Source organism: Clostridium sp. MB05, assembly GCF_046581255.1.
In the GTDB taxonomy this organism is placed as follows: Bacteria; Bacillota; Clostridia; order Clostridiales; family Clostridiaceae; genus Clostridium.
Genome location: NZ_CP174370.1, coordinates 2,553,331 through 2,668,673, shown reverse-complemented (window position 1 = coordinate 2,668,673; position 115,343 = coordinate 2,553,331). Strand labels below are relative to the sequence as shown.

123 protein-coding genes and 3 pseudogenes (2 of these 126 only partly in view) are annotated in these 115,343 nt (G+C 27.9%); 116 read left to right on the top strand and 10 right to left on the bottom strand.

From position 1 onward, the window contains the following. The 15 genes from ACH36K_RS12525 to ACH36K_RS12455 all read left to right on the top strand — a co-directional run. On the top strand, positions 1–38 hold the 3' portion of the coding sequence (locus ACH36K_RS12525) for a UDP-N-acetylmuramoyl-tripeptide--D-alanyl-D-alanine ligase (RefSeq protein WP_411167954.1). Its footprint begins 1,324 nt before the window's first position; only the last 38 of its 1,362 coding nucleotides appear in the window; its start codon lies off the left edge, out of view; it ends in the stop codon at positions 36–38. A gap of 34 nt (positions 39–72) precedes the next feature. Further along, positions 73–1,047, top strand: a complete 975-nt coding sequence (gene mraY / locus ACH36K_RS12520) for a phospho-N-acetylmuramoyl-pentapeptide-transferase (RefSeq protein ID WP_411167953.1) — start codon at positions 73–75, stop codon at positions 1,045–1,047. Between the two features lie 22 nt (positions 1,048–1,069). Next, positions 1,070–2,188 (top strand): stage V sporulation protein E, encoded by a 1,119-nt coding sequence (spoVE, locus tag ACH36K_RS12515; RefSeq protein ID WP_411167952.1) that lies wholly within the window; start codon positions 1,070–1,072, stop codon positions 2,186–2,188. A gap of 185 nt (positions 2,189–2,373) precedes the next feature. After that, complete coding sequence (locus ACH36K_RS12510; RefSeq protein WP_411167951.1) at positions 2,374–3,123, top strand: cell division protein FtsQ/DivIB; 750 nt, start codon at positions 2,374–2,376, stop codon at positions 3,121–3,123. Between the two features lie 16 nt (positions 3,124–3,139). Next, entirely contained in the window at positions 3,140–3,859 is a 720-nt protein-coding gene (locus tag ACH36K_RS12505) for a DUF881 domain-containing protein (RefSeq protein ID WP_411167950.1), read from the top strand. Between the two features lie 15 nt (positions 3,860–3,874). Beyond that, the gene (locus ACH36K_RS12500; RefSeq protein ID WP_411167949.1) at positions 3,875–4,225 is read left to right on the top strand and encodes a small basic family protein; all 351 of its coding nucleotides are present in this window, start codon (positions 3,875–3,877) and stop codon (positions 4,223–4,225) included. Beyond that, entirely contained in the window at positions 4,226–4,960 is a 735-nt protein-coding gene (locus tag ACH36K_RS12495; protein ID WP_411167948.1) for a DUF881 domain-containing protein, read from the top strand. A gap of 93 nt (positions 4,961–5,053) precedes the next feature. After that, the gene (locus tag ACH36K_RS12490) at positions 5,054–5,731 is read left to right on the top strand and encodes a YggS family pyridoxal phosphate-dependent enzyme (RefSeq protein ID WP_411167947.1); all 678 of its coding nucleotides are present in this window, start codon (positions 5,054–5,056) and stop codon (positions 5,729–5,731) included. Next, complete coding sequence (locus tag ACH36K_RS12485) at positions 5,724–6,173, top strand: cell division protein SepF (protein ID WP_411167946.1); 450 nt, start codon at positions 5,724–5,726, stop codon at positions 6,171–6,173. The genes ACH36K_RS12490 and ACH36K_RS12485 overlap by 8 nt, the downstream gene beginning before the upstream one ends. A 6-nt stretch (positions 6,174–6,179) precedes the next feature. Beyond that, positions 6,180–6,434 (top strand): YggT family protein, encoded by a 255-nt coding sequence (locus tag ACH36K_RS12480; protein WP_411170699.1) that lies wholly within the window; start codon positions 6,180–6,182, stop codon positions 6,432–6,434. Next, positions 6,434–7,204 carry an RNA-binding protein gene (locus tag ACH36K_RS12475; protein WP_411167945.1) on the top strand — a complete coding sequence of 257 codons (771 nt, stop codon included), beginning with the start codon at positions 6,434–6,436 and terminating at the stop codon, positions 7,202–7,204. The genes ACH36K_RS12480 and ACH36K_RS12475 overlap by 1 nt, the downstream gene beginning before the upstream one ends. A gap of 15 nt (positions 7,205–7,219) precedes the next feature. Continuing rightward, the gene (locus tag ACH36K_RS12470) at positions 7,220–7,813 is read left to right on the top strand and encodes a DivIVA domain-containing protein (protein ID WP_411167944.1); all 594 of its coding nucleotides are present in this window, start codon (positions 7,220–7,222) and stop codon (positions 7,811–7,813) included. A gap of 118 nt (positions 7,814–7,931) precedes the next feature. After that, positions 7,932–8,846 (top strand): RluA family pseudouridine synthase, encoded by a 915-nt coding sequence (locus ACH36K_RS12465; protein WP_411167943.1) that lies wholly within the window; start codon positions 7,932–7,934, stop codon positions 8,844–8,846. Between the two features lie 11 nt (positions 8,847–8,857). Then, complete coding sequence (gene pyrR / locus ACH36K_RS12460; protein ID WP_411167942.1) at positions 8,858–9,394, top strand: bifunctional pyr operon transcriptional regulator/uracil phosphoribosyltransferase PyrR; 537 nt, start codon at positions 8,858–8,860, stop codon at positions 9,392–9,394. A gap of 11 nt (positions 9,395–9,405) precedes the next feature. Then, entirely contained in the window at positions 9,406–10,563 is a 1,158-nt protein-coding gene (locus ACH36K_RS12455; protein WP_411167941.1) for a class I SAM-dependent RNA methyltransferase, read from the top strand. A gap of 53 nt (positions 10,564–10,616) precedes the next feature. On the opposite strand, the gene ACH36K_RS12450 is transcribed toward ACH36K_RS12455, so the two are convergent. Continuing rightward, the gene (locus ACH36K_RS12450) at positions 10,617–12,362 is read right to left on the bottom strand and encodes an NFACT family protein (RefSeq protein ID WP_411167940.1); all 1,746 of its coding nucleotides are present in this window, start codon (positions 12,360–12,362) and stop codon (positions 10,617–10,619) included. A gap of 279 nt (positions 12,363–12,641) precedes the next feature. Between ACH36K_RS12450 and ACH36K_RS12445 the strand changes: the two genes are divergently transcribed. The 40 genes from ACH36K_RS12445 (at position 12,642) to scpB (ending at position 44,961) form a co-directional block, all read left to right on the top strand. Beyond that, positions 12,642–13,628: a hypothetical protein gene (locus ACH36K_RS12445; protein ID WP_411167939.1), complete on the top strand. Its 987-nt coding sequence runs from the start codon at positions 12,642–12,644 to the stop codon at positions 13,626–13,628. 189 nt (positions 13,629–13,817) lie between these two features. Further along, on the top strand, positions 13,818–15,206 hold the full coding sequence (locus ACH36K_RS12440; protein WP_411167938.1) for a GspE/PulE family protein: 1,389 nt from the start codon (positions 13,818–13,820) through the stop codon (positions 15,204–15,206). Further along, entirely contained in the window at positions 15,181–16,233 is a 1,053-nt protein-coding gene (locus ACH36K_RS12435; RefSeq protein WP_411167937.1) for a type II secretion system F family protein, read from the top strand. Before ACH36K_RS12440 ends, ACH36K_RS12435 begins: the two co-directional genes overlap by 26 nt. Beyond that, on the top strand, positions 16,234–16,695 hold the full coding sequence (locus tag ACH36K_RS12430) for a type II secretion system protein (RefSeq protein ID WP_411167936.1): 462 nt from the start codon (positions 16,234–16,236) through the stop codon (positions 16,693–16,695). Then, entirely contained in the window at positions 16,692–17,129 is a 438-nt protein-coding gene (locus ACH36K_RS12425; protein ID WP_411167935.1) for a type II secretion system protein, read from the top strand. The genes ACH36K_RS12430 and ACH36K_RS12425 overlap by 4 nt, the downstream gene beginning before the upstream one ends. Next, a complete protein-coding gene (locus ACH36K_RS12420; RefSeq protein ID WP_411167934.1) occupies positions 17,089–17,604 on the top strand; it encodes a prepilin-type cleavage/methylation domain-containing protein in 516 nt (171 codons plus the stop codon). The genes ACH36K_RS12425 and ACH36K_RS12420 overlap by 41 nt, the downstream gene beginning before the upstream one ends. Then, the gene (locus tag ACH36K_RS12415) at positions 17,595–18,038 is read left to right on the top strand and encodes a hypothetical protein (RefSeq protein ID WP_411167933.1); all 444 of its coding nucleotides are present in this window, start codon (positions 17,595–17,597) and stop codon (positions 18,036–18,038) included. The genes ACH36K_RS12420 and ACH36K_RS12415 overlap by 10 nt, the downstream gene beginning before the upstream one ends. An 11-nt stretch (positions 18,039–18,049) precedes the next feature. Next, positions 18,050–18,664, top strand: coding sequence for a hypothetical protein (locus ACH36K_RS12410; RefSeq protein WP_411167932.1), 615 nt, complete (start codon positions 18,050–18,052; stop codon positions 18,662–18,664). Next, positions 18,642–19,040: a hypothetical protein gene (locus ACH36K_RS12405; RefSeq protein ID WP_411167931.1), complete on the top strand. Its 399-nt coding sequence runs from the start codon at positions 18,642–18,644 to the stop codon at positions 19,038–19,040. The genes ACH36K_RS12410 and ACH36K_RS12405 overlap by 23 nt, the downstream gene beginning before the upstream one ends. Then, on the top strand, positions 19,037–19,405 hold the full coding sequence (locus ACH36K_RS12400; RefSeq protein ID WP_411167930.1) for a hypothetical protein: 369 nt from the start codon (positions 19,037–19,039) through the stop codon (positions 19,403–19,405). The genes ACH36K_RS12405 and ACH36K_RS12400 overlap by 4 nt, the downstream gene beginning before the upstream one ends. A 156-nt stretch (positions 19,406–19,561) precedes the next feature. Then, a complete protein-coding gene (efp, locus tag ACH36K_RS12395; protein WP_411167929.1) occupies positions 19,562–20,119 on the top strand; it encodes an elongation factor P in 558 nt (185 codons plus the stop codon). Positions 20,120–20,214: 95 nt separating this feature from the next. Continuing rightward, a complete protein-coding gene (locus ACH36K_RS12390) occupies positions 20,215–20,577 on the top strand; it encodes a CD1247 N-terminal domain-containing protein (RefSeq protein ID WP_411167928.1) in 363 nt (120 codons plus the stop codon). A gap of 154 nt (positions 20,578–20,731) precedes the next feature. Further along, entirely contained in the window at positions 20,732–21,655 is a 924-nt protein-coding gene (gene spoIIIAA / locus ACH36K_RS12385; protein WP_411167927.1) for a stage III sporulation protein AA, read from the top strand. Continuing rightward, positions 21,643–22,161 carry a stage III sporulation protein SpoIIIAB gene (spoIIIAB, locus tag ACH36K_RS12380; protein WP_411167926.1) on the top strand — a complete coding sequence of 173 codons (519 nt, stop codon included), beginning with the start codon at positions 21,643–21,645 and terminating at the stop codon, positions 22,159–22,161. Before spoIIIAA ends, spoIIIAB begins: the two co-directional genes overlap by 13 nt. Before the next feature lie 14 nt (positions 22,162–22,175). After that, entirely contained in the window at positions 22,176–22,373 is a 198-nt protein-coding gene (gene spoIIIAC, locus ACH36K_RS12375; RefSeq protein ID WP_411167925.1) for a stage III sporulation protein AC, read from the top strand. An 8-nt stretch (positions 22,374–22,381) separates the two neighbouring features. Then, entirely contained in the window at positions 22,382–22,765 is a 384-nt protein-coding gene (gene spoIIIAD, locus ACH36K_RS12370; RefSeq protein ID WP_411167924.1) for a stage III sporulation protein AD, read from the top strand. 10 nt (positions 22,766–22,775) lie between these two features. Then, a complete protein-coding gene (gene spoIIIAE / locus ACH36K_RS12365) occupies positions 22,776–24,005 on the top strand; it encodes a stage III sporulation protein AE (RefSeq protein ID WP_411170698.1) in 1,230 nt (409 codons plus the stop codon). An 8-nt stretch (positions 24,006–24,013) separates the two neighbouring features. Continuing rightward, positions 24,014–24,592 carry a stage III sporulation protein AF gene (spoIIIAF, locus tag ACH36K_RS12360; RefSeq protein WP_411167923.1) on the top strand — a complete coding sequence of 193 codons (579 nt, stop codon included), beginning with the start codon at positions 24,014–24,016 and terminating at the stop codon, positions 24,590–24,592. A 13-nt stretch (positions 24,593–24,605) separates the two neighbouring features. Continuing rightward, positions 24,606–25,214, top strand: coding sequence for a stage III sporulation protein AG (gene spoIIIAG / locus ACH36K_RS12355; protein ID WP_411167922.1), 609 nt, complete (start codon positions 24,606–24,608; stop codon positions 25,212–25,214). A 38-nt stretch (positions 25,215–25,252) separates the two neighbouring features. Beyond that, positions 25,253–25,783 carry a SpoIIIAH-like family protein gene (locus tag ACH36K_RS12350; protein ID WP_411167921.1) on the top strand — a complete coding sequence of 177 codons (531 nt, stop codon included), beginning with the start codon at positions 25,253–25,255 and terminating at the stop codon, positions 25,781–25,783. 84 nt (positions 25,784–25,867) lie between these two features. Then, positions 25,868–26,254, top strand: coding sequence for an Asp23/Gls24 family envelope stress response protein (locus tag ACH36K_RS12345; RefSeq protein ID WP_411167920.1), 387 nt, complete (start codon positions 25,868–25,870; stop codon positions 26,252–26,254). Positions 26,255–26,379: 125 nt separating this feature from the next. Further along, entirely contained in the window at positions 26,380–26,784 is a 405-nt protein-coding gene (nusB, locus tag ACH36K_RS12340; protein ID WP_411167919.1) for a transcription antitermination factor NusB, read from the top strand. A gap of 23 nt (positions 26,785–26,807) precedes the next feature. Continuing rightward, complete coding sequence (locus tag ACH36K_RS12335) at positions 26,808–27,656, top strand: tetrahydrofolate dehydrogenase/cyclohydrolase catalytic domain-containing protein (protein ID WP_411167918.1); 849 nt, start codon at positions 26,808–26,810, stop codon at positions 27,654–27,656. After that, the gene (gene xseA, locus ACH36K_RS12330) at positions 27,646–28,845 is read left to right on the top strand and encodes an exodeoxyribonuclease VII large subunit (RefSeq protein WP_411167917.1); all 1,200 of its coding nucleotides are present in this window, start codon (positions 27,646–27,648) and stop codon (positions 28,843–28,845) included. The genes ACH36K_RS12335 and xseA overlap by 11 nt, the downstream gene beginning before the upstream one ends. Positions 28,846–28,860: 15 nt before the next feature. After that, the gene (xseB, locus tag ACH36K_RS12325; protein WP_411167916.1) at positions 28,861–29,073 is read left to right on the top strand and encodes an exodeoxyribonuclease VII small subunit; all 213 of its coding nucleotides are present in this window, start codon (positions 28,861–28,863) and stop codon (positions 29,071–29,073) included. Then, positions 29,066–29,941 carry a polyprenyl synthetase family protein gene (locus ACH36K_RS12320; RefSeq protein ID WP_411167915.1) on the top strand — a complete coding sequence of 292 codons (876 nt, stop codon included), beginning with the start codon at positions 29,066–29,068 and terminating at the stop codon, positions 29,939–29,941. The genes xseB and ACH36K_RS12320 overlap by 8 nt, the downstream gene beginning before the upstream one ends. A gap of 19 nt (positions 29,942–29,960) precedes the next feature. After that, the gene (gene dxs / locus ACH36K_RS12315; RefSeq protein ID WP_411167914.1) at positions 29,961–31,817 is read left to right on the top strand and encodes a 1-deoxy-D-xylulose-5-phosphate synthase; all 1,857 of its coding nucleotides are present in this window, start codon (positions 29,961–29,963) and stop codon (positions 31,815–31,817) included. A 14-nt stretch (positions 31,818–31,831) separates the two neighbouring features. Further along, positions 31,832–32,641, top strand: coding sequence for a TlyA family RNA methyltransferase (locus ACH36K_RS12310; RefSeq protein ID WP_411167913.1), 810 nt, complete (start codon positions 31,832–31,834; stop codon positions 32,639–32,641). 105 nt (positions 32,642–32,746) lie between these two features. Next, the gene (locus ACH36K_RS12305; RefSeq protein ID WP_411167912.1) at positions 32,747–33,598 is read left to right on the top strand and encodes an NAD(+)/NADH kinase; all 852 of its coding nucleotides are present in this window, start codon (positions 32,747–32,749) and stop codon (positions 33,596–33,598) included. Position 33,599: 1 nt separating this feature from the next. After that, complete coding sequence (locus ACH36K_RS12300) at positions 33,600–34,049, top strand: arginine repressor (protein WP_411167911.1); 450 nt, start codon at positions 33,600–33,602, stop codon at positions 34,047–34,049. A 19-nt stretch (positions 34,050–34,068) separates the two neighbouring features. After that, positions 34,069–35,769: a DNA repair protein RecN gene (gene recN / locus ACH36K_RS12295; protein WP_411167910.1), complete on the top strand. Its 1,701-nt coding sequence runs from the start codon at positions 34,069–34,071 to the stop codon at positions 35,767–35,769. Between the two features lie 181 nt (positions 35,770–35,950). Next, positions 35,951–37,141: a SpoIVB peptidase gene (gene spoIVB / locus ACH36K_RS12290; protein WP_411167909.1), complete on the top strand. Its 1,191-nt coding sequence runs from the start codon at positions 35,951–35,953 to the stop codon at positions 37,139–37,141. Positions 37,142–37,498: 357 nt separating this feature from the next. Continuing rightward, positions 37,499–38,305 (top strand): sporulation transcription factor Spo0A, encoded by an 807-nt coding sequence (gene spo0A, locus ACH36K_RS12285; RefSeq protein WP_411167908.1) that lies wholly within the window; start codon positions 37,499–37,501, stop codon positions 38,303–38,305. Between the two features lie 207 nt (positions 38,306–38,512). Then, complete coding sequence (locus ACH36K_RS12280; protein WP_411167907.1) at positions 38,513–39,031, top strand: NUDIX hydrolase; 519 nt, start codon at positions 38,513–38,515, stop codon at positions 39,029–39,031. A 211-nt stretch (positions 39,032–39,242) separates the two neighbouring features. Next, on the top strand, positions 39,243–39,878 hold the full coding sequence (spoIIM, locus tag ACH36K_RS12275; RefSeq protein ID WP_411167906.1) for a stage II sporulation protein M: 636 nt from the start codon (positions 39,243–39,245) through the stop codon (positions 39,876–39,878). A 70-nt stretch (positions 39,879–39,948) separates the two neighbouring features. Next, entirely contained in the window at positions 39,949–40,827 is an 879-nt protein-coding gene (locus ACH36K_RS12270; RefSeq protein ID WP_411167905.1) for a tyrosine-type recombinase/integrase, read from the top strand. 56 nt (positions 40,828–40,883) lie between these two features. Beyond that, positions 40,884–42,188, top strand: coding sequence for a pyrimidine-nucleoside phosphorylase (locus ACH36K_RS12265; protein ID WP_411167904.1), 1,305 nt, complete (start codon positions 40,884–40,886; stop codon positions 42,186–42,188). Positions 42,189–42,274: 86 nt separating this feature from the next. Beyond that, positions 42,275–43,495: a D-alanyl-D-alanine carboxypeptidase family protein gene (locus tag ACH36K_RS12260; RefSeq protein ID WP_411167903.1), complete on the top strand. Its 1,221-nt coding sequence runs from the start codon at positions 42,275–42,277 to the stop codon at positions 43,493–43,495. Between the two features lie 115 nt (positions 43,496–43,610). Then, entirely contained in the window at positions 43,611–44,360 is a 750-nt protein-coding gene (locus ACH36K_RS12255) for a segregation/condensation protein A (RefSeq protein ID WP_411167902.1), read from the top strand. Continuing rightward, positions 44,353–44,961 carry an SMC-Scp complex subunit ScpB gene (gene scpB / locus ACH36K_RS12250; RefSeq protein ID WP_411167901.1) on the top strand — a complete coding sequence of 203 codons (609 nt, stop codon included), beginning with the start codon at positions 44,353–44,355 and terminating at the stop codon, positions 44,959–44,961. Before ACH36K_RS12255 ends, scpB begins: the two co-directional genes overlap by 8 nt. A 42-nt stretch (positions 44,962–45,003) precedes the next feature. On the opposite strand, the gene ytfJ is transcribed toward scpB, so the two are convergent. Beyond that, complete coding sequence (ytfJ, locus tag ACH36K_RS12245; protein ID WP_411167900.1) at positions 45,004–45,486, bottom strand: GerW family sporulation protein; 483 nt, start codon at positions 45,484–45,486, stop codon at positions 45,004–45,006. A 2-nt stretch (positions 45,487–45,488) separates the two neighbouring features. Beyond that, the gene (locus ACH36K_RS12240) at positions 45,489–46,097 is read right to left on the bottom strand and encodes a DUF2953 domain-containing protein (protein ID WP_411167899.1); all 609 of its coding nucleotides are present in this window, start codon (positions 46,095–46,097) and stop codon (positions 45,489–45,491) included. A gap of 256 nt (positions 46,098–46,353) precedes the next feature. Here ACH36K_RS12240 and ACH36K_RS12235 point away from each other — a divergent pair, with 256 nt between their 5' ends. From ACH36K_RS12235 to ACH36K_RS12190, 10 genes are all read left to right on the top strand, one after another. Continuing rightward, positions 46,354–47,400, top strand: coding sequence for a D-alanyl-D-alanine carboxypeptidase family protein (locus ACH36K_RS12235; RefSeq protein ID WP_411170697.1), 1,047 nt, complete (start codon positions 46,354–46,356; stop codon positions 47,398–47,400). A gap of 142 nt (positions 47,401–47,542) precedes the next feature. Then, positions 47,543–48,535 carry a sulfide/dihydroorotate dehydrogenase-like FAD/NAD-binding protein gene (locus ACH36K_RS12230; RefSeq protein WP_411167898.1) on the top strand — a complete coding sequence of 331 codons (993 nt, stop codon included), beginning with the start codon at positions 47,543–47,545 and terminating at the stop codon, positions 48,533–48,535. Continuing rightward, positions 48,535–49,812, top strand: coding sequence for an FAD-dependent oxidoreductase (locus ACH36K_RS12225; protein WP_411170696.1), 1,278 nt, complete (start codon positions 48,535–48,537; stop codon positions 49,810–49,812). The genes ACH36K_RS12230 and ACH36K_RS12225 overlap by 1 nt, the downstream gene beginning before the upstream one ends. Positions 49,813–50,355: 543 nt before the next feature. Further along, positions 50,356–51,165 (top strand): DUF2935 domain-containing protein, encoded by an 810-nt coding sequence (locus ACH36K_RS12220; protein ID WP_411167897.1) that lies wholly within the window; start codon positions 50,356–50,358, stop codon positions 51,163–51,165. 268 nt (positions 51,166–51,433) lie between these two features. Then, positions 51,434–52,447, top strand: coding sequence for an alpha/beta hydrolase (locus tag ACH36K_RS12215; RefSeq protein WP_411167896.1), 1,014 nt, complete (start codon positions 51,434–51,436; stop codon positions 52,445–52,447). 330 nt (positions 52,448–52,777) lie between these two features. Continuing rightward, on the top strand, positions 52,778–53,449 hold the full coding sequence (locus ACH36K_RS12210; RefSeq protein ID WP_411167895.1) for a manganese catalase family protein: 672 nt from the start codon (positions 52,778–52,780) through the stop codon (positions 53,447–53,449). A 20-nt stretch (positions 53,450–53,469) separates the two neighbouring features. After that, positions 53,470–54,021 (top strand): spore coat protein, encoded by a 552-nt coding sequence (locus ACH36K_RS12205; RefSeq protein ID WP_411167894.1) that lies wholly within the window; start codon positions 53,470–53,472, stop codon positions 54,019–54,021. A gap of 239 nt (positions 54,022–54,260) precedes the next feature. Continuing rightward, positions 54,261–54,458 (top strand): hypothetical protein, encoded by a 198-nt coding sequence (locus tag ACH36K_RS12200; protein WP_411167893.1) that lies wholly within the window; start codon positions 54,261–54,263, stop codon positions 54,456–54,458. Positions 54,459–54,479: 21 nt separating this feature from the next. Further along, entirely contained in the window at positions 54,480–54,782 is a 303-nt protein-coding gene (locus tag ACH36K_RS12195) for a spore coat protein (protein WP_411167892.1), read from the top strand. Between the two features lie 197 nt (positions 54,783–54,979). Beyond that, positions 54,980–55,180, top strand: coding sequence for a small, acid-soluble spore protein, alpha/beta type (locus tag ACH36K_RS12190; RefSeq protein ID WP_411167891.1), 201 nt, complete (start codon positions 54,980–54,982; stop codon positions 55,178–55,180). Between the two features lie 603 nt (positions 55,181–55,783). Here the strand turns inward: ACH36K_RS12190 and ACH36K_RS12185 are convergent. Together ACH36K_RS12185 and ACH36K_RS12180 are read right to left on the bottom strand one after the other, a co-directional pair. Beyond that, positions 55,784–55,918, bottom strand: coding sequence for a hypothetical protein (locus ACH36K_RS12185; RefSeq protein WP_411167890.1), 135 nt, complete (start codon positions 55,916–55,918; stop codon positions 55,784–55,786). Between the two features lie 13 nt (positions 55,919–55,931). Next, a complete protein-coding gene (locus ACH36K_RS12180; protein WP_411170695.1) occupies positions 55,932–56,327 on the bottom strand; it encodes a helix-turn-helix domain-containing protein in 396 nt (131 codons plus the stop codon). Between the two features lie 27 nt (positions 56,328–56,354). Between ACH36K_RS12180 and ACH36K_RS12175 the strand changes: the two are divergent. The 5 genes and pseudogenes from ACH36K_RS12175 to ACH36K_RS12155 form a co-directional block, all read left to right on the top strand. Continuing rightward, a pseudogene (locus ACH36K_RS12175) lies at positions 56,355–56,639 on the top strand (FAD-dependent oxidoreductase); the annotation flags it as partial. A gap of 53 nt (positions 56,640–56,692) precedes the next feature. Beyond that, a complete protein-coding gene (locus ACH36K_RS12170; protein WP_411167889.1) occupies positions 56,693–56,872 on the top strand; it encodes a hypothetical protein in 180 nt (59 codons plus the stop codon). A gap of 479 nt (positions 56,873–57,351) precedes the next feature. After that, complete coding sequence (locus ACH36K_RS12165; protein WP_411167888.1) at positions 57,352–58,146, top strand: hypothetical protein; 795 nt, start codon at positions 57,352–57,354, stop codon at positions 58,144–58,146. Between the two features lie 78 nt (positions 58,147–58,224). Next, positions 58,225–58,383 (top strand): hypothetical protein, encoded by a 159-nt coding sequence (locus ACH36K_RS12160; RefSeq protein ID WP_411167887.1) that lies wholly within the window; start codon positions 58,225–58,227, stop codon positions 58,381–58,383. A gap of 12 nt (positions 58,384–58,395) precedes the next feature. Next, positions 58,396–58,536, top strand: a complete 141-nt coding sequence (locus tag ACH36K_RS12155) for a hypothetical protein (protein WP_322459272.1) — start codon at positions 58,396–58,398, stop codon at positions 58,534–58,536. Between the two features lie 81 nt (positions 58,537–58,617). Here the strand turns inward: ACH36K_RS12155 and ACH36K_RS12150 are convergent, their stop codons facing one another. After that, positions 58,618–59,700 (bottom strand): dihydrodipicolinate reductase, encoded by a 1,083-nt coding sequence (locus ACH36K_RS12150; protein ID WP_411167886.1) that lies wholly within the window; start codon positions 59,698–59,700, stop codon positions 58,618–58,620. 215 nt (positions 59,701–59,915) lie between these two features. On the opposite strand from ACH36K_RS12150, the gene ACH36K_RS12145 reads away from it, so the two are divergent. Next, positions 59,916–60,764: a MerR family DNA-binding transcriptional regulator gene (locus ACH36K_RS12145; RefSeq protein WP_411167885.1), complete on the top strand. Its 849-nt coding sequence runs from the start codon at positions 59,916–59,918 to the stop codon at positions 60,762–60,764. Positions 60,765–61,074: 310 nt separating this feature from the next. Here ACH36K_RS12145 and ACH36K_RS12140 read toward each other — a convergent pair. Then, a pseudogene (locus ACH36K_RS12140) lies at positions 61,075–61,359 on the bottom strand (IS110 family transposase); the annotation flags it as partial. On the opposite strand from ACH36K_RS12140, the gene ACH36K_RS12135 reads away from it, so the two are divergent. The 5 genes from ACH36K_RS12135 to ACH36K_RS12115 all read left to right on the top strand — a co-directional run bounded on the left by ACH36K_RS12135 (position 61,360) and on the right by ACH36K_RS12115 (position 63,325). Continuing rightward, positions 61,360–61,488 carry a hypothetical protein gene (locus ACH36K_RS12135; protein ID WP_411167884.1) on the top strand — a complete coding sequence of 43 codons (129 nt, stop codon included), beginning with the start codon at positions 61,360–61,362 and terminating at the stop codon, positions 61,486–61,488. Positions 61,489–61,736: 248 nt separating this feature from the next. Then, complete coding sequence (locus ACH36K_RS12130; RefSeq protein WP_411167883.1) at positions 61,737–62,243, top strand: HIT family protein; 507 nt, start codon at positions 61,737–61,739, stop codon at positions 62,241–62,243. 96 nt (positions 62,244–62,339) lie between these two features. Next, positions 62,340–62,654: a hypothetical protein gene (locus tag ACH36K_RS12125; protein ID WP_411167882.1), complete on the top strand. Its 315-nt coding sequence runs from the start codon at positions 62,340–62,342 to the stop codon at positions 62,652–62,654. Between the two features lie 323 nt (positions 62,655–62,977). Further along, positions 62,978–63,115: a hypothetical protein gene (locus ACH36K_RS12120; RefSeq protein WP_411167881.1), complete on the top strand. Its 138-nt coding sequence runs from the start codon at positions 62,978–62,980 to the stop codon at positions 63,113–63,115. A gap of 36 nt (positions 63,116–63,151) precedes the next feature. Then, entirely contained in the window at positions 63,152–63,325 is a 174-nt protein-coding gene (locus ACH36K_RS12115; RefSeq protein WP_411167880.1) for a hypothetical protein, read from the top strand. Between the two features lie 143 nt (positions 63,326–63,468). On the opposite strand, the gene ACH36K_RS12110 is transcribed toward ACH36K_RS12115, so the two are convergent. Then, positions 63,469–64,227 carry a polysaccharide deacetylase family protein gene (locus ACH36K_RS12110; RefSeq protein ID WP_411167879.1) on the bottom strand — a complete coding sequence of 253 codons (759 nt, stop codon included), beginning with the start codon at positions 64,225–64,227 and terminating at the stop codon, positions 63,469–63,471. A gap of 521 nt (positions 64,228–64,748) precedes the next feature. Here ACH36K_RS12110 and ACH36K_RS12105 point away from each other — a divergent pair. Together ACH36K_RS12105 and ACH36K_RS12100 are read left to right on the top strand one after the other, a co-directional pair. Continuing rightward, on the top strand, positions 64,749–65,297 hold the full coding sequence (locus ACH36K_RS12105) for a sigma-70 family RNA polymerase sigma factor (RefSeq protein ID WP_411167878.1): 549 nt from the start codon (positions 64,749–64,751) through the stop codon (positions 65,295–65,297). Continuing rightward, positions 65,294–66,049, top strand: coding sequence for a hypothetical protein (locus ACH36K_RS12100; RefSeq protein WP_411167877.1), 756 nt, complete (start codon positions 65,294–65,296; stop codon positions 66,047–66,049). Before ACH36K_RS12105 ends, ACH36K_RS12100 begins: the two co-directional genes overlap by 4 nt. Positions 66,050–66,451: 402 nt before the next feature. Here the strand turns inward: ACH36K_RS12100 and ACH36K_RS12095 are convergent, their stop codons facing one another. Further along, complete coding sequence (locus ACH36K_RS12095; RefSeq protein ID WP_411167876.1) at positions 66,452–67,345, bottom strand: LysR family transcriptional regulator; 894 nt, start codon at positions 67,343–67,345, stop codon at positions 66,452–66,454. Between the two features lie 209 nt (positions 67,346–67,554). On the opposite strand from ACH36K_RS12095, the gene ACH36K_RS12090 reads away from it, so the two are divergent. From ACH36K_RS12090 to ACH36K_RS12025, 14 genes and pseudogenes are all read left to right on the top strand, one after another. Next, positions 67,555–69,255, top strand: coding sequence for an FAD-dependent oxidoreductase (locus ACH36K_RS12090; RefSeq protein ID WP_411167875.1), 1,701 nt, complete (start codon positions 67,555–67,557; stop codon positions 69,253–69,255). 84 nt (positions 69,256–69,339) lie between these two features. Then, positions 69,340–70,593 (top strand): YeeE/YedE family protein, encoded by a 1,254-nt coding sequence (locus ACH36K_RS12085; protein ID WP_411167874.1) that lies wholly within the window; start codon positions 69,340–69,342, stop codon positions 70,591–70,593. Between the two features lie 73 nt (positions 70,594–70,666). Beyond that, a complete protein-coding gene (locus ACH36K_RS12080; protein WP_411167873.1) occupies positions 70,667–72,013 on the top strand; it encodes an APC family permease in 1,347 nt (448 codons plus the stop codon). Between the two features lie 22 nt (positions 72,014–72,035). After that, positions 72,036–72,239 (top strand): hypothetical protein, encoded by a 204-nt coding sequence (locus ACH36K_RS12075; RefSeq protein WP_411167872.1) that lies wholly within the window; start codon positions 72,036–72,038, stop codon positions 72,237–72,239. A gap of 461 nt (positions 72,240–72,700) precedes the next feature. Continuing rightward, entirely contained in the window at positions 72,701–72,877 is a 177-nt protein-coding gene (locus ACH36K_RS12070) for a sigma 54-interacting transcriptional regulator (RefSeq protein ID WP_411170694.1), read from the top strand. A 380-nt stretch (positions 72,878–73,257) separates the two neighbouring features. Beyond that, the gene (locus tag ACH36K_RS12065; protein WP_411167871.1) at positions 73,258–73,722 is read left to right on the top strand and encodes a sigma-70 family RNA polymerase sigma factor; all 465 of its coding nucleotides are present in this window, start codon (positions 73,258–73,260) and stop codon (positions 73,720–73,722) included. A 78-nt stretch (positions 73,723–73,800) separates the two neighbouring features. After that, the gene (locus ACH36K_RS12060; RefSeq protein ID WP_411167870.1) at positions 73,801–75,090 is read left to right on the top strand and encodes a DUF4179 domain-containing protein; all 1,290 of its coding nucleotides are present in this window, start codon (positions 73,801–73,803) and stop codon (positions 75,088–75,090) included. 353 nt (positions 75,091–75,443) lie between these two features. After that, on the top strand, positions 75,444–75,578 hold the full coding sequence (locus ACH36K_RS12055; RefSeq protein WP_411167869.1) for a hypothetical protein: 135 nt from the start codon (positions 75,444–75,446) through the stop codon (positions 75,576–75,578). Beyond that, positions 75,560–75,858: pseudogene (locus ACH36K_RS12050) on the top strand (helicase-related protein); the annotation flags it as partial. The gene ACH36K_RS12055 and the pseudogene ACH36K_RS12050, both read left to right, overlap by 19 nt. Positions 75,859–76,145: 287 nt before the next feature. Continuing rightward, on the top strand, positions 76,146–79,217 hold the full coding sequence (locus tag ACH36K_RS12045) for an immunoglobulin-like domain-containing protein (RefSeq protein WP_411167868.1): 3,072 nt from the start codon (positions 76,146–76,148) through the stop codon (positions 79,215–79,217). 150 nt (positions 79,218–79,367) lie between these two features. Further along, a complete protein-coding gene (locus ACH36K_RS12040) occupies positions 79,368–79,490 on the top strand; it encodes a hypothetical protein (protein WP_411167867.1) in 123 nt (40 codons plus the stop codon). A gap of 478 nt (positions 79,491–79,968) precedes the next feature. Further along, positions 79,969–80,808, top strand: coding sequence for a hypothetical protein (locus ACH36K_RS12035; RefSeq protein WP_411167866.1), 840 nt, complete (start codon positions 79,969–79,971; stop codon positions 80,806–80,808). A 168-nt stretch (positions 80,809–80,976) separates the two neighbouring features. Next, entirely contained in the window at positions 80,977–83,661 is a 2,685-nt protein-coding gene (locus tag ACH36K_RS12030) for an FAD-dependent oxidoreductase (protein WP_411167865.1), read from the top strand. Between the two features lie 256 nt (positions 83,662–83,917). Beyond that, positions 83,918–84,070 carry a hypothetical protein gene (locus ACH36K_RS12025; RefSeq protein ID WP_411167864.1) on the top strand — a complete coding sequence of 51 codons (153 nt, stop codon included), beginning with the start codon at positions 83,918–83,920 and terminating at the stop codon, positions 84,068–84,070. Between the two features lie 175 nt (positions 84,071–84,245). Here ACH36K_RS12025 and ACH36K_RS12020 read toward each other — a convergent pair whose 3' ends face one another. After that, the gene (locus ACH36K_RS12020; RefSeq protein ID WP_322545498.1) at positions 84,246–84,608 is read right to left on the bottom strand and encodes a hypothetical protein; all 363 of its coding nucleotides are present in this window, start codon (positions 84,606–84,608) and stop codon (positions 84,246–84,248) included. A gap of 510 nt (positions 84,609–85,118) precedes the next feature. Here ACH36K_RS12020 and ACH36K_RS12015 point away from each other — a divergent pair. The 24 genes from ACH36K_RS12015 to ACH36K_RS11900 all read left to right on the top strand — a co-directional run. Beyond that, positions 85,119–86,738: a vanadium-dependent haloperoxidase gene (locus tag ACH36K_RS12015; RefSeq protein WP_411167863.1), complete on the top strand. Its 1,620-nt coding sequence runs from the start codon at positions 85,119–85,121 to the stop codon at positions 86,736–86,738. A 330-nt stretch (positions 86,739–87,068) separates the two neighbouring features. Next, a complete protein-coding gene (locus tag ACH36K_RS12010; protein ID WP_411167862.1) occupies positions 87,069–87,866 on the top strand; it encodes a MerR family transcriptional regulator in 798 nt (265 codons plus the stop codon). A gap of 122 nt (positions 87,867–87,988) precedes the next feature. After that, positions 87,989–89,986 carry an FAD-dependent oxidoreductase gene (locus ACH36K_RS12005; protein WP_411170693.1) on the top strand — a complete coding sequence of 666 codons (1,998 nt, stop codon included), beginning with the start codon at positions 87,989–87,991 and terminating at the stop codon, positions 89,984–89,986. 157 nt (positions 89,987–90,143) lie between these two features. Beyond that, entirely contained in the window at positions 90,144–91,229 is a 1,086-nt protein-coding gene (locus ACH36K_RS12000) for a UvrB/UvrC motif-containing protein (RefSeq protein WP_411167861.1), read from the top strand. Positions 91,230–91,508: 279 nt separating this feature from the next. Further along, positions 91,509–92,207, top strand: coding sequence for a carbonate dehydratase (locus ACH36K_RS11995; RefSeq protein WP_411167860.1), 699 nt, complete (start codon positions 91,509–91,511; stop codon positions 92,205–92,207). A gap of 309 nt (positions 92,208–92,516) precedes the next feature. After that, positions 92,517–93,677 carry a MerR family transcriptional regulator gene (locus tag ACH36K_RS11990; protein WP_411167859.1) on the top strand — a complete coding sequence of 387 codons (1,161 nt, stop codon included), beginning with the start codon at positions 92,517–92,519 and terminating at the stop codon, positions 93,675–93,677. Between the two features lie 396 nt (positions 93,678–94,073). Then, positions 94,074–94,568, top strand: a complete 495-nt coding sequence (locus ACH36K_RS11985; RefSeq protein WP_411167858.1) for a helix-turn-helix domain-containing protein — start codon at positions 94,074–94,076, stop codon at positions 94,566–94,568. A 91-nt stretch (positions 94,569–94,659) separates the two neighbouring features. Next, entirely contained in the window at positions 94,660–95,052 is a 393-nt protein-coding gene (locus ACH36K_RS11980) for a bleomycin resistance protein (protein WP_411167857.1), read from the top strand. Positions 95,053–95,302: 250 nt separating this feature from the next. Next, on the top strand, positions 95,303–96,412 hold the full coding sequence (locus tag ACH36K_RS11975; RefSeq protein ID WP_411167856.1) for a C45 family autoproteolytic acyltransferase/hydolase: 1,110 nt from the start codon (positions 95,303–95,305) through the stop codon (positions 96,410–96,412). 21 nt (positions 96,413–96,433) lie between these two features. Beyond that, a complete protein-coding gene (locus ACH36K_RS11970; protein ID WP_411167855.1) occupies positions 96,434–97,309 on the top strand; it encodes an effector binding domain-containing protein in 876 nt (291 codons plus the stop codon). 483 nt (positions 97,310–97,792) lie between these two features. Continuing rightward, complete coding sequence (locus ACH36K_RS11965) at positions 97,793–98,809, top strand: alpha-hydroxy-acid oxidizing protein (RefSeq protein ID WP_411167854.1); 1,017 nt, start codon at positions 97,793–97,795, stop codon at positions 98,807–98,809. 465 nt (positions 98,810–99,274) lie between these two features. Continuing rightward, positions 99,275–99,697, top strand: a complete 423-nt coding sequence (locus ACH36K_RS11960; protein ID WP_411167853.1) for a MarR family winged helix-turn-helix transcriptional regulator — start codon at positions 99,275–99,277, stop codon at positions 99,695–99,697. Next, positions 99,694–100,902, top strand: coding sequence for an MFS transporter (locus ACH36K_RS11955; protein WP_411167852.1), 1,209 nt, complete (start codon positions 99,694–99,696; stop codon positions 100,900–100,902). The genes ACH36K_RS11960 and ACH36K_RS11955 overlap by 4 nt, the downstream gene beginning before the upstream one ends. Positions 100,903–101,100: 198 nt before the next feature. After that, complete coding sequence (helD, locus tag ACH36K_RS11950; RefSeq protein WP_411167851.1) at positions 101,101–103,347, top strand: RNA polymerase recycling motor HelD; 2,247 nt, start codon at positions 101,101–101,103, stop codon at positions 103,345–103,347. Positions 103,348–103,617: 270 nt separating this feature from the next. Next, positions 103,618–104,604, top strand: a complete 987-nt coding sequence (locus ACH36K_RS11945) for an aldo/keto reductase (protein ID WP_411167850.1) — start codon at positions 103,618–103,620, stop codon at positions 104,602–104,604. Between the two features lie 31 nt (positions 104,605–104,635). Next, positions 104,636–105,016, top strand: a complete 381-nt coding sequence (locus ACH36K_RS11940) for a MerR family transcriptional regulator (RefSeq protein ID WP_411167849.1) — start codon at positions 104,636–104,638, stop codon at positions 105,014–105,016. A 953-nt stretch (positions 105,017–105,969) separates the two neighbouring features. After that, positions 105,970–106,995 (top strand): zinc-dependent alcohol dehydrogenase, encoded by a 1,026-nt coding sequence (locus ACH36K_RS11935; RefSeq protein ID WP_411167848.1) that lies wholly within the window; start codon positions 105,970–105,972, stop codon positions 106,993–106,995. A gap of 2 nt (positions 106,996–106,997) precedes the next feature. After that, on the top strand, positions 106,998–108,962 hold the full coding sequence (locus ACH36K_RS11930) for an alpha-amylase (protein WP_411167847.1): 1,965 nt from the start codon (positions 106,998–107,000) through the stop codon (positions 108,960–108,962). 50 nt (positions 108,963–109,012) lie between these two features. Then, on the top strand, positions 109,013–110,131 hold the full coding sequence (locus tag ACH36K_RS11925) for an extracellular solute-binding protein (RefSeq protein WP_411167846.1): 1,119 nt from the start codon (positions 109,013–109,015) through the stop codon (positions 110,129–110,131). Positions 110,132–110,220: 89 nt separating this feature from the next. Continuing rightward, positions 110,221–110,874 (top strand): dihydrofolate reductase family protein, encoded by a 654-nt coding sequence (locus tag ACH36K_RS11920; protein ID WP_411167845.1) that lies wholly within the window; start codon positions 110,221–110,223, stop codon positions 110,872–110,874. A 72-nt stretch (positions 110,875–110,946) separates the two neighbouring features. After that, the gene (locus tag ACH36K_RS11915; protein ID WP_411167844.1) at positions 110,947–111,606 is read left to right on the top strand and encodes an HAD family hydrolase; all 660 of its coding nucleotides are present in this window, start codon (positions 110,947–110,949) and stop codon (positions 111,604–111,606) included. 57 nt (positions 111,607–111,663) lie between these two features. After that, positions 111,664–113,082: an amidophosphoribosyltransferase gene (gene purF / locus ACH36K_RS11910; protein ID WP_411167843.1), complete on the top strand. Its 1,419-nt coding sequence runs from the start codon at positions 111,664–111,666 to the stop codon at positions 113,080–113,082. Positions 113,083–113,154: 72 nt separating this feature from the next. Then, positions 113,155–114,552, top strand: a complete 1,398-nt coding sequence (locus tag ACH36K_RS11905) for an MATE family efflux transporter (RefSeq protein WP_411167842.1) — start codon at positions 113,155–113,157, stop codon at positions 114,550–114,552. Positions 114,553–114,689: 137 nt separating this feature from the next. Further along, positions 114,690–115,343, top strand: the 5' portion of a protein-coding gene (locus ACH36K_RS11900) for an MFS transporter (protein WP_411167841.1). Its footprint extends 465 nt past the window's final position; 654 of the gene's 1,119 nt are visible here — the first part of the coding sequence; the start codon lies at positions 114,690–114,692; its stop codon lies off the right edge, out of view.

Sequence of the window (115,343 nt, the reverse complement as noted above, 5' to 3'; positions counted from 1 at the left end):
AAGATATAGTTAGTTCATTAGAAGAAGTCTCAATATAACGAAGGAGGTGAACTGCCTATTTAGGCAGCTACAATGGGGGATAAATTAATAGACATAGTAACATCAAATCTAACTTTAGGATTAGTGTTAGCTTTTATAATATCGATAATACTAGGACCTATAACAATACCAATGCTTAGAAGATTAAAGTTTGGTCAAAATATAAGAAAAGAAGGGCCTCAGAGCCACCTTAAAAAAGCAGGAACTCCAACTATAGGAGGTATTATATTTATAATATCAACATTAATAGTTATGGTGGTTATGAGATTTAATCCAATGGACGAAGCGATGATTGCGCTTTATTCGCTACTTGCTTTCGGGTTTATAGGATTTTTAGATGATATTCTAAAAATCATAAAGAAACAAAATGAAGGATTAAAGGCTTGGCAAAAAATGGTGCTATTAATTATCTTTTCAACTGCAATTGCAGTTTATGGATATGTTAATTTAGGAACTGCTTTAAAAATACCTTTTATTGATACAAAAATACCACTAGGGATATTGTATATTCCTTTTGTAATAGTATATTATGCAGGTGCTACTAATGCTGTTAATTTAACAGATGGATTAGATGGATTAGCATCTACTGTCAGTGTTTTAGTATTAACATTTTTTGCAGTTGTGGCATTTACAATGAAACATGAATCATTAGCAGTATTTTCAGTCGTTTTAGCAGGAGGTTTGCTAGGATTCTTAAAATACAATGCTTACCCTGCAAAAGTATTTATGGGTGATACTGGTTCCCTTGCAATTGGAGGTGCTATAGCTACTATTGCATTAATTCTAGAATTACCATTAATACTATTTATTGTTGGTGGAATATATGTTTTTGAAACAATATCAGTAATTTTACAAGTTTCATCGTATAAATTAAGAGGAAAAAGATTATTTAAAATGGCACCTATTCATCATCATTTTGAGCAAGTAGGATGGAGTGAAACAAAAATTGTTACAGTTTTTTCTATAGTAACTGTAATATTATGCTTTATAGGATTTATAGCCCTTTAATCATTGAATTGGAGGAGCTTTTATGAGAGAAAAAAAGTCCAGTGTAAGAGTGGGCGAAATTGACTATGGTATATTTTATGCTGTTATATTTTTACTAGCAATAGGAGTAATTATGATATACTCAGCAAGTTCATACTATGCTATGTTTAAAGAGGGAGATAGCATGGTATATTTAAAAAAACAATTAATTTGGGCAATAACTGGGTTAGTAGCGATGGGGGTTATGGTTACTTTCGATTATCATAAGTTAAAAAAAATTACTCCACATCTTTTGATAATAACTGTTCCATTATTAGTAGCCGTATTTTTCTTTCCAGCAGTAAATGGAGCAAAGAGGTGGATTCAGTTAGGACCATTATCATTTCAACCTTCGGAACTTACTAAGTATGTAGTAGTTTTATTTTTAGCTATGAGTTTAGATTTAAAGGGAGATGGGGTGAAAAAATTTTGGTCAGGAATAGTACCCTATCTAGGTGTATCAGGGTTCTTCTCAGCTATGATATTAGCAGAAAAGAACCTGAGTATAGCAGCAATTATTATGATTGTTACTTTTATAATGCTTTTCGTTGCAGGCGGACGAATTAAAGATTTGTTTGGTAAGGTTGCACCAGTGTTATTAGTAGCAGTTATGGTATTCATATTTGGGGAAGATTATAGAAGGGCTAGAATGCTGAATTTCCTAAATCCATGGAAAGATCCAGCTGGAGATGGATATCAATTAATTCAATCTTTTTATGCACTAGGAGCTGGAGGAGTAACTGGATTAGGACTTGGTCAATCTAGACAAAAAACTTTATATATGCCTGAGCCACATAATGATTTTATATTTTCCATAATAGGAGAAGAACTTGGGTTAATTGGATGCCTTTTTATTATTGCACTTTTTGTATTCTTTGTATGGAGAGGAATAAAGGTAGCAATGAAAGCAAAAGATACTTATGGAACACTATTAGCAATAGGAATAACTTCAATAATTGCAGTTCAAGCTATTATTAATATTGCAGTTGTAACAGGGTCTATGCCTGTAACAGGAGTTCCAATGCCATTCATAAGCTATGGAGGTACATCATTAGTAATTAATATGATGGCAATGGGAATACTTTTAAACATATCAAGACAAACACAAGGGAAAGAGTTATAAATTTTATTAAAAAGAGTGGGTTTTTCTTTATTATTCACTCTTTTTTCTTTGTAAAATTTTAAGATATATATTTTTAAAATAAATTATTATAAAAAATTTAAATTTAGTAAAAATAATAATGAAAAAATACCCATAAAGTGATATTATTATAGTATATAATTATATTATGTAAAAGTAGGAGAATTATGAATAACAAAACAAATCAATTTATAAGAAAAAAGAAGAGAAAAAAAGTATTAAAGAAATTAATTTTAGGGGTATTTGTTTTTATAATAGGAATAATAATATTTGTATATAAATCTCCAGTATTTAATTTGAAAAAAATAACTATAAGTGGATTAGTTACCTTAACTGATGAAAGCCTACAAGAAAAATTAAAATATAATATAGGTCAAAATATATTTACTATAGATTATAAGGAGATGGAAAAAGAATTAAAAGAAAATCCATATATAAATGAAGTGAAAATAACTAAAAAAGGAATAAATAATTTGAATATAAATGTAAATGAAAATAAGATTGCATTTTATTTTGATGATGGAAATAAAATAAAAGTTATAAACAATAATGGAATTATTGTTGAGGAATTAGTTAGTTTAGAAGATAGAAAATTAGTAAAACTTATAGGAATGGATATATCAGATAAAACTATAGGAAATAAAGTTTCTGAGGAGAGTAATTTTTCAGATACATTAGATAAATTTTATAAAATAGTTGAGGCTATGCCAGATGAATATGTTTTTTCTCAAATAGATGTTGAAGACTTAAATAACATAATATGTTATATCGGAAATATAAAAATAATGATTGGAGACAGCAATGACTTAGTAGATAAAATGAACTTATCACTTAATGCTATAGAACAAGGCGTTATTTCAAAAGGATATATAGATATGAGTTTTGATGGTCTACCAGTTATAAAGCAAGAAAATTAGAGAAGGGGGAAGCTATATGAAGCGAGCTACATCACAAATATTTGTTGCTATTGTATGTGCACTTTTAGGATTTTTGCTAGCACATCAATTTAAGTTACTTAACGAAAAAAACAAAATCAATACAGCTACTCAAAATTTAGATATAATTGCAGAACTAGATGACTTAAAAAAGCAAAAAGAAGAATTATTAAAGTCAAACAATAGTTTGTCAGAGGAGTTAAAGAAGCTAGAAGAAACAGCAGCTAAAGAAGGTGTTGTTGAAGCAGAAATAAAAAAGCAATTGGATAATTCTAGAATGAATCTGGGATTAGTGGATGTAAAGGGACCTGGAATAGTTATAACTATAACACCAAAAACTGATATATTTGGTTCTAGTAATACTGGTAATTCCAGAAGTATAAGTGAAGATGAAATAGTACATATAGTTAATACTTTAAGATATGCTAGAGCTGAAGCTATATCAGTAAATGATCTTAGAGTAACTCCTCAAAGTGGAATAAAGGTTTCTGGTGATGGAATTTGGATAGGTACAGCAGGTAGAATCAATCCAAAAGACAAAATAGTTATAAAGGCTATAGGTGATAATAAAGCATTAAGTGTAGAAGTTAATTTTATAGGAGTATTAGACTATGGATCATTGCCAAACTACAATGTTGAAGTAAAAGAAAGTGATGAAATAATAATAAATAAAACAACACAATCTTTAAAAACTGAATTTATTAAACCTGTAAATTAGTTAGGGGGGATTTTTATGATAGCATTTATAGGACTTTTAATAGGCATACTTTTAGGATTATTATTAGATATAAATATACCAAATACTTTATCTCCCTATATGTCTGTTGCAATATTAGCATGTTTAGATTCTGTGTTTGGAGCTGTAAGGGCATCATTATCAAAAAACTTTAAAGCAGATATTTTTATTTCAGGTTTCTTTGGAAATGCAATATTAGCAGCAGGTTTAGCCTATTTAGGAGATAAACTTGGGATACCAGTATATATAGCAGCTGTTATAGTCTTTGGAGGTAGAATATTTGATAACTTTGCAGTTATAAGAAGATTATTAATTGAAAAGCTAAAGTCTCATAAACGAGGTGATTAAATGAAAAATTTGAAAGGGAAAATTTTTATTTTAATAGCTTCAATTATAACAGGGATTCTTATAATGATTAATATAGACTTAAATAAAACTAGTTATAATATATCTCTGAATGCAGTTGAATATAAAAAAGCCTTGGAAGAAAGAAATAAGCTATACAAGGAAATAGAAAGTATAAAAAGTGAAAACATAGATTATAGATATAAAATAAGTAAATATGAAGGTAATGATCCAGAAAAAAATAAAAAACTTGTAGAGGATATGAAAAGCCAGTTATTTGATTATGGAAAATTAAGTGGAGTTACTGCAGTAAAAGGACCTGGATTAGTTATAAAAGTACAAGATGGAGATATAGATAAAGTATTAGATACAGAACGTGATATAATGAGAAAAATATTTCACCAAGAGGATATGGCATTAATAATAAATGAAGCTAGAAAAGCAGGTGCAGAGGCTATAGCTGTAAATAATCATAGAGTTTTGCCTAATACAGGGGCAAGTTGTAATTCGGCGTTTATAGGGTTTGAAGATTATTCAAGGGAATATGGACCATTTTATATATATATGATAGGTGATCCAGAGAAAATGAAAGCTTCATTATTATCTGAAAATAGTCATATACAAAAATTGATCTTAAGAAAGATTAAAGTTGATATAGAGCAAAAAGATGAAATGATTATTCCAGCAACGAGTCAAAATACTGAAGCAATGTTTATGCAAAGGTATGAAGGAAAATAAAATTTTATTAAAAAAAATTTTAAAATTGAAGGAATTTAAGTTTTTTTGAAGAATATTTACATTGTATAAATAACTTCTTTAGGAGGAAATATCTTGATTATAGAAGAAAATATAACTAAAATCAAAAGTACTTTACCTAAAGATGTCACATTAGTAGCAGTTTCGAAAACTAAACCTATAGAAGATATAGAAATAGCATACAGAACTGGTCAAAGAGACTTTGGAGAAAATAAAGTTCAAGAACTTATTAATAAAGAAGAACTCCTTGGAAAAGATATAAGATGGCATTTTATAGGTAGTTTGCAAACTAATAAAGTTAAGTATTTAGTTGGGAAAGTTCATTTGATACATTCCTTATCAAGCATTAAGTTGTTAAAAAAGATAGAAAGTGAATTTTCTAATAAAAATTGCATAGCTAATCTTTTAATACAGATAAATATTGGAAGAGAAGACAGTAAAAGTGGGATTTTTGAAGAAGAACTAAATGACTTAATAAATGAAATAGAGCTATGTAATAATTGTAAAATAAAAGGATTAATGGCCATAATTCCAAAAGGAAATGATAATAAAAATAAATATTATTTTGAAAAAATGAAAAGTATATATGATGAATTAAGTAAGAATTCATATAAAAACATTTCTATGGAGATTCTATCTATGGGAATGACAAATGATTATAAGATAGCAATTGAAGAAGGAGCCAACTTAATAAGAGTTGGTGAAGGAATATTTGGTAAAAGAAATACGTTAGGAGGAGTAAAGAATGGGTAATATGTTTGGAAAATTTAAAGAAATAATTGGGCTAGGTGAGTATGAGGATGATTTTGAAGAATTAGAAGATGTAGAAGTTGAAGAAGAAATACAAGAAGAAATAGAACCAATTATATCAAAACAAAAAGGCAATAAAGTAGTTAATATTCATACTTCATCAACAGCGAAGGTAATGGTAACTAAACCAACTAATTATGATGATGCTAGAGAAATTGCTGATGCTATAAAAGCAAGAAAAATAGTTTTAGTAAATGCTACTACTTTAGAAACAAAGGTAGCTCAAAGATTAGTAGATTTTATAAGTGGATCTTGCTATGTTTTAGGTGCTACACTACAAGAAATAGAGCAAAGAGTTTACTTACTGTCGCCTTCTAATGTAGAAGTTACTAACGAATTAAAAAATGAATTAAGTTCAAAGGCTTTATTTAATTGGAATAAATAGGGGGAGATTTATATAGGAATAATATTTACAGCAATAAAGTTATTATCTAGAGTTCTAGAAATAACTATTATTATGGAAGCCTTTATGTCTATTTTACCAAATGTTAGGCAAAGTTCTTTTTATGAATTAATTACATCATTCAATAACCCTATATTAAAACCCTTTAGGATTTTACAAGAGAAAGTTATAGGTAACAGTATGCTTGACTTTTCACCTTTATTTGCAATTATATTATTGTCAACTATTAGGATGTATCTTTAATGTTAAAAAAAGAAACTATACTTAAAAGTTTTACTGATGATGATGTGAAAGAGGCTATAAAAATATATGAAAAGTATAAGTTAGCTTATGAAAGAGATATAACTATTTTTAGCAATAGTTTTTATTCACCTAATATTTGGAGCTTTTTTGAGAAAAATTGTAATACTAATACTTTTTTAGTTAAAAGTAATGGTTTTTTTGAAGAATCTGAAAGAAGAATGATATCTTTTAATAATAATTATAATATTGAATATCCAATTAAAATTTTAGAAGTTATTAATAAATCAAATTTTTCAACTTTAGAGCATAGAGATTATTTAGGGGCTGTGTTGTCTCTGGGAATTGATAGAAATAAGTTGGGAGATATATTAGTTAGAGAAGATAAGGCATATTTACCGGTTTTAGAAGAAATATCTGATTATATATTAAATAATCTTATTTCAATAGGAAAATCTCCTGTGGAAATAAAAATAATAGAGAATATAGATGATATTCCATCTGTAAAGTTTGAAGAAATAATTATAAATATTTCTTCATTAAGGGCAGATAGCATTGTTGCAAAAATTGCTAATTTATCTAGGGCAAAAGCTATTGAGCTTATAGATAGTGGTAAAGTTTTAATAAATTATGTTAAAGCAAAAGATAAAAGTCAAGACATTTTGAAAGATACTAGAATTACAATTAGAGGAATTGGAAAGTTTATTGTTGGAGATGTTATTGGCGGAACTAGAAGTGGTAAACAGAGAGTTATAATAAAAAAATATATATAATGTAGAGGTGATTTTATGAAGCTTACTCCAATGGATATAAGTAATAAAGAATTTAAAAAGGGATTTAGAGGATATGATAGTGAAGAGGTTGATGAATTTATAAATGAAATTATAGAGAACTATGAAGAGCTTTATAAAGAAAATTCAAGATTAAAAGAAAATTTATCTAGAGTTAATGAAAAATTAGAGCATTATGTAAAAATAGAAAATACTATTCAAAATACATTATTGTTAGCACAAAATGCAGCTGAACAAGCTAGAGAAACATCTCAAAGAGAATCAGATCTAATAATAAAAAATGCTAATGATGTAGCTCAAAAGGTTTTAGATAAAGCCCATAATGATGTAATTGAAATAAATGATGAATATGAGAAAGTTAAGCAAGAATTTATTAAGTTTAGAGCTAAATTTAGAAACTTTATGAATGCACAAACTCAAACTTTTGATGAATTAGAAAGAGATTTAACTAAAAATTATAGCGTTTCTGAACCTTTAGAAGAAGTAGCTAGTGAAAGAAGTATAGAATTATCAAGTAAGAACATAGAAGAAATAGAAGAAGTTTATACTGAAGATATGGACGAGATAAAAAGCTTTTTCGCTAAAAATTAATACATAAAATCCGTTTAATACGGATTTTTTATTTTTAATAAATACTTAGCTATTGAGTGCAAGGTTTTAATGTATTATAATGTGTTAAGAATTATAAAGAAAGTGGAGATTCATATCAATGGATGAATTATTATTTAAAATAACTGAAGAGAACAATATAGGAGCAAGAATAGATAAGTATTTGTCTAATATGATAGAAGGAAAGTCTAGATCATTTATACAAGGATTGATAGATTCGTGTTCAGTATTAGTAAATGGTAAATATGTAAAAAGTAATTATAAATTAAGAGAAAAAGATGAGATTACCGTAATCATGCCAGAGCCTATAGAACTTGATGTAGTTCCAGAAGATATAGCTCTTAATATAGTCTATGAAGATGAGGATGTAATAGTTTTAAATAAGGCACAGGGGATGGTTGTACATCCTGCACCTGGAAATTATAGTGGTACATTAGTAAATGGATTGCTATTTCATTGTAAAGATTTATCTGGAATAAACGGAGTTATAAGGCCAGGAATAGTACATAGGATAGATAAAGATACATCAGGAATATTAGTCATAGCTAAAAATGATGAGTCTCATAATAAGCTAGCAGAGCAATTTAAAGATCATACAATTAAAAGAGAGTATTATGCTTTAGTAGAAGGAAAGTTTAGTAAATTAGAAGGTACTGTAGATAAGCCTATCGGGAGAAATAAAAAAGATAGATTAAAAATGGCTATTGTTGAGGATGGAAAAAGAGCTGTAACGCACTATAATGTTTTAGAACAGTACAACAATGGAACATCTTTAGTAAAATGTACTTTAGAAACTGGAAGAACACATCAAATAAGAGTTCATATGGCATCTATAGGTCATCCTTTAGTTGGAGATCCTCTTTATGGGAATAAAAAACAAAAGTTTAAGCTAGAAGGTCAAGTATTACATGCAAAAACATTAGGATTTATTCATCCAAGAACTAATGAATATATAGAATTTAATTCAGACTTACCTAAATATTATTTAGAACTATTAGAGAATATAAGAAGATAGAGGTGTATTTAATGAAGTTAAAAGCAAATTTATTAGATGATAAAGGGATTAAAAGAACTTTAATAAGAATATCACATGAAATAATTGAAAAAAATAAAGGTGTTGAAAATATAGTTTTAGTAGGGATTAAAAGAAGAGGTTATCCTTTAGCGAATAGAATTGCAAAAAATATTGAAAATATAGAAGGGGTAAAAGTACCAGTAGGATATGTTGATATAACTTTGTATAGAGATGATATAACAGAAATAAAGGATAGCCCAAGAGTAAATAATATTGATTTAGGTGTAGACGTTATTGGTAAAAAAGTAATATTAGTAGATGACGTTTTATATACATGTAGAACTGTAAGAGCAGCAATTGATGCGATAATTGATTCAGGTAGACCACAACAAATACAACTTGCAGTTTTAATAGATAGAGGTCATAAGGAGCTACCTATAAGAGCTGATTATGTTGGAAAAAACATACCTACATCAAAAAGTGAAATAATAGGGGTTGAAATAGAAGAAATTGATGGAGTAGACTCAGTAAAAATATTCGAAGGATAAAGGAGAGTAATATGGAATATAATTTAATTGCCACCACTACCTTTGGGCTAGAAGGCATTACAGCTAAAGAGTTAAAAGCATTGGGTTATGAAGACTTAAAAACAGAAAATGGTAAAGTTTATTTTACTGGTGATGAAATGGATATAGCTATCGCTAATGTTCATTTAAGAACTGCAGATAGAGTTTTAATAAATATGGCAGAGTTTGAAGCTAAGAGTTTTGAGGAATTGTTTCAAGGTACAAAGAATGTTAAATGGAGTGATATAATTCCTAAAGATGGGATTATGCATGTAAATGGTAAGTCTGTTAAATCTACATTACATAGTGTTCCGGATTGTCAATCTATAGTAAAAAAAGCTATAGTCGATAGCATGGCTAATTCTTATGGAATAAGTCAATTTGAAGAAAATGGTTCCTTATATAAGATTGAAGTATCAATTTTAAAGGATGTTGTCACATTAACTATAGATACTTCAGGGCCAGGGTTACATAAAAGAGGGTATAGAGAAGAAGCAGGAGCAGCACCACTTAAAGAAACTTTAGCAGCTGCAATGGTACTTATATCAAGATGGAAAGAAGATTTTGTTTTAGTGGATCCATTTTGTGGTTCAGGTACTATTCTTATAGAGGCAGCTATGATTATGCAAAATATTGCACCTGGAATGTGTAGAAGCTTTACATGTGAAACTTGGCCTACAATAGATTCTGATATTTTTGAACAAGTTAGAGAAGGTGCAGAGAGAGCGATAAAAAATAAGGATATAAAACTTATTGGATATGATATAGATGGAAGAATACTTAAGGTTGCAAGAAGTAATGCTGAAAAGGCAGGAGTTTCAAAGTACATTGAATTCCAAAGAAGAGACTTTAAGGATTTTTCAAATAGCAGTAGATATGGATTTATAGTTTCTAATCCTCCATATGGAGAAAGATTAGGAGAAAAGAAAGAAGTAGAACAGCTATATAAAACTTTTGGAAGTTTTAAAAAGAAGTTTTTCAATTGGGATTATAATATTCTTACATCCTATGAAGGATTTGAAGGACCCTTTGGAAGAAAGTCAACTAAAAATAGAAAGTTATATAATGGTAAGCTAAAGTGCTATTACTACCAATATTTTGATAATGAACTTATAAAAAATAATGGAGATATGCTTATAAATCATATATAAAAAGTAGAAACCATATTTTGTGATTATACAATAATATGGTTTCTACTTTTTTATTATTTAATAATTTTATTATTTTCAATTTTTGAATTGCTATATAGTGATGGTTCAGTGTATAAAGTATAATTTGTATGATATATAACCATTCCTGGTTTAGAGCCATTAGGCTTTTTTAAGTTTTTTACTTTAGTATAGTCTACTGGAACCTTTGTAGAATTCTTTGCTTTACTATAATAAGCAGCAAGGATTCCAGCTTCCTCTAAAGCTATATCAGACGGATTATCACTACAAAGTATAACATGTGAACCAGGTATGTTTTTAGTATGAAGCCATATGTGATTTTTATTAGCAAACTTCAAGGTTAAATAATCATTTTGAATGTTATTTTTACCAATATAAATATCTATTCCATCAGAGGAAATTAAATGTATAGGCTTAGAGGATTTATCTTTTTTATTGTTTTTACCTGTATTTTTAAATTTTAAGTACCCAGTTTCAACTAATTCTTTTTTTATATCATCTATTTCTATATAGCTTTCACAATTTAAGATATTTGTCATAACTGAGTTTAAGTATAGGAGTTCCTCTTCATTTTTCTCTAGCTGCTCTAAAGCAGCTTCTTCAGATTTTTTTAGTTTATTATATTTTTTATATAAGGATTGTATATTTTCTGATGGTGTCTTATTTTCATCTAATTTTATAGTTACATATTCCTCGTTATCGCTATAAAAGTTTAATAATAATATTTCTTTTAATCCTTTTTTAATCATATATATATAAGAAGTTAATAAATCACCATTAATTTTATATTTTTCTTTTTCTTCACATTCTTTAAGTATATTTTTTAATTTCTTAGCCTTATTATTGCATCTATCTATATTATTTAAAATTAGTCTTTGTAAATCTACAGACCTATTTAATAATCTATCTTGTTTGTCTTTTACAGTAAAAAATTCATCAAGCAAAGAACTTGGATTATTGAAAGATAATGATGAATATATAGATTCTAAATTTTCTAACTCTACACAATGAAAATCTTTAAAAATATCCTTATCCATATAAATCTTAAATTTGAAATTATTTTCTAAATTTTTTATGAAGATTTTAAAGAAGTTAAAAATTAATTCCATATTTATGGTATTATTATCTTGTGAAATATTTTTATATATGCTTTTAGATAGAGATTTACCTATACCAGTAAATACATTTGAGAATATATTTTCATCAATAGTTACATTATTAGTATCTAAATATAGGTTTAAATCATCTATTGAGAAATTAAAGGGATTTAATTTGTTAGAGCTCGGAGGATATACATAATTTATACCAGGATATAAAACTCTATAGGTATTTATATCGGCAGAAATATGCTTAATACATTCCATAATTTTATTATCTCTTTCTCTAACAAGAGTTATATTGCTATGTCTTCCCATAATTTCAACTATTAAAATATATTTACTGTTAAATCCTAATTCATCTGTAGATTCTATGTGTAATTGAAGGATTCTATCTCCATTTAATTGGGAAATATCAGTTATTCTTCCTCCAATTAAATATTTTCTCATAACCATAGTAAACATAGGTGCTTGTAATGGGTTAGGTTTACTTATATTAGTTAAGTGAATTCTAGGGAATTTAGAAGAAGCTGAAATTAATAACTTAATATTTTGTCTATCTTTCCTTAGGGTTAAAATTACTTCATCTTTTTCTGGTTGATTAATTTTATCTATTTTACAATTTAATATTGATTTTTTTAAATCATATACTAAACTATATAAGTAGATACCATCCAAAGCCATAAGTATCATCCTTTCTTTGGTAATAAGATAAGGATAGTATAACATTTAATTAGTGTAATTATCAATGGTGGTTATAAAGCTAGAAATAAGAGTTTTTAAAGAAAATAAATTATAATCAGATATAATTTTGGAAATACTTAGATTATAATTAAATAAAGTTAGTGGATTTAACTTTATGAGGAAATTAATTAGTTAAAATAATAGATAATGAAATATATATAATTGAATCAACAGATTTTATTTGTAAAGTTGAATTATATTAATTAGAAGAGGTAAAAAATGAATAAAAAAAGAAGGAGAATAAATTTCCTTGTAAGTCTAATTTTATTAATAAGTATGTTTTTATATGGATGCAATGATAAGCAAGAAGAAGAGCAAAAAATAGATATAAAGAGCGGAGCTATAGCTTTGGAAAACTTAGGTGAGTACAAAATATATAATTTAACAAATGATAAATATGAAAAAATAGATACTGAATATTTAATTACAGCCTATGATTTGAAAAGTGGAAATTTTATTTATAATGAAAATGGGCAAAATAAAGTTAACTATTTAGGTAAAGAAGAGCTAATAGAAGAAGGAAAAACTGTAATATCACCTAAGTTATCTATAGGTGGAGATTATTTAGCTTACTTTATAAGAGAAGATTATTTAGAATTAAAATTAAAAGATTTATCAAAAAGTAAGGAAATACAAATAAATAGTAATGTATCAATTTCTGGAGAATTAATTGATTGGTTAGATGAAGATACATTAGTTTATTATGGAATAGATAATGATAAGAATAATGGAATATTTATTTATAATATTATAGATAAAGAAGAAAAACTTCTATATAAGCTTGATTTAGGATATGTAGAATTTTTAAAGGTTTTAGATAATGAAATAGTATTAGTTCAAGACAAGGGAGGAAAACAAAAGCTAGTAAAAGTTATAAATAAAAATGGAGAGGTTACAGAAACAATAAAAAATATTTCAGATGTTAGTGATATAGAATCAAATTCAGATGGTATATTTATTTTAGGAAAATTACAAGATAATAATTATTCCTTATATAAATATAAAGAAGGAGCTATAAAAAGATTAGTTTTTGATTTTCCTAAGTTTATAAATTTAGAAAAAGGACTTTCTAAAGATAAGGATGGTAATATAACTTTTAGTGGAGGAGAAGATCATAAACAGGAAAAGATATATAAATGTTCAGATGACGCTATTAGTATGGTTAATGGGGATTCTGGATCATATCATTTTATTAGATTCAGATAGAGATATTTATAAGTAAAATTATAAATATCTCTTTTTTTATCCAAGAAAATATATGAATTAAATATATTATAATTTTCTAAAATATTTAAACTAGCGTCTATTATAGAAGGTGTTTATAAAATATATTAAAATCTAAAAAAGTTGTATAAATTTTCCTTAATGGGACAATAATTTAAATGGTGATGTTATATGAATATTTTAGAGTTTGATATATCAAAAGTTGATATAAGTATATCTAGAAAGTTGAATAAAAATAAAGCTTTAGAAAATAAATCTTTGCCGATTATGGTTAAAGAGGATTCTATAATTACGTTAGCATCAAGGGACGAACTAAATAATAAAGATGAAATAGAATTTTTATTTTCAAAAAAGTTACAAGTACACAAAGTAAGTGAAGAGTTTATACAAGATCTTATTGAAAAAATATTTTTAGGAGAAAAAGAAAATCTATTTGAAGTTATATTAAACAAGGCAATAGAATTAAAATCTTCAGATATTCACTTTGAACCACAAAAAGAAGATATATTAATAAGATTTAGAGTTGATGGAGTTTTAATAGCAATAACTAAAATAAGAACTGAAGAATATCAAAAACTACTATCTAAAATAAAAGTTAGTGGAAATATGGATATAACTGAGAAAAGAAGGCCTCAAGATGGAAAAAGTTTTATAAAAATTAATGAAAAAAATTATGACTTAAGATTATCTACTATACCAATTACATATGGTGAAAAGCTGGTAATTAGAATACTATACGGAGAAATGTTTAATTACAATATAAAGAATCTAAATATGAATGAAAAGCAATCTTCAAAATTGAAAAAAATAATGTCTTTTAAAAATGGCTTGGCAATCATAAATGGACCAACTGGCAGTGGGAAATCTAGTACTCTTTATTGCATTTTACAAGAAATAAATAAAAAGGATATAAATATAACTACACTAGAAGATCCAGTAGAAGTAATAATAAGAGGAATTAACCAAGTAAGCTTAAATAGAAAAGCTAATATAACATTTTCTACTGGTCTTAGAAGTATATTGAGACAAGATCCTGATGTTCTTATGATTGGTGAAATAAGAGATGAAGAAACAGCAGCAATGGCAGTTACAGCATCTTTAACTGGGCATAAGGTATATTCTACTATTCACACTAAGACTCCTCAAGAAGTATACCTTAGACTTGAAGATATGGGGGTAAAGCCATATCTTATTAAGGATTCTTTAGTTGGAATAATATCACAAAGATTAATTAGAGTTCTTTGTAATAACTGTAAGGTGAAAGAAAAGAAAACTATTTTTAAAGGTACAGAAATAGTTAATTATAAAAGTGCTGGGTGTAATAATTGCAACTTTACAGGATATAAAGGAAGAAAAGCTGTTAGTTCAGTTGTTCTAATAGATAGTTTTATAAAAAAGATTGTTTCAAATATTTTCCAGGAAATGAAAGAACTAAGTAATGAAGAAATGGTAGATAATTTAAAAGATTTATTACTTAAAGGAGAGATATCTATTCGGGATTATAATAATTTTTTAATTGAAGAAGGTTTAGATTATGAAGAAAATAAAATCAGTATATAAGAAAGTAGACTACAATAGCTTATCCTTAATAGCAGGAAATATGGGAAGTTTACATGAAGAAGGTATTTCTCTTTTAGTTATGATGGATTTGTTAGTGGAGTTACCAATTAAAAGATATTATAAAGAAAGTATAAGAAAAATAAAGTTTTTTATTAAAGAAGGAAAATCCTTAGAGGAATGTTTTAGATATTTTTCCGAAATATACCCAGAATTATTTATAGGAATGATCTCAATAGGAGAAAAAAGTGGAAACTTATCACAAGTACTAAAAGGATTAGAAAAGCATTATAGCAATATGAAGTTTATTATATCGACAGCAAAAAATATATTAACATATCCAGTTATCTTATTATTATCTATTATCGTACTATTACTATTTATAGTTTTTATAATAATACCAAACCTTTATGATTTCTACGTTAATTTAAATGTTGAAATTCCTTTTATTTGTAAAAGTATTAATAATTTAATGAATTATGCAAAGGAAAATCCTATTATATTCTTGATATATTTAATTTCATGGGGAATATTAGCTCCATATATAATATTTAAGTTATTTATAAAAGGTGTAATTAAAAATTTATTTAGTAAATTTTTAATTGTAAAAGAGTTTCATGAGTTTATATTTATTTCTTTACTTACAATAATAATTAAAAGTGGAGTGAATATATCTAAAGGATTAGAATATTCAGCTTTAAGTTTTAAAAGTTCCATACTAAAAAAAAGATTTGTAAGTTTAAACAAGGGTATATTGTTAGGAAAAAGTATATCAGAAACCTTATCTGAAAGTGGAAGTTGCAGCAAATATACTATAGCTATTATAAAATTAGGTGAAGAAGGAGGAGCCATGGAAGAAAGGCTAAATTCTCTTTCAACATATTTAGAGAAAAAATTTCTAGGGGCTATGAATAAATATATATCATTTTTACAACCTGCTATGGTTTTGATAATGGGTGCTTTAGTTATAAACTTTATAATGATATTTATATTGCCTCTTTTTAATTCATTATTAGAAAGTGGTTTTTAAATGAAGAAGCGTGGATTTACATTAATAGAATTAATAGTAGTATTGTCAATAATGACTATTTTGTTCACTTTCTCTTATGGATTTATTAAATCTTTTAAGAACAGGGAAGAAAAGTTAACAATAGATAGCTCTGTTTATGAAGTTAAAGCTTTATTAAGTTATGGTAAAAGTTATTGTAGAAAAAATAAAGTTAGTGGAAAAGTAGTTATTGATAAAAATAGAAAGTATCTATCTTTTACTGTAAGCAATTCATATAATCCAATAACAAGAACTGTGAAAATGGATTCAGATATAGAAGTAGGTAGTAATTTTTCCTTAGGATATACGGAAATAAATGAAGAAGGGTTTATTAAAAACTCAGGAACAATAAAGCTTTCATACAAGGATAAAATCTTTAAAGAAATAAGAATTGGAGTTGGAAATGATATTATTGGAATAAATGAAGGTGATTTAATAGAATGATTAAGAGAAAAAGAAAGGGAAGCCTTTTACTTGAAGTAGTAATAAGTATTATGATTTTATTAATAGCAACTACCTTAGCACTTAAGCTTTCTTTAGCTGGAGCCAAGTCTTTTAATGAGAGAGGGGAAAAAGAGGAGGCTAATAGAATAGCATATGCTATAGAAAATGAAATTAAATATAATGTAAAAATAGCTAGTTTAATAGAAAAATTTAATAATAACACAACTATAAAGTATGAGTACACAAAAAACTTTTTAAATAATTTAACTAATACATCATTGTTAGATTTAAATTCAGGAAATGGTATAGAGATTAATAAGGTTTTATCAAGTAGCAATGATTCAATTATTAAGATAAAAGTTACTATTAAGAATAATAATAAGGAGATTCTATGTGAAAGGGAATTTATTAAGTCGGATTGGATGGATAAATAATAAAAAGAAAAAAAGAGGATTTACTTTGCTTGAAATCACTATAACTATTTCAATACAAATTATACTTATAGGTCTGTCCTATAGAACTGTACTTGTAGCTTGTAATAGTTATAAGACTTTAAAGGATAAAGCCATAAGGGAAGATGCTTTTGATGATGGATTATTAACCATTGATAGATTATTAAAAACAAAAATGATAAAAGATATTGAGATTAAAGAAGGTAATCTAAATCAAGAATGTGAAATAGTAATTAATATAAAAGAAAATCATAATGAAGATGGGTTAGTTCAAAAGAAAATAAAACTAGATAAGTTTAACCAGAAAATAGTTTTAGAGACATATAAAAATAATTACAAAAGAAGTACAAATGTAATTATGAGAGATGTTTCAGAATTTAATATAGTAAAAAAGAAAAAATTGTACTATTTAAAAATAAAAAATTCATATGGTGAGGAAAAGATACAATGCATATAAGATCATGTAGCAAAAGAGCATATGTTTTGCTAGAAAGTATGATTATACTTATGTTTATATCATTTATAGTTACACTTGCTTTAAAGGTTATACAAAGCAACTATTTAAAATCTAACAATTTTTATATATATGAGGAAACAAAAAGTTTAACATTGGTTGAAAGTGAATTATTATATTTAACTAATGATTTTATAAATAAAAATAAAGAGGAATATAGAAAGCTAATTAATGATGGGATTTTAGAAAAGAAAGAAAAAAAGATTTATTCAAATAGTAATTATAAAAACCTATCTGTTGTCTTTAATGGAAAAGATTATTTTATAATTGAGGAAAAGGAAAATGGTAGAAGGTTTATTGGATTGAAAGAAACAGCAAATCAGGAAAATATTATTTTGACACCTAACCATTATAAAACTAATTATATTGTGAAATAGGAGATATTTTTATGCAGTCAGTTGCTATTATGAAAAATATATATTTATATAAGGGAAATGAATACAATACTTTTAATATAGATACTTTAATAAAAAAATTAGGAAGAAAAAGAAATATTATAATACTTTCTGAACAATTATTTATAAAAAAATATGATATAGAAGAAAAAACTAATATAGAAAGGTTTATTGACAATAAAATATTAGAAGATTTTTCTAATAAAGATGATCTTCTTTTTCATTATGAATATGTTAAAAAGTATAATTGTGTATATTTGTACTCAATAAGATGTATTGGATTAAATAGATTTTATAGTAATATAGAAAGCTTAACAGTAAAGCCAATTCAATTTTTAATTAAAGATTTAATATTAAAAACAAAGAATAAATTTAAAAGCTTTATAGCTATATACAAGCTTAAAGAGTTATACTATGTAGTTGATATAAATGAAGAAATTATAATAAATTCCTATATTCTTAATAAAGAAGAAGAGGTTAAGGAAATAATACAAGAAATTAATAAAACAATAGTAATAGATAATAACTTAAAGAAGTTAGATCTAATAAAAGAAAGGGTTTATATTAATATAGGAGATAAAATAAATGAAAAATTATTTATTAAATAAAGATTTTATACCAATAGAATATATAAAACAAAGAAATGAAAAAATTAATAAAATAAATAAAAGATCAATATTAATTTTAATATTACTTAACATAATGATATTTCCAAGCTGTCTTAATAAATTAATGCCTAAGGAAGAGACTGTTAAAATAGATAAGGACTTAAATAAAGAAGTTGGAATAAAAGTAGATAATATAGAAAAATGTATAAATATTATAAATCCAGATATATTAAGTATGCAAATTCAAAATAATAAGGGTGTTATTGAAATTAAAACAAAAAACAAAATTTATGAAATAGAATCTACAGAAGAAATAAAAATTAATTCTATGACAAAAGGAGAAAAAGACACTTTTATATTAGGAGTAAATTTATGATGAAATTAAAATCATTTTACTTAAAAGTAATTTATTTTGTTGTTATTGTTATAACATTTATCCAAGTTAGTATCTTTATTTTTAGCAAAGAAAAATCTAATAAAGAGGAAATACAATGTATAACAGAAGTAAAAAATGTTAAATATATTAAGGATATAGAAAATGAGCTAAGTAGCATGAATAATTCCAGAATATTAAGTTATAATAAAAAAGAGAATGAGTGGAATATACGATGTATATTAAAAGGAAATAAGGAAGAAATAATAAGTAATTTAAAGAAAATAGATAATTATTATATACTTAATTATAATTTAAATTATAAGGAAAACAGCATAGAATTAGAAATGGAATTAATAAGTAAATAATGACAATATTTTTTATATCTTTTTATAAGTAATTGCATTTATTTGTGAATTTTGATAAAATATTTTTGTTATGTCATAAACATTGTTTAAGTTATGACTATTTAGTTAACACAGTGTTACACTAAGTATGGAATAAAGTTTTTGGAGGGATATTTAATGATATCAGCAGGAGATTTAAGAAAAGGTACTACTTTCGAGCATGAAGGACAAGTTTATACAGTAATAGAGTTCTTACATGTAAAGCCAGGTAAGGGTGCAGCTTTTGTAAGAACAAAGCTTAGAAATGTTATTTCAGGTGGTGTTACTGATACTACTTTTAACCCAACAGCTAAATTACAAGAAGCAGTAATTGAAAGAAAAGAAATGCAATACCTTTATTCAGATGGAGAACTATACTACTTCATGGATCAAGAAACTTTTGAACAAATCCCATTAAACTATGAAAAAGTGGAAGATGCTATAAAGTTTATAAAAGAAAATATGTTTGCTGTAATAAAGTTCTATAAAGGAGAAGCTTTCTCAGTAGAAGCTCCAAACTTTGTTGAATTACTAATAACTCAAGCAGATCCAGGAATCAAAGGAAATACTGCTACAAATGCAATGAAACCTGCTACATTAGAAACAGGAGCAGTTGTAAATGTTCCTATGTTCGTTAATGAAGGAGATGTAATTAGAGTAGACACTAGAACTAGTGAATACATGGAAAGAGTATAATAAAAAAAGCTAAGTTTTTACTTAGCTTTTTTATTATACATATATGTTATAATTTAAATAAGAGGATATATTTATATTTAAAAGGAAGTGAAGATGTGAAGGATATAAAAAATAAAATAGAAAATATCAAAACTAATATTGAAAATGTTAGTGATGATAAATATAAGAACCTCTTTAATAGTATTTCCTCAGTTTTAGATGATATGTTAAATGTAATTGAGGATATGAGTAACAGACAAGATTACTTAGAGGAAAATGTACAATATATAGATGAAGATCTTACAGGATTGCAAGATGAATTATTTCAAGAAGTTTCTATTGAAGACCTTATAGAAATGGATGATGAATATATAGAAATAAGCTGCAAAAATTGTGAAAAGCCTTTGTTTGTAGAGAAAGAATCTATAGATAATAATAAAGTTATACCATGTCCTTTCTGTAATAGAGATGCAATTTAGTTTTATAACAAGTTTTTATACCTATCAGTATTTAGCTGATAGGTATTTTTTTCTTTAATAATAAAAATATTTTACATATTTAATTATAAGTATGAATATTATTTGATAGAAAGAAATAAGTTTAAATATAACCTTAGAAAAGGAAGTGATAAAAGTGAGAAATGAGGAAGAAATTTTAAAGGTCTTACCTTTAAAAATAAGTAATGAACTTAGGGAAATATTACTAAAGGAGCCTGTACAAGAAATAAGAATAAAAGCTCATAAACCTATAATAGTTAATTTGGCATATAAAGAAATAATATTAAAATATGTAACTACAATTGATGATATAAAACAAATTTTAGTTAAAATATCAAATTATTCATTATATGCATATGAAGAAGAAATAAAGCAAGGATATATAACTATTAGAGGAGGACACAGAATAGGCATAGCTGGGGAATGTGTATTAGTAAATGGTGAAGTAAGAACTATAAGAAATATATCTTCTTTAAATATAAGAATATGTAGAGAGGTAATAGGATGTTCTAATGAAATAATGAAATACATAACTAAGGATGATAGAGTTTTTAATACATTGATAGTATCTCCACCTAAATGTGGTAAAACAACAATTTTAAGAGACATAGCAAAAAATATTTCATCAGGTATGCCAATTGTGAAGTTAAAAGGTAAAAAAGTTTCTGTTATAGATGAAAGAAGTGAAATAGCTGCTTGCTTTAATGGTGTACCACAATTAGATGTTGGAATTAGAAGTGATGTTTTAGATAATTGCTTAAAAAAAGATGGAATGATTATGTCTATAAGAAGTCTTTCACCTGACATACTTATTTGTGATGAAATTGGTACAGATGGAGATATAGAAGCTCTTCATATGGCGTTTAACTCTGGTGTAAACATAATAGTTACTATTCATGGATATAGTATAGAAGATATTTATAAAAGGAAAGTATTTAAGGATTTGTTGGAAAATTCAATATTAGATAGGATAGTGATTCTAAGTAATAGAAATGGAGTTGGAACAATAGAGCAAATATATTCAATAGAAGCGGAGGGGGATTTTAAATGCTTAAGATAACAGCTGTCGTAATTATTTTCTTATCTTGCACCTATATAGGGTTTTATTACGGTGAAAATTTTAAAAGGAGAAGCAAGCAACTTAATTCAATATTAAAATCAATTCTATTTTTAAATAATGAAGTAATATATGCAAATACTCCTTTGCCAGAAGCTTTAAAATATATTTCATTAAAGGTAGATCCTCCTATAAATGCTATTTTATCTAAAGTTTCAAATAAGCTCTTAATGGGAGAAAGCACAAGTGTATATGAAGCTTTTGAAAATGAATATAAAAATAATAGGTCAGAAATTTATATATATGAAGAAGATAGAAGAATAGTTAAAGATTTTCTAAGGTCATTAGGAGAAACAGGAGTTTATGGACAAGATAAATTATTTAACTTAACAATAGAAAATATGAAGTTAAACTGTAAAGCAGCAGAAGAATTAGCAAAAAAAAATATAAAAATGTATAGGGCTATAGGTGTATGCATAGGTGCTATGATTTCAATTTTTTTAATTTAATAGGAGGGTAATATATGCTAGATGTAAGTATTATATTTAAAATAGGGGCTATGGGTGTTCTAATTATAGTAATTGATAAAGTGTTGAAAGCTAGTGGAAAAGATGATATTGCAGTAATAACAAATATTGCAGGAATAGTTATAATTCTTATTACAGTAATAGGACTGATAAGTAATCTATTTAATGCTGTAAAGACTATGTTTATGTTATAGGTGCTATTATGGATATTATAAAGATAGTTGCCTTTGCTTTTGCAGCATTATTTATGTTTCTTCTATTTAAAGATAGAAGAAGTGATATATCAACACTAATTCTATTGTCAGCAGGTGCTATAATTTTTCTACTTATTATTACGCAGCTTAATGAAGTAATACATTTTATTAAGGAAATAGCAGACAAAGCCAATATTGATATGGTTTATATTGGAGTTGTTATAAAAATATTAGCTATAGCATATTTAGCAACTTTTTGCAGCGAGATATGTAAAGATGCAGGTGCTGGTAGCATAGCAAGTAAGGTTGAATTCTCTGCTAAAGTATTAATTTTAACATTAGCAATACCAATACTTATGGCTGTACTTCAATCAATTTTACAAATATTGTAGGTGTTTTATGTTGAAAAAATATATTTTTACAAAAAGATTTATATTAGTTATTAGCATGATTATTTTAACTTTTATAATTCTTCCAAGGAAAAGTGTTTTCGCTAATGATAAAAATATTAACAATATAAATATTAATAATGAATCAACTACAGAAGAGGTTTTATTAGATGATCAAAAGGTGAATAATCAGTTAGATTCCCTATATAACTATATAAATAATATGAAATCAGATATTGAAATAATGAACGATTTAGATCCAGTCGAATATATAAAAGGATATATAAAAAATGGAGAAGGAAATTTGTCATTTAAAACTATTAGTAATGCAGTTATAAGCTTTTTATTTAAAGAAGTAAAAACTGTACTAGCTTTATCGGTAAGTATAATAGTTATTGCAATAATATGCTCTTTACTTAAGAATTTACAATCAGCTTTTTCAAATGAAGGTTTATCTAATGTAGCATTTTTTGCATGTTACGCTCTATTAATAATAGTTCTATCTAAAAGCTTTATACTTTCTATAAATATAGCAGTTAATATAATAAATGAATTAACAAATTTTATGGCAGCTATACTACCAGTATTAGTCACAATGATTGCAACAATTGGTGGTTTTACACAAGCTGCAACAATGGATCCTATAGTTATAGGAGCTACACTAATTATTCCAAGAATATATATTAATATAATAATACCATTAATACTTATAACATTTGTTTTAGAATTTACTAATAATATTTCAACTGAAAATAAAATAAGTAATTTTTGCAAGTTAACAAAGCAAATTACTATATGGCTTCAGGGAATAATTTTAACTGTTTTTATAGGATTATTAACTGTTAGAGGAATTACATCATCAACTATAGATGCGGTTACATTAAAGACTGCAAAGTTTGCTATAGATAATTTTATTCCTATAGTGGGAAAGGCCTTTTCAGATGCAATAGCGTCAGTTGCAGGATATTCATTAATTATAAAAAATGCCATAAGTTCAGTTGGATTAATCATAATAATACTTATGATGCTGTACCCTATAATAAAGTTAGTTTTAATTTCATTTATCTATAAATTAACTGCAGCTTTAATAGAGCCAATAAGTGATAAAAGAATTACTAATTCAATTGCATCAGCAGGAGATTCTTTAATATTAATAATGTCTTGTGTATTATCAGTAAGCTTAATGTTTTTTGTGCTACTAGCAATTATGGCATCAGCAGGAAAATTTGTTATAGGAGGATAGAAAGATATATGGAAGAAATAAAAGGATTTGTTATAACCCTTGTTTCTATGCTTATATTGATGACAGCAATAGAATTGATAGCTCCAGATAACAATATGAAAAAATACTTAAAGTTTGTTCTGGGGTTAATACTTATAACAGTTATGTTATCTCCTATAATTTCAGTATTTTCAAAAGGTGAAGAAGATATTTCTTTAGAGATACAAAGATATTTAGATATGAATGAAAATAAAAGTATAGAAACAAATAAGAATTATAATACCAATGGAGAATTTGTTTTTAAGCGTAATTTAGAAGAGAATTGCAATAGACTTTTAAAAGAGAAATTTACAAATAATGAATTTATTAGTGAGATAGATTGTAAAGTTGACATGGATAACATTAACTACTCTATAAATAAAGTTGAAGTAGGAGTTAAAAATAAAGAGGTTTCAAAGATACAAAAGATTATTGTAAATACTAAAGAAAATAGTAAAACTGTGTCTTCACAAGATGAAAAAGTAGATAACAAAGATGAAATAGTAAGTTACTTAGCAGAAATTTTTAATGTATCAAAAGATAAAATAGAGGTATATAAAGTTAATTGATGGGAGTGAGAGAATGGGGAAAGGTGATTGGAAAAAGGAAATAGCTAAGATTGTAAACGATAAAAAGTTTTTAAATGCAGTATGTATTGCATTAGTACTAGCATTTGTTTTATTAGCTATTAGTTTTTTAACTACAGGAAGAAAAAAAGAAACAAAACAAACAGTTGTAGAAAGTACTTCACAAAATTCATCTAATTTAGAAAACAAAGCTAAAGAAGCAGTAGAGAACTATGAAGAGCAGCAGAAAAAAGAGTTGGAAAATCTTTTAACTAAAATAGAGAACGTAGGACAAGTTGATGTTATGATTCACTTTAAAAGTGGAGAAGTAAAGGTTCCAGCAAAAGAAGATACTAGCCAAGAAGCAACAACAGAAGAGACAGATGATCAAGGTGGAAAGAGGACTAGTATTCAGAAAACTGATGGAAGTAAGGTTGTTATGGCTGGAGATGGAAGTAAAAATCAGCCATATATATTACAGACTAACAAGCCAGATATATCAGGAGTTGTAATAGTAGCGGAAGGGGCAAGCAGTAGTAAGGTTAAATATGATATTCAAATAGCTGTATCTAGTTTATATGGAATTTCTATAGACAAGGTTAATGTATATCCTATGAAAAATTAGCATATAATTAAATGAAAAATAGATGGGGGGAAATCAAAATGACAAAAAAACAATTTGGAATTATTTTCACACTGATGGCTCTTATAGTATGTGTAGGAGTCATAGCAGCAAAATTAAACAAGACAGGGCTAAATGATCCAACAGACTTTAGTCAAGTAATATCACAAGGAACAAATGAAAATAAAGATGATGAAAAGAAAAAGGATGATAAAGAAACTTTAGGAGCACAAGATTATTTTTATAACATAAGAAGTGAAAGAGAGAAAGAGACTGCAAAAACTATTGAAACATTAACTACAATAAAAAATGATACAAAAACATCTCAAGAGCAAAAGGATATTGCAAGTAATGAATTAATAGAAAAAACCATGATTGCAGATAAAGAAAGTACAATTGAAGTAAATGTTAAAAGTAAAGGATTTGAAGATGCATTATGTTCTATAGATTCAAACAAAGTTAGAATATTTGTTAGATCAGATGACCTTTCAGAAGCAGATGCTTCTATGATTCAGGAAATAGCAGAAAATGTTTCAGGAATTAGCGATGTCATAATAGAAGTAAAGAAATAATACGTTGTAATATAATTACTGCTTTGATATAATGAACATAAGAAAAAAAGAGTTTTGTTTATAAAACCCTTAGGAGGTAATTAGATGGACAATAAAAATTATGATGATAATTTAGGAATAGTAAAAATTTCTGATGAAGTTGTTTGTGTAATAGCAGGTATTGCTGCTGAAGAAGTTAAAGGTGTAGAAGACTTACAACAATTAGGTGGTAACAACATATCACAATTGCTAAAAGGTAAGAAAAGTGTAGGAAAAAATGTTAAAGTTACTTTAAATGAAGATAGTGCCATAATAGAATTAAGTTTAGCAGTAGAATATGGCGTAAAAATACCTGAAGTAGTAAGTGCGGTTCAAGAGAATGTTAAAAAGACTGTTGAAGCAATGACAGGACTAAAGGTTGATTCAGTAAACATAAACGTTCAAAGCATTTACTTGAAAAAAACTGAAAAAGAAGAAAGTAAGGAAAATTAATTTCACCCTCTGATTTTTCAGAGGGTGTTTTCCTTGTGCTTTAAATAATTTTGTTGTAGTATATTTATGATTAGAAAGTTTTAGAAGGTTAATAATAATAGTATTAGAATACTTAGGAGGATAAAATGAATAGAAAAAAATCTAGAGAAATAGCTATGGAGTTACTTTTTGGTATGACTTTAAGTAAAAATACATTAGAGGAAACTATTGAAACATTTATTGAAGATTATGAAATGAATTTAAAAACTATAGATTTAGAATATATAAGAGGGATTTTAGCTAAGGTTGAAGAAAATATTAATGTAATAGATAAAAAGATAGAAGAAGCATTAACAAACTGGAAATTAGATAGAGTTTCAAAAGTGAATCTTTCAATACTTAGATTAGCAATTGGAGAAATGCTTTATTTAGATGATGTTCCAGAGAAAGTTGCTATAAATGAAGCAATTGAATTAACAAAGAAGTATTCAGATGAAAAAAGTGTTTCATTTGTAAATGGAGTTTTAGATAAAGCCTTTAAAACTTTATAAAATTAGTTAAGGGGGAATTACTAATGGGGCAAATTATAAATGGTAGAGAAATTGCAAATAATATAAAAGAAGAAATAAAAGAATACATATTAAAAAGAAAAGAAATAGGTTTAAGAGCACCTAAAATAGTATCAATATTAGTAGGAAATGATGGAGGTTCTATTTATTATATAAATAACCAAGAAAAGCTTGCCATTTCATTAGGATGCAACTTCGAAAAGCTATTACTAGACGAGGAAGTTTTAGAAGATGAATTAATAAGAAAAATAGAATTATTAAACTCCGATAATGATGTTGATGGAATAATACTTCAATTACCACTTCCAAAAGCGTTAAATGAAAAAAGAGTAACTAATTCTATTTCCCCTGAAAAAGACATAGATTGTTTAACATATATTAATCAAGGAAAATTATATTGCAATGAAAAAGTATTTTTACCATGTACACCTAGTTCTATAATGACATTATTAGAAAAATCTAAAGTTGATTTAGAGGGTAAAAATGTGGTAGTAATAGGGCGAAGCAATATAGTAGGAAAACCAGTAGCTCAATTACTTTTAAATAAAAATGCTACAGTTACAATTTGTCATTCTAGAACAAAAAATTTAAAAGAAGTATGTAAAAATGCAGATATAATTGTAGTTGCAATAGGTAAACCTAAATTTTTAACGGAAGAGTTTGTAAATAATAATTCTATAATAATTGATGTAGGAACATCCTCTTTAAATGGAAAAATTACTGGAGATGTAGATTTTGACAAAGTTATTGATAGAGTGCAAATGATAACACCAGTGCCAGGTGGTGTTGGAGCTTTAACAACAACATTACTTATAAAAAATGCATGTGAGGCGTTAGATAAAAATGAAAATTAAAACTTTAACTGTTAGTGAACTTAATAATTATATAAAAAAAACACTAGATAATGATTTTATATTAAATAATCTTTTAGTTAAAGGAGAAATATCTAATTTAAAATACCATAGTAGCGGACATATTTATTTTTCTTTAAAAGATTCTATAAGCAAAATAAATTGTGTTATGTTTAAAAGCAATAAAGCTGAACTTGATTTTAAGTTAGAAGAAGGAATGGAAGTTATAGCTAATGGAAGATGCTCAATTTATCAAGGAACAGGTTCTCTTCAGTTTTATATTGATAAGTTGCAGAAGGAAGGTATTGGTGAACTTCATATAAAGTTTGAAAAACTTAAGCAAAAGCTTTTAGAAGAGGGATATTTCGATGAAAGGTATAAAAAAGAAATACCTAATATGCCAACAAGGATAGGAGTTGTAACATCTGAAACAGGAGCAGTAATAAGAGATATAATAAATGTATCAAGAAGAAGAAGCAGCTTAGTTGATATAGTATTATATCCAGCATTAGTTCAAGGTGAGAATGCTTATATTACAATAATAGATGGAATAAAATTCTTTAATCAAAATAAAAGTGTTGATGTTATAATTATCGGTAGAGGCGGGGGATCCATAGAGGAGCTATGGAATTTTAATGAAGAGAAATTAGCAAAGGCAATATTTAATTCTAAAATTCCAATAATTTCTGCAGTTGGACACGAGGTTGATTATACAATATCTGATTTTGTAAGTGATTTTAGAGCCTCGACTCCATCACAAGCAGCTGAAATAGCTGTTCCATTAGAAAGCGAAATCTTAAGTAAAATAGATGACTATAAAAAAAGAATAAATGAAATATCTTTTACTAAGTTAAATTATGAAAAGGAAAAGATAATAAACTATAAAAAAATACTATCATTAAATAGTCCTGAGGTAGTATTATCAAATTCATATTTAGAGTTAGATAGAATACAAGACAGAATGAAAAGCATATTAAATAATAAAATAGAAAAAGAAAAATTAAGAATAAAGTCTTTAAATGATATTTTAGAAGCTCACAATCCCATTAATGTATTGAAAAAGGGATATACAATTATTGAAGATAATAACAGCAATGTAATTTCATCTAAAGAAAAAATTAAGGATTTAAATGAGTTTAATATAATATTTAAAGATGGAAAAGTAAAAGGAAAAATTCTTTCCATAGATTAAGGAGTTGATGAATTTATGGCGAAAAAAGAATCTTATGAAGATATGGTTAAGAGCTTACAAGATGTTTTGAATAATATGGAAAATAATGAGCTTCCTCTAGAGGAATTGATGAAAGAATATGAAAATGGTGTTAAGATTGTTAATAAATTATATAAGACTTTAAATTCTTTAGAAGGAAAATTAATAACAATAAAAGAAAATATGGAAGTGGAGCTAAAGAATGAGTAGTAAGGTAGAAATTAATAGAAATTTTATTAATGATTATTTAAGTATATATTTTAATAACAAAGGAAGTTATAATAAAATTATATATGATTCAGCAAGTTATAGTTTAAATATAGGAGGTAAAAGAATAAGACCTATATTATTTTTATTAACTTATGGATTATATAAAGAAAATTATAAAGATGTAATAGAAATGGCTTCAGCAATAGAAATGATTCATACTTATTCTCTAATTCATGATGATTTACCTTGTATGGATAACGATGACTTAAGAAGGGGAATGCCAACTAATCACAAAAAGTTCGGAGAAGATATTGCTGTATTAACAGGAGATATGTTATTAAATGAAGCAATGAGTTTAATGATGAAATTTTCTATAAAGTATGGCGAAAGGGCTTTACTAGCTTCAAGAGAAATAGCAGAAGCAGCAGGCCCAGAAGGAATGATAGGTGGCCAAATTGTAGATATTATAAATGAAGGAAAAGATATATCTAAAGAAGAACTTCTTTATATGCATAGTAAAAAAACTGGGGAATTAATAAGATCATCTATTGTAGCTGCTGGTATAATTGCAGAAGCTTCAAAAAATGATTTAGAAATTTTAAATGAGTTTGGAATAAAACTTGGTTTAGCATTTCAAATTAAAGATGATATTTTAGATATAATAGGTGATGTTTCAAAGCTTGGAAAAAATACTAAAAGTGATGAAAATAATAATAAATCTAATTTTATATCTATATTTGGTTTAGAATATTGTGAAAGAGAATGTGAAACATTAACTAAAGAGTGCATTCAATTGTTGAAAGGCCTTTCTGTAGAATCTATAGATTTAGAAGAAATAACTTTAGAGTTATTGAATAGGGAATTTTAACAGAAGGAAAGGTTTGATTATGGGTAAAATATTAGATAAGATTACTTCTCCAGAAGAAGTTAAGAAGTTATCAAATGTTGAACTAGAAGTATTAGCTGGAGAAGTTAGAGAATTTTTAATAGATAGTGTTTCTAAAACGGGGGGACATTTAGCTTCTAATTTAGGAGTAGTAGATTTAACTATAAGCTTATTTAAAAGCTTTAATTTAGAAAATGACAAGATAGTTTGGGATGTTGGACATCAAAGCTATGTTCATAAAATATTAACTGGAAGAAAAGATAGATTTGACACTTTAAGAAAACATAATGGATTAAGTGGATTTCCAAAAAGATGTGAAAGTAAATATGATACATTTGATACAGGTCATAGTAGCACCTCTATTTCAGCAGCTTTAGGAATGGCAAGAGCTAGAGATATTAAAAAAGAGAATAATGAAGTTATCGCTGTAATTGGTGATGGAGCTTTAACAGGTGGAATGGCTTTAGAGGCATTAAATGATGTAGGATTTAATAAAACTAAAATGATTATAATATTAAATGATAACCAAATGTCTATAGCGGATAACGTTGGAGGGTTATCAACTCATCTAAGTAATTTAAGGATGGAACCCAAATATAATAAACTAAAATCTAACGTAAATGCAACGTTAAACAATTCAAGAGCTGGAAAAAAATTAGCAAGCTGTATATCAAGGTTTAAAGATAGTATTAAACAATTTGTTGTACCATCAATGATTTTTGAAGAGATGGGTTTAAAATATATAGGACCTATAGATGGACATGATATAGAGACGATGACTGAGGTATTAGAAAAAGCAAAGAAAATTGATGAACCTGTTATAATACATGTAGTAACAAGTAAAGGAAAAGGCTATGAACTTGCAGAGAAAAACCCAAATAAGTTTCATGGAGTTAATCCATTTGATTTAGAAAGTGGTGAAGGGTATATTCCAAGTGAAAAAACTTATTCCAAAGCTTTTGGTGATGCAATTATAGATTTAGCAAAGAATGATGATAGAATAGTAGCAATAACAGCTGCTATGCCAGATGGTACAGGACTTAAAAACTTTGCAAAAGAATTTCCTGATAGATTTTTTGATGTAGGAATTGCAGAGGCACATGCAACAACACTTGCTGCCGGTCTAGCAAGTGCAAACATGAGACCTGTTTTTGCAGTGTACTCTACCTTTTTACAAAGAGCTTTTGATCAATTAATTCATGATGTATGTATACAAAATATGCCAGTTGTATTTGCAATAGATAGAGCTGGTTTAGTAGGGGAAGATGGTGAAACTCATCAAGGAATACTTGACTTATCTTATTTAACACAAGTTCCTAATATGACAGTATTAGCTCCAAAGCATTTAGATGAAGTAAAGGTCATGTTAAATTGGGCTCTTACACAAGATGGACCTGTAGCTTTAAGATATCCAAGAGGAGCAGATTGTTGTAAAGAAATGAAGCCACTAACAGAAATTAAATACGGAAAATGGGAAAAAGTTATAAGTGGAGAAAAGATAGCTATAATAGCAGTAGGAAAAATGCTTCAACATGTATTACTGGCAAGAGAAGTTTTATTAGCTAATGGTATAAATCCAACTATAATAAATGCAACATTTGTAAAACCATTAGATACTGATATGTTAAAAGAGTTAGTGGAAGAAGGCTATGATATAGTTACTATAGAAGACAACATAACTAATGGAGGATTTGGTAGCTATGTTTTAATGGAGTTATCAGAATTATTATTTAAAAATAAATTTAAGGCACTAGGATTTAAGGATAAATTTGTATCACAGGGTGATGTAAATTTATTATATAAAGAAAATAAATTAGATCCAGAAGGAATAGCAGAATCTATTATAGAACTTAAATAATAAAGGAGATAAAGATGTCTGGAAAGAAAGAGAGACTGGATATACTATTAGTAGATAAAGGTATATTTACATCAAGAGAAAGAGCTAAAGCAAGCATAATGGCAGGAAAAATATTTGTAGAGGGTAGAAGAGTTGATAAGGCTGGAGAAAAGGTTAGTATTGACTCAGAGATAATCTTTAAAGGGGAAGAAATACCTTACGTAAGTAGAGGTGGATTAAAGCTTGAAAAAGCTATAAAGGAATTTGGCGTTAATTTAGAAGATAAAGTATGTATGGATATAGGGGCATCTACAGGAGGCTTTACAGACTGTATGCTACAAAACAATGCAAAAAAGGTGTTTTCTATAGATGTTGGCTATGGTCAATTTGCTTGGAAGTTAAGAACAGATCCTAGAGTTGTATGTATGGAGCGAACTAATATTAGATATGTAACTCCAGAAGACATAGGTGAGAAGGTAGATTTTGCATCTATAGACGTTTCATTTATTTCATTAAAGAAAATAATGCCTGCAACCATTAACTTATTAAATGATAAAGGTGAAGTTGTAGCTTTAATAAAACCTCAATTTGAGGCTGGCAAAGAAAAAGTAGGGAAAAAAGGTGTAGTAAGAGATATAAATGTTCATAAAGAAGTAGTTCTAAGTATAGCTGAATTTTTAATTAATAAAAATTTAAATATTCTTTCTATAGGTTACTCTCCTATTAAGGGGCCAGAAGGAAATATTGAATACTTAGTTTATTTTACTAAAGATATAAATAAAGAGTCTACATTTTCTCTAGAAGACATAGATAATATAGTAAATGATTCTCATCAGTTATTATAAAAATTTATCATATAAATTTAATTTAAGACTTCAAGTTTTATCTTGAAGTCTTAAGTAGAATTTATATGATTTACTATTTGTTAAGAGGAGCATATAGGGGGTATTATGAAGAAAGTTGCTATTGCAATAAATCCATCTAAAGATAAGAATAATGAGATAGCCATGGAAGTTAAGAAAAAGCTTTATAAGTATTTTAATAACTTAGAAATAATTATGTTAGATAGTTATGATATAATAAATTATAAGTTTAAGGAATTGCTTGATCTTATAATCGTATTAGGTGGAGATGGGACAATATTAAGCGTTGCTAGAGGAATAAATGGGAAATTGAATGTACCTATTTTAGGAATCAATATTGGAAATTTAGGCTTTTTATCAAGCATAGAAGTTTCTGAAATGGATAAAGCTTTTATAAAACTAAAAGAAGGGAATTATATTTCTCAAAAGAGAATGCTTTTAACATGCGATTTACCTTTAGAAGGCATAAAAAATGAATCATTAGCCCTAAATGATATAGTTGTAGCAAGAGGAACATTATCAAGAATGGTAAAGTTTCAAATATTTATAGATGGTAAAAGATATTATAACTTCAAAGGTGATGGATTAATTATCGCAACACCTACTGGATCAACTGCATATTCATTTTCAGCTGGAGGTCCCTTTATTTATCCAGATGTAGATGTAATTACATTGACTCCAATATGTCCTCATCCAAAGGGGATGCAAACTATTGTTTTAAATAGTAGTAGTGAAATTGAAGTTAAAGCAGAAAATGAAGATGAAGAAGTATATATAACTTTTGATGGTCAAAAAGCAATAAAAACAACAAATCAAACTATAATAAAGATAAAAAAAGCAAAAGAATATGCAAACATAGTTTTGTTTGATGATTATGATTATTTTAAAGTACTACGGGCAAAAATTCTAAATAACTGTAAAGAATGTGAAGGTGATTAATTTGAAATCAAAGAGGCATAACAAAATCTTAGAGATAATTAGTGAAAAGGATATAGAAACACAAGAGGAACTTGCAGAAGAGCTTAAAATGGCTGGATTTGACGTAACTCAAGCAACTGTATCTAGAGATATTAAAATACTAAAGCTAATAAAGATGCAAGGTGCTTCAGGAAATTATAGATATGTTGCATCATCGAAAGAATCAAAAGATATAAATGATAAATTATCTAGCATATTATCTAATGCTGCTGTATCAGTTGAAAATGTAGATAAGTTTGTTGTTGTAAAGACACTTACTGGATCTGCCATGGCAGTTGCTGAAGCAATAGACACACTATTTGACACAGAAGTTGCAGGAACAATTGCTGGAGATAATACAATATTTATATTAGTAAGAAGTTTAGATAAAGCTGAAGAATTAGTAGATAAAGTTAGAAAAATGATTTTATAAAAATTAAAGGTGATGTAATATGTTATTGCAATTAAATATAAAAAATTTTGCTTTAATTCAAGATTTATCAGTTGAATTTAAAGAAGGGTTTAATATCTTGTCAGGAGAAACAGGAGCTGGTAAATCTATACTAATAGACACTATAGATTATGTTTTAGGCGGAAAGTTCTCAAAAGATTTAATAAGATATGGTGAATGTAAAACTGTTGTAGAAGCAATATTTTCAATAGAAAATGAGGAAATTTTAGATGTTTTAAAGGAATTAGATATTGAAGATGAAGATATACTAATAATTTCAAGAGAAACAACTTTATCAGGTAAAAGTATAATAAAAGTAAATGGAAAATCAGTAGTACTTTCATATTTAAAGAAAATAAGAGAAAAGTTATTAGATATACATGGACAGCATCAAAATCAAAATCTATTAAATAGGGCATTCCATATTTATTATTTAGATGAATTTATAGGAGAAGAATTAAAGCCTTATCTAGATAAATTTGATGAGTTAAGAAAAGAGCAAAATATAATTTTAGAAAAAATAAAAGAATTAAATGGTAATTCAGATAGAGACAAACTCACAGATTATATAAAGTTTCAAATAGAAGATATAGAAAAAGCAAAGCTAAAAATTGGAGAAGAGGAAACTTTAAACGAGGAATTCAATCTCTTATCTAATGCTGAAAAAATATCACTAGCTTTAGGTAAAACTTATTCAATACTAGATAATCCAATTGAAGGTATTTCAGTTATAGAAGGTTTATCAAAAGCTGTTAATGAGCTATCTTTAGTTGAAAATCATTTTGAAAAATTAAAAGATAAAAGAGAAAGAATAGAAGAGGCATTATACGCTTTAGAAGAAGTATCTAGAGATATAAGAGATTTATCATCTGAAATTTATTATGATGAGTTTGAACTTGAAAAAATAAACTCTAGAATATATGAGATTAGCTTATATAAGAAAAAATATGGAGAATCTGTTGAAGAAATTTTAAACTATTTAGAAAAATTAAAAATTCAATATGAAGAGTTAATTAATTCAGAAGAGATAATTAAAGAATTAACTTTAAAACAAAAAAATATAGAAACTTTAATGAGAGAAATATCAGAACAAATGCATATTATTAGAGAAAAAAATGCAGTTAATCTTGAAGAAAAAATAAAATATGAATTATCATATATAGGAATGGAAAAATCAAAAATTAAAATACTAATAGAAAAAAATGAATCCTTTAATTCAAGAGGGTTTGATGAAGTTATTTTTCTTATATCAACAAACCCAGGAGAACCTTTAAAACCATTAGAAAAGGTTCTTTCAGGAGGAGAACTTTCAAGAATTATGCTAGCTCTTAAATGTGTATTTGTTGATAAGGATAAAATACCTACATTAATATTCGATGAAATTGATACAGGTATAAGTGGGACTATAGCAAAAAGAGTTGGAGAAAAAATGTATGAAGTTTCTACTAAACATCAAGTTTTATGTATAACACATTTACCTCAAATTGCAGCACTTTCTGATTGTCATTATTTTGTATCAAAAAAAGTTGAAAATGAAAAAACATTTACACAAATTAGAACTTTGGATAAATATGATAAAATTAAAGAAATTGCAAAGATGACTAGCGGAGATGAAGTAAGTGATGTTACTTTAGAAAATGCTTCAGAAATGGTAGCCTTTGCAGAATTAAAAAAACAAGAAATATTAAAAACTTATTCTTAAATCACATACATAAGTATATAAAAAATGAACACACTAAAATCATGGTTATTTACCATGATTTTATTTTTTTATATTTTTAAAGTTATATATTTAAAATTTTTAACGCTTTTAACAAACTTAATACAGCATATATGATTAAGGATGAGGGCAAGTTAAATACAGAAGCAAAGGAGGAGATAGTATGAGAATGAAAAAATTAAAATATTTAGGTATAATAATAACTCCAATGTTGATTCTGGGTTTACTTACGTTCCTTAGTTTAAATAGTATTCCAGAAAGAATATATATAAATGAAGCTGTTCCAACTTCAGATATATTACTATCAAAGAATATATTGGTTAAAAATGGTGAGATAAACAAGGATAAGCTTGAGGTAAAATTTTTAGGATTGATCCCTATAAAGTCAGTAGCAGTTTCTAAAGTTAATGATTTAGAATTATATCCAGGAGGAACAAGTGTAGGAATAAAGTTATCAACTAAGGGTGTGTTAGTAGTAGGTCATTCTGATATAGATTCTATAGAAGGAAAGGTTGAGAGCCCTGCCAAAGCTTCAGGAATAGAATTAGGAGATGTTATTATAAAGATAAATGGTGAAGAAATAGAAAACTCTAAAGATTTATCTAAAAAAATAAAAAATCTTACAAATTCTAAAGTAAGTGTAGATTATCTTAGAAACAATAGTAATCAAAGTAAAGAAATTGATTTGGAAAAGGAAGATAATGAGTATAAGTTAGGACTTTGGGTAAGAGATTCAACAGCAGGTATAGGAACATTAACATTTTATGATAAAAGTACTTCTATATTTGGTGCTTTAGGTCATCCAATAACAGATGGCGATACTAATAAACCTTTTACAATTAGAAATGGTGATTTATTGAATTCTTCTGTAATAAGTGTCAGAAAAGGAGAAAAAGGTTCTCCAGGAGAATTAAAGGGACTATTTGTTAATGAAAAGGAAAGCTTAGCGAAGATAGAAAAAAATACAGAGTCTGGAATATTCGGAGAAGCAAGCAAAGAGTTAATTAATAAAACCTTCTGTAAACCACTTAAAGTAGGATTCAGAAATGAAATAAAAGAAGGAGAAGCTAAAATAATAACTACTATAGATGAAAATGGACCTAAAATGTATGATGTAGAAATAATAAAGTTATTGCCTCAAGAAGAGCCGGGACCTAAAAGCATGATTATTAAAGTAACAGATGAAGAGCTTTTAGCAAAAACAGGAGGAATAGTTCAGGGAATGAGCGGAAGTCCTATTATTCAAAATAATAAGATAGTTGGTGCAGTAACACACGTATTAATTAATAAACCTGATGTAGGTTATGGAATATACATTGAATGGATGCTAAAAGATGCAGGAGTTATAGAATAGAAAGAATATATACTAGTATTTTAGGCTGCTGATAAAATATCAGTAGTCTCTATTTTATATATAATTATGATAAAATTTTATAATTATAAATTATGTAATCATAGGGATGTTATAAGAGAAATAAAACTTGTCCATATAGAAATAAATTTTACCGTAAAATTTTGAAAAAATTGTAAAAAAACTATTGAAATTAAATAAATTGTGTTATAATGATATTAAATAAATCTTGTATAAGATTCTTTTTTTATGTTATGTCTATATATAATATTTATAGATGAATTTTAAAAATGAATGAAGAATAAGTTTATGATTAACTTAAGGTGATTGGAGTATTTTGGGAAAATGGGGGAGAAAAGTATGAACGATTCAAAAATTTCAGTTTTAATAGCTGATGACAACAAGGAGTTTTGTAGTATCTTAAATGATTATTTATTAAATCAAAGAGATATAGTAGTTACTGCTGTTGCTAAGGATGGAAGGGAAGCCTTGGCTCTTATTGAGGAAAAAAATCCAGATTTAGTAGTTTTGGATATTATTATGCCTCACTTAGATGGACTAGGAGTATTAGAAAGGCTTAATTCTATGAATTTAGAAAAAATGCCTAGAATAATAGTTTTATCAGCAGTAGGTCAAGATAAAATTACTCAAAGAGCTATAACATTAGGTGCAGATTATTATGTAGTTAAACCTTTTGATATGGATGTTTTTACAAAGAGAATAAGAGAAATGTTTAATGGATCTTCTAATGAAATTGTTAGAAGACAATCTACTGTAGTTGAGACAGAAGTAAAACAACAACCAAAGGGACCTATTGATTTAGAAACAGAAATAACTAATATTATACATGAAATTGGTGTACCTGCTCATATAAAGGGATATATGTATTTAAGAGAAGCAATTACAATGGTTGTTAACGATATGGAATTATTGTCTGCTGTAACAAAGGAATTGTATCCGTCTATAGCTAAAAAGTACAATACTACAGCCTCTAGAGTTGAAAGAGCTATAAGACATGCAATAGAAGTAGCTTGGGGAAGAGGTCAAGTTGATGCTATAAATAAATTATTTGGATACACAATACACAATGAAAAAGGTAAGCCAACAAATAGTGAATTTATTGCCATAATTGCTGATAAGTTAAGACTTAAGAATAAAGTAAGTTAATTGTATAAATATAATTAATAAGCAAAATATTTTATGTTTATTTAATAAAATAAAATTATAAATCCTACTCTAATTAAGTTTAAAGTAGGATTTTTATTTTATTTAATAGAGATTTAATTTTTATGTTATTAAAGATTATGTATAGATGTAAATGTAAAATAATAGTGTATAATAAAATAGTATAAATAAATTAGGAGGAAATATTTTATGGAGTTAGATGAAAAAATATTAAGTGAGAAGTTAATTCATAAAGGAAACTTTATAGATTTTGTAAACATAGATGTTACTTTACCTAATGGTAAAAATGCTAATAGAGATGTTATTAAGCATCCTGGAGCATCTGCAATTATAGCATTTTTAGATGAGGAGAATATAATTTTAGTAGAACAATTTAGATTGCCATTAAACAAAGTTTTATTAGAAATCCCAGCAGGAAAGCTTGATAAAAATGAAGAGCCTGTGGAATGTGCCAAAAGAGAACTTCAAGAGGAAACAGGTTATATTGCAAAGAATATAGATTATTTAGGATCTATTGCAACAGCACCAGGTTTTTGTGATGAAATTATACACTTATATAAAGCGTGGAATTTAGTAAAAGGTGAAAAAAATGAAGATGAAGATGAATTTACAAATGTTAAAATATTAAATATAAAAGATGTAAAAAGTATGATAAAAAATGGTGATATAATAGACGGAAAGACAATAAGTGTTTTTTCATACTTATAAAATTTATTAAGTTCAAATACAAAAAGATACAAGGTCGTAGTTAGGGCACTGAAAAACAAAAGTTTTTCAGTGCTATTTTTAATTCCTTCATTGTATGTCCACTTTTTTATTTAAATTTTTTAATAAAAAAGGTTTTACATATATTCAATTATGAATAATGATGGAAGTTTAAACATATTATGTTCTATAGCAACTATGAGGGAGGAATAATATGAATTTAATAAAGAAGTTGAATTCAAACTTTAGAGAAAATAAAATATTTTATTTACTTGTATTAACATTTTTCTTTGTAGGTATACTACTGGGTTCATATACCATAAAATATATGGATGGAGTAGATGCAAAGGACTTATCAAATTACTTTACAGGATTTATTAAAAGCTTAGATATTCAATCAGTAAAAACTAATGAACTTCTTATAAGCATTATAAAAAATAATATAATAGTTATTTTACTTATAATAGCACTTGGATTTACTGTTTTTGGAGCTCCAATTATTTTAATTATTGATTTGATTAAAGGATTTACTTTAGGATATACCTTTAGTTTTCTATTAACTACCTTTGAAGGAAAAGGGATTTGGGTTGCTCTAGCATCAACAGTTCCGCAAAATATATTTTATATACCTTTTTTCATAGGAATAAGCATTATTTCATTAGAATTATCTTCTGCAAAGCTAAAAGAAAAATTCTTTAATGGGGTAGCATCTAATAAGTTAATATCAAATGAATTAATAATGAAATTAGGTTTTTTTATTTTCCTATTTGCTATAGGTGTTTTAATTGAGTGCTATATGTGTCCAGGATTAATAAGATTGGTAGTTACGAAAGTTTATAACTTAACCTAATCCAATGAGAATAAAGAAGGAATAAGAATTTTTTTGTCGAATTAATAATATATTAGGATAGGGGAGAATTATGAAAGAAATTGTGAATAATTATAAGGAAGCTTTATTAAAAAGTCATAAAAGTGAAAATACTGTTTATGCCTATGTAACTGATGTTAACTTATACGTTAAATACCTAAATAGTAAGAACATGAGTGTTGATGAAACAGATAATGTATCAGTACTTGGATATATACAACACTTACTTAGTGAAGGAAAATCGGAGAGATCTATAAATAGGATAGTTATAAGTCTTAGAAGTTTTTATAATTATTTAAAAGATCAAAAAGTGGTGAGCGAAATACCTAAAATTTATTACAAAAATACAGCAACAACTAAAAAATTACCAGAAATATTAACTGTTGATGAAGTCGACAGAATAATAAAAATTGTTGATAAATACTGTAATAAGGGGATAAGGGATAATGCTTTGTTAGAACTTATGTACGCAACAGGTATGAAAGTCTCTGAAATAATAGGAATAAAGGTTCATGATGTTAATTTAGAATTAAATTTTGTGAAGTGCCATGATAATAAAAATTATGAAAGACTTATTCCAATAGGAAGAAGTGCAACAGAAGCGATAAAGGAATACTTCAAGATAAGAGATCAGATTGCATCCACAGGCGTTGAAAACTTATTTGTTAATTTAAATGGAAATCAATTAACAAGACAAGGTGTCTGGAGAATAGTAAAAGAATATTCTCATAAAGCAGGTATTAAGAAGGAAGTTAACTTAAACACATTTAGGCACTCTTTCGCAGTTCATTTATTACAAAATGGTGCTAATGTTAGAGCTGTACAAAAGCTTTTAGGAAACCAAGTGTTAACTTATATGGACACATATTATGAAATAATAAACAATGACAAAATAAATATTGTATATAAAAACTCCCATCCTAGAGCATAATAATAACAACTAAGAAATAATTTTTTATAATATACCTAAGCAGGAGGGAAAGTCTTATGAGAATGTACGATGTAATATTAAAGAAAAGAAAAGGTTTAGAATTATCTAAAGAAGAAATAGAGTTTTTTGTAAAAGGATTTACAGAAGGAGAAATACCAGATTATCAAGCTTCAGCACTACTTATGTCTATATTTTTTAATAAAATGAATAAAAGAGAAACCGCAGATTTAACTATGGCTATGGTTAATTCAGGAGATAGAATTGATTTATCATCTATAAATGGAGTAAAAGTAGATAAGCATTCAACTGGAGGGGTTGGTGATAAAACTAGTATTTGTTTAACACCATTAGTTGCATCACTTGGAGTTCCAGTTGCGAAGATGTCAGGAAGAGGTTTAGGGCATACTGGAGGAACTATAGACAAATTAGAAGCTTTTGATGGATTCTCAGTAGAGCTTTCTGAAGAAACTTTTATTAATAATTCTAATACAATAGGAATAGCATTAACAGGTCAAACAGGAAACATTGCGCCAGCTGATAAAAAAATATATGCTCTTAGAGATGTTACTGCAACTGTAGATAATATGTCTTTAATTGCATCAAGTATAATGAGCAAAAAGATTGCTTCAGGAGCAGATGCTATAGTATTAGATGTAAAGGTTGGGGATGGAGCCTTTATGAAAGCCCCAGAAGATGCAAAGGCCTTGGCAAGAGAAATGGTTGACATAGGAAAATCTGTTGGTAGAAAAACTATAGGAGTAATTTCTGATATGGATCAACCTTTAGGGTATGCAATTGGAAATTCACTTGAAGTTATAGAAGCTATAGAACTATTAAAGGGAAATGGTCCAAAGGATTTATTAGAATTAACATTAACTTTAGGTAGCTACATGCTTATTTGTGGTAATAAAGCAAAGAGCTTTGAAGAAGGTAAAGCATTATTATTAGAAAATATAAATAATGGAAAAGGATTAAAAAAGTTAAAAGAGTTTGTTAAGGCTCAATTTGGAGATGCAAGCTTTGTAGATGATGCTAATAAATTCCCTAAAGCTAAACATATTGTGGAAGTTAAATCTACGCAAAGTGGTATTATATCAAAAATAAATGCAGAAGAGTTTGGATTAATAGCAATGGAACTTGGAGCAGGAAGAGAAACTAAAGAAAGTATAATAGATCTATCTGTAGGAATAGTTTTAAATAAAAAAAGAGGAGAAGAAGTAAAAGAGGGGGATATACTAGCTTATATTCATAGTAATGATGAAAGTAATATAGAGAAAGCTAAGAATGATATAATAAATAATATTGTTATATCTGATAAGCTAGAAAATGAGATTCCTTTAATTTATGATATAGTAGAATAAATTAAAAATATGATAAGAAGAATTTAGTTCTTTTTGTCATATTTTTATTTTTATTGGTAATAATAAGCTTGAAGGGAGGCAATATAATGAATAAAAAAATTATAAATAAAGTTGTTGCAATTGTTTTAAGCTTATTATCTATATCTTCAATTACTGTAAAAGCAGATATAAAGCCATATGATAATTCAGTAGAAACTTATGAAGAGTGGACTATGGAGGTTCTTAGTGATGAAGGAATAAATGTAGATGCAAGGTCTGCATTATTAATAGAGCCAACTACAGGAAAAATGCTTTATGAAAAAAATATTGATGAAAAATTTGCACCAGCATCTGTAACAAAAATAATGACTATGCTTTTAACTATGGAGGCTATAGATAGTGGAAAAATCTCATTATCTGATAAAGTAACTTGTAGTGAAAATGCTAAAAAAATGGGTGGAAGCACTATGCTTTTAGATACAGGTGAAATTAGAACAGTAGAGGAATTATTAAAAGGTGTTGCTATTGCATCAGGTAATGATGCTGCAGTAGCGTTAGCAGAATATTTAGGTGGAACTGAATCAGCTTTTGTAGATATGATGAATAAAAGAGCTAAAGAATTAGGTATGAATAATACTACGTTTAAAAATTGTAATGGCTTACCAATAGAAGGACATTTATCTACTGCTAGAGATATATCAATTATGTCTATGGAGCTTCTAAAGCATCCAACAATTTTAAAATATTCAGGAATATATATGGAAACTATATCAGAAGGAAGAAAATCTCCTATAGAATTAGTTAACCATAATAAGCTTGTTAGATTTTTTGAAGGTTGTGATGGATTAAAAACAGGATATACTGAAGAAGCAAAATATTGTATTTCTGCAACTGCAACAAGAAATGGAGTTAGAATGCTATCTGTAATTATGGGAGCACCAACATATAAGGTTAGAAATAGAGATGCTGGTATGCTCTTAAATCATGGTTTTTCTAAATATGAAGGTAAAAAGGTTTTAGTTAAAGATGAAGATGTAGAAAATATATACTTAAGTAAGCAAACAGATAAATTATTAGTTGCTAAAGCTAAAGATGATTTAGTAGCGGTAGTTCCAAAAGGAACAAATGCAGAGTTAGAAAAGAAAATAGTACTAGATGAAGTTAAGAAAGAATATAAACAAGGTGATATAGTAGGTAAATGTGAAGTTTATCTAGGAAATGATAAAATTGGAGAAGTAGAATTATACTCAGATAGAGATATTAAGCTAGGTGGTATATTTGAAAACTTTAAATTTAATATGAAGAATATGTTTAAAAAAGGAATATAGTAAAAGGGGATTTTTAATAATCCCCTTTTATAATGTAAAAAATGTTGTTCTTTACTATTAAAATTGATATTATATATTGGAAAGAAACTAGTATTATCAAAGAGGAATGATAGTTATGGAAATGCTAAAAGTAAAAGTAGCAAATTTTGAGGGCCCATTTGATTTATTGCTACATTTAATTAAAAAAAATGAAATGGATATTTATAATGTAGAAATATATAAAATAACTACTCAGTATTTAAAATTTTTAGATGAAATGAAAACTATGGATTTAGATATAACATCAGAATTCATAGTAGTTGCAGCTACACTTATAGAAATAAAATCTAAAAAGCTACTACCAAATATTAAGGTTTCTGAAGAAAATGAAGAAGATATAGAAAAGAATCTTATGGAAAAGCTTATAGAATATAAGAAAATAAAGGGAGCAGCATTATTTTTAAGAGAAAAGTATATAAATTCTGGAGATGTATATACAAAAAAGCCAGAAATAATAGAAGAAATTAAGAATGATAAAAAAGATGAAGATATATTTAAAAATATAACAATAATAGATTTATACAATATTTACAATTCTTTATTAGAAAACTTCCTTATGAAACAAAATAAAGAAAATATAATTCAAAGAAAGATATATGTAGATAAGTATAAAATTGAAGATAAGATGGACGAGCTTTTAATTAATATACAAAATAATAAAATTATTAAGTTTAGAGACGATATAATAAATGAAAGCGAATGCAAATTAGAAGTAGTAGTAACATTTTTGGCATTATTAGAGCTAATAAAGCTTAGAATGGTAAAGGTTTATCAAGATGAGAGCTTTAAGGATATATTAATAGAAAGAAGGAAGTTAGATGAATAATATTGAGGTTAAACAATATGAATTTGAAGAAGTTTCATCAAAACCTAAAATTAAGTCTATAATTGAAGGTTTGTTATTTGTTAGTGGAGAGCCATTAACAATTAAAGAATTAAGTAATTCTATAGAAGCTTCACCTAAAGTTATCTCTAGTATATTAAATGAAATGATTTCAGAATATGAAGATGAAAAAAGGGGAATAAAGCTAATATCAATAAATGGAGAGTATCAATTAGTGACTAAAGCAGAAAATGGCGAATACATACAAAAGTTACTAAAAAAGAATAAGAGACAATCTCTTTCACAGGCTTCTTTAGAAAGTTTATCAATAATTGCATATAAGCAGCCTATTACAAGAGTAGATATAGATGAGATAAGAGGAGTAAAATCTGAAAGCGCACTTCAAAAGCTATTAGAGAAAGATTTAATTAAAGAAGTAGGAAGATTAGAAGTTCCAGGAAGGCCAATATTATTTGGAACTACAGAGGAATTTTTAAGGCAATTTGGATTAAAGGAATTAAAGGAATTGCCATCTTTAGATTTATATTCAGATAGTGAAGAAGAAGCGATAGAAATGATGAATAATATAATTGATGAAATATAAGATATATTTTAGGTTAAATCCTAAAATATATCTTATAAGCTTCTAACTTAAATTATTAGAAGAGGAATCACTTTCGTCAACTTTAATAGAATCATAGCAATTGTCTTGAACAGTATTATTTAAATCTTTATTTTTTTTCTTATCATTATTAATAAAACCTTTGATCATATCAAGAACTTGTGGAACAGAATCTACTATTCTATCATATGTACAATTTTGATCAACAGGTAAAAGCCTTACGGCATCATCTCTAAGAACTAAAAAAGCAACTGGTTTAACTGTAACACCAGCACCTGATCCACCACCAAAAGGATGTTTAGCATCTTTATCAGGAGCAGGCTTACATTGGTTTCCAAACTCGCTACCACCAGATGCAAATCCAAATGTTACCTTTGAGATAGGAATAATATAGCTACCATCACGTGTTTCAACTGCTTCACCAATAACAGTGTTTACATCTATCATATCTCTTAGGTTTTCCATGGTACTTTTCATTAAATTTTCAACAGGATGTTCATTTGACATAATTAATCTCCCTCTTCGGGAGTCACCTCCTTAATTTCAAAAGATATATATATTAAATATAATATATATATAATATTAGCAACATTAAAGTAAAATATACTATTTATATCAAAATATAGAATTTCAGTATTAAATTTAGGTTTAATGTCTAAATTTACTCCTTTAACTTTAAAAGGTTTATCTAAGATTAGATTTAAAACAGTAGGAATATTACACATTAGCCCATAAATGATTGCACAAGAAGCAGAATCTTCTACGCCGAATTCTAGGGTTCCATTTATTTTCATTAAAGGTTTAAATTTATTAGTTGAGATATTATTATATAAACTTTTAATTGATAATCTTTTATTAAGTTTCTTATGTTTTAGGGAGGAGGAGTTAATGGTCTTCTTATCTTTACAATTTACTTTAGATTTTTCCTTATTCTTTAAATTATGTTTATTAATAAAATTTTTAAAAAATTTATTTTCAATTCCTTTATTAGAAGAAAACATATTTAAGTTAAATAGTTTAAATTTAAATATGTTTTCACTAAAGATAAATTCAAATTTTAATGGTATAGGAATAATAAGTAATAAAATTATTATTAAAAGTATCAATATTAAAGCCATTTGTAAACTCCTATCTATATTATTGTAATAATTACCATAATAAAAAATATAAAAAATAGTAAAAATAGTGTTTAAAAAATATCTTTTGGAACAAACTACTTATAGATGGTTAACATAGAGGGTGATTTTTATGAAAGTTTTAAAAAAAGTTATTTTTACTATTTTATTAGTATTATTGACAACAGAATGGAATATTTATTCAGTAAAAGCATTTATTGAAGACTATGAAGATATTAATAATGAAAGCTCAGAAACGATAGACGAAGATTTTGTAGATATAGATGGAAATAAAGTAAACACTAAAATTCCATTGAGAGTATCTGCAAGAAATGCTATAGCTATTGATGCAGAAACAAGGCAAGTCTTATGGGACCAAAATGGATACGAAATTGTTCCAATGGCAAGTACCACTAAAATATTGACATCCCTTGTAGCTATAAATTATGGAGATTTAGATAAAAAAGTAACCATCAGTAAAAATGCTGCATCTATTAGGGGTTCAACTGTAGGATATAAAGCTGGTGAAGAAGTGACAATGAGAGAATTGTTATTTGGGCTTATGTTTAAATCAGGAAATGATGCTGCTATTGCAATAGCAGAAGATATAGGTGGCTCAGTTGAAAAATTTTCCAATATAATGAATGATTTTGCAAAAAGTCTAGGAGCTATAGATTCACATTTTGAATCACCACATGGTTTAGATAGTTTAAAGCACTATTCTTCAGCATATGATTTAGCTCTTTTAACATCCAAAGGCATGGAAAACGAAATTTTTAGGGAAATTGTAGGAGAAAAGGTTATATCTAAAGATAAATATAATTTTACAAGAGATTATCAAAATATAAATAAAATATTACATAGAATACCAGGAGCAAATGGTGTTAAAACCGGATATACAGGTGGTGCTGGAAAGTGTTTAGTTTCATCTGTAAACTATAATGGTAGAAATATTATAATAGTGGTATTAAATTGTGCTGATAGGTGGAATCAAACAGAAAAAATATTCAATTATATAACTAGTGCTAATACTTTTGAAAATATATCTAATAAAGATATTCTAGAAAAGGAAGGGTTAGCTGGACTAGGTAATATAGTAGAAAATAGTGATATTACTTATGGATATAAAGAAAAGGATGTAGTTGAAGTAGAAGTATTTAAAAGATGTATGGATATTGAAAATGGTGATATTTTAGGAAAAATTTCAATAAAAGATGAGAAAAAAGAAAAAAGTAAATTCCCATTAATAAGCGATGTAAATATGAGTAAAGAGGAATTTGAAAAGATAATCTTTAATAAAGAGTAAAGCTAAATAGTATAAATAATAAGAGTAAGGTAAGTTATATTATATATAATTTACCTTATTTTTGTATTTATAAATATATTGTAACAAAATAAAAAATAAAAAATAATCTATTATTATGTAAGAAATTCGCTAGGAGATTTAAATGATTAAAGAAGCTGTAGATTGTATAGATGCAGGAACGGAGTATTGCCCTTGCCATCTAGCAGAATCAAATGAATGTATACTTTGCTCTCAATTACAAGGAAGTTGCTTTTGTGACTGCCTAAATTGGAACGGAGTATGTATATATCATGAATTTATTAATAATGGATCCAAGCCAAAGGAAGGAAGAAAAACATATAATTGTTTAGTTGAAAAAAAGATTCTTTATCAGCGAGATGTTCTTCTAATTAAATTTAAGGTTCCACATAAATTAGCAATTGACTTGGTTAAGCCAGGAAGTTTTATTTTTATAAGAACTAACGAAAATATATACTTCGATGTACCTATATCAATATTAGAATCAAATATTGAAACAAATATTGTAACTATAATGATAGAAATAAGAGGAATAAAAACAAAGAAGTTATTAGACATAGAAGAAGGTGGAGAAATAACTATTAGGGGACCATATTGGAATGGTGTATTTGGATTAAAAAATTTAAATAAACAGGTAAATAATAATGTATTAGTTATAGCTAGAGGTATTGGTATGGCCCCAATGATACCAGTAATAAGAAAATTATCATTAAGTAATAATAATATAAATTTAATTTTAGATAAAGCACCATATGAAGATAATTATGTTAAAGAATTTTTAAATGAATATAAATTAAATATAATTGAACAATCTGTAATAGATAGAGGAGAGTTAACAGATGAAGCAAAAGTAAGTATAAGGTCTGCTATAAAAGAAAAAAATGTAGGATATATTCACATAGCTGGAGCAGATATATTGACCGTTAAAATGATAGATTATTTAGATATAATTGGAGGAGAGGATATAAAATTATCTTGTTGCAATAATATAAAAATGTGTTGTGGTGAAGGTGTATGTGGAAGTTGCACTGCAAGATTTTCTGGACACAGAGTAAAACGTTTTTGTAAGGTCCAAGCTGATCCAAGAAATGTGTTTGAAGGGAGAAGATTTATATGATAAAGACAATAATAGTTGGAGGAGGCTGGGCAGGATGCGCAGCTGCTATTACAGCAAAAAAAGCAGGAGCAGAAGTACATTTATATGAAAAGACTGATTTATTGCTAGGCCTTGGAAATGTAGGCGGAATAATGAGAAATAATGGAAGATGGACAGCTTCAGAAGAATTAATTGAACTTGGTGCTGGAGATTTAATAAATATAGTAGATAATACTTCAAGGCATAAAGATATAGAGTTTCCAGGTCATAAGCATGCAACATTATATGATGTAAATTTGATTGAAGGTAATGTAAGTAACTATTTAGAGGAACTAGGTATAAATATTCATATAGAAAGTAGAGTTACTGACGTTAAGATAGAAGGATCTAGAATACAGGGAATTTACCTTAGTGATGGCACTTACGAAGAAGGAGATGTATTTATTGAAACTACAGGAACAACAGGCCCAATGGGAAACTGTTTAAGATACGGAAATGGATGCTCAATGTGTATTTTAAGATGTCCAGCTTTTGGACCAAGATTAAGTATAAGCGAAAGGTGTGGAGTATCAGATATACAAGGTGAAAGAGACGAAGATAATTTGGGAGCTATTTCAGGATCGTGTAAATTAGCAAAAGAAAGTTTATCAAAAGACATAGTAGAAAAGTTAGATAAAACAGGTTGTGTCATTTTAGAAGTACCAAAAGAGGATATAAACTATGATAAGCTTAATGCAAAAGTTTGTCAGCAATATGCTTTAAAAGAATTTGCAGAAAATATAATACTTCTTGATACAGGACATGCTAAGCTAATGACTACCTACTACCCTTTAAAGAAGTTAAGAAAAATAAAAGGATTAGAAAAAGCAAAATATGTAGATCCATATGCAGGTAGTAAAGGGAATTCAATAAGGTATTTATCAGTAGCTCCAAGAACTAATGATTTAAAGGTTAAAGGAGTAGATAATTTATTTTGTGCTGGAGAAAAGAGTGGTCTTTTTGTAGGACATACAGAAGCAATATGCACAGGTAGCCTGGCAGGACATAATGCTGTAAGACTTGCAATGGGAATACCTCTATTAATTTTACCAGGATCTATTGCAATAGGAGATATAATATCTTTTGCAAATGAAAAAGCAGGAACGAGGGAGGGTAGAAAAAATAGATATACCTTTGCTGGAGCTGAGTATTTCAAGAGAATGAAAGAAATCGGATTGTATACTATTGATAGAGAAGAAATTAAAGATAGAATTAAAAAAGTTAACTTAGATGGAGTATTTAGTCAAAGATTAATATAAAGTATAAAAATATCTAGATAAGGACATCTGTAAAAAAGGTGTCCTTATTTTATTTAAGGGGAATGTATTATGAAGATAGCAATAAGGGGATGAGACTATAGTAATGGAGATCATGTAGCTATATATAGGAAATGGACAAATTGTGCATGGATCATGTGACAACACTTCTAATGTGGATTTTTGGAAGAATGGAAGTGTTAAAATAAATTCTCTTAATGATAGAAATTTAAGAAATAGTATTATTTATATTAGAAGAGTTATATAATATTTAATTTGTAAATTAAAGAAAGTACTTAGAGTAAAATCTAGGCACTTCTTTCTTATATAAGGCGATATGATATTAATACTAAAGATATAAAGTGATTATTTTAAGTATTATACAAGAAAGGAAGAGCTTAAACTTTATTATAAAACATTCTTGTTTGTAATTATATCACCTATAATCTGATTATTTACATTTTTAAAAGAGTAAATAAATTTGTAACAGTTTTATATAAATATCATAATGTAGTTAAGTGAAGAAATGTTTTGTGGAGGAATATTTTGAAAACTTGGGATCATAAAAATGAAGCATTATTTGAACACCGCTTTTGGTTGCAGATACTTGGAGACCATTCTAGATTTATATTAGGGGCATTGGCAGAGGAAGAAAATCGGAATATACAGAGAGCGAAGAACTTTATACATTTATTTGATAAACTTTTAGAACAATCTAGAATGGAATTAGGAGAAATAGCGATTGCAGGTCTAAATAATTCAGCCTATAATTCAGCCTGTGAAATCCGCAATTTTAAACTTGATATTCTTGAGGAACAACTAGTTGGTAAGATAAATATAAATATTCCACCAACATTTATAAATCATATGGTCAATGAAGTAGAAGAATATATACTTATTTTGAGTTGCTTAATTAATAAAGAACCGAGTTTAGCACATCCTATACATTATCATATGTTATGGTTACTTGATGGATCTGGACATGCTGCATCAATTTCAAGTTCGCTTGATATGTCTGAAAAAGATTTAATAAAACTTAGTATGAAATATAATAAAAAGTTTGATGTATTATATGAAAAGGCAAATGAAATGAAAGGATATATGAGAACTGGACTAAATCAGTTCCCATCATTAAATAAATTAAATCAAGATGCAGATGAAGAAATGTTGTGTTTTAAAAAATTCTTAAAGGAATTAGAAAAATTAGTTATAGAAAAGAAGGTCTTAGGAACTTTGCAACCTCTTATGACCGATCATATGTACAGAGAAGAATGCTATTATTTAACAGAGTTATCTATGGTTTCAGAAATTAAGAGATCAGAGTGTAATCCTGGTGAACCAAGAGTTGAAGACTAGGATTCTGCAGATATGCTTTTACTTTATAATTGAATAAAGAAGTAACTCAATATGAATTTTTAGCCAACAGACTAAAATGAGTTTAGAAAAATTCAATACATTATAATATATGTAATTAATACAAAAATAATGCTAATGCGATTTCATGCTGAATAAACCACTTTAACTGTAAATCATATAAGTATAGTAAATAAATTCATTGCTACAGACAAATAATATTATTAAAAGTTGTTAATAATAAACAAAATAGTATTAGATGGAGGAGCAAATGAAAAAAAAGAAATCAAAGAAAATAATTTTAATAATTTGCATAATATTAAGTGTAGTAATATTAATATCGGTAGCAATGGTAAGTATAAGTTCTAAAGTAACAGCTTTAGTTACAAAGCAAATGTTTGAGAAACAAATTTTAACTAAACCTATAAATTATGATGAATACATTGAAAAAGTTAAAAGTTTTAAAGATTTGTCTTATGAATCTAAATATAAAAATAATAATTATGATGTGTATATGCCAAAAGATATAAATGAGAAATTATATCCGGCAATTATATGGATTCATGGAGGAGCTTATGTTGAAGGAGATAAAAAATACACTGAGACTTTTTCAACTATGCTGGCTAGCTATGGTTTTATAGTTTTATCTATAAATTATGAATTAGTACCAGAAGCGAAATATCCAACACCAATAAAGCAAGTTGAAGAATTTTATAATCATATAATTAATGTTAAATCGGAATATTCAATCGATGAAACCAAATTATTTTTTGCAGGTGATTCAGCAGGGGCACAAATAGCAAGTCAATTTATTGCTGTTCAAACAAATAAAGAATTAGCAAAAAATATGGAAATTCAACAGACAGTTCCGTTGAATTCAATAAAAGGGACTCTTTTATATTGTGGTCCATATGATGTTAATTTATTGGGTAACTCAGAAGGAAATTACTTATTTAAATTTTTATTAAACCAATCAACATGGAATTACATAGGTGGAAGAAATCTTAAAAATAGTCAAGAAGCAAGAGAGTTTTCAGTTGTAGATAATATAACAGAAGATTTTCCACCTAGCTTTATAACAGATGGAAATACAAATTCTTTTGAAAATCATGCTAAGGAATTAATTAAAACATTAAAAGAGAAAAATGTTGAAGTAGAAGAACTACTTTTCTCTAAAGATCAATATATAACAGAGCATGATTATCAATTTATTTTAAATACTGAAGCTGCTAATATAGCTTTTAATAATACAATAAATTTTTTAAAACAACATATTAATGATTAAATAGTATATTAATTATAATAAAAAACTAGTATAAATTATCTTGTTACTAGTTTTTTATTTTTTTTCTAAAATTATATAAATAAATTTATTATTAATACTGAATTGTTAAAAATAAATATAATGATTGTAGTTTTATATTAATCAATTATAAAGAAATAAACAAATTAGAGTATGAGTATTTTTTATGAATAAGAATCAATTAATAATTTTAGGTACTATTTACAATAAAGAATTTAACAGAAGAATTAAATGAATTTTCCTATTTACTAGAATAATAACTTAATTAAAGGGAATTATAATTTTGAAATAAAAAATTATGGAGGGATCCAGATGTTTGAACATAAAAAACAATTATTACATGAAGTTAAAGTTGAAAAACCTAATCCTCAATATGCTGTACTAATGCAAGAACAATTAGGTGGAGCAAATGGAGAGTTAAAAGCAGCAATGCAATATATTTCTCAAAGCTTTAGAATAAAGGACCAGGAAATAAAAGATTTATTTCTTGATATTGCAGCAGAGGAACTTAGCCATATGGAAATGGTGGCAACAACAATTAACTTATTAAATGGTCATGATGTAGACTATAAAGCAGTACAATCTGGAGAAATTCAAGGTCATGTACTAGGTGGATTATCACCATTATTAATGAATTCATCAGGATATTCATGGACATCAGACTATGTATCTTGTACAGGAGATTTAGTTGCTGATTTACTTTCAAATATAGCATCTGAGCAAAGAGCTAAAGTTGTATATGAATATTTATACCGTCAAATCGAAGATAAAGAAGTAAGGGCAACAATAGACTTTCTATTAAATAGAGAAGAAGCCCATAATGCTTTATTTAGAGAAGCACTAAATAAGGTTCAACAAACTGGTTCAAATAAAGATTTTGGAGTTACAGAAGATTCTAAACTTTATTTTGATTTATCAACTCCAGGGCCAGAACATAAAGCACCAGATCCAACAGCTCCATCTTTTAATAATCCAAGAAAATAAAAAACAAAGGAGAAATTACTATGCAATTAGCAACAAATGAATTAAATCAATTAAGCGAATTAATAATGAGTTGTGTTAATTCAATAACTTGTATGGGGTTATTTAAAAATATGGCTCAAGATCCAGAACTTAAAAATATCTTAGAAACTCACTTACCAATACATATTCAAGATTATAATATAAAGGTAGAATATGTTAAAAATGCAACTGTACCAACCCAAAAATTAAATATACCAGCGTTAAATAAAACTTTACAAGATTTCACTAAGTCTCCAGCAGCTAATATAGAACCAACTACTCCAAACACAAATGCAACTACTTTAAATGATAGAGAAATTGCAACGTCATATCTTTTAACATTAAAAAGAGCTGGAAGAGAGTATGCATGGAGTGCAATGGAAGCAAGCAATCCTGATTTAAGAGAATTTTTAAAGGATGCATTTACTATGAGTTGTAATCATTCTTATGATGTATGGCAGTGGATGGTTAAAAAAGGATATTATCCATTATGCCCAGCACCACAAGAAGAAATGACTAAGATAGGTAATATTTATAACGAAGTTACTCAATAATAATACTTTCTAGGAAGACATATAACCATATAATCATGCAGAAGTTAATATGCAAATAAACAGTATATAAATTTTTATAATTTAAATAAGGTATAAAATAATACATGTAAGTTATGGCACTTAGTGAAACTAAATGCTTTTATATGACATATAAAGTTATATTTGAAAACATTAACATGATTATTATATAGTTAAAATACGTATAATATAAAGGTAAGAATATAATAGGTGGTGATCAAATGAGAAAACTTTCAGAAACTGAAAATCTATCTTTAGCAGCTGTACTAAAGATGGAGAATGATGGATTAATAATGCAAAAAGCAATAAGTTCTTTAATATCAGATGAAGATTTAAAAAGGCAATCAGAAGCTAGCATATTAGCAGCAGAAGGAAGGATTAAAGGGATACAAAAATTTATAGAAGAGAATAATATATAAGTGTCTAAGGAGGGCTAATATATGAAAAACATGATTGGAAACATGATTAAAAACAATGTTGATATAAATGATGAAATTATAGCATTAAGTATGCTTTCTTCTGGGAAAGAAGCATCAGACATGTATCTTAATTCTGCATTAACAAGTAGTACTCCAGAATTAAGAACTATGTATTCAGCATCATTGGGACAAATGGTTGAAGGACATACAGCACTTACAGAGTTAAGTGTTAATAAGGGATGGATTAAACCATATAGTACATCTAATGAACAGCTAACATATTCTTATAATGATTCAAAAACTGTTATTAATGAAAAAAAATAAAAATTTATAATTGTAATTTAATAAGAACTCTAGAAATAGGGTTATTTTATTTTAGCTTACTTAGAAATTGGATAGCCCAAAATTATCCAGTAAAAGATTAAAATCCTAGTTTTGGTAGTCTTTCCATAGACTATTATTTTTTAGATTGGTTAAGATACTATTGTAAAAGAAAATAATGCATAAAGGAGATGGATGATATGGCTTCAAATAGTAACAGAAATTTAGTACCAGAAGCAAAAAATGGTTTAAGCAGATTAAAGAATGAAGTTGCATCAGAAGTTGGATTACACAACTATGAAAATGCAGATAAAGGAAACCTTACTTCAAGAGAAAATGGAAGTGTTGGTGGAGAAATGGTTAGAAGAATGGTAGAACAATACGAAAACCAAATTAAATAGTAAATTAACATGCATTAAGTTAAATGCATTAAATTTAACTTAATGCATTTATATGTCATTTAAATCACTATTAAAGAACTAGCTACTATATTATTTTTAAATAATTTGCCATAATATTGCTTTAAAATAAACTAATCGAAATTTATTAAGAAATACTTGTAATTATAAATATTATATATTTTTATAAAGAATTAAAATAATAACTGACTTTAAGAGTTAATTTATTATATGAATAAAACTATATTGATTAATATATAATAGCATTAAAAAGAGTAGTAACTATATGAGCTATCGATTATATACTATATAAAGAAATAAACTAATAACAAGTATCTAAAGGATTAATGATTATAAAGTCATTAGTCCTTTTATTATAGTTGTAGAATAAAGAAACAAGCGGAGGGTAACTTCTAGAAATAGAAAAATACTTAAGAGATCAGTTACACGTTAAAGAAACATATAAAAATAATGCTCATGCGATTTATAGTATGTTAAAGATGCCGAATTTAACATATAATCACATAAGCACTATTAGAAACTTCATATACAAATAGTATTAGCTTAATTTTATTTTATTATTCAGAGTAAAGAGAAATCTTTGCTCTATTTTTCTTTATCATTTTCTTCTTTTGGAAATATTTCTTCATTGTCTTTATATTTGTCATGTAATTCTAAGAGAATATCTGTTACAAGTTTTGTAGCCTCCTCTATTTCTTCGCAAATTAAGTTATAATACATTATAGTTTCCTCCTTATAATAAATCTTTTAGTTTTTCATATTTATCATGTGGTATCTGATATTTGTTATCTCGATATCGGTCTATTGTACTTCTATGACATTGTAGCGGTTCACATATTCTAGTTATGCCATATTTATAAATAAGTTCTTTTATATTATTACCTTGATTTAATATATAGGATAGGTAATAATCCAATATAATATTTGAATCTAATACTGATAGTAACTTTTTTAAAGTATTTATATTAATAGTATCTCTATATCCAGCTTCTAATTTATTAATAGAAGCTTCACTTAAGCCAGTTTTTCTAGCTAAATCTTTTTGATTTATCCCATATATTAATTTTGCTTTTCTTAATCTTTCAGATAAAGTTGTTTCAGGTAAATCATTGTAAAGTAGTAAATTCAGTTTTGTTACAGTTTGGACAATTATGGTGAAGCAATATGCACAGGTAGTTTAGCAGGACATAATGCTGTAAGGCTTGCAATGGGAATACCTTTATTAATTTTACCAGGTTCTATAGCAATAGGAGATATAATATCTTTTGCAAATGAGAAAGCAGGAATAAGAGAAGGCAGAAAAAATATATATACCTTTGCTGGAGCTGAGTATTTTAAGAGAATGAAGGAAATTGGATTGTATACCATTGATAAAGAAGAAATTAAAGACAGAATTAAAAAAGTTAATTTAGATGGAGTATTTAGTCAAAGATTAATATAAAGAGTTATTAAGATAAAATATAAAAAATATCTAGGAAGGACATCTGTAAAAAGGTGTCCTTTAAAACAGAGTATATTCAATACGGTTCTGATATTAACTTTACTCAAGTAGTAATGGTAGCTAGTGGGGAGATAGATAATCCATTATTAAATGCAGTGCATATATTGTTGGATGGACCATCATCACCTAAAGATGTAGTTAGTATGAAAGAAAAAATGAAATATTCACCATAGTAGCAAAAACTACTATGGTGGAGCCTACTTATTATGAGTTGAAAGAAATAGGATTGGAGCTTACAGATTTACAATTAGTTGAGATATTTAATTTTACTTAAAACGAGGTGCAATCCTTAATATAATTTCGTACAAAGCAGCAAGATACTAAGAATAAGTGAGAAGTATAAACAAAGGCCAAGTGAGATCATGGGGATATCAAATACTCACTTGGATTTTTGTTTTGATGAAGCATGTGAATATATTTTATCTATGAAAACTTTTAAAGAAGTTGAAAAGGGTGGCAATGTATATAAATAGGAAAGTTAGATTAAAGGACCTCATTGGAATGATATAGAAAAAGAAAAAATAAAGCAAATAAATAATAGTGAATTGGTAAAAGAGATGAAAAAAATCTTGGAAATATAACTAAATCATATAGTTAGATTCCTAACATTAAATGGATAATTATGGTATATTTTATGAAGGGAGGAGATTATATGAGGAGAGTATTAATATTTAGTCTGTTATTATTTAGTCTGTTATTCTATGGATGTGATAAGGAAGAAATCAAAAAGTTACCCATGGAGGAATCTATAAAAAAAGTTTATGAACAATATAATCCAGAGGAAAAGTATGATGTTGGTGATAAGGTAGAAGTAAAAGGTAAAATTAAGGAGATTAAAACTAATAATAATTCTACTTATTTTTACGAAATTGAGAGTTCTATTTACGGGTATGATGTTATTGTGCAGTTAAAAAATAATATAATAACTGAAGATGCTGAAATTGGAGACTATATTACTTTAAATTGTATGATAGATTCATTTAATAATTCAACATTTCCTGATGCAGAGGCAATAGTATATTATGAGAATACAAGTCAATCTAAATCTAATGAGCCAAAACCGAGTGAAGTTATTGTACAGGAAAAGTTAACTCTAGAAGAAAGTAAAGAAGAGTTAGCAAATATTAAAGATAGTATAACAAATGGAGAAGGTAAGGTTGAGTATATATCTGGTAGAATAGAAAGTGAATTAATACCGATAACTATAAAGATGAATGATGGTAAAGGAGAAATTAAAGATATTACAATAGATGTTTATGAAATGAAATTTGTTACAAGAAACAATACATCTCATAGGGTGTATATTAGTATTGAGAATATAGGTAGCAAACATACTTATCAAAAAGGAGATAGCATCTATTATGATATTAAAAAAGATAGTATTCTAAATCAAGCTTGGTATATTGGTGAGAATAAGGAAGTATTGTACTTAATTTTAATTGAATAAATAAATCAAAAAAGAATTCTTGATATTGAAGAGTTCTTTTTTTATATCTCAAATTAAGAAAAAAGGGGGGAATATATTATGGAGACTACAATGATAGTTGATACTATTTGGGTATTTCTTTCAGGTATTTTAATACTTTTTATGAATTTAGGTTTTGCAGCTGTTGAAGCAGGGTTTGCAAGATCAAAGAATACAGTTAATATTTTATTAAAAAACTTTATTGTATTTGTAGTTTGATCATTAGGATTTATGCTGCTTGGATGGGGATTTATGTTTGGTGGAGAGAATCCTTTTATAGGAACTCAAAATCTATTTATTTTAGGTAATTCTGATTTATCTTTTTATAATGAAACATTAACATCATTATCTACTATTACAAAAATTAATTAAAAAGGATATTAATAAAAAAAATCCCTATAAAAAGGGATTTTCTATTAATATGTTTTTAATATAAGAAATTTAATATTCTAATTATTTGCTTTTAACATATTCATGCATTGGTTTAACAAGGTAATGATTTACAGGAAGCTTTTCAGTAGTGATATATCCAGCTTCAGCATCAATTAACATAGGAATTCTATTAACAAGAGTAGCACATGTTAATTCTACTGTTGCAGGTCTATCAACTTTAATTGATGTTTCAGGTTCGCCTTCAAATGTCCAATCATTTTTATCAAAATCATCAGGACCATAAACATAACCTTGACATTGAGTTTCTAAAGTTATTCCTTCTTCAGTTTCAGTTGTAACAATGGCTGACATTCCAGTTGCATCTCCAGCTTTAACAGTCATATCTAATGTTGAAGAATACAAATCTTCTCTATGTGTCATAGGAATACATTTTTGAGTTTGTGATTTTATAGTTAATCCTAACTGACTACATAACCATCCATTTTGGTTCCACATATAAGAAGGAACAACTTTACCGTTCTTAATTGCTTGTGCAGTTTCCTCATGATTTAATCCATTATAGTTACCAATTTCTTTTTTAAATTTTTCAATAGAAAGACCAGCTCCATGACCTTCTGCAAGAGCAATTCCGTAATCTTCTACATTATAGCTGCTAACGCCTCTTATTTTAGTAATTTTATGCATTGACCCTGCTAAAGTTGTAATTAAACTTCCCCAATACATATCAGGATATCCACTTCCACATAATGTACAACCGTTTTTCTTTGCAAGTTCATCTAATTCTTTTGTAATATCATAAGATGAGTTCCAAGGATACAAGGCTTCTTCGCAAGTACTGATAGCATTTACACCATTTTCAGCACAAACTGTAAATGCAGGTTTTAAATCTTCCATAGTTGATCTTGTAGCGATAATGCAAACATCAGGTTGAGTTTCCTTTAACAATTTATCAGCTTCTTCAGCGCTGTTTACCTTTACACCGAGTGGCTCCATATCTAATAGCTCACCAATATCTTTTCCAATTACTTCTGGATTTAAATCTAAGGCACCAACAAGCTCTCCACCATGTTCTAATACATACCTCATAAGATATAAACTCATTTTTCCACAGCCATATTGAACTACTTTCACTTTATTTTCCATTAAAATTCCCTCCTAATATTAAAAAAATGAATTTTCTGATTTCATTATAAAGCTTATAGTAAGTATAAAGTCAAATAAATTGTTAAATTTTTTACATTCTAGGAATTAACATATGTGTAAGAGTTAATAAGCTTGATGATTTAAATCTTTATGTTTTATAATATAAGTATATTAATTTGGAAAGATTATACTATAGTATAAGGTAGGGCATATATATGAGTGAGAATTATTTAACAATAGGACAAATGGCAGAATTAAACCATGTATCAACTCAAACACTACGTCTTTATGATAAAAAAGGATTGCTAAAGCCAGAGTATCAAGACCCACAAAACGGCTATCGCTATTATCATATAGCTCAAAGCGATGAATTAGACTTAATTCATACCATGAAAATATGTGGAATGACCTTAGAACAAATTCATAAACAGCTTACCCAATCATCTCAAGAAGATCTTTACAAATCTCTTATGGAGCAAGATAAAAAGCTAAGCGAAGAAATTAAGCAGCTTACAAGAAGTTTATGTACTATAAGGCGGTTTACATCAAATCTAAGTCGTCTAAATTCTATTCCGCCTATAGGAAAGATAGTATATGAGTATTTACCTGAAAGAAGAATAGATACCTTTACTTCAGATATTGATTTTTTTGAAAAGGGATATTCAGGGTATGAGAAAATGCTAAGAGAATTTAAAAGCTATATGATTAAAAATGGATTACCACTTTCATACTTCTTTAATGCAGGAACACTTATTGAAAAAGATGATTTTATAAGACAAAAATTAAAATCAAACAAAGTATTTATATTTGTAGATGACGATTATCCTATAAGCAAATCTCAGCGTGTTTTACCTGAAAATATGTACATAACAATTTATGCAGATGATACAATACAAGAATATCAGTATGCAAAACAAATATACTCTGAAATTGAAAAATCGGGGTATGAAATAGCCGGAGAATATCTTTGTGAAGTTATTTTATATACTCCGTATAATAAAAAACGAAATAAATCCATTAAATACAAAATACAAGTCCCAATTACACACAAAAATAGAGATTAGGAAAAGGATTTAATATAGGAGTAATTAGATGAGGTTTTAAAAATAGATCTTAAAAATAGACTATTAGCTAAGTAGGCAATAAAAATAAAATTAAAAAGTTAAATATTGACAAGTAATATTTGGTATGATATTATAACGATATTAAAAAAAGAGAGCAGAGACGTTCTTAAAAAGAACGTCTCTGCTCTCTTTTTATTTAGAAAAGACCAGCTAATAATAGTCAAGTAAAATTTTAAAAAATATTTTTAATAAAAAAGAGCATGACAAATAAATCATTTCGAAACACGAATGATTACAAAATATGGATACATTAAGCTACGTTATTTATAGATTTATTTTCTAAATACATCTGCTTATGAAGTCTAGGATCTCTTACCTCAAACTGTGTTTGATTTCGGAGAACTGCAAAAATATAGTTTATGATTTTACGTATTATCGCTACCAATGCGACTTTAGGTTTTTTACCATTAAGATTAATTTGGTAATAATCTAATAAAACTTTATTAATAGGAACTCCGTTACGGTTTGTTCTTATGCAGGCTAATGCATCGGCATATAATGCTCTGCGACCTATTCTAGTTTCACGTTTTGAAATATGATGACTAAGACATTTACTGTGCCTTTAGTTCGTGCAGGGACAATGCTTACTAAATTTTCTATGGATTTAGAATCAGGATTAGCAAAGAGTAGTACAGTTGCAAATGAAACAGAAGTGGCCATGTGAGATATAGGAAAGGCTGTAACTAACTTAAGTAACGAGACAGGAATAAATAAAAGAACTTAGTTTAGATGGAGTTATTGAAGTTTATAAAAATAGAGAGCATTTATGCTTGAAAACATCAGGCTCGGTTTTAATGCAACCTTCAGACTATATAAAGGTATTATTGGAATATATTTGTAAACAATTCTATTATAATAGTAAAATGTATTTATTAATTGTATTTATTAATGATATGAATAGGAGTGAGTAAATTGTACGTTAAGCAATTGTCTGAAGAGGAAAAAGAAGCACTGAATAAAAGATTTAAAAAGATAAAAGAGTTGCAAGAAAAAGGCATATGTTTCTCATGTCACAACTTCAGTACAGGAGATATATTCCCTGATGATGGCTTAATTTTTTACGAGGATGAAAAGGTGAGATGTCAATTTGAAAAATACCCAAGAGCAACTGGACATACAATTATTGTAGCAAAAGAACATTATGAAGACATTTCTGAAATGCCTCTTGAATTAGGGGTACATATATTAAAAGTATCAGATGCAATAATTAAACTTCATAAAGAAATTATAGGTGCAGAAAAAGTATATATGTGTACAATATGTGATGGTAAAAGAAATCATTTACATTTTCAGCTTTTTCCTCGATTAAAAGGAGATACCATAGGCTTTGGAAATTTTGCTAGAGAAGAAGGAATTATTATGGATTATCATGAAACAGTAGAACTTTATAGGGGTAGACTAAAAGGAAGTATACTATAGATTGCGTAATAGTAAACTTAATTACTTTACAATATAAATTAGGAATTTATCGAGAGCCTAGTGTACAAATAAAAATTTATATAAAAGGAGAATATTATGATTACTTTACTTAATCCTGCCAGTTTAGTGCTTGGTTTAATTTCTTGGATACTTCCTGTTGTTAATCTTATGCGATACAAAAAGAATGACAATAGAAATTGGATTGTTCTTTCAACCATAAGCCTGAGTGCTTGTGCTATTTCGCTATTTTTTCAGATCCTTTATACTAATCATCTGGTTAATATTTGGGATTGGACTGCTCTTATGGATATAACGAATTCTTTAGTGTTTGTGGCATCAGTTCTTATTGTTGTTACCATTATATTAAATGCAATTACTCTGATTGTATATCGTGGCAGAACAGCAAAGTAGGATGTCAAATTCCAGTTTACAATGTTGAAATAATTAATTCATAATGCAAAAAGGATTAACTCATATTGCGATAAAGAAAGGTTAGCAGTTTAGCTGACCTTTTGATCTATGATTTTATCCTAAATTTCATAATGAAAATGCTTATGCTTTTTGGTTTTAATTATAAATATATATAAGGATTATTGGTATTAATTTGTAAATTATTCTAATATAAGAATAAATGATTAATAAGTAATTATAATTTATTGATTATTAATAAGTTAATGTTTTATAATAGAAAATTTAAAATGGTTGCCTTAATATTATTAGGAGGCATTATATGTATGATATTTCTAGTAAATAATATAGTGTCTATTTTACATAAAGTTAGAGATGGAAAAGATACTAGTAAGAGTATATTTATTTGTTGTATAACTCTTATATACTTATGGGTTAGCACAATATTTTTAAGTGCTTCTTAGTAGTTATTGAAAATAATATATAAAGGAGTATTTTGAATGGAGATTAGCATTATTATTGCTATTATTATTAATTTGGCTCTATTAATTGCCATAATAATATTATTATATAAAGCCATAAAAGGTATTAAAAGTTTTATTAATAAAAATAAAGAGTTAAATAAAAAAGTAGATATTATTTTAATTGAAATGGACAAAAAAGATAGCAAATAAAAAATAAATGATTTTGTTATATCAATAGTAGCTAAATATAGAATCTTAATTAATGATTCATCGTTAGGAAAAAAAGTATGCCCTAAATGTCCATAAAAATTGTAATGGACAGCCTTAAGGGCATACTTTAAAATTTATATATTTTATTCTAGAATATCAAATTCATAGTTATTGTCTTTAAAAATTTTAATTATTCCTGGCAATGCTTGAACGGTGGTTTTCTTAGTCATACAATCATGCATAAGTACAATTGCTGGATTTTTTAGATTGCCATCTTTATCTTTAATCTCTTTTAGAACATTATTACATAGTGTACCAGAAGGTATATTATTACCATGAGCATCTCCAGAGTCTACATTCCAATCATAACAATGTACACCTTGTTCTTCTAATTTGATAATTATATTTTTAGTAAAATCTTTTCCACGAGCACTTCTAACTATAGTATTTTTTGATCCACCAGGAAATCTAAAGACAGTGCTTGGACTTCCTGTTATTGATTTTATAAAATCTTGTTGCTTGTTAAAATCTTTAAAAAATGCTTCTTCAGATGTATAAACATATTTAAATTCATGATTATATGTATGATTACCTATAGCATGGCCTTCATCATAAATACGTTGAACAATTGCATTATGACTTTCTATATAAGGATGAATAATAAAAAAGGTTGCTTTAATATTATTTTCTTTTAATATATCTAAAATCTTTGGAGTATTTTTACTAGGTCCGTCATCAAAGGTCAAATATACAACCTTTCTATTAGAAGAAATATCGGAAGGTATATCAACTAATATTTCTTTACTACTATAACAAGAAGCAGTTTTTAAAAAGTTAAATCCTATTATGATAATTGAAGTAAGGATTAAAGTTTTACTAAGCTTACTTAATATATTTCTCAAAATATAACCCTCCTTATTTTTAAACATATTAGTATTTTTATCATAACTATTGTAATTATACCTTCCATATATTGATAAGAATTTTCTATACATAGTAAAAGTAATGATAGCTGATGATAATAGTCTTATTTTATTCTTTAGCTTATATAATTATATTTATTAAAAAGTCTAGTTGTAAAATCAAATTGAACTAAATAAAAAAATCCATAGAATTACTTTCCATGTTAAGATTAAGTTGCGAAACAAAACTCTTCCACGAGAAAAACTTGGTTATAAAACTCCGTAAGAGCTATTCGATAATCAACTTGATCTTATTTATTCAACTTAAAAGGGAAAGTAGTTCAATTTGAGATTGTAAGTTATAAAAGATAAAATATTAAGTCTATTAATGCTTGTAAAAATATATGTGATATATATTCTTTTATTTATTTCAGAAATATTAGAAAAATAATGAAATATTTTCTTGTTATATGCGACTTAATTAATAATACAATAATTTTTTCATAAGAAGGGAGGATTATATGATTGATCAATCTAATTTCATTAGTGAATTAAAAAATAAAAATGAAGAAGCACTAACTTTCGTCATTGAAGAATATGGGAATTATATATATAAGATTGCTTATCTATACTCCAATTCTTTAGAGTTAAGCGAAGAATGTGTAAATGATGTTTTGTTAAAGATATGGAAGGGAATAGATGGTTATAAGTATGATTCAACAGTTTTTAAAAAATGGGTAGCTTCAATTACAAAATATTCATCTATAGATTTAATGAGAAAAGAAAAAAAGCATAATACTTCCACTGTATTAGATGAAAATTTGACTAAATGTACAGATAATATCGAGGACTCATTAATAACAAAGGAAGAATTAACAGTTGCAACGAAGTTTATGGAAAGCTTAAATGATGTAGATAAAAAGATTTTTAAAAGTAGATTTCTACAAAACAAAAACTCAAAAGAAATTGCTGGAAAATTAAATATGACAGAAAACGCCATTAATTTAAGAGTCTTGAGGATGAGAAATAAATTAAAAAAATATATGTATGATTTGGAGGGAGAAGAATGAAAGATTATGAATTGACTGATATAGATGAAAATAGTCTACCTGATGTATCTTTAAGCCAAGAGCAAATAAATAAAATTAAAGCGGCTGTTACTTTTCACTTATCTATTTGTATTGAGAATAGTAAAGACTTAGATATTGATTACTCATTTAAAAATATTATTTCTGTCTATAATAGCTTAGGAAAAGAAAGAGATTTAACAATTCATTATGTAAAATATGCTAAAGTATTTGAAAAACTCATTATTCCAGCTTTTGATAAAAAATATTCTCCAAGTGATGAAGATCTAATTTTTAAATACTTTGGTTGTCCTAGCGCCTATGTATTAACTTTTCCACCTCTTTGGAATGATATGCATTATTATTGTCAAATTTATATAACAAAGAGTCATTTAATTATTTATTATTTTAACCATATTTTTAAGATGGTTAGAAACTATGAAATCCCTATTGAGGAAGTTAAAAATGTCTCCTTTAACAAAACTGATGAATACTTGAATATATCTAATGAATACTTGAAGATAGATATTAAATCTACTAATGATACTTTTCCTAGAGAGATAAATTTATTAATGAAAAAAAGTAATCCCGAATCATTGAATAATCTAAAAAATTCTTTAGTATCTCTTGGTGTATCAAATAATATTTATCATAGGCATAAGATATTTAAGTACTATGGATATTTTATTTTTATGCTTGTATTGCTAATAATATTGTATTTGATATGGTATACGGTTTCATTGAACCTTTATTAACACAAGCTTAGAATTCTATTTTAAAATTTGCTGGAACTATTGCAATAATGGGATACATTATTAAATGTAAATTACCTGATAGTTCTAGTACTAATCATTATATATATTAAATGCAAAAGTTAATTGAGTGAATAAGAAAAGAGATGCTTCAATTTCTATAGAAATATCAAGTGTTTTATAAAAAAAACTTGGGGAAAAATCAATAAAAAAAGCTTAACCACGGACTTTAATGAGTTTCTGTTAATGCTAAGTTGATAAATAAAGATAATTCATAAAAATAAATTTTAATGAAGAAATTATAAGAAAATAAAGGTGGATGCAGTAATTTTGTATCCACTTTTCATATTAAGTAATAGTATTTTAAATAATTGTATACGTTGTAAACTTTAGAAAAAGAAATCTTTAATAACAGAAACATCTCTTTTTCGACGTTAGAAATTTAGCAAGCTTTTGTTCGTTACTTGTAAGATGATAATTTTTTCTATAAGCCATACAATAATCAATAGGCATTTTTAAATTATCAATAGTAATCTTTTTTAAAGTACCTCTTCTCAATTCATGACGTACAGATGCTTCAGGAAGAAAAGATAAAGTTTTATTTCCTATAACACTAGCTTTTATTGATTCAATTGAATTTAATAGAAGAAGAATATTTAAATTATCTATGTTAATGGAATGTTTAGATAGTTCATTAGTTAAGGTTTTATAAATTCCTGAATATTTATTTTTTAAAATAATTGGATAAGAAGGCAATTCTTCCAGTGAAATAGAATCAGGAGCTGACATATTACCTGATACTAATATAAGATCATCTGATATAATATTTATTGTATTTAGATTACTTGGCAATTCTATATTTTGAATTATAGCTAAATTAACGCTATGTGTAAGTAAATCTTCTAATATTTTAGTATGATTTTCTAGTTCCATTTGTATGTCAATATTAAAGTAAATTTCTTTAAAGGTATAAATACTACATGGCAGGATACTTTGTCCTATGCTATGGCAACATAAAAAATATAATTTATTATTTTTAACCCTTAATTCTTCTAAATTTTTCATTATATTATCTTCTAAGGCAAGCATACTACTTGCAGATTCATATAATATCTTACCAGCATCTGTTAACTCCACACCTTTATTGCTTCTATCTAATAGAACTTCTCCAATTTCTCTTTCTAAACTTTTTAATTGTCTACTTAATCCTGGTTGGGTTAGATGTAGTTCTATAGCTGCCTTTGAAATGCTATTACATTGTATAGTAGTATAAAATGACCTTAAATAGGTTAAATTCATTTGTTTCACCTCGTAAATTAGTTAATAAGCATAATAGTTTAAATATACACCAAGTATCGAAATATAGCAAATAAAGTAAATTTATGTATAACATAATGTTATTTAGCATGATATTTCCGCATAATGCAACAGGAAAAAAATATGATATAGTTAAACCATGATAAAAAATTAACAAAAATAATAAATTTAATTAAGGGAGAGATAAAGAAATGGGTAAAAAAATAGTTATTGTTGGTGGAGTTGCTGGTGGAGCTTCAGCAGCAGCAAGACTTAGAAGACTAGATGAAAGTAACCAAATAATAATGTTTGAAAGAGGTCCTCACGTATCATTTTCAAATTGTTGTTTACCATATCATTTAAGCGGACAAGTAGAAGATAGTGAAGATTTAGTTTTAATGAGACCAGATAAATTCTTTAGCCAATATAGAATTGATGCTAGAGTTTATACAGAAGTTGTAGCAATATATAGAGATAAAAAAGAAGTTAAAGTAAGAAATGTTGTATCTGGAGAAGAATACACTGAAAGCTATGACAAGCTAATACTTTCACCAGGGGCAAAGGCTATAGTTCCTCCAATAAAAGGAATTGAAGATGTTAATGTATTCACAATAAGAAATGTTGTAGATATAGCTAAATTAAATAACTTTATTAAAGATAATAGATGCAAAAAAGTTTCTGTAATAGGTGGAGGATTCATAGGTGTAGAAACAGCTGAAAACTTAAAAGAAGCTGGATATGAAGTAACATTAATAGAAGCAATGGATCAAATAATGAGACCATTTGATTATGATATGGTTCAAGTTTTACATAAGGCTATGTATGATAATGGAATAAATTTAATAGTTGGAGATAAAGTAAGCTCTTTTAAGAAAGATACTATTGTATTAGAATCTGGAAAAACTATAAAAGCAGACGCTGTAGTTATGGCAATAGGGGTAGCTCCAGAAACAGACTTAGTAAAAGAAGCTGGATTAGAAATAGGTGAAACTGGTGGCATAAAGGTTGACCAAAACTATTTAACTAACGATAAAGATATCTATGCTGTTGGTGATGCTGTAGAAGTATTCCATGCATTAACAAACCAAATAACTAAATTACCATTAGCAGGCCCTGCTCAAAAACAAGCAAGACATGTTGCAGATCATATTCACAGAAGACAAGTTAGAAATTCAGGATATATAGGATCTTCTTGTATTCAAGTATTTGATTTTAATGGAGCATCTACAGGTTTAACAGAAGGATTAATAAAAGCTACAAATATGAATACTAAATATGAAGTAGTTAGAGTAATTCCACAAGATAAGGTTGGATTAATGCCAGGAAGTGAACCATTACACTTTAAGCTTATCTTTGAAGTTCCAACAGGAAGAATTTTAGGTGCACAAGCTATAGGTAGAGGTGCAGTTGATAAGAGAGTTGATATAATAGCTACTTTAATTAAAGTTGGTGGAACAATTGAGGACTTAAAAGATTTAGAACTTTGTTATGCACCTCCATTTGGAACAGCTAAAGATGTTGTTAACCATGCAGCATTAGTAGCATCAAACTTATTAGAAGGAACTTTCAAGCAAGTATATGTTGGACAAGTTAGAGAGTTAGTAGAACAAGGAGCATTTATTGTTGACGTTAGAGAAGTTAACGAGTATGCGCAAGGTCATATAAAGGATGCTAAAAATATTCCTTTAAGTGAAATAAGAGATAGATTAAGTGAAATACCAAAAGATAGACCAGTTTACTTACATTGTAGAAGTGCTCAAAGAAGTTACAATGCAGCCTTAGCATTACAACACTTAGGATATGATAATGTATTTAATGTTGCTGGTGGATTTATGGGAATATCTTTCTATGAGTATTACAATGACAAAGTATTAGATAGAGAACCAATAGTTACAGAATATAACTTTAACTAGTATGAAAATTATTAGAAAGTTCTTTATAAAGGACTTTCTAATAATTAATAAATAAAAAAATATTTAATTGTTTTGGAGGAGCTTATGAAGAAGAATCAGATATATATAGGGTTTTCGTTAGTATTAATAACTTTAGGGTTTGCATATTTTAAAGGGCAAGTAGATAGCAAACTAGCTTTATTCCTAATTACTGGATTAATGATAGGATATTCTCTTCAAAGATCAAGATTCGGTTTTGCTGGTGGAGTTAGAAAGCCAGTAATGATGGGAAATGCAGATTTTGTTAAGGCTTTACTTGTTTTATTTTCAATAACAGTTGTAGTAACAGCTGGTATACATTATGCATCAACTATAAAAGGTGGAGAAATTGCTTTCAGAGCTGCGCAAGGTGCTAGTATAGTGCCAGGATCACAAAGTGTAAAGCCAGCAACTTTAGGTTTATTTATTGGTGGATTACTATTTGGTATTGGTATGATTGCGGCTGGATGTTGTGCATCTGGAACTTTAACAGACATTGGAGAAGGCGCTGGAAGAGCAATAATAGTTTTACCGTTTTTTTGTATAGGTAGCGTTCTTGGTGTTTGGCATTTAGCAAGCTTAGAAAAAACATTTTTATATGAAAAGGCAATTACTGTGTATTTACCAGATCATTTTGGATATTTAGGTTCAATATTAGTATCTTTATTCTTATTTTTATTAATATATATTTTTATTAATAAATATGAAAGTAAGAGAAAAGCTGAAGGTACATATAGAGAAGAGAATTATGCAGATTGGGAAAAGGAAATCGAAAAACAAAAAGATTATAAATTCTTTAGTAAAGAAACTTATCATTCTTTCTTTGTAAAGAGATGGTCATTTATGACTGGAGCTATTTGGATGGCAATTTTATTCATATTCATTTTAGTTACTACAAATAAGAGCTGGGGAGTTACTAGTACATTTGTAGAGTGGGGAATTTGGTTATTAAGTTTAGTTGGTATAAACTTTACTAATGTAGAAGCTTTAAATGGTGCAGTTAAAATAGTTAATAATGGACTTTTAAATGACCCAGGATCATTAAGAAATATTGGAATAATTATAGGTGCGTTTACTTGTATGTTACTTGCAGCTAAATGTAAGTTTAACTTTAAATATAAATTAAAAGATATTGTTTCATATATAATTGCTGGTCTTATGATGGGATATGGTGCAAGATTAGCTGGTGGATGTAATGCTGGAGCATTGCTTGGAGGTATATCTAATTTATCATTATCTGGCTGGACTTTCCTAGTAGCTATGGTTATAGGTGGTTTAATAGGAATTAAATTTGTTAAAAAGTGTGATATATCAATATAATAATTTTTATGATTTAAAAAACTATGTAGAATCTATTACATAGTTTTTTATTTAGAAAAAGAGAGGTTAAATTATGAAGAGTAATTTAAGTAAATTTAACATATTTTCTATTGTTCTTGGTGGAATAATTGGATGGGGTTCTTTCATGTTACCAGGAACTAAATTTTTAAAAGAAGCAGGCGTTATAAATACTTTATTTGGTCTTGCTTTTGGTGCTTTATGCATTATCATAATTGAAAAAAATTATGTAGTGATGATGGATAGTCAAAATGAAGAAGGAGGAGAGTTTTCCTTTACATATAATAATTTAGGTGAAAAACACGGGTTTATTGTTGGATGGTTTCTTACATTAGCCTATTTTACAATGATTCCATTAAATGCAACTGCATTTCCACTAGTTATTAAGAAAATTTTTGGTGGTGTATTAGAATTTGGATACCTTTATAGCGTTGCCGGATTTGATATTTATATAGGTGATATTCTTGCATCTAGCTTTATAATCCTTGTATTTGCTTATTCAAATATAAAGGGATTAAAGGAAACTAGTAAAGTGCAAAATATAATAATAATAGCATTAATTTCTATGGTATTTATTGTTTTCGTTGGAATGATTTTAAAGGGAGATAGAGCTAAATTTAATGAGGTATATATAAGTAGCTATAAATTTGATTTGGGTGAGATTGCTAAAGTTTTTGCTATAACTCCATTTGCTTTTGTAGGTTTTGATGCAATACCACAACTATGTAAAGAATTTAATTTTTCAAATAGAAAAGCATCTTTAATAGCAGTAATTTCATTAATTATGGGAGCAATGATATATAATATATTAAATATAATAACTGCTTTAGCATATGCACCAAGTGAAGTTGCTAATTTAGAATGGGCAGCAGGAAGTGCTGTTATAAGTACTTTAGGTAAGGGAGCATTTATTATGTTAGTAATTGCATTATGTGCAGCTGTATGGAGTGGAATAAATGGATTTATGATATGCGGCTCAAAACTACTTGGTTCAATTGCTCAATATAATATGCTTCCAGAATCTATGGGGAAATTAAATAGTAATGGAGTTTTTAAGAACTCAATTATTTTCATAGTAATTGTTAGCTTGATTGCACCATGGTTTGGGAGAGAGGTTATTAGTTGGATAGTTGACATGTCTTCTTTAGGTGCATCTATTGCATATTTCTATGTATCACTAATTGCTTACAGAAAATGCAAAAACATAAGTGGAAAAATTTTCTCAGTTTTAGGTGTAGTTGTTAGTATAGTATTTATTTTATTATTACTACTACCAATGTCACCAGCAGGACTTGGAAAAGAATCAATAATTGCTCTTTTAGTTTGGAGTGCTCTTGGTTTAGGTTTCTATCTACTAGTTAATACTACTTCCAGATGTGAAGCGAATAACGAAAGAATTTAAAAGTATGGTGCATATAGGTTAATTGGCTGACCTAGGAACAGTTAATAACCATAGAATTGGAAAATGTTCTTTAGTTGAAAAAATAATTTTAAGTAATATAAAAAGCACCGTATTAAATGATATTTTCAAAGAGCAAAACTTTAAAAGTATTTCTGCTAAAGCAACAGATGATAATTTATTTAAATTATCTGACGCAGTAAAAGATTTCAGCTCAGGTAGTTACTAAGGAAACAAATACAGTAACTACTTAATAATAAAATATCTTGGATCTATAGCTATTGTGAACCATAAACTTTTGTGGCTTACAATAGCTTTTTCTATTTCTTCTTAGAATATTGTTTAGCACAAACTAATGTAATAGTCAATTTTTTGACGCTTACAGTATTATTTATAAATATTTATATACTTAAAAGTTTTGAAAACTATATTTTGGTATTATAATATTATTTAGAAAAATATATAAATTTTTTATAATGTGTATAAAAGTAACCATACATATAAGTAAAAAAGCCTTAATTATATATACACTATGAAAAAAATAAACAAAAAAAGTTCATACACAGGCGTATGACTTTTAAATCTGTATTTTTAATAAAATATGTGTATTAAATATGATGAAAAATCCTGTTTTAAAGATTTAATTGGTTTTAATGGAAGTTTGAAAAATGTAATTCAACTTACTAAAGAATTTATACTTTATCCACAAAAAAAAGTCTGAATACATTAATCATAGGAGAATCTGATACAGGTAAAAGTTATTTAGCTGAACTTATGTATCAGTTTGCTAAGGAAAAGGAAATACTGGATAAGGAGGCACCCTTCATTAAATTGAACTGCAGGCACTATATTGAGGATATGCAATAACCAGAGCATGATTTATATGGAAAGTCAGATAATATTATATCGTTATTTCAATAGCTATTTAAAACATAGTTTAAATTTTATTTGAAAGATTTAATTCTAGGACTTCAGCTAGTACTCTTTTGATATAAGTTATTTGACTTAAAGAATAAGATGGAGAAATAACAACTAGCATATATAGATACAGAAAATTACCTAATTAATTAAATAATTTAAATATAAAAACAAGATTTGTGCTTTGAAATCAAATCTTATTTTTTTTATAAATGAATCTTAAGATATTTATATAAAATAAAATTGGTGAAATTATGCAAATGTGAAATATTACGCAAGGAAATTACGTTATTATATATGAAAGTACTTTTATTAATAGGGGGAGGACTATGATTGATAGTGAAAACTTTATAAGTTTTTTAAAGAAAAGGGATGTTGCTGCTTTGGATTATGTTATTGATACTTATTCAAAGAAAATTTTTAGTGTGGCATATGGCATATTAAATAATAGTGAGTTAAGCGAGGAGTGTTTAAATGATGTATTACTAAAGATATGGGATAATATAAAATACTTTAATATAGAAAAAGAAAAATTTTATTTATGGATAATAGCAATAACTAAAAATACTGCAATAGATATTCGAAGAAAGGAAATTAGACATCTTAATAAATTAAACATTGAAAATATAGTTATAAGTGAAGAGCATTCTTTTGATAAGGAAATAGATAATAAAGAAAAATTGAAAGCTGTTACTAAGGAAATCAAAAGTATGAATGGTGTAGATAAAGAAATTTTTTTGCACAAATTCTATTTGGATCAATCAAGTAAAAAAATAAGTGAAAAAATGGGTTAACAGATAAGTTTATAAACTTAAGGATTTTTAGAGGAAGAAAAAAATTACAAAATAAATTCAATGTAGGGGAGTGAGTTTATGAATCCAAGAGAGCTATTAGATAACATTGACAATTTAGATTTTGATGATATTGAAATAAATGAAATAGATATAACAGACATGGTGAAAGAGAGGGCAAGAAAAAAAGTAAAAAGAATTATACGCAATAGAAGAACTAAAAGAATAAAAATTGCTGTAGCCATTACTATTGGTATTTTTTCGTTGGGGGTTATAAGTACTCCAGTGATAGCTACTAATATTCCTATTTTATCAGATTTATATAGGAAAATAGGGATTTTTGATGATTTTAAGGATTATAAAAAATTTATTGGGATAACTAAAGAAGATGATGGGTATAAGGCTACTATAGAAGAAATGGTAGCAACACCAAATACATTACTAGTTGCTGTCAAAGTTCAAAGTCCTATTCCTTTTTCAAGAAATGGAAGGGAATTAAATGCACAAGTAAATATTGCTAAATTAGGTATGACTTCAGCTTCGGGAAGTATTGCAACATATTATATAGATGATTATAATTGTTTGATTATAAATGAAGCTAATAGCATAGAGGGTATGTTCCCTGAAAGAAGCAATATATCTATAAATGTGAATAAACTTGATGAAGAACTACAAGAAGAATTTAATATTAGTTTTGATGTAAACGCAGATTTTAAATCAGCTTTTAATGATGTTGATAAATTTGAAATTAATAAATCAGTAGAAAATATTGATATAAAATCACTTACATCTTCAATTATAAAATCAAATCTACTAGTTGATACCAAAGGTTTGGGTAGTGAGAGCGTTAATTTAAATCATGATTTTATTATAAATGTTGATGGTAGATATCATTATGAAACAAGTGCCTCTTGGTCAGATAGTGACTTTATGGCAGAGTTTAAAACTTTAAAATATTCAGAGATTCATAAAGCTAAAAAAACAAGTCTTATATACACTGGTTTAAAGGAAAAAGAAGAATATGAGAAGGATATAACTTGGGAAGAGGAGAAAGCAATAACCTATCCAAAAGAAATAATTACAAATTCAAATAATAAGTATAAAATTAATAAGGTTGAGAGAGATTCAAGTAAGGTGAAATTTTTTATTGAAAGCAATAATCCACCTGTAGACTTGTTTACCAGATTGACATTGGTTACCAATGATGAAAAAGAAAATAGCTTTTGGTTTGGAACAATGTATAAAGGAGAAGATAATAATTATATAGTTGAATTCAATGATGTAAATAAGGATTGTCCTTTAAAACTAAGTGTTGATAATTACTGGAAAGAGAAAAACATTGAAGATTCAGTAGAAATACGAATTAAATAAGCATAAAATTTTATAATCATATTATGAATTCATAATATATAGTTACAATATTACTGAAAAACCTATGCCAGCACTTTAGGTGCTAGTATAGGTTTTTCTTTGTGATATAATTTTAGGGATTCAATAAGTGTTAAAATAACTAAAAGATTATCTTATAATGAGCATAATTTTGGAATAGAAATATAATTATTGTATGTGGTTTTTATTTACTTTTAGAGGAGTAATGAATGTACATTACGGTTCGCCTCCATCAACAAATCCACGATAGGAATGTCATGGATTTTTTAGCACATAAATGAGAAAAATAAAAATATGATATAATATAGTGAAATACAATACAAGAGATAAAACACATGATGATTAAAGAATTAGAAATTAGTGATGATATAACTAGTATATTAAAAAATATAAGAATAACAGGTCCAACTGAGATTCAAGAAAAAAGCATTAAAGATCTATTAAATGCTACGGTTATAATTGCAATATGATCCATAGTGACATACCTCAAAATAAGCGCGAAAGAATTATGAAATCTTTTAGAATGAAGATACTCAATATTTAATTGCTACAGATGTAGCTTTAAGAGGATTAGATATAAGTGGAGTAGATAATATATAATTATGACATTCTAGGAAAGGTATAAGCAGTGAGAATTGGAAGAGCGGGAGAAAAAAAGGATACATGTTTGTTTATAGAGCCTAAGGGTAAAAAAATTTAAATGAAATAGAAGAACAAATGAACTTTACCATTCTAAGAAGAATTATATAAGTATATAGAAGGCGAAGTCTAAGAATGTGGTTAATATGGATTTAGTAAAATGAGCTTTTTATTAGCTCATTTTTTGTGCGTTTGGGAATAAATAATTACTAATACTGTAAATGATTGAGAATTGTTTTAAATAATGATAGTATAATATTGTAAGTAAAAAGTAGTTGATATATAAGAAAATATGTATATGTAATCAGATTAACATATAATATTCTATCAAGAATTAATAGAGGATATAAAATTATGGAAATTCTTTGTACTATCAATGAATAAGTGGGAGGGAAATTATGAAGTTAAAAAAGGTTGTTGCTTTAATTCTTCTATCTATAATTATAATTTCTAATATATCTTTATTAGATGTAAGCGCAAAAGAAAATATGGAAGTTATAAATATAGACGAAGGCACAAAGCTAGGTGGAATAATGCATGAGGATATTGTATTAACTAAAGATAAAAGCCCATACGAAATAGATACAAATATGCAAGTTGCAGATGGAGTAACAATTACTGTTGAACCAGGAGTAACGCTTCAAAATGGTAATGTAGAGATATTTGGAAGTGGAAAGTTAATAGTAAATGGACAAGCGAATGAAAATGCAGTACTAAACAATGTAATTATAGATGCTGATAATTGGAGTAATGCTACGGTAATTATAAATAATGCAACTTTGAATAAGGTAAAATACGATTCATTTGTATCAGGAAAACTTAGTATAGTTGAAAGTAAGTTATATGGAACATATATAAATTTGTATGAACCAAGAGAAGATTGCGTAATAGAAAGAAATTTATTTACTGAAAATAGTACAATAAATCTAACATCTACGAATAATAATACGCTTATAAAAGATAATACATTTAAAAATGAAACTAAAACATCAGATATAAATTACAATTATACTAATCAAAAGACTCAGAAAATAAAAATTGAGGGGAATAATTTTTTAGTTGTAGATAAAATTGTACTAAAAATAGAGAATGTAGGATCTGGTGATATTATAGATGCTAAAAATAATTATTGGAGAACTGAGAACTATAAATTAATTGATGAGATGATATACGATGGGAAAGATGATTATAAATCTAATGCAATAGTAAATTATGATCCGGTACTAGGGCAGTATAACATGCAAGCACCTATAGTTGAAGAACCACCACTTAAATTACCTGTAATAGATGAAAGTGTTACTAATAAATTAAAAGGGGTAATAAGAGAAAATATGGTACTAACAAAAGATAATAGTCCATATGAAATAGATAAGAAGGTACAAGTTGCAGATGGAGTAACAATTACTGTTGAGCCAGGAGTAACGCTTCAAAATGGTTATATAGAGATATTTGGAAGTGGAAAGTTAATAGTAAATGGACAAGCGAATGAAAATGCAGTATTAAACAATGTAATTATAGATGCTGATAATTGGAGTAATGCTACTGTAATTATAAATAATGCAACTTTGAATAAGGTAAAATACGATTCATTTGTATCAGGAAAACTTAGTATAGTTGAAAGTAAGTTATATGGAACATATATAAATTTGTATGAACCAAGAGAAGATTGCGTAATAGAAAGAAATTTATTTACTGAAAATAGTACAATAAATCTAACATCTACGAATAATAATACGCTTATAAAAGATAATACATTTAAAAATGAAACTAAAACATCAGATATAAATTACAATTATACTAATCAAAAGACTCAGAAAATAAAAATTGAGGGGAATAATTTTTTAGTTGTAGATAAAATTGTACTAAAAATAGAGAATGTAGGATCTGGTGATATTATAGATGCTAAAAATAATTATTGGAGAACTGAGAACTATAAATTAATTGATGAGATGATATACGATGGGAAAGATGATTATAAATCTAATGCAATAGTAAATTATGATCCGGTACTAGGGCAGTATAACATGCAAGCACCTATAGTTGAAGAACCACCACTTAAATTACCTGTAATAGATGAAAGTGTTACTAATAAATTAAAAGGGGTAATAAGAGAAAATATGGTACTAACAAAAGATAATAGTCCATATGAAATAGATAAGAAGGTACAAGTTGCAGATGGAGTAACAATTACTGTTGAGCCAGGAGTAACGCTTCAAAATGGTTATATAGAGATATTTGGAAGTGGAAAGTTAATAGTAAATGGACAAGCGAATGAAAATGCAGTATTAAACAATGTAATTATAGATGCTGATAATTGGAGTAATGCTACTGTAATTATAAATAATGCAACTTTGAATAAGGTAAAATACGATTCATTTGTATCAGGAAAACTTAGTATAGTTGAAAGTAAGTTATATGGAACATATATAAATTTGTATGAACCAAGAGAAGATTGCGTAATAGAAAGAAATTTATTTACTGAAAATAGTACAATAAATCTAACATCTACGAATAATAATACGCTTATAAAAGATAATACATTTAAAAATGAAACTAAAACATCAGATATAAATTACAATTATACTAATCAAAAGACTCAGAAAATAAAAATTGAGGGGAATAATTTTTTAGTTGTAGATAAAATTGTACTAAAAATAGAGAATGTGCGTTCTGGAGATATAATAGATGCTAAAAATAATTATTGGGGAACAACAGACTATAGCAAAATAGATAGTCTAATATATGATGTAAATGATGATTACAATTCAAATGCAACAGTTGAATATAAGCCTATATTAACAGAGATAAATGATAGAGCACCTATAATAAATGAAGAACCAGTAATTAATGGTGTAGATGATATATCTTTATTTCTTGGAGACGAGTTTAATCCAATGAGTGGAGTAACTGCATTTGATAATGAAGATGGAGATATTACATCAAACATTATTGTTGAAGGACAAGTGAATGTAAATAAGGTTGGTGTTTATAAGTTAAATTACTCAGTTACTGATAGCCATGGAAGCATAATTAGAGTTTATAGAGTAGTAACAGTTAGAGGTAATGAAAGACCTACCTTAACTGGATGCGAAGATATTATTCTAGAATACGGGGAAGAATTTGATAAGATGTTTGGGGTTACTGCGACAGACTTTGAAGATGGAGATCTAACAGATATGATAGCTGTTATTGGAGAAGTTGACACTATGAATGGTGGAGAATATACTTTGATTTATATAGTGGAAGATAGCGGCAGAAATAGAATAGAGTATGTGAGAAGGGTAACAGTAAACTATAATAAGTCTGATGTAAATAAAGATAACAAGATTGATATTTTAGATTTAGCATTAGTTGCTCAAAGCTATAATAAAATCTCTAGTGATTTGGACTGGAATCAAGCTTTGGATATTAATAATGATGGAATTATTGATATATTTGATATAGTTTTAGTATCTAATAAGACTAAATAAAAATGTCTGTATCATATTATTTCTGTTTAAGAAGAATATATTTAGAAAGTGTTGAAGATATAGTAATTAGGCATAAAGCCCACGAAAATCATATTTTGTGATTTTCGTGGGTTATTTTATTTTTATGAGTTTAGAAAAGGTGGGTTGATATTGGATATTGTATCATTTACTCCAGATGAAAGACTTGATTCTAGAGCAGGAACTAAAATCAAGGGGGGATATTTTCAACTATTCCTAAAATTATACTTTGGAATTATGAAACAAAACAATTAGTAGAGAATTTTTAGCAACCTCTTTTCCATTGGGCACAAGTGAAGAGAGAATGAAAAAAGCTAGAGCAATAAATTTAAGAGAAAATTGTCTTATTAAAGAGTATGACAATGAGTATTTTGAATTTATTCCAATTAATAAGAATAAAAAAGTGTAAGTTATATTTATTAGTCGAGGTTACTAATAGTCACGCATCGCCTCCACCATTAAGACCCACGACATTTTTGACGTGGGTTTTATGTATTATAAAAATTCTAATGTAGTAGAGGCTATTGATATACAAAGTGTGGAAAGTTGATTTGCCCTTTAACACTATATTTTAAGTAAATTTAAGACAAGGATGCATATCTGTATTTAAAATAAATAGAAAATTTTAACAAGAAAACGATTAAAACACTAGATATTTATGTTGGTTTTATGTAATATTATATTAGTATTGGGAATAATTTCTAATAATAATTTAAGGGAGGGGACTTATATTATGAATATTCCTGTTTGGCATTATGTACTTTCAATGGCAATTTATTTTATTTTTCTGCTCTTCATGATTGAATTCATGAAGAACCACTATAAGTTTTCAGCTGTTTTTTGGGTTGCTGCATTATGTACTTTTCCAATTTGGCTTATGGGAGGTGTAAATGGCTGGTTCCGTTGGGCAAAAACATTTAGTGCTATACTTCCACTTGCAATAGGTGGATTCTTCCGTTTAGCTGATCAAGAACAATATCAAGGTAAATTTTGGGATTTCATGAGGAAGGATTGGATAGTTTGGTTTGTATATTTAGTATTGTTTTTAAATATTGCTGAAGCTACACTAAAAGATGTTGCTTTAGGAAACTATGCTAATGCACTTTGTGGCTTATTATTATGTGTTACTATTCCATTCCCAAATGGAAGGAAATTCTTTAAATTAAGTGCTGAAGATAAGAGTATGTTTATAGCTTATACTACTGTAGCTTGGAATTTTCTATATACAACTTGGAATTTATGCTTTGTATATGGTGAAACTGGCAAATATTTTGCAAGCTCTATATGCATATTAATGGCAGCAGAAGTATATCCAATTATTAAAAGGAAACCTGAACTTTATATAGCTGCTCGTATTTATACATTATCAGCTCATGTGCTAATTAGAGCTTGTTTCCCTAACTTATTTCCAGCTGTAATGGATGCATCAACATGGATGAATGCAGATGTGTTATATGTATGGGGAATAGTTAACGCTATACTAATAATTCCTTATGTTTTCTGGTATATATGGCAACTGCATACAGGCAAGGCTGAACAAAGCTTCAGCAGAGGTAAAATTAAAGCAGTATAGGTATTATTCCAAATAATATATAAAGTTAGGGATTATAAAAATAAGGACAAGTCTTCCTATAACCTGTGAAGTAATATTTATTTAAATAAAATAATAAAAAATATAAAATGTAAGGGGGATAGATTTAGTGAGAGTTTGATTAATACCGTCTCTCGCTAAAGAACGAATATGGCAAAAGAAAAAGTACTGGATCTTGCCAATAAGATTGCTAAGACAAAACGTGGTTCAAAATCAGAGATTACAGAGAATCATCCAGAGTATAAAGCCCTAGAGCCTGTTGTTACAGAAAAAATGGCAGAAGTAGCACTTTATCTTGAATTTCGTAAACCGCAAAGTGTAGAAGAAGTAGCAGCACTTTGTGGTAAATCTGTAGAAGAAACATCTAAAATTTTATGGGAATTAGCTGTTGCAGGTGCCTGTCTAGTAGGTAACAAAGACGGAGTTGATAAATATTGGCTTGAAATCTGGGTTCCTGGACATATGGAACTTATAGTTAATCATCCACACAAAGAAAATATTAATAACTTTACTCAAATAGGTCAGGCATTTGATGAATACGGGAAAAGGAAAGCACCTATGGCAGCAGGTATTTTTCCAATAGGAAAGGGACCTATGCGTGTTATACCTATAGAAAAGGCTATTGAAGGAGAAACAAGAAGAGCATCTTATGAGGAAATTTCTAAATATCTAAATGAAAATACTGTTTTCTCAGTTTCAGACTGTTCTTGTCGTACAGCAAGAGAAGCCATGGGCGAAGGTTGTGGGCATTTAAAAGAAGACATGTGTATCCAGCTTGGAGATGCTGCTGAATATTATATACGTACAGGTAGAGGACGTAAGATTACCCGTGAAGAAGCTTTTGATATCATAAGAAGAGCTGAAGAAAATGGGCTTATGCATCAAATACCAAATACAGATGGTTCAGGAAAAACTCATGCAATCTGTAACTGCTGTGGTTGTTCTTGCTTAGCTACTAGAAATGCAGGAATGTTCTTGCACAATGATTTTGTTCGTTCAAATTATATATCCCAAATAGATAAAGACAAATGTGTTGCTTGTGGAGAATGTGTTGAGGTATGTCCTGTTAATGCTTTAAAGTTAGGACAAAAATTATGTACTAAAGCACCAATTAGTGAAGAAAAAAGAGAAGACTTCCCATCAAATACTGAATGGGGACCAGATAAATGGAATGTTGATTATAGAACTAACAGGGAAAATGTTGTTAAAACTGGTACAAGTCCTTGTAAAACCAATTGTCCAGCGCATATAGCTGTTCAAGGATATATCAAGCTTGCTTCTCAAGGAAAATACAAAGAAGCACTTGAACTTATCAAGCATGAAAATCCATTCCCTGCAGTATGTGGACGTATTTGTCCACGAAAATGTGAATCTGCTTGCACAAGAGGTGATATTGATGAACCTGTTGCTGTAGATGAAATTAAAAAATTTATAGCAGAACAAGATTTAAATATGGAGCATCGTTATGTGCCAAGGAAAAGACATGAATATGGTAAGAAGATAGCTATTGTTGGAGCAGGACCTTCAGGTTTATCTTGTGCATATTACTTAGCTATTGATGGATACAAGGTAACTGTATTTGAAAAGCAAAAAGTACTTGGAGGTATGCTAACACTAGGTATTCCTTCTTATAGATTAGAAAAGGATGTAATAAATGCTGAAATAGATATCTTAAGAGAATTAGGAGTAGAATTCAAAACTAGTGTTGAAGTAGGAAAAGATGTAAGTCTTAAAGAATTAAGAGGTCAAGGCTATGAAGCATTCTATGTTGCAATAGGTGCACAAGCAGGAAGAAACCTTGGTATAGAAGGTGAAGAGGTAGAAGGCGTTATGACTGGAGTTGATTTCTTACGTGAAGTTAACTTAGGAAATGACACTAAGCTAGATGGAGAAGTTGTTGTAATAGGTGGTGGTAATGTAGCAATTGACGTTGCAAGAACTAGTGCAAGAGTTGGTGCAGCTAAAACTTCTATGTTCTGCCTTGAAGGTAGAAAAGAAATGCCTGCTTTAGATGAAGAAATAGATGAAGCTTTAGCTGAGGATATTGAAATAAATAATTCTTGGGGACCGAAGAGAATTTTAACTGAAAATGGCAAGGTAGTTGGGATTGAATTTAAGAAGTGTATTTCTGTTTTTGATGAAAATAAAAGATTCAATCCAAAATTTGATGAAAAGGAAGTTAAGATTGTTAAGGCAAGGCATATATTAATTTCCGTTGGACAAGGAATAGATCGGGGGAATCTTTTAGAGGGAAGTCAGGTAGAATTAAACCCAAATAAGACAATCAAGACAGATTCATTTACATTGCAAACTGGAGAAAAAGATATATTTGCAGGTGGAGATGCAATTACAGGCCCAAGCTTCGCAATAGATGCCATTGCTATGGGTAAAGAAGCAGCTATTTCAATTCATCGGTATGTTCATCCAGGTCAAAGCTTAGTTAATGGACGCGATAGGAGAGCTTATCATGCACTAGACAAAGAAAACTTAATTTTTGAAAACTATGATCGTATGCCTAGACAAAGAGCACTACATGTAGATGGTAAGAAATCAAAAGAAACCTTCAAGGATTTACGCCCTACCTTCACAGAAGAGCAAATGAAAAAAGAAACAGAACGTTGTCTTGGCTGTGGAGCTACAGTTAGAGACGAATACATGTGCATAGGCTGCGGAGCATGTACAATTAGATGTAAGTTTGGAGCTATATCACTTGTCAGAAAATATGATGAGGAAGGTGTAGAACTAAAAAAACTTAAGCCTATAGTTATTAAAAGTATGATTAAACGTAAATGTAGAATCACAGTTAGAAAAGTGAGGAAATTTTTTAAATCATAAAAGGTAAATATAAAAAATAGTTATTTATTTTGTTTTAGTGAAATAAAAGCAATTAAATACATTTTATTAATAGAAAAGCACACAATCTGCAGTGGATTGGTGCTTTTTCTCTTTACTATAAATTATATATGTTAGTTTTTTTGATAAAAATAAATTTAAATTAATATTTAAATTTTATCTATAATTTTTGACTGTAATACTAAGAATAATATAGTATTCAATGTCAAATATAAATATTATAAGAGGTGAGAAAGAAATGAGTAATAAACATAAAAATAGTAAGAAGAAAATGGCATCTTTAGGACTCAGAAAAGATGAAAATGGAGATTATAAATATATTGATCCTAATGATACAACTTCAGAATTTGTTCCAGTAAGAAATAATAAATCAAAGTCTACAAAACATTAATGAGGATACAAAAAAACTATATATAGATTAATTGTAATTATATAGAAAAAATGGGCTGTGTTTTAAACTAGTGTTGATAATTACACAGTAAAGTGGACTGGTATACTTCTATCAACTTTACTGTGTAATTCATATAACATTAGTTTTAATGGTGTAGTTTATATATTATTTAATTCTATAAATCAAAATTCCATCCCATTTCTTGTAGTTTATCTAATATATCTTTAGGGATATCATTTACACTACCTCTTCCTATAAGTTTACAACTATATATTTGAGTTTGTGCAGGATAAGTTTCGTTAATTAAATCGTAAGTGATTTCAATTCTATCTCCACTTTTCAAATCATCAAAAATATTTTCTTTACCTGTTTCGTTACCCATAAGAGTTGGAGCGCTATCCTCACCAATAATAATATTGCTTCCGTTAATTGACTTTAAGTATATACCAGTCATAGAATTTTTATTATTTACAGAACATCCTACAAGTAGAATTATACTGAATGTAAGTAGGGAAAAATATACTAATAGTTTTTTCATATCTCATACCTCCTATTATATACTTATTAGATATTTTATTTGATTTAAAAGTTCCAAATAATAAGTTATAATTATTGATTTGCTATATTATACATATTTTATGCTCATAAATTCCTCACAAAATTCTTCTTTGCCTTTAAGTATTTCATCAGAATATTTTCATTTATTGGAGTAATAGATTTATATTTTTCGATTATTAATTTTATTCTTTTCTTTTTATTTTTAATTCACTCATTGTTTCTAGCAAACGTATATATTTTATGGTTGTAACATCTAGGACAAGTAATTTTCTATTAGATTTTCTCAATGATTTCTTTCATCTTTCTAGGCGGTAATGTCTTTGTGGCGAATTTGTTTTTAGCAATGATGCTGTAACAATTATAAAAACAAATGAGATTAATAATAGAAATCTAATAACTTGCTACATATAATATACTGAAGAATTGATATAGATAATATATTTAAATTTGAATATAGTAAAGTTTTAACTAAATAACAGAGGTGATTAAGATGGAAGAAAAGCAAGATAAAAAGAAAGCAACGAATGAAGGCGAAGATAAAGTTTGTATTAATAAGTCAGTATGCCCTAAATATAACACAATAACAGAGCAGTGCGAAATTGGACCTTTGACACCAGAACAGAGGCGCATTGAGGCCTTTGAAAAACGAACTGAGTCGGCTTTATTTCAGAAGAACTTGATTCTTCAGGGACAAAGATGCAATAACGATGAAATTTTATATGCAAACAAGATTGGAAATTATACAAAGGCTTTACCTCATAATTTGTTAGGAGAAGTAAATTTAGAGGCTTACAATATTTGGATAAGGACATTAACTACTGCAAATCCGGAAAAATTTGAGTTGATACCACTAGGAGGGAGTAGAAAATTCGTTAACCCTCAGGCCTCATATGCGTACGAGATGGTAGGACCAGATTCTAACCATCTTACTATAGCACTCGCTCCGAGCTTTTCTAGTGCTATAGAAGCAAGTGAAATGGCTGAGGATTATTGGATGGCTTTAATTCGTGATGTCCCTTTTGTAGATTATGATACCAACCCTATAACTAAGGCTGCAGCTGAGGATTTATCAAAGTTTTCGGTTTTTGATGGTCCTAAGTGCAAATGCAAAGTAACTACGGAAACACTATTCCGTAGTAATGCTCCTGGTGCTTTGGAAGGACAATATGTTTCACAGTTCCTCTTAAAGGATATTCCTTTTGGGGCAAAAACTATAACACAGAAATACACTGTACCTATGGAAAAAATCGATTATATGACCTCATATAATGAATGGCTTAATATACAGAATGGACAGGCACCCTCTTCAGCATTAAAACTTGACCCATTATCTCGATATATTAGTAATGGCAGAGACCTTGGCGAATATGTCCATAAAGACACCAGCATTCAGGCGGCACTAACAGCTTGTTTGATACTACTAGGGTTTGGGCAGGAAGCTGTATCTTTGAGTAATCCCTATTTATTCTCAAAAACTCAAGAGGGGTTTGTTACCTTTGGTACTGCACATGTTTTGGATTTTGTGACTCGTGCAGCCAGGATGGCACTTGAAGCAACCTGGTTCCAAAAGTTTTTGGCTCATCGAAGATTAAGACCAGAAGAGTTTGGGGGATGCGTACAAAATCTTAAGATAGGTGCCGCAAAGCATCCTATTAATCAGGAATTATTAGATTCAAGGGTATTAGAGATAGTATTCAAAAAATATGGAACCTATCTTCTACCTATGGCCTATCCTGAAGGATGCCCAGCTCATCCTGCATATCCTGCAGGTCATGCAGCTCAGATTGGAGCAGGTGTAACTATTCTAAAGGCATTTTTCAATGAGGATTATATTATTCCTAATCCAGTAGTAGCTAGTGTCGACGGACTTAATTTACAACCATATCTTGAGGATAATTTAAAAGTAGGAGGAGAATTAAATAAGCTTGCTTCTAATATTTCTCTTGGAAGAGATTTTGTAGGGGTTCACTGGCGTTCAGACGGCTTAGAGGGAATGAAACTTGGAGAAGCTGTGGCAATAGGATTACTTCAGGACTATAGAAGCACCTATAATGAAGAGTTTCAAGGTTTTTCCTTCACAAAGTTTGATGGTACAAAAGTAACAATTTAAAAAATATGCTTATAAAATATGTAATAATAAATTATTAAATAAAGAGACTATCGTTAAATGATTAAAAATTTAATGATGGTTTCTTTTAATTAGAAGGAAATTTCCTCTATTAAGAGAAAATTTTTTGTTGTAAATAAAATGTTAAAAACTAGAAATAATTTAAGAAACATGTTATCTTAAATAAAGAGAATATTTAGAAAAAATAATGGTGTTTTTAAAGAATATAAATTACAAATACAAAAAATAAAGAGTTTATTTAAGTAATTCAGAAAAACATATATATTAATTTTAAATAAAGGCTAAAGCTACTTTAGGTTTTGGAGGATAGAAATGAAATATAGTGTTAAGGATTTGTCAAATATATTGGGAATAACAACAAGTGCAATTCATTTTTTTGAAAAAGAAAATTTGATTAAGGTAAATAAGGAGAAAAATGGGTGGAGATATTATAATGTAGTAGATGTATTTCGCCTATTATCTTATACAAAGTATAAAAATATGGAAATGCCTATGAAGGCTATTGTTAAGCAGTTTAGTGGTGAAGACAGTAGCTATTTATCTACTAAGGATAGGATGGAAGAATATAAAAAAAAGGCAGAAGAAAAAAGTAAGTATTATAAAGAGCTTGCAGACTCAATAGAAGAAAATTTAAAAAGTATACGCCTTATTAATGAACTGCTTAATAAATATGAGTTTGTTAAATCTCCAGAAATATTAATGTTGTATGATGATGAGTGTGGATGGATTTCTAGAGATAGACGAGCTCAAAGGATGGTCCAACAGTGCGTTAAAGCAATGCCAATAGTTCAGCTAGGTGTAATTAAGCATAGAGATAGTAATATATGCAATTTTGGATATATGGTTTTAGAGAAGCATATAGATAAGTTTAACATTTCTGTGGACTTGCATAGGAAGAATTTAAAAGCTACTTCATGCATTCATACAATTCAAATTATTGATGATGAATTAACAAAGAGTCCTGAAATAGCCTTTAAAAGTGCAGAGGAGTATGCAAGGTCTAGAGGATTTGAAATTATAGGAGATATGGTTGGAAAGATTCTTCTTGTAGATGTTGAGAAACCAGCTAAATTACATACTTATATAGAAATATGGATACCTATAAAATAAATTATTTGATAAAATTATCACAATAACTATTGAAGTTAAAGTTCCTTTATGTTCTATAATGATTTTTAGATGGAGGTATTGCCAATCATAAAATTATTTTAGAGGGAGAGGGATGTCTTATGATAAAAGAAAAGTACAAAGTTTTATTTGAACCAATTAAAATAGGTAACTTAGAAATAAAAAATAGGTTTGTTTTAGCACCAATGGGGCCAGGTGGATTATGTAATTCTGATGGAAGTTTTAATGAAAAAGGGGAAGAGTTCTATGTTGAACGTGCTAAAGGTGGTACAGGTTTAATAATGACAGGTGTTACTATGGTTGAAAATGACATTGAAAAATGTGCATTACCATCAATGCCATGTCCGACTTTAAATCCTCTTAATTTTATAACAAGAGGAAAGAGTATGACTGAACGTGTTCATGCTTATGGATCAAAGATATTTTTACAGTTATCAGCTGGATTTGGACGTGTAAGTATTCCATCAATTGTTGGTAAAACAGCAGTTGGACCATCTGCAATTCCACACAGATTTTTAAAGGATGTAGTATGTCGTGAACTTACAACTGAAGAAGTAAAAGAATATGTTAGAAAATTTGGAGAATCAGCAGAAATAGCTAAAAAAGCTGGTTTTGATGGTATAGAAATACATGCTGTTCATGAAGGATATTTACTTGATCAGTTTGCAATTTCATTCTTTAACAACAGAACAGATGAATATGGTGGAAGCTTAGAAAATAGATTACGTTTTTCTTGTGAAATAGTTCAAGAAATAAAGAAAAAATGTGGAGAAGATTATCCAGTATCTTTAAGATACAGCATTAAGAGTTTCATAAAAGACTGGTGTAAGGGTGGTCTACCAGGTGAAGAATTCGAAGAAATGGGAAGAGATATTCCAGAAGGAATAGAAGCAGCTAAAATATTAGTTGCTGCAGGATATGATGCCTTAAATGGAGATGTTGGATCATATGATTCATGGTACTGGAGTCATCCACCAATGTATCAAAAAAAGGGATTATACTTACCATATAATGAAATTCTTAAGAACGCAGTAGATGTTCCAATAATTACAGCAGGAAGAATGGAAGATCCTGAATTAGCAAGTGATGCTATATTATCAGGAAAGACAGATATGATTGGACTTGCAAGACCATTACTTGCAGATGCTGAAATTCCTAATAAAATATTAGCAGATGACTATAAGAATGTTCGTCCATGTTTATCTTGTCAAGAGGGGTGTATGGGAAGATTACAGAATTTCGCAAATATAACATGTGCAGTTAATCCAGCATGCTGTAGAGAAAAAGAATTAGAACTTAGAAAAGCTGATGAAAAGAAGAAAGTACTGGTTATTGGAGGAGGCGTTGCAGGATGTGAAGCTGCAAGAGTAGCTGCAATAAGAGGGCATGAAGTAGAAGTCTTTGAAAAATGTGACAGATTAGGGGGGAACCTAGTAGCAGCAGGAGCTCCAAATTTTAAGGAAGATGATATAGCACTTGTTGAATGGTATAAATTACAATTAGAGAAGCTTGGGGTAAAAGTAAAATGCAATACAACAGTTACAGAAGAAATAATTAAAGCAACTGATGCAGATGCAATTATAGTAGCTACAGGATCTACTCCAAGAAGATTAACTATTGAAGGAACAGAAAATGTATATACTTCAGAAGAAGTATTACTTAAGAAAAAAGATGTTGGAAACTCTACTATAGTAATCGGTGGAGGACTAGTAGGATGTGAAACTGCTTTATGGCTAAAAGACATGGGAAAAGATGTAACTATTGTTGAAATGATGGATGATATACTACAAGTTGGTGGACCTTTATGCCATGCAAACCATGATATGTTAAAAGAGTTAGTAGCTTTCAAGAAGATTAATGTAAGATGTGGATCTAAAGTAATAAAAGCAACAGAAGAAGGATTTGTAATTCAAGGTAAAGAATCTCAAGAAATAGTTAAAGCCGATTCAGCAATCATTGCAATTGGATATGACTCAGAAAATTCACTATACGATAAAATTAAATTCTTACGTCCTAATATTAGAATGATTGGTGATGCAAACAAAGTTCAAAACATAATGTATGCTATATGGGATGCGTATGAAGTAGCAAGAAATATCTAATCAATAAATCAATTTTTAAGCTCTGATTAAATTATTTAGTTAATAATTTGATTAGAGCTTTTGCGTTTTAAAAGAAATAACAGTTAAATTATTTTGTAAATCAAAGCAATCCTATGATAAAATGTAATAAATATTTGCCTTGAGGGGGAGCATAACTTTGAACATAAAAGAAAAAATTAAAAAACTGCCTTCTTCACCTGGAGTATATCTTATGAAAGATTCCTTAGATACTATTATCTATGTAGGAAAATCTAAAAATCTAAGAAGTAGAGTTGGATCCTATTTTATAAATTCGAAATCTCATTCTCCAAAGGTAATAAAATTAGTGAAAAATCTTAAGGACTTTGATTATATTCTAACAGATACGGAATTTGAAGCTTTATTGCTTGAATGCAAATTAATTAAAGAAATTAAACCAATATATAATAGGCAAATGAAAAGTCCAAAAGGTTATTGTTATATCAAAATAAAAATGAACGAAAAATATCCAGATATTGAAATCTGCAACGATCTTAACAGTTCTGATGGAGAGCTTTATTCTGGACCTTATACTAATAAGAATACTGTAGAAAAAGCTCTTTACGGTATAAAAGAACATAGTAAAATTTTGTGTACTAATGCTTCTAGAAAGGCTTCAGGCTGTCTAAAGTATTCTATGAACTTGTGTATTGGTATGTGCACAGCCAGTCCTTCTAAAGATCATTATTTTGCTTTAGTAGAAAAAGTGATAAAATTGCTTAATGGCACTGATTTGACTATTTTGGAAGAAATGGAGCAGGAAATGAATATTTCTGCTGCAAACCTTGATTTTGAAGGTGCAGCTAAATATAGAGATTATATAAAAGCAGTAAAGCATTTGATAAGTACTGCAAAAATTATTAGATTTACAGAAGCTAATAAAAATATTGCTTTGGTAGAGTTTCTAAATAATAAAGAAATTAAGTTTTTTCTAATAAGATATAATAAATTGCTTTTCAGTGAAAGGTATAAACTTAGCAATCTTAGTATTAATGAAATAAAGCATAAATTTAAAAGTAATATTATATCCCATTTCAGTGATGCTTTGAAAAGTTCGGTTAATGTTGGTAAGGATGAAATAGATGAGGCTCATATAATATATAATTATTTAAAAAGTAAAGAAAGTACATGTAAATATATAGCTATTCCAGAACAGTGGCTTAATGATATGGATAGCTTAAGTATTGACAGAACTATTGATGAATTTATTTCAGATAATTTGTAATTAACCATAAGAATTCTTATATAAGCGTAGAATGTGATACAGTGAACAATACCATAAATAAGTACGTTTTTTACCAATAAAGTAAGGGCAGTGTAATATATATGACTATTAATTATATAAACTCTTTAAAAAATGTAAGTTAAAAAGCCAGCAAGGTTTATCGTAAAATCCACCATAACTAAAATAAAGTGTTATAGTGGGTTCTTATATTTATAGAGTGATTAACAAATTAATATTAAGCTTAATATAATGTAATATTAATTTAAGGAGAAAATTATAGTGGATAATAGTATAAAAAAAGATTATAGGCCAATAGGGCCAACTAATTTGTATGCTTATTTTATTGGAGAAAACCCAGTTACTTCATTTAATCCTATAAGCGTATATCCTCAAGTAAGTGAAAGTGCATTTATAGGGCCATTTTCAAGTGTAATAGGTGATGTAGCAATAAAAGAGAATGTATTTGTCGGTGCTAATGTAGTGATAAGAGCAGATGAGGGAACACCATTTTATATAGGTTACAATTCTAATATACAAGATGGAGCAATATTACATGGGCTAAGAGATGCTAAATACTATGTAAATGGTGTAGGGTATTCAATATATATTGGCAATAAAGTAAGTATAACTCATGGAGCATTAATTCATGGGCCAGCTATTGTAGGAAATAACACATTTGTAGGATTTAATTCAATTGTATTTAACGCTATAGTAGAGGACAACTGTTATATCGATATTGGAGCAATAGTAACAGGGGGAATTAGGATAGCTGCAAATAGGTATGTTCCAATTGGAGCAATTATAAATACACAAGCTAAGGCAGATAATCTTTTAGAAGTACCAAAGGAAAGATCAGATTTTTCAGAAAAGGTTATTAAAGTTAATGTAGAGCTTTCAGAAGTTTACGATTTGAAATTTGGTGATACACGTTGTAGTTGTGGTCTTTGTTGTAAGCATAGTACCTTAATTCACAATTAGGGAAAATTCATAGTTAATAACTTGTTTTATTATTAATGCAAGCAATATTATATACATTTGTTAGTTATAAAAGATAATTTTCAATATAATGTATTTAAGTAATGGAGGAGAATCAAATCCAGAGGGAAGAGGTTATCCTTCTTATTTTGTTTCAAGAAGAAAATTAATGATAAATTTATAAAGTGTTGACCCTAACATCACGTCATAGTGTAATATAAAAATATAGCTTGAATATATTAACAAAAACTCATAGCCGGCTGAGCATTAGACAATATTGATAGCTGTAAAATCAAACTTTGAGGTGTAGCAATGAGAACAGTAAAACAAGTTTCTGATCTAACAGGAATAAGTGTGCGCACACTACATTACTATGATGAAATAGGATTATTAAAACCAAGTGAAATTACAGAGGCAGGATATAGACTTTATGATGATGAAGCACTTAAAACTCTGCAGCAAATTTTATTTTTCAAAGAGCTTGATATACCTTTAAAAGATGTTAAAGAGATAATGTTGAGTCCATATTTTGATAAAATGCAAGCACTAGAAAATCAAAAAAAGCTACTTATTTTAAAAAGAAAAAGATTGAATGGTTTAATAGAGCTTATAAATAAAACCTTAAAAGGAGAAAGCACGATGAATTTTAAAGAATTTGATATGAGTGAGTATTTTAATGTATTGGAAGAATTTAAAACAGAACACAAGGATAAAGTAATTAAAGTTTATGGTAGTGTAGATAAATATAATGAATTTATTAAAAAATGTAAATCTAGGGAAGCTGAGATTGCTAAAATGGCTATAAAGCAATATGGAAGTATTGAGAAATATGCTAAAGCTTTAAAGAAAAATCTTAATAGTGACATATTAACTTTAGGAGAACAATATGATAAGTTTAAAAAAGATTGCTTGGAAGATAAGCATCCTAAATTAAAAGAACTATATAAAAAGATTGTATCTGACTTGAGTAAAGATCCTTCTTCAAAGGAGATTCAACAAATTGCTGAAGAAATAACAAATACAGCTAAAAAAGATTATGAAATTTTCAAAATGGATAATGGAGATGATCATTGGTACTATATGGTACAATTATTTAGTAATCCTATATGGATAAAAGAAGTTGATAAGAAATATGGAAATGGTTCATCTAAATTTATCGGAGAAGCCTTAAAGAAATATTTGGGAGATAAGCAGCCTAAATTAGAAGAACTATATAAAAAGCTTGCATCGGACTTAAGTAAAGATCCTTATTCAAAAGAGGTTCAACGAATTGTTGAAGAAATATCAGATGCAAATAAAAAAAGTCAAGAATTTTACAAAATGGATGAGGGAGAGAATCATTGGGGTTATACAGCAGAGCTTTATTTATCAAATTCCACATGGATAAAAGCCATTGATAAGCAATATGGCAGTGGTGCATCCAAATTTATTGGAGAGGCTTTAAAATTTTATTCTGAAAATAGTAAGTCGTGAATTAAAAACTATGAAGTATTTGACATACAGAACCAAAGTTACAAGTATTAACTTAGATATTCAAAAAATGAACTACAATTAAATAATTAGAAGTTAAAAATCGCGTAATTGAACAAATGAAATTATGCGATTTTTTCTAATACTACTAACGGATGTACTAAAAGTGTTATCACTTGCAACTGATATGGAGAACCGTATCACAAATAAGTGAGTAAAGAGTGATATGTAAACTTAAAATCTGTTAAGTAATTAAATTTACTATATAAAAATAGGATATTACAAACAGTAATAAGTAGTGAAATTACTATATTCTACTTATATTCTATGTACTCTACCCTTGGTAGATTTAAATATAGTGGCTTTTGAATTATCATATTATTAAAGGAGGGTGTTATTATGGATACACAAAAAATTGGACGATTTATAGCAGAAGCTAGAAAAAACAAAAAAATGACTCAAGCAGAGTTTGGAGAATATCTGAATGTAACTGATAAAGCAGTTTCAAAGTGGGAATGCGGTAAGTGTATGCCTGATAGTTCATTGTTTGAAGAAATAGGTAAAGTGTTGGAGGTTTCAGTTAATGAATTACTAAAGGGTGAATATATTGAACAGGAAAATGAAGAGGTGGAAAATAATAAAAATATAATTTTATTAATTAATGAAATTCAAAAATTAAAAAGAAATGAATCATTAGTTGGAGCCTTATGTGCATTATTGATATCATTTATTACAATAATTTATTCTGCAATATATAAACCTGGTATAAAAGCTTATGAACAATTTTTTTCGGGATTTATTAAAGCTATCAGTGCCGGTTGTCTTGTTATAGGAATACTTCTTATATTCAATGCTTGGGTAAAGTACTCAATAAAAAATTCCAATAAAAACTAGAGTATAAATTATGTAAAGAAGTTATTTAGGAGTACAAATTTTTTATCACGTGATAATATTAGATAGATGTTATAGAAGGAGGATAAAGGGGATGAAGTTTAATAGTTTAATACCAGAGTTATCAGTAATTAATATTGATGAATCAAAAAGATTTTACATTGATATTTTAGGATTTAATTTAGAGTATGAAAGAGTAGAAGATAAATTTGCTTTTTTATCATTAGGAGATGTACAAATAATGATAGAAGAAATAAACGGTTATTGGAATACTGGTAAATTAGAGCATCCATTTGGTAGAGGAATAAACTTTCAGATGAAAGTATCTAATGTTGATGAGATAAGAGATAATCTTGTTAAAAATAATATAAAATTATTTAGAGATATAACTGTAAGCGAATATAAATGTAATGGTCAAATAATATTACAAAAAGAATTTCTTGTTCAAGATTTAAATGGATATTTATTAAGATTTTGTTCGGAATGAGTAATTTGATAAAAATATTATTGGTGGTTAACTTTTATAAAATTCTGAAAGAAAAGTATAGAATTAAACCTCAATAAACTTTTAGAAGATGGTAAGGAAAAATTAAGCAATTGATTAAGATTAACTTTAGATGATGGCGTTAAAGGTAAAATAAAAGGAATGATGATGAAGAAAATATATAATCCGCAATAAATATCAAATATGCAAATGTACCTTTCGTTATATTATAAAGGAAAGGTAAGGTGTTATTATGAAAGAAACAACAGCATATTTTAAGAATTTTGAAGGTACAAGTTATGAAGTCGGTGTACAAATTGGCAAATGGGTATTAGAGAATTCAAATATGTTGCAGATGATATTAGTGCCAGAAAATATATATCCACGAGATAAATTTTTAGCAATTACAGAACTTTTAGACAAATATTGTAGTGGCATTAATGAAGAAATAAAAGGCTTTTCAGATACTATTGGAGTTAGTCCTGAACAAGCAATATTTTATTCTATGACATATTTAGAACGTGGTTGCAGTTTGATGGCAGGGTTACCTACTAAAATGGAAAATGGTCATACTGTAATGGCAAGAAATTATGATTTTAATGACGTAATTGAAGAAATGTGTTTTGCTAGAACTAAGGTTAAAGGAAAATATTCTCATATTGGTTCATTACTAAATCTTTTTGGAAGATGTGATGGTATAAATGACTGTGGACTCGCAGTTTGCAAAGCAAGCAATGGATTGCCTGTCGGAAATTTTGATGGTGGACAAAAGCCAGGGGTAACAGGTTTTCAATTTTGGGTTCTTATTAGAAGTATTCTTGAAAACTGCAAGAATGTTGAAGAAGCAATGGACTTTGCTATGAAAGCACCTATTGGTTATAATATTAATTTAATGGCTGCTGATAAAAATAATAAAATAGCATTATTTCAATGTATAGATGATCATAAGCATTATGAAATACTAGATGAAAATAGTAATAAAAATTATTTAAGTTCAACAAATCATACACTATTTCCTGAACTAAAAGCATATGAAAAGCTAATAATAAAAAACTCAGTATTACGGAATGAAGTCATTGTTAAAACTTTTGAGTCAGAGAAAAAACTTTCTTGTGATAACATAAAAGTATTACTTTCAAAATCATATCCACAAGGCTTATGCTGCCACTATTATGAGGAGTTTTTTGGTACACTTCGTTCTATGATTTTTGATGTAACTGATGGAACTATTGAAATAACCTTTGGTTCACCACAAAATAATGAATGGAGAAAATTTACAATTAATTCAAAGGAAGAGGAAGAGTATACAGTTAAATTGCCATATCAAAAGGCTGATAAAACATTTTATGATATAATATACTAAGTTAAGAATGGAGGGACTACATTGAACTCGAAAAATATACTTGAAAAGACAATTATATTTATTGAAAATAATCTGTATAAGTCTATTACAGTTTTTGATGTTGCCAATGCAGTCTCTTATTCCTATTATCATTTTCATCGATATTTTTATAGTGTAATGGGAGAAACTATTGGAGAATATATTCGTTTTAGAAGACTCACTGAAGCGGCAAAATTGTTATTATATACTGAAAATAAAATATTAGATATTGCTATTTCATTACATTTTCAATCTCATGAAGCATTTACTCGTGCCTTTAAAAGTAGATATGGTGTAACACCTAAACAGTATAGGAATAATCGTATTGATACACTAATTGGTAATAAGATACAGTTAGATGCAAATGAATTAATACATAGAAGCAATAAAATAACCTTAATACCTGAAATAGTTATTGTGCCAAGTAAAACAATAATGGGAATTCGTTTTGAAACAAGCGTTGCTAATAATAAAAGTATTGAACAATGGAATATTTTTAATAATCATCTTATAAAAATGAATAATGTATTTTGGGGATATAATAGATATGGTTTTTTTGAAGCAAATAAAAGTTGTCAAACACAAATGTTTAATGAAGAGAGCTCAACTACTGAATTTATTGGTATAGAGGTTGATAAATCAAGGGGTGTACCTGAGAATATGCTAATTAAAGAATTTTCAGGAGGAAAATATGCAAAGTTTGTTCATACAGGAACAGTAAGTACTCTTTACATGACTTATAGATACATTTGGGGTACATGGTTTCCAAATAGCGATGAGGAGCTTGATGTGCGTGATGATTTTGAGTGCTATACAGAAAAATTTTTAGGTGCTACCAACGATAAATCACAAATTGAAATTTATTTTCCTATTGTATAATTAGATTAATTTAATATTAAACCTTATACTTGTTTTATATTAAATTTATACTAAAATTAATGAGTTTTATCTAGTTTTATTCTTTGATGGATCAATAACTAGCTTATGATAAATCAAAAATATTTTATATAATTGTTTAGTAATTTTATATTTGAAATACGTGATAAATAAAAGTATTAACTTAAAAAACAAAAGGTGAGTAAACACCAGGAATAATAGGTATAGTTGAAAATGAAAAAAGGTTATGAATAATGTGCACGCCATTTGTGGAATGGAAGAAATATGTTTTTCAACAGATATAGAAAAAATACAGAAGAATTTTATAAGAAACTAAAAAATACATATTTTGTGATATACTTAAAAGTAGGTTGACATAAGAATTATAGATAAGGAAACTTGATAATTTTATGCCTTTGTAAGTGTAGTAAGCTTACGAAATCATAGATTTGGAGTTTCACTTATGGAAAGTAAGGGGATAATAGAATGAATTATCAAGAAGTATTGAAGAATGCGAGAACTTGTATTGGTGATTATTGTAAAGCATGTAATGAATGTAACGGGAAAGTATGTAAAAATCAAATGCCAGGACCAGGAGCAAAAGGTATTGGTGACGTAGCAATACGTAATTATGATAAGTGGAAAGAAATTCGTATTAACATGGATACATTAACAGAAAATAAAAAGGTTGATACCAGTTTAGAATTATTCAATAGAAAATTCAAGTATCCATTTTTTGCTGCGCCAGTAGGAGCTGTTCAATTGCATTATGGTGATAAATATGATGAGATGCAATATAATGATATTTTAGTTTCTACATGTGCAAAGGAAGGAATCTTAGCCTTCACTGGAGATGGTGTAAACCCGGAGGTAATGAAAGGTGCTACAAATGCTATAAAAAATGCAAATGGATTAGGAATTCCTACTGTAAAGCCTTGGAATATAATAACAATAGAAGAAAGAATGAAGTTAGTTAGAGATTCAGGGGCTATTGCAGTAGCTATGGATATTGATGCGGCTGGACTTCCATTTTTAAAGAATATGAATCCTCCAGCTGGAGCAAAAACTGTAGATGAGCTTAAGGAAATTATTGAGCTTTCTAAACTACCATTTATCGTAAAGGGTATAATGACTGTTAAAGGTGCATTAAAAGCTAAAGAAGCTGGTGCTGCTGCTATAGTTGTTTCAAATCATGGTGGAAGAGTACAAGATCAATGTCCAGCAACTGCAGAAGTGTTAGCCAATATTGTTGATGCTGTAGGTGGCTCAATGAGAATATTTGTAGATGGCGGAATACGTTCAGGAGTAGATGTTTTTAAAGCATTAGCTTTAGGCGCTGATGGAGTACTTATATGCAGAACCTTTGTAACAGCACTTTATGGTGGAGCAGAAGAAGGGGTAAAAGTATATATTGAAAAATTAGCAAATGAGCTTGAAGATACAATGGCAATGTGTGGAGCATATTCTTTAGAAGATATTACTAGAGATATGATAAGATACTAATTAATACATTAAGGTAATTCTATTTAAAGTCATAGAGAGATCTATGGCTTTTTTATATATAATTGAGAAACAAGTGTGTTAAAATACAAAACAAAGGTTATTACTTTTATTAATTACCTTTGCTTTTGAGTAGATTATATTGCCAACAATTATTTCTCCATCACATGAAATAAAATCTAATTCTTGGATAAATGCATTCATTTTATATTCTAATATTTTGTAAAAAAGATATTCATCTTAATTACCTAAATTTCATACAAACCATGTACCAATACCATCTCTTACTTATGTATAAATTCAAGATATTTTGGCTATCATGTTTGCATAGCACTGAAAAACAATTGATTTATTGAAGCGTGAATATGCATACTAATAGAGAAACTTGACATATATATATAAATAATATATAATTACCTTGGTTAACAGTTAACAAAGGTAACTATGTTGAATTAGGAGGTATTAAAAATGCAAGGCTTTTTTCAGCGATTCATATCTTTATACCGACCAATAATAAGTAAACTTAATGATTTGTTAAGTGAATATAATCTTTCGTATTCTTTATGGCAAGTTATTTTTTATCTAAAAAACAATGGACCATCTTCACTTGTAGATATTTCTAAGTACTATAATATAGAAAAGCCTAGCGTGACTAGAAGGGTTCAAAGTTTAGAAGAGAAAATGATTATAGAAGAAATAACCGGCAAGAATAAGCGTGAAAAAATCATCCAGTTGACTGAAACAGGAGAAGAACTCTATCAAATCTGTCGTGAAAAAATAACATGCTTAGAATATGAATTGATGAAAGGGATTACAAAAGAAGAGCAACAAATTGTATTTGAAGTAATTCCAAGAGTATTAGAAAATATTACAAATGAAAAGGAGAATTGAAATTGAATCAACCTAAATTATGGACAAAAAATTTCCTGATTGTTACTACGGCAAACTTTTTTCTTTATTTTACTTTCTACTTATTGATGGTGACAATGAGCTTATTTGCATCAGAAAAATTTCATGCTACACCTAGTCAAGCTGGGTTAGCTTCTGGAATATTTATAATAGGAACACTTGTCTTACGTATTTTTTCAGGGAAATACATAGAAAAAATAGGATGTAAGAGAATGCTTTATATTGGTTTTACCTTATTCTTAATAACTACTTGTTTATATCTTTTAGTGAACAGCATGGGAATGCTTTTGGCTAATCGTTTCCTGAATGGAGCAGCTATGGGAATTGCATCAACAGCTACAGGAACCATTGTAGCAAAGATTATTCCTAATGAACGTCGAGGTGAAGGTACTGGCTATTATACATTAAGCTTGACTTTGGCTGCTGCAATTGGACCATTTTTAGGAATGTTAATCACTGAGCATGCAAGTTTTTACATGAATTTCATTGTATGTGTTGCTTTTTTAGCAATTAGTTTCATTGCAGTGTTCTTCGTGGAGGTTCCAAAATTAGAGCTTGCAAAAGAGCAATTAAAGAAGAGGAGTAACTTTTCTATACATAATTTCTTTGAGATCAAAGCAGTTCCAATTTCTATAGTTTCAGCATTAATTGCTTTTGGCTACTCAAGTATTCTTACATTCATTACACCTTATGTTAAAGAAATCAATCTAGCTTATGCAGGGAGCTTTTTCTTTATTGTATATGCAGTTTTTGTTTTTGTTTCAAGACCTTTTACAGGAAAATGGCTTGATACAAAAGGAGAAAACTTTGTTATGTATCCGTCTATAATATTGTTTGCTATAGCTTTATTTATTATGAGTGGAGTCAATAATGGATTTACACTCTTATTAGTTGGAGCTTTAGTGGGAATTGGATATGGTACAATATCTTCAAGTTGCGTAGCAATTGCAATAAAAGTTTCTCCGAAGCATAATATAGGATTAGCTACTTCAACTAGTTTTATATTTCAAGATTTAGGGGTAGGTTTTGGGCCGTTCATATTAGGACTTTTGGTACCGTCAATAGGCTATAGAGGATTATATTTAGCGATGGCAATAGTTACATTTATTACTATGCTATTATATTATTTCTTACATGGAAGAAATAGTGTGTATGAAGAGAATATTAATGAAGCATCTTCTATTTAAGAAGTAAAAAACAGTTAAAAGGCAGTCTTTTATGAGGCTGCCTTTTTTATATTTAAACCAGGAATTTTTAATATATTTTCTCTATACTTTAATTATAACATAAATAATTAGATAATTACAGACTGGTAATTTCGGGCGTTTATGATTAAATATTAATATCACTTTAAAATGCTTTTTTCATTGTAAGGAGGAGATATATTGTCAATAAATAAATCTGAATGGATAATAGAAGAGGAATGGTTACAAAGGGTATTAAGAGAGGTAAAAAGTCAATTAGAAGAAAAGAAAAACTATAAAGAAAATTTTAAAAAAGATGCAATTAAAACACAAAGAGAACTATGGGAAAATGTTGGAGCAGTTTCAGTAAATAATGGTTTGCAGCATATTGTAGATTTTATGCAGTTTATAAATACTATGAAGATTCAAAAGCAAAGTCATGAGTTTGAAAGAAAGCTAGTTGATAAATATGAGCAAATGCTTTTATCACCCTATTTTGCAAGAATGGATTTTATTGAAGATGGAGAAGGAAAAGAGGAAAAATTCTATCTTGGAATTTCTAATTTAATTAATGAAGATTTTGATTTCCTTATATATGATTGGAGAGCACCAATTTCAAGTATGTTTTATGATTATGAGATTGGAAGTGCTTCTTATGAATGTCCTGAAGGAATAATAAATGGCAAGATAACAATGAAAAGACAATATAAAATTAATAATGGTAAGATTGATTATATGTTTGATAGCAATATTAAAATAGATGATGAGGTCTTACAAGATATATTAAGTAAAAGCAGCGACAGTAAAATGAAGGCTATAGTTACTACAATTCAAAGAGAACAAAATAAAGCAATCCGTAATGAGAAGTATAAAAACTTAATAGTTCAAGGACCAGCAGGTAGTGGAAAGACATCAGTTGCCCTTCATAGAATAGCGTACCTTTTATATAAACATCGTGATACTATAACTTCAAAAAATATAGTAATTTTTTCGCCAAATAACATATTTAATGATTATATTTCTAATGTATTACCTCAGCTTGGTGAAGATAATATGTTGCAAACTACATTCAAAGAATATATGCATAAAGTTTTAGAGAATGTAAATGTTAAGGAAGATTATTGTGAAATGATGGAAAACATCTTTGGTGATGAAGGGGAACAATATTATGATGTTAGAATTAAAAGTATAAAGTTTAAGTCTTCTATGGAATTTGTTAAGCTATTAAAAGTATATATTTCATACCTAGAAGAAAATCCTAAAGAATTTTTTGACATCACTTTAAGAAATGAAACTATAATTTCTTCCAAGGATATAAATGAGTTGTTTTATAAGGATTATGTTGATCTTCCCCTTAAGAGGAAATTAGAAAAGATAAGAAATAGAATTTTATTTCTTATAGAATCTTATGAAAAAAGATTAGTAGAGAAAGTAGCAAAGGAAATAGAGGAAACAGGAGAATATCTAGAGAAGAGAGAAATCAATAAAGTAAGTAGGGCCTTAGTTAATGGAGGGATAAAAGATATAATTTATGAAGTTGAAGAAAAGACTAAATTTAGCTTGCTAGATACTTATACAAATCTTTATGAAAACTTAGAATATTTCTTAGAAAAGGCAAATATTGATTTTGATAATGATACCATTAGAGAAATTAAAAGATATACATTAGAAAATTTTAGAGCTAAAAAGATTAACTATGAAGATCAAATAGCACTTTTATTTATAAAAGGAGCAGTAGGTGATATTCCAAAAGCATTAGAAGTAAAATATGTAATTATAGATGAAGCACAAGATTATTCGCCATTGCAGTATGAAATATTTAATCAATTATTTAGCTCTGCAAATAAAACAATACTAGGAGATATATCTCAATCTATTAACCCATATATGAATGTTGGTAGCTATAGCAAGATTGTAGAAATACTTAATCCAGAAAATACCTCTACTATTAATTTAACTAAAAGCTATAGATCAACAATGGAAATAACTAAATTTTCACGAAGAATACTAAATAAAGAAATAGCTGATGAATATGTTGAAAGAAATGGATCTGAACCAAGGCTAATTGGATTTTTAGATGAGAAGGATATGAATAAAAGAATATTAGAAGAAGTAAAAGCTTATAGGAGTGAAGGTTATAACTCTATTGGGATAATAACTAAAAATATTAGTGAAGCAAAAAATGTCTACAATTACGTAAAAGATAAGATAGATGCTAAGATGATAATAAATGATGAAGATGAATATGTTAATGACATTGTAATTATTCCTGCTTATCTTGCAAAAGGATTAGAGTTTGATGTGGTTATGATATATAATGCAGGTGATTCTAAATATAAGGATGAAGAAGATAGACTGTTACTTTACACTGCTTGCACAAGAGCACTTCATGCTTTAGATATATATTATATAGGGAATTTATCACCATTATTAAATAACTTTAATTAAGGAAGTTTTTTAATAAGGTGAAATAATGTCTTTGACAATAGGAAAGAATTTATTTTTCATCCAACGGAAAATGAATGGAAAATCAGTTGTGTCAAAGGACGTTTCGCCAAGGAGGATAGTTGGGCAAGAGATTGAATGTAAAACTTTAATTTATTTAATAATTAATAAATAATAAATAATCCCTTGACCTGAAGTTAACTTAAGGTTGTATGATATAAAAGATGTTTTAAGAACATATATTTATTAATGTTTGATAGGGATGTGAGTTTTATGAAAAAGAGAAAATTAGGAAATAGTAATCTTGAAGTTTCAACTATTGGATTAGGATGCATGGGAATGAGTCAAAGTTACCCTCCTTTTCCTGAAAAAAGTGATATGATATCTTTAATTCATTCAGCCATAGATTTCGGTGTAACTTTTTTTGATACAGCAGAAGTTTATGGAGCATATACAAACGAAGAATTAGTTGGGGAAGCATTAAAACCTTACCGTGATAAAGTAGTTATTGCCACAAAATTTGGTTTTAATATTCAAAATGGTAAATCAGTAGGGGTAGACAGTCGTCCAGAAACAATAAGAAAAGCAGTTGAAGGTTCTCTTAAGCGTTTAGGAACTGATTATATTGATCTTTTATATCAACATCGTGTTGATCCTAATGTACCAATTGAAGAAGTAGCAGGAACTGTCCAAAGGTTAATAGAAGAAGGAAAGGTGAGATATTGGGGCCTTTCAGAAGCTGGTGCGCAAACAATTCGTTGTGCTCATTCAGTTCTTCCTGTAACTGCTATTCAAAGTGAATATTCTATGTGGTGGAGAAAACCAGAGAATGAATTACTACCAACGCTTGAGGAACTTGGAATAGGATTTGTACCATTTAGTCCTTTAGGAAAAGGATTCTTAACTGGTGGAATTAATAAAGATACAAAGTTTGAAAGCAATGACTTTAGAAATACAATTCCACGTTTCAATTCAGAAAATCTTTCTGCAAATGAAGCTCTAGCTGAATTAGTAAAAAAGATTGCTAAGGAAAAGAATGCAACACCAGCACAAATTGCACTATCATGGGTACTAGCTCAAAAACCTTGGATTGTGCCGATTCCTGGAACTAAAAAGCTTGAACGTTTAAAGGAAAATATAGGATCAGAAAATATTAGGTTCACAGTAACAGAATTAACTGAGATAAATGACGCACTTTCTAAAATTAAAATTATAGGGGAACGTTATCCAAAAGAACAAGAAATATTAACTAGATTATAAAGCAAAAGTATGTGTTGAAATTGGAGAGATAATGATGACAATAAAGGAAGTATCAGAATTAACAGGAATATCAATAGATAATCTTAGGTACTACGAGAGAATCGGACTGATTCCTCCAGTTCCTAGAAAAGAAAATGGGATAAGAGATTTTGATGAGATGTCACTACATTGGATAGATTTTGCTATGAAGTTTAAAAGAGCAGGGATGCCTTTAGAAGCAATTATTGAATATATGAGATTAGCTAGATTAGGTGATTCTACAAGGGAAGCAAGAAAGCAAATTTTAGAAGAGGCAAGAGATAATATTATAAGAAAGATTAATGAATTACAGAAAACTTTAGATTTTGCAAATTATAAGATAAACGATTTTTATGGTGATTGTTCAAGTGAAATAGATAAACTTGTTAAGTAAAAAGAGGATAAATAGCAAATTTTGAATGTCAACTTCTAAGAGGATAAATAATTAGGTGCAAGTGGAGCTGCCGTACAAAGAAATTCAACTACAATATAGTGTATAAGTTATTTTATTAAATAGCAATATATTGTGTTTGTATCTTTTAGTACGGCAGCTTAATTTTTTTTCAATAGTTTGTAAAATATTAATGGAAATAATCATACAAATAAAACAATAAACTGTTGAAAAAGCATTTCAAATTTTACATTTATGCATAAGAATCAATGAGGGTAAGAAATGAATTATTAATGATAATTTTGTAAACAATTATACATGTCAATTATTAGTTAAATATACAATTATATATCGAAAAATAGAAAGTTAACATAATTTCAATAAAATAAAAGGATTACAAAGGAAAAATTGTAAAAAAAAGACAAAAATATTAGGAATATATTGTAAAAATTTACAGTATAAATTTAAAGTTATAAGAGTTATAATTAAAAAGTGGTTAAAAAAGACAAACATAGAAGTATGAGGGAAAATTTAATAAGTGTAAGATAAGTATATTTACTTATTTAGGTTATATTGTATTGAAGATTCCTACTGATATGTTTTAGCTATGAGCAAAGCTTAAAGATATTAGTATTTGATATAAAGTGATACTTTTCAGGTAAAATTTTATATCTTAAGTAAATTAAGTTGGACTTGGTTGATGACTATGATTTCATAAAGATATTTGAAGTATGGGTATGATTTACCCTTTTATGCAAGCGCTTGCTACCGAAGAATTAAAATCTTTAGAGATTAACGAGATAGTTTCATCAAGTTGTGTAATACATGTATTGATATAATCGTAATGATTTAGACAAACATTTATCTTTAAGCATTGTTCTTGCGAAATGTTATACTGCACTGATAAATTTATAGATTCAGCTTTAAAATTTTGCGCCTTGAGCACATGGAAAGGAATGATAGTTAATATGAAAGGATTAATTATTAACAAAAACAGAGAAATTGATGTAATGGAGGTTAATGAACCACAAATATGTTCTGAATGTGACGTCAAAATTAAAGTCAAGTATTCAGGAATATGTGGTACAGACTTGCAAATGTTAAAAGGAAACCTAGAATGTACATCTGGTATTATTAGAGGTCATGAAGCAGTTGGTATAGTAGTAGAAGTTGGTACTAATGTAAAAAATGTAAAAGTTAATGATAGAGTAGTTATTGATCCTAATCAGTATTGTGGAAAGTGCCATTATTGTAAGAATGGTCAAACTAATTTTTGTATAGGTGATAATGGCAAATTAGCTATTGCAGGAGTAAATAAGACTGGGTTATTTGCAAAATATTTTGTATGTGATGAAACTTTTGTTCATAAAATACCTGATAAGTTAAGTTTTGGAGCTGCAGTATTAGTTGAGCCATTAGCTTGTGTACTTCATAATATTAAAGCTGCAAACATACAGCCAGAAGAATCAGTACTTATAATAGGGGCTGGACCAATGGGAGTACTTACCCAAATGGTTTGCAAAAGAATAGCAAGGTTAACTGTAAGTGTTGAAAAGAATGATTTTAGAAAAAACTTTTCAAAAGAAATAGCTGATTATGTATACTATCCAGAAGAACTAACAGAAGAAGTAAGAAGAATAAATATGGATAGGAAATTTGATGTAATTATAGACTCTGTAGGAAACCAAATGGAATTGTGTGAAGCTATGATAGAAAAAGATGGAAGAATTGTTTTATTAGGAATTGATCCTTCTTACAATTTTAAATTTAATCCTGCTTATTATCAAGGTAATGGTATAAGAATAATAGGTGCTGGTGAATATAATTTATTATTCGAAAAAGCTATAAAATATGCAACTAAATTAAATGGCTTGGAAAAACTAGTAACTAAAAAATATCCTATAGAAGATGCGAAAGAAGCATTTGAAGAATTATTAGCTAATAATATGGAGTCTATGAAAACTGTTTTTGAATTTAAGTAAAAATGAAAAAATGGAGAGTAGAAAAAATGAAGAAAGTAAGTAATTTAAACAAAATAGATGAGTTCATAGAAAGTCAAATGGAAAAGAAAAAGTACTTGATATGGATGCCGAAAATTTGGAATACTATACATTTTGAAAATATATTATCTGAAAGCGAAGATGAAATCCAAGTAGATGCATATGAATATATTTCTATACTACTAAAATTTCTAAAATCGCAAAATTATGAAATGCCTTTGAATAATGATTTTAATAAAAGTTCAATATATTGTTCTCTAGTTAGGTATTCAACAGCTTGGGATTATAACCATGATGGAAAATTAGAAATGGGAACCTTTTTGAGATTTTTTATATTGTTACCTATGCTAAAAAAAATAGGAATAGATATATTATATTTATTACCTATAACAGAATACAGTGACTTATATAAAAAAGGGGATATTGGAGGTCCTTATGTAATAAAAAATTATTTTAAGTTAGACAAGAATTTACATGATGAGATGTTAAATGAAATGGATGATTTCTCTATAGACAATGAATATGCTGCATTAGTAGAAGCTTGTCATCTTTTAGGCATAAGAGTAGTAAATGATTTTGTTCCAAGAGTTACTGCACGTAACAGTGACATAATAAAGGATCACCCGGACTGGGTATATTGGATTAAAAAAGAATATTTAGATGATTTCAAAACACCACAGATACCCGAACTAGGATTTTTTGAAGAGTGTACACATGATAATTTAGAAACAATATATAAGTCTGAAGAAACTAAAATGCATCTAAGAAAATTCTCTCAATCACCGGATATATTAAACCCTAGTTTATGGGAAAAATTAAAGGCTCAATCAGAAGAAACAGGGGAAGATTTATTGTTATTAGTTGAAAAAGAAATGAAAATAACAACTCCACCTGCACATTCAGATTGGGTAAATGATGTACAACCAATTTGGACAGACATTACTTTCTTAAAGATATATAAGGATGTATATCCAGAAGTTAAAAAGTTTTTAAATGATGATCAACCACCATATGTTATGTTTGATACTATAAAAGCTAATAAGTTTCCAGGAATAGAGCCAAATTATGGATTATGGGAGCTTTTTGAAGAAGTTATGCGTTACAGCATTACAGAATATGATATAGATGGAATAAGAGTTGATATAGGACATACTATACCATCAGTACTATTAAATCATTTATTTGATGTAGTAAAGGAGTTAAAGCCCAATGCTATATTCATGAGCGAGGATTTATTTAATAAAAACCATGAAAAAGCTTATGAAAGTGGTTATAACATAATGCTTGGCAGTGAATGGCTAGAAATGTCTAGATTAAATAAAGAGAATTTAACTAATTTTTTAACAGAATTACAAAACTTGAAGCTTCATATATTCGGGTGTGCTGAGACTGCAGATACTCCAAGAATAACAACGAGGAATGGTGGAATTCAATTAGCTCGTTCAATTGCAGTATTTAATATGTTTTTACCTAACGCAATTCCGTATGTAACTACAGGGGGAGAAGTAAATGAAGATGAACCTATAAATTGTGGATTGGCGGATAATACAAATGGATCAGAAATACCAAGAGCCTTTTTTAATAAAATGAAGATTAAATGGACTAACAAGAATGCTAATGGGATGCTTAATTTATTGCAGAACTTAAAAGAGTGTAAAAGCAAATATTTGCATCTATTAAGTTCAGAACATTTTGAAATTTTAAATTCTTCAGATGAAGTACTAATATATGCATATAAAAATATCGATAAAGCGCTAGTAGTAGTATTTAATTTAAATATGGCTGAAGAAAAAGTAATAAAGCTAAATGAATCAATCAACTTTGCAAAAAATCCTAAGATTGTTGCAAATAGTGTAGAAGATGACCAAAGGAAAGTGTTAAACAATGAAATTGATAAGCTAGAAGCTGGACAAGTTATTGTTTTAGTTAATGATTATCAAAGCAATTAAAAATATTCCATAGAGAATTAATAATATTAAAGGATAGTGAGGAATGAGAAATGAGTATAAAAGATAAAAGTGAAGTAATAATATGGCATGAATGTGATGGAGAGGCAGATTTAACAGCAAATTTGCTAGAAGATGTAGCTAGAGAACTAAGTGAAATAACAAACGTAAATTATAAAATAGAAATCATGAATATAGTGGAGTATATAGAAGCTCTTACAAACATTCATAAAACAAAAAAAGGTCCACATTTAGCACTGATACCATCAGATTTAACAGCATTTGCAGAGCAAGGATTATTTTCTGATGTGCCAGAAGCATTACTTCAAGGTTATGTGAACAAGAAGACATGTGAAACAATGAGTTATAAGGGTAAGCAATATGGTGTACCTATAATAGGAGGTAACAATGCAGTTGTTTATTATAACAAAGAATTAGTAAAAGATGTTCCGATGGATTTTGAAGATTTAAAGAGAATGAAGGAAAATTTAAAAAAAGAAGGAATTGCTCCAATAGCTGTTGACCTGGAAATACCTTATTGGTTTATACCATTTTTTTCTGCTTTTGGCGGATGGCCAATTAAAGATGAAAATTTAGATTTAGATTATGAAGCATTAAAAGAAACATTTTCATTTTTAAGAGAAGCAATACATGAAGGTGTAATTGTTCATTATAAGGCAACAGATGCTATGCTAAAAAATTTCATTGATGGGAAAATAGCATGCATGTTAAATGGAGAATGGGTATATAGTTACTTATCTAAAAAATGTGAAGATAAACTAGGAGTATGCTTAATGCCTACTATAAAAGGTAAACAAGCAAAAGTAGCTACATCTACAGTAGGATGGGTATTTCCTTGTAAATCATTAGAATCTGAATATAAGAAACCTATAATGGAATTTATTAATTACATGATAAGTGATGAATGCCAATTAAGATTATTTAACGAAGTGCACAGGTTGCCTGCTAGTAAAAAAATAATTAAAGAAGTTGAAGAAAATGCATCTGAAAATATAAAAGGTATTTTGAAACAACTTAATTTTAGCGAAGGTATCCCAGTAGATTTAAAAATGAGAGATATATGGGATGATATAGAGCTGGGATTGAGCATGGTGAAAGATGATTCAATTTCAATTGAAGATATAGTTAAAGCTGTTCTTCATCAAAATTAGTTAAAATAATAATCAGAAGTATTTAAAAAAGAATTAGTAGCTAATAAATATGTTTAATATTCAACTAATAGTAGAGGAGGGGTAGATATATGAAAGTAACACTTTTTAGTCAAGTATCAATAGATGGAAAGTTAGCATTAGGATCAGGAAATTCTAGCAAGGAGTTATTTAACCTTTTAGATGATGATGATAAAAGATTTATTCATGAGTTTAGAGGAAAAGTCGATGGGATAATGGTTGGTAAAAAAACTATAGATATAGATAATCCATTTTTGACTAATAGATATGAAGAAAATAAAAGCCCAGTAAGAATAGTACCAACAAGTACAATGGATTTAGATTTATCTTCAAATATTTTTACTGATAGTGAAAAGACAATAGTATTAACAATAGAAGAACAAAAAAATAACCCAAAAGCGGACTTAATAAGAGGTTTAGGAAAAGTATGCGTAGTTTTTGGAGAAGATAAGGTTGACTTTAAGAAATTCTTTGAGTACTTAGAAAAAGAATTTAATATATCAAGTATAATGCTTGAAGGTGGTGGATATTTAAATTGGACACTTTTTGAACAAGATCTAATAGATGAAATAATACTTATGCAATTACCAGTAATAATAGGTGGTTACAATAATACTTCACTTGTAGATGGTGATGGATTCAAAGACTTAGAGGATATAAAGAAATTTAAACTTATAGAATGTAAACCAAGAAAAAACTATAATTTATTGAGATTTGAAAGATAAAGAATAATAGCAGAGTCTTATAGTTTAAATATATATTAATTTTCAACATAGTAGTTGAGGGGGTGATAAATAATGAATAGACAAGAGATTAAAGCAGTTATTTTTGATATGGATGGAGTTCTTGTTGATAGTGAACCTGTGTATTTTGAAATAGAAAGATATTTATTTTCATACTTTAATGTAAATGTATCTAAAGAGCAACATCAAGCCTTTGTTGGGACTAGTATAGAAGATATGTGGGAAAAGATTATAAAAGATAATAACTTAAAGGAGAACAAAGAGGTGATAGTAGATTATCATAAAAATTATGTTATAAAACATATGGAGATGTTGAGTAAACTATCATTAACAAAAAATGTAAAAGAACTTTTGGAGGATCTAAAAAGAAAAGGCATAAAAATTGGATTAGCTTCATCATCGACAAAACAGTTAATAGATATAATTTTAAATAAGTTAAATATAAGAGATTTTTTCCAAGCTATTGTTAGTGGAGATGAGGTTAAAGAAAGTAAACCTAATCCAGAAATATTTATAAAAGCAGCGCAATTTTTAAATGTGTCACCAAATGAATGTGTTGTAATCGAAGACTCATCAAATGGAGTAAAGGCAGCTAAAGCTGCAGGGATGAAGTGTATTGGTTTTTTAAATCCTCATTCAGGTAATCAGAATTTAGAAAATTCAGATATGATAATAAGTGAATTTTCTAGCATAAATTCATATTTAGACATTTAAATATATATTTGTATTTTTGTACTTATATTCAAAAGTATTAGAGAGAAGGTAGTAACAATGACTTTAGAAATAGACGATAAATTTAAAGAAGAGTGTGGAGTTTTTGGAGTTATAGATTTCAGTAAAGAATTCAATTGCAGTGAGTTAACTTATTATGGGCTATATGCACTACAACATAGAGGTCAGCAAAGTTGTGGAATAGCTGTATATCTAGAAGATAAGATAAAATATTTCAAAGAGGTAGGCATTGTAAATGAAGTATTTAATGAAGATTTACTTAATGAGCTGAAAGGCAGTTTATCTATAGGCCATGTTAGATATGCAACGAGTGGGCAAAATTTAAGTATAAATGCTCAACCTTTTATAATTGCTAATGAAGAAAAAAAATTTGCAATTGCTCATAATGGGCATATTTTAAATATAAACAATTTAAAAATTCAGTTAACTAAGTATAAATTAAAGACATCAACAGACTCAGAAATATTAGGATATATGATATTAAGGGAGCATGAAAGGGGCATATCAATAGAGAACAGTATATTAAATATAATGGATAATGTAAAAGGAGCATATTCATTGGTTATAATGGCGAAAGATAAACTTATAGGAGCAAGAGATCCTTTAGGTATGAGACCTCTTTGTATTGGTAAATTAAATAATTCATATATCATAGCATCAGAAAGTTGTGCTTTAGATTCTATAGGAGCAGAATTTATAAGAGATGTAGAACCAGGAGAAGTGGTTACTATAGATAAAGATGGGATAAAAAGTATAAAAAAGCCAGCAAAAAAGGAGAAAAAGCTCTGTATATTTGAATTTGTCTATTTTGCAAGAGAAGATAGTAAAATAGATCGCATAAGCGTTTATAAAGCAAGAGAAAACATGGGAAAAGAACTAGCAAAATTATTTAAAATAGATGCAGATCTAGTTATAGGGGTACCTGATTCTGGAATACCAGCAGCACTTTCTTATGCTAGGGAAAGTGGTATTCCATATGGACAAGGCTTTGTAAAAAATAAATATACAGGAAGAACCTTTATACAATCTACTCAAAGTGAAAGAGTAATGTCTGTTAGAATTAAGTTAAGCCCAATACAAGAAAATGTAAAAGGAAAAAGATTGATATTAATAGATGATTCATTAGTTAGAGGGACAACATTAAAAGGTATAGTTAAACAATTAAAAGAAGCTGGAGCAAAAGAAGTACATGTTATAGTTGCAGCACCGCCTATAAAGTTTTCATGTTTTTATGGAGTAGCAACATCAAATAACAAAGAATTAATAGCTTCTAATAAATCTATAGATGATATAAAAAAATATTTATCAGCAGATTCGCTAAATTTCATTAGTATTGAAAGTTTATTAAAATCTGTTGAAAAACAGAATGATAAATGTGGATTTTGTACAGCGTGTTTTGATGGAGAGTATCCGCATTTAGAAGAAGTGCAAATTGATTTAAATCCGAAAATTGGGTAATTTTTAAATTCTTATAATAGTAAGTAGTGCAATATGCACTACTTACAAATAAAGTGAAAATGAGGAGAAATTATGATTGAAAAAATTTTTAAAAAAAATAAATATTTAAGCACTATGTTAGCAATAGCAATACCAGTTTCTATTCAAAGCTTATTTCAAGCTTCTTTAAGTATTATTGATCAAATTATGGTAGGACAACTGGGACAAGATGCAATTGCAGCTGTAGGACTAGGATCAAGATTTCCAAATATTTTTATAGTAACTTTAAATGCTATTGGTGCTTCAACTTCCATTATGATATCCCAATATTGGGGAAAAAAAGATAAAGAAAATATAGCACGTTCCTTTGGTGGAAATTTATTTTTTGGGCTTGCTATAACTTTAATATTTTCTTTGTTTTCATTTGTATTTACAACTCAAGTATTAACTTGTTATACAAATGATCCTAAAATAATTGAGCTAGGAAGTGAATACCTTAAGATTACTGCAGTTGGGTATATACCAGTACTTCTAATCACTATGTATTCATCAGTTTTAAGAAGTACAGATCATGTTAAATTACCTATGTTTGCAGGAATATTTGGAATAGTGATGAATACTTTACTAAATTATATTCTTATATTTGGTAAATTTGGATTTCCTAAAATGGGGATACAAGGTGCAGCTTATGCTACCACTATAACTAGATTTTTAGAAGTTTTGGTTCTTTTGGGATGTATCTATTTAAAGAAATATCCAGGAGCATTTAAAATAAAACAAATTTCTGATTTATCATTTGATTTTTTAAAGAAAATTATGATAATAACTACTCCAATATTAATAAATGAGTTCTTTTGGGCCTTAGGTGAAACAATGTACTCTACTGTATATGGAAGAATAGGTACAGCACAAGTTGCGGCAATGACATTAACATTTCCAATACAAAGCTTCAGCATTGGATTATTTTCAGGAGTCAGTGTTGCAGCAGGAATTATGATAGGGAATAAGCTTGGTAAAGATGAAAATGATGAAGCATTTAAGTATTCACGAAAGTTTGTTCATTTAGGTATTGTTGGTTCAGCAATATTTGGAGTTTTATTAATTTCAATATCTAAGTTATATGTAATTTTATTTAATGTATCTAATGATTTAAAGGATTATACAATAAAGTTAATAATTGTGTTTGCATTAGTATTATGGATTAAGGTTTCAAATATGATAATAGGTGGTGGGATCTTAAGAAGTGGTGGACAAACTAAGTATACATTATATTTGGATATGTTTGGAACATGGGGAATAGGAGTTCCAATGGGATTTATCTCAGCATTTATCTTCAAACTTCCTATTGAATGGGTTTATTTGCTAATTTCTAGTGAGGAGCTTGTTAGATTAATTATTGGACTAAAATTAATGTATTCAAAAAAATGGATGGCAAATATTACTGAAAAAGATGTAACTAAATCAGCAAAACCATCTATTACGGAATGCTAATATTAAAGTTAAACTTTTAATAAAGTTTCATCATGTTCGTATTTAGATTTAAGTGAGATGTTCAAGTTTTAAATGTAGGATTTTTATTTTGCAGAATATATAAGTGGTATTGTCAAAACATAGAGCATGAAAAAGAAATGAGGGATATTAAAATGCGAACTAAATTAAAAATTAGCGAGAATTACAATCATACCATTTATGCTTCATTTATTGGTTATATTGTACAGGCAATTATCAACAATTTTGCACCGCTGTTATTTTTAACTTTTCAGAAAGAGTATAATGTATCATTGGACAAGATTGCCTTACTTATTACATTTAATTTTGGAATTCAGTTGCTGGTGGATTTGTTATCTGCAAGGTTTGTTGATAAAATTGGATACCGTATATCCATTGTGAGTGCACATATATTTGCTGCTACTGGGTTAATTGGACTTTCGATTTTGCCGACACTTTTCTCTAATCCTTTTGTTGGTTTGCTTATAGCAGTTATGCTGTATGCAGTTGGAGGTGGTCTCACTGAGGTATTGGTTAGTCCAATTGTGGAGGCGTGTCCAACTGAGCGAAAAGAAGCAGTGATGAGTCTGTTACATTCTTTTTACTGTTGGGGACAGGCAGGTGTTATTCTATTATCTACTATTTTTTTTATTGTATTTGGTATTTGGAACTGGAGAATACTTTCCGTTATCTTGGCGATAGTTCCGTTGGTGAATGGAATTTACTATACTATTGTACCTATTCATACATTAGATAAAGAAGAAGGTCTAAGTATTAAGCAACTTATGAAGAAA

What these genes read in the sequence shown, in the direction of transcription:
- ACH36K_RS12255 (WP_411167902.1), top strand. Translation starts at nt 43,611, where the DNA reads ATGGAAATGCTAAAAGTAAAAGTAGCAAATTTTGAGGGCCCATTTGAT.
- ACH36K_RS11945 (WP_411167850.1), top strand. Translation starts at nt 103,618, where the DNA reads ATGAAAAAGAGAAAATTAGGAAATAGTAATCTTGAAGTTTCAACTATT.
- ACH36K_RS11930 (WP_411167847.1), top strand. Translation starts at nt 106,998, where the DNA reads ATGAAAAAATGGAGAGTAGAAAAAATGAAGAAAGTAAGTAATTTAAAC.
- dxs (WP_411167914.1), top strand. Translation starts at nt 29,961, where the DNA reads ATGGGTAAAATATTAGATAAGATTACTTCTCCAGAAGAAGTTAAGAAG.
- ACH36K_RS12485 (WP_411167946.1), top strand. Translation starts at nt 5,724, where the DNA reads ATGGGTAATATGTTTGGAAAATTTAAAGAAATAATTGGGCTAGGTGAG.
- ACH36K_RS12210 (WP_411167895.1), top strand. Translation starts at nt 52,778, where the DNA reads ATGTTTGAACATAAAAAACAATTATTACATGAAGTTAAAGTTGAAAAA.
- ACH36K_RS11980 (WP_411167857.1), top strand. Translation starts at nt 94,660, where the DNA reads ATGAAGTTTAATAGTTTAATACCAGAGTTATCAGTAATTAATATTGAT.
- ACH36K_RS12495 (WP_411167948.1), top strand. Translation starts at nt 4,226, where the DNA reads ATGAAAAATTTGAAAGGGAAAATTTTTATTTTAATAGCTTCAATTATA.
- ACH36K_RS12145 (WP_411167885.1), top strand. Translation starts at nt 59,916, where the DNA reads ATGAGTGAGAATTATTTAACAATAGGACAAATGGCAGAATTAAACCAT.
- spo0A (WP_411167908.1), top strand. Translation starts at nt 37,499, where the DNA reads ATGAACGATTCAAAAATTTCAGTTTTAATAGCTGATGACAACAAGGAG.
- ACH36K_RS11905 (WP_411167842.1), top strand. Translation starts at nt 113,155, where the DNA reads ATGATTGAAAAAATTTTTAAAAAAAATAAATATTTAAGCACTATGTTA.
- ACH36K_RS11920 (WP_411167845.1), top strand. Translation starts at nt 110,221, where the DNA reads ATGAAAGTAACACTTTTTAGTCAAGTATCAATAGATGGAAAGTTAGCA.
- ACH36K_RS12265 (WP_411167904.1), top strand. Translation starts at nt 40,884, where the DNA reads ATGAGAATGTACGATGTAATATTAAAGAAAAGAAAAGGTTTAGAATTA.
- spoIIM (WP_411167906.1), top strand. Translation starts at nt 39,243, where the DNA reads ATGAATTTAATAAAGAAGTTGAATTCAAACTTTAGAGAAAATAAAATA.
- spoIVB (WP_411167909.1), top strand. Translation starts at nt 35,951, where the DNA reads ATGAGAATGAAAAAATTAAAATATTTAGGTATAATAATAACTCCAATG.
- ACH36K_RS12440 (WP_411167938.1), top strand. Translation starts at nt 13,818, where the DNA reads ATGAATATTTTAGAGTTTGATATATCAAAAGTTGATATAAGTATATCT.
- ACH36K_RS12200 (WP_411167893.1), top strand. Translation starts at nt 54,261, where the DNA reads ATGAGAAAACTTTCAGAAACTGAAAATCTATCTTTAGCAGCTGTACTA.
- ACH36K_RS12335 (WP_411167918.1), top strand. Translation starts at nt 26,808, where the DNA reads ATGGGGCAAATTATAAATGGTAGAGAAATTGCAAATAATATAAAAGAA.
- spoIIIAB (WP_411167926.1), top strand. Translation starts at nt 21,643, where the DNA reads ATGCTTAAGATAACAGCTGTCGTAATTATTTTCTTATCTTGCACCTAT.
- ACH36K_RS12035 (WP_411167866.1), top strand. Translation starts at nt 79,969, where the DNA reads ATGAATATTCCTGTTTGGCATTATGTACTTTCAATGGCAATTTATTTT.
- ACH36K_RS12045 (WP_411167868.1), top strand. Translation starts at nt 76,146, where the DNA reads ATGAAGTTAAAAAAGGTTGTTGCTTTAATTCTTCTATCTATAATTATA.
- spoVE (WP_411167952.1), top strand. Translation starts at nt 1,070, where the DNA reads ATGAGAGAAAAAAAGTCCAGTGTAAGAGTGGGCGAAATTGACTATGGT.
- ACH36K_RS12405 (WP_411167931.1), top strand. Translation starts at nt 18,642, where the DNA reads ATGAAAAATTATTTATTAAATAAAGATTTTATACCAATAGAATATATA.
- nusB (WP_411167919.1), top strand. Translation starts at nt 26,380, where the DNA reads ATGAATAGAAAAAAATCTAGAGAAATAGCTATGGAGTTACTTTTTGGT.
- ACH36K_RS11965 (WP_411167854.1), top strand. Translation starts at nt 97,793, where the DNA reads ATGAATTATCAAGAAGTATTGAAGAATGCGAGAACTTGTATTGGTGAT.
- ACH36K_RS12125 (WP_411167882.1), top strand. Translation starts at nt 62,340, where the DNA reads ATGATTACTTTACTTAATCCTGCCAGTTTAGTGCTTGGTTTAATTTCT.
- ACH36K_RS12415 (WP_411167933.1), top strand. Translation starts at nt 17,595, where the DNA reads ATGCATATAAGATCATGTAGCAAAAGAGCATATGTTTTGCTAGAAAGT.
- ACH36K_RS12160 (WP_411167887.1), top strand. Translation starts at nt 58,225, where the DNA reads ATGGAGACTACAATGATAGTTGATACTATTTGGGTATTTCTTTCAGGT.
- ACH36K_RS12080 (WP_411167873.1), top strand. Translation starts at nt 70,667, where the DNA reads ATGAAGAGTAATTTAAGTAAATTTAACATATTTTCTATTGTTCTTGGT.
- ACH36K_RS12240 (WP_411167899.1), bottom strand. Translation starts at nt 46,097, where the DNA reads ATGGCTTTAATATTGATACTTTTAATAATAATTTTATTACTTATTATT.
- ACH36K_RS12505 (WP_411167950.1), top strand. Translation starts at nt 3,140, where the DNA reads ATGAAGCGAGCTACATCACAAATATTTGTTGCTATTGTATGTGCACTT.
- ACH36K_RS12060 (WP_411167870.1), top strand. Translation starts at nt 73,801, where the DNA reads ATGAATCCAAGAGAGCTATTAGATAACATTGACAATTTAGATTTTGAT.
- ACH36K_RS12230 (WP_411167898.1), top strand. Translation starts at nt 47,543, where the DNA reads ATGATTAAAGAAGCTGTAGATTGTATAGATGCAGGAACGGAGTATTGC.
- ACH36K_RS12010 (WP_411167862.1), top strand. Translation starts at nt 87,069, where the DNA reads ATGAAATATAGTGTTAAGGATTTGTCAAATATATTGGGAATAACAACA.
- ACH36K_RS12135 (WP_411167884.1), top strand. Translation starts at nt 61,360, where the DNA reads ATGATGACTAAGACATTTACTGTGCCTTTAGTTCGTGCAGGGACAATG.
- spoIIIAD (WP_411167924.1), top strand. Translation starts at nt 22,382, where the DNA reads ATGGATATTATAAAGATAGTTGCCTTTGCTTTTGCAGCATTATTTATG.
- spoIIIAG (WP_411167922.1), top strand. Translation starts at nt 24,606, where the DNA reads ATGGGGAAAGGTGATTGGAAAAAGGAAATAGCTAAGATTGTAAACGAT.
- ACH36K_RS11940 (WP_411167849.1), top strand. Translation starts at nt 104,636, where the DNA reads ATGATGACAATAAAGGAAGTATCAGAATTAACAGGAATATCAATAGAT.
- ACH36K_RS11925 (WP_411167846.1), top strand. Translation starts at nt 109,013, where the DNA reads ATGAGTATAAAAGATAAAAGTGAAGTAATAATATGGCATGAATGTGAT.
- ACH36K_RS11990 (WP_411167859.1), top strand. Translation starts at nt 92,517, where the DNA reads ATGAGAACAGTAAAACAAGTTTCTGATCTAACAGGAATAAGTGTGCGC.
- ACH36K_RS12470 (WP_411167944.1), top strand. Translation starts at nt 7,220, where the DNA reads ATGAAGCTTACTCCAATGGATATAAGTAATAAAGAATTTAAAAAGGGA.
- scpB (WP_411167901.1), top strand. Translation starts at nt 44,353, where the DNA reads ATGAATAATATTGAGGTTAAACAATATGAATTTGAAGAAGTTTCATCA.
- ACH36K_RS12500 (WP_411167949.1), top strand. Translation starts at nt 3,875, where the DNA reads ATGATAGCATTTATAGGACTTTTAATAGGCATACTTTTAGGATTATTA.
- ACH36K_RS12445 (WP_411167939.1), top strand. Translation starts at nt 12,642, where the DNA reads ATGAATAAAAAAAGAAGGAGAATAAATTTCCTTGTAAGTCTAATTTTA.
- ACH36K_RS12455 (WP_411167941.1), top strand. Translation starts at nt 9,406, where the DNA reads ATGGAATATAATTTAATTGCCACCACTACCTTTGGGCTAGAAGGCATT.
- ACH36K_RS12450 (WP_411167940.1), bottom strand. Translation starts at nt 12,362, where the DNA reads ATGGCTTTGGATGGTATCTACTTATATAGTTTAGTATATGATTTAAAA.
- ACH36K_RS12150 (WP_411167886.1), bottom strand. Translation starts at nt 59,700, where the DNA reads ATGGAAAATAAAGTGAAAGTAGTTCAATATGGCTGTGGAAAAATGAGT.
- ACH36K_RS11915 (WP_411167844.1), top strand. Translation starts at nt 110,947, where the DNA reads ATGAATAGACAAGAGATTAAAGCAGTTATTTTTGATATGGATGGAGTT.
- spoIIIAF (WP_411167923.1), top strand. Translation starts at nt 24,014, where the DNA reads ATGGAAGAAATAAAAGGATTTGTTATAACCCTTGTTTCTATGCTTATA.
- ACH36K_RS12270 (WP_411167905.1), top strand. Translation starts at nt 39,949, where the DNA reads ATGAAAGAAATTGTGAATAATTATAAGGAAGCTTTATTAAAAAGTCAT.
- purF (WP_411167843.1), top strand. Translation starts at nt 111,664, where the DNA reads ATGACTTTAGAAATAGACGATAAATTTAAAGAAGAGTGTGGAGTTTTT.
- efp (WP_411167929.1), top strand. Translation starts at nt 19,562, where the DNA reads ATGATATCAGCAGGAGATTTAAGAAAAGGTACTACTTTCGAGCATGAA.
- ACH36K_RS12115 (WP_411167880.1), top strand. Translation starts at nt 63,152, where the DNA reads ATGGAGATTAGCATTATTATTGCTATTATTATTAATTTGGCTCTATTA.
- ACH36K_RS12085 (WP_411167874.1), top strand. Translation starts at nt 69,340, where the DNA reads ATGAAGAAGAATCAGATATATATAGGGTTTTCGTTAGTATTAATAACT.
- ACH36K_RS12510 (WP_411167951.1), top strand. Translation starts at nt 2,374, where the DNA reads ATGAATAACAAAACAAATCAATTTATAAGAAAAAAGAAGAGAAAAAAA.
- ACH36K_RS12185 (WP_411167890.1), bottom strand. Translation starts at nt 55,918, where the DNA reads ATGTATTATAACTTAATTTGCGAAGAAATAGAGGAGGCTACAAAACTT.
- ACH36K_RS12345 (WP_411167920.1), top strand. Translation starts at nt 25,868, where the DNA reads ATGGACAATAAAAATTATGATGATAATTTAGGAATAGTAAAAATTTCT.
- ACH36K_RS12215 (WP_411167896.1), top strand. Translation starts at nt 51,434, where the DNA reads ATGAAAAAAAAGAAATCAAAGAAAATAATTTTAATAATTTGCATAATA.
- ACH36K_RS11985 (WP_411167858.1), top strand. Translation starts at nt 94,074, where the DNA reads ATGGATACACAAAAAATTGGACGATTTATAGCAGAAGCTAGAAAAAAC.
- ACH36K_RS12305 (WP_411167912.1), top strand. Translation starts at nt 32,747, where the DNA reads ATGAAGAAAGTTGCTATTGCAATAAATCCATCTAAAGATAAGAATAAT.
- ACH36K_RS12430 (WP_411167936.1), top strand. Translation starts at nt 16,234, where the DNA reads ATGAAGAAGCGTGGATTTACATTAATAGAATTAATAGTAGTATTGTCA.
- ACH36K_RS12055 (WP_411167869.1), top strand. Translation starts at nt 75,444, where the DNA reads ATGATGATTAAAGAATTAGAAATTAGTGATGATATAACTAGTATATTA.
- xseB (WP_411167916.1), top strand. Translation starts at nt 28,861, where the DNA reads ATGGCGAAAAAAGAATCTTATGAAGATATGGTTAAGAGCTTACAAGAT.
- recN (WP_411167910.1), top strand. Translation starts at nt 34,069, where the DNA reads ATGTTATTGCAATTAAATATAAAAAATTTTGCTTTAATTCAAGATTTA.
- ACH36K_RS11935 (WP_411167848.1), top strand. Translation starts at nt 105,970, where the DNA reads ATGATAGTTAATATGAAAGGATTAATTATTAACAAAAACAGAGAAATT.
- ACH36K_RS12155 (WP_322459272.1), top strand. Translation starts at nt 58,396, where the DNA reads ATGCTGCTTGGATGGGGATTTATGTTTGGTGGAGAGAATCCTTTTATA.
- ytfJ (WP_411167900.1), bottom strand. Translation starts at nt 45,486, where the DNA reads ATGTCAAATGAACATCCTGTTGAAAATTTAATGAAAAGTACCATGGAA.
- ACH36K_RS12105 (WP_411167878.1), top strand. Translation starts at nt 64,749, where the DNA reads ATGATTGATCAATCTAATTTCATTAGTGAATTAAAAAATAAAAATGAA.
- ACH36K_RS12190 (WP_411167891.1), top strand. Translation starts at nt 54,980, where the DNA reads ATGGCTTCAAATAGTAACAGAAATTTAGTACCAGAAGCAAAAAATGGT.
- ACH36K_RS12090 (WP_411167875.1), top strand. Translation starts at nt 67,555, where the DNA reads ATGGGTAAAAAAATAGTTATTGTTGGTGGAGTTGCTGGTGGAGCTTCA.
- ACH36K_RS12030 (WP_411167865.1), top strand. Translation starts at nt 80,977, where the DNA reads ATGGCAAAAGAAAAAGTACTGGATCTTGCCAATAAGATTGCTAAGACA.
- ACH36K_RS12410 (WP_411167932.1), top strand. Translation starts at nt 18,050, where the DNA reads ATGCAGTCAGTTGCTATTATGAAAAATATATATTTATATAAGGGAAAT.
- ACH36K_RS11975 (WP_411167856.1), top strand. Translation starts at nt 95,303, where the DNA reads ATGAAAGAAACAACAGCATATTTTAAGAATTTTGAAGGTACAAGTTAT.
- ACH36K_RS12120 (WP_411167881.1), top strand. Translation starts at nt 62,978, where the DNA reads ATGATATTTCTAGTAAATAATATAGTGTCTATTTTACATAAAGTTAGA.
- ACH36K_RS12310 (WP_411167913.1), top strand. Translation starts at nt 31,832, where the DNA reads ATGTCTGGAAAGAAAGAGAGACTGGATATACTATTAGTAGATAAAGGT.
- ACH36K_RS12280 (WP_411167907.1), top strand. Translation starts at nt 38,513, where the DNA reads ATGGAGTTAGATGAAAAAATATTAAGTGAGAAGTTAATTCATAAAGGA.
- ACH36K_RS12020 (WP_322545498.1), bottom strand. Translation starts at nt 84,608, where the DNA reads ATGAAAAAACTATTAGTATATTTTTCCCTACTTACATTCAGTATAATT.
- pyrR (WP_411167942.1), top strand. Translation starts at nt 8,858, where the DNA reads ATGAAGTTAAAAGCAAATTTATTAGATGATAAAGGGATTAAAAGAACT.
- ACH36K_RS12205 (WP_411167894.1), top strand. Translation starts at nt 53,470, where the DNA reads ATGCAATTAGCAACAAATGAATTAAATCAATTAAGCGAATTAATAATG.
- ACH36K_RS12065 (WP_411167871.1), top strand. Translation starts at nt 73,258, where the DNA reads ATGATTGATAGTGAAAACTTTATAAGTTTTTTAAAGAAAAGGGATGTT.
- ACH36K_RS12435 (WP_411167937.1), top strand. Translation starts at nt 15,181, where the DNA reads ATGAAGAAAATAAAATCAGTATATAAGAAAGTAGACTACAATAGCTTA.
- ACH36K_RS12195 (WP_411167892.1), top strand. Translation starts at nt 54,480, where the DNA reads ATGAAAAACATGATTGGAAACATGATTAAAAACAATGTTGATATAAAT.
- ACH36K_RS12015 (WP_411167863.1), top strand. Translation starts at nt 85,119, where the DNA reads ATGGAAGAAAAGCAAGATAAAAAGAAAGCAACGAATGAAGGCGAAGAT.
- mraY (WP_411167953.1), top strand. Translation starts at nt 73, where the DNA reads ATGGGGGATAAATTAATAGACATAGTAACATCAAATCTAACTTTAGGA.
- ACH36K_RS12025 (WP_411167864.1), top strand. Translation starts at nt 83,918, where the DNA reads ATGAGTAATAAACATAAAAATAGTAAGAAGAAAATGGCATCTTTAGGA.
- ACH36K_RS12260 (WP_411167903.1), top strand. Translation starts at nt 42,275, where the DNA reads ATGAATAAAAAAATTATAAATAAAGTTGTTGCAATTGTTTTAAGCTTA.
- ACH36K_RS11960 (WP_411167853.1), top strand. Translation starts at nt 99,275, where the DNA reads ATGCAAGGCTTTTTTCAGCGATTCATATCTTTATACCGACCAATAATA.
- ACH36K_RS12165 (WP_411167888.1), top strand. Translation starts at nt 57,352, where the DNA reads ATGAGGAGAGTATTAATATTTAGTCTGTTATTATTTAGTCTGTTATTC.
- ACH36K_RS12320 (WP_411167915.1), top strand. Translation starts at nt 29,066, where the DNA reads ATGAGTAGTAAGGTAGAAATTAATAGAAATTTTATTAATGATTATTTA.
- xseA (WP_411167917.1), top strand. Translation starts at nt 27,646, where the DNA reads ATGAAAATTAAAACTTTAACTGTTAGTGAACTTAATAATTATATAAAA.
- ACH36K_RS12095 (WP_411167876.1), bottom strand. Translation starts at nt 67,345, where the DNA reads ATGAATTTAACCTATTTAAGGTCATTTTATACTACTATACAATGTAAT.
- ACH36K_RS12350 (WP_411167921.1), top strand. Translation starts at nt 25,253, where the DNA reads ATGACAAAAAAACAATTTGGAATTATTTTCACACTGATGGCTCTTATA.
- ACH36K_RS12475 (WP_411167945.1), top strand. Translation starts at nt 6,434, where the DNA reads ATGTTAAAAAAAGAAACTATACTTAAAAGTTTTACTGATGATGATGTG.
- spoIIIAC (WP_411167925.1), top strand. Translation starts at nt 22,176, where the DNA reads ATGCTAGATGTAAGTATTATATTTAAAATAGGGGCTATGGGTGTTCTA.
- ACH36K_RS12100 (WP_411167877.1), top strand. Translation starts at nt 65,294, where the DNA reads ATGAAAGATTATGAATTGACTGATATAGATGAAAATAGTCTACCTGAT.
- ACH36K_RS12400 (WP_411167930.1), top strand. Translation starts at nt 19,037, where the DNA reads ATGATGAAATTAAAATCATTTTACTTAAAAGTAATTTATTTTGTTGTT.
- ACH36K_RS12465 (WP_411167943.1), top strand. Translation starts at nt 7,932, where the DNA reads ATGGATGAATTATTATTTAAAATAACTGAAGAGAACAATATAGGAGCA.
- ACH36K_RS12425 (WP_411167935.1), top strand. Translation starts at nt 16,692, where the DNA reads ATGATTAAGAGAAAAAGAAAGGGAAGCCTTTTACTTGAAGTAGTAATA.